The sequence below is a fragment of the Enterobacter cloacae complex sp. IR5401 genome (assembly GCF_049238425.1).
GTDB lineage: Bacteria > Pseudomonadota > Gammaproteobacteria > Enterobacterales > Enterobacteriaceae > Enterobacter > Enterobacter hormaechei_C.
The window spans coordinates 230,030-345,372 of record NZ_JBMKHN010000001.1 but is presented as its reverse complement, the minus strand read 5'-3'; the positions used below and the strand labels follow the sequence as shown (position 1 = coordinate 345,372).

98 protein-coding genes and 1 tRNA gene are annotated in these 115,343 nt (G+C 56.4%); 43 read left to right on the top strand and 56 right to left on the bottom strand.

All coding sequences use genetic code 11. The annotated features are described in order from the left end of the window. Positions 1 to 102: 102 nt before the first annotated feature. Positions 103 to 1,038, bottom strand: coding sequence for a tRNA dihydrouridine(16) synthase DusC (dusC, locus tag ACOTX1_RS01575; protein ID WP_023314538.1), 936 nt, complete (start codon positions 1,036 to 1,038; stop codon positions 103 to 105). A 168-nt stretch (positions 1,039 to 1,206) separates the two neighbouring features. Here dusC and ACOTX1_RS01570 point away from each other — a divergent pair, with 168 nt between their 5' ends. The 6 genes from ACOTX1_RS01570 to ACOTX1_RS01545 all read left to right on the top strand — a co-directional run bounded on the left by ACOTX1_RS01570 (position 1,207) and on the right by ACOTX1_RS01545 (position 6,063). Further along, positions 1,207 to 1,602: a CidA/LrgA family protein gene (locus ACOTX1_RS01570; RefSeq protein WP_003859308.1), complete on the top strand. Its 396-nt coding sequence runs from the start codon at positions 1,207 to 1,209 to the stop codon at positions 1,600 to 1,602. Further along, on the top strand, positions 1,599 to 2,294 hold the full coding sequence (locus ACOTX1_RS01565) for a CidB/LrgB family autolysis modulator (protein WP_003859310.1): 696 nt from the start codon (positions 1,599 to 1,601) through the stop codon (positions 2,292 to 2,294). Before ACOTX1_RS01570 ends, ACOTX1_RS01565 begins: the two co-directional genes overlap by 4 nt. A 128-nt stretch (positions 2,295 to 2,422) precedes the next feature. Beyond that, on the top strand, positions 2,423 to 3,307 hold the full coding sequence (cdd, locus tag ACOTX1_RS01560; RefSeq protein WP_023314539.1) for a cytidine deaminase: 885 nt from the start codon (positions 2,423 to 2,425) through the stop codon (positions 3,305 to 3,307). Between the two features lie 127 nt (positions 3,308 to 3,434). Next, a complete protein-coding gene (sanA, locus tag ACOTX1_RS01555; protein WP_003859314.1) occupies positions 3,435 to 4,145 on the top strand; it encodes an outer membrane permeability protein SanA in 711 nt (236 codons plus the stop codon). A gap of 134 nt (positions 4,146 to 4,279) precedes the next feature. After that, complete coding sequence (locus ACOTX1_RS01550) at positions 4,280 to 5,629, top strand: type II toxin-antitoxin system HipA family toxin (protein WP_023314540.1); 1,350 nt, start codon at positions 4,280 to 4,282, stop codon at positions 5,627 to 5,629. Continuing rightward, positions 5,626 to 6,063 carry a helix-turn-helix transcriptional regulator gene (locus ACOTX1_RS01545; protein WP_003859317.1) on the top strand — a complete coding sequence of 146 codons (438 nt, stop codon included), beginning with the start codon at positions 5,626 to 5,628 and terminating at the stop codon, positions 6,061 to 6,063. The genes ACOTX1_RS01550 and ACOTX1_RS01545 overlap by 4 nt, the downstream gene beginning before the upstream one ends. 38 nt (positions 6,064 to 6,101) lie before the next feature. On the opposite strand, the gene mglC is transcribed toward ACOTX1_RS01545, so the two are convergent. The 7 genes from mglC to ACOTX1_RS01510 form a co-directional block, all read right to left on the bottom strand. Beyond that, positions 6,102 to 7,112, bottom strand: coding sequence for a galactose/methyl galactoside ABC transporter permease MglC (mglC, locus tag ACOTX1_RS01540; RefSeq protein WP_023314541.1), 1,011 nt, complete (start codon positions 7,110 to 7,112; stop codon positions 6,102 to 6,104). 15 nt (positions 7,113 to 7,127) lie between these two features. Beyond that, positions 7,128 to 8,648, bottom strand: a complete 1,521-nt coding sequence (gene mglA / locus ACOTX1_RS01535; RefSeq protein ID WP_003859320.1) for a galactose/methyl galactoside ABC transporter ATP-binding protein MglA — start codon at positions 8,646 to 8,648, stop codon at positions 7,128 to 7,130. Positions 8,649 to 8,727: 79 nt separating this feature from the next. After that, the gene (gene mglB, locus ACOTX1_RS01530) at positions 8,728 to 9,726 is read right to left on the bottom strand and encodes a galactose/glucose ABC transporter substrate-binding protein MglB (RefSeq protein ID WP_003859322.1); all 999 of its coding nucleotides are present in this window, start codon (positions 9,724 to 9,726) and stop codon (positions 8,728 to 8,730) included. A 294-nt stretch (positions 9,727 to 10,020) separates the two neighbouring features. Next, positions 10,021 to 11,043 carry an HTH-type transcriptional regulator GalS gene (gene galS, locus ACOTX1_RS01525; protein WP_023314542.1) on the bottom strand — a complete coding sequence of 341 codons (1,023 nt, stop codon included), beginning with the start codon at positions 11,041 to 11,043 and terminating at the stop codon, positions 10,021 to 10,023. 155 nt (positions 11,044 to 11,198) lie between these two features. Next, positions 11,199 to 12,356 (bottom strand): DUF418 domain-containing protein YeiB, encoded by a 1,158-nt coding sequence (gene yeiB, locus ACOTX1_RS01520; RefSeq protein WP_023314543.1) that lies wholly within the window; start codon positions 12,354 to 12,356, stop codon positions 11,199 to 11,201. Positions 12,357 to 12,374: 18 nt separating this feature from the next. Then, positions 12,375 to 13,043: a GTP cyclohydrolase I FolE gene (gene folE, locus ACOTX1_RS01515; protein ID WP_003859328.1), complete on the bottom strand. Its 669-nt coding sequence runs from the start codon at positions 13,041 to 13,043 to the stop codon at positions 12,375 to 12,377. A 102-nt stretch (positions 13,044 to 13,145) separates the two neighbouring features. Beyond that, positions 13,146 to 14,294, bottom strand: a complete 1,149-nt coding sequence (locus tag ACOTX1_RS01510; RefSeq protein ID WP_003859330.1) for a YbfB/YjiJ family MFS transporter — start codon at positions 14,292 to 14,294, stop codon at positions 13,146 to 13,148. 137 nt (positions 14,295 to 14,431) lie between these two features. On the opposite strand from ACOTX1_RS01510, the gene fghA reads away from it, so the two are divergent. Next, on the top strand, positions 14,432 to 15,259 hold the full coding sequence (gene fghA, locus ACOTX1_RS01505) for an S-formylglutathione hydrolase (RefSeq protein ID WP_023314544.1): 828 nt from the start codon (positions 14,432 to 14,434) through the stop codon (positions 15,257 to 15,259). 268 nt (positions 15,260 to 15,527) lie between these two features. Next, a complete protein-coding gene (locus tag ACOTX1_RS01500; protein ID WP_023314545.1) occupies positions 15,528 to 17,513 on the top strand; it encodes a ligand-gated channel protein in 1,986 nt (661 codons plus the stop codon). A gap of 57 nt (positions 17,514 to 17,570) precedes the next feature. Here ACOTX1_RS01500 and ACOTX1_RS01495 read toward each other — a convergent pair whose 3' ends face one another. Together ACOTX1_RS01495 and yieE are read right to left on the bottom strand one after the other, a co-directional pair. Next, entirely contained in the window at positions 17,571 to 19,037 is a 1,467-nt protein-coding gene (locus ACOTX1_RS01495) for an amino acid permease (protein WP_003859336.1), read from the bottom strand. Between the two features lie 170 nt (positions 19,038 to 19,207). Beyond that, positions 19,208 to 20,074, bottom strand: coding sequence for a DNA-binding transcriptional regulator YeiE (gene yieE / locus ACOTX1_RS01490; protein ID WP_003859337.1), 867 nt, complete (start codon positions 20,072 to 20,074; stop codon positions 19,208 to 19,210). 97 nt (positions 20,075 to 20,171) lie between these two features. Between yieE and ACOTX1_RS01485 the strand changes: the two genes are divergently transcribed. Both ACOTX1_RS01485 and nfo read left to right on the top strand, forming a co-directional pair. Further along, complete coding sequence (locus ACOTX1_RS01485; protein WP_003859339.1) at positions 20,172 to 21,218, top strand: YeiH family protein; 1,047 nt, start codon at positions 20,172 to 20,174, stop codon at positions 21,216 to 21,218. 64 nt (positions 21,219 to 21,282) lie between these two features. Continuing rightward, the gene (nfo, locus tag ACOTX1_RS01480) at positions 21,283 to 22,140 is read left to right on the top strand and encodes a deoxyribonuclease IV (RefSeq protein ID WP_023314546.1); all 858 of its coding nucleotides are present in this window, start codon (positions 21,283 to 21,285) and stop codon (positions 22,138 to 22,140) included. Between the two features lie 46 nt (positions 22,141 to 22,186). Here the strand turns inward: nfo and fruA are convergent, their stop codons facing one another. Genes fruA through fruB form a run of 3 tightly spaced genes read right to left on the bottom strand, consistent with a single transcriptional unit; the run spans position 22,187 to position 25,957 of the window. Next, positions 22,187 to 23,872 carry a PTS fructose transporter subunit IIBC gene (gene fruA, locus ACOTX1_RS01475; protein ID WP_023314547.1) on the bottom strand — a complete coding sequence of 562 codons (1,686 nt, stop codon included), beginning with the start codon at positions 23,870 to 23,872 and terminating at the stop codon, positions 22,187 to 22,189. 16 nt (positions 23,873 to 23,888) lie between these two features. Then, on the bottom strand, positions 23,889 to 24,827 hold the full coding sequence (gene fruK / locus ACOTX1_RS01470; RefSeq protein ID WP_006811313.1) for a 1-phosphofructokinase: 939 nt from the start codon (positions 24,825 to 24,827) through the stop codon (positions 23,889 to 23,891). Further along, positions 24,827 to 25,957 carry a fused PTS fructose transporter subunit IIA/HPr protein gene (fruB, locus tag ACOTX1_RS01465; protein WP_023314548.1) on the bottom strand — a complete coding sequence of 377 codons (1,131 nt, stop codon included), beginning with the start codon at positions 25,955 to 25,957 and terminating at the stop codon, positions 24,827 to 24,829. The genes fruK and fruB overlap by 1 nt, the downstream gene beginning before the upstream one ends. 75 nt (positions 25,958 to 26,032) lie before the next feature. On the opposite strand from fruB, the gene ACOTX1_RS01460 reads away from it, so the two are divergent. Continuing rightward, positions 26,033 to 26,206, top strand: a complete 174-nt coding sequence (locus ACOTX1_RS01460) for a hypothetical protein (RefSeq protein ID WP_153647900.1) — start codon at positions 26,033 to 26,035, stop codon at positions 26,204 to 26,206. Positions 26,207 to 26,315: 109 nt separating this feature from the next. Next, complete coding sequence (setB, locus tag ACOTX1_RS01455) at positions 26,316 to 27,497, top strand: sugar efflux transporter SetB (protein ID WP_032609703.1); 1,182 nt, start codon at positions 26,316 to 26,318, stop codon at positions 27,495 to 27,497. Here setB and ACOTX1_RS01450 read toward each other — a convergent pair. After that, positions 27,494 to 27,748, bottom strand: coding sequence for a YkgJ family cysteine cluster protein (locus tag ACOTX1_RS01450; RefSeq protein WP_003859353.1), 255 nt, complete (start codon positions 27,746 to 27,748; stop codon positions 27,494 to 27,496). The two genes, setB and ACOTX1_RS01450, sit on opposite strands and share 4 nt — an antisense overlap. Before the next feature lie 164 nt (positions 27,749 to 27,912). Between ACOTX1_RS01450 and yeiP the strand changes: the two genes are divergently transcribed. Then, positions 27,913 to 28,485, top strand: coding sequence for an elongation factor P-like protein YeiP (yeiP, locus tag ACOTX1_RS01445; protein WP_003859355.1), 573 nt, complete (start codon positions 27,913 to 27,915; stop codon positions 28,483 to 28,485). 116 nt (positions 28,486 to 28,601) lie between these two features. On the opposite strand, the gene uxuA is transcribed toward yeiP, so the two are convergent. Next, entirely contained in the window at positions 28,602 to 29,792 is a 1,191-nt protein-coding gene (uxuA, locus tag ACOTX1_RS01440; RefSeq protein ID WP_023314550.1) for a mannonate dehydratase, read from the bottom strand. A gap of 205 nt (positions 29,793 to 29,997) precedes the next feature. Between uxuA and ACOTX1_RS01435 the strand changes: the two genes are divergently transcribed. The 9 genes from ACOTX1_RS01435 (at position 29,998) to yejF (ending at position 41,588) form a co-directional block, all read left to right on the top strand. After that, entirely contained in the window at positions 29,998 to 31,464 is a 1,467-nt protein-coding gene (locus ACOTX1_RS01435; protein ID WP_023314551.1) for a mannitol dehydrogenase family protein, read from the top strand. 123 nt (positions 31,465 to 31,587) lie between these two features. Then, a complete protein-coding gene (locus ACOTX1_RS01430; protein ID WP_003859361.1) occupies positions 31,588 to 32,574 on the top strand; it encodes a CobW family GTP-binding protein in 987 nt (328 codons plus the stop codon). 33 nt (positions 32,575 to 32,607) lie between these two features. Beyond that, positions 32,608 to 33,321: a phosphatase PAP2 family protein gene (locus tag ACOTX1_RS01425; protein WP_023314553.1), complete on the top strand. Its 714-nt coding sequence runs from the start codon at positions 32,608 to 32,610 to the stop codon at positions 33,319 to 33,321. A 415-nt stretch (positions 33,322 to 33,736) separates the two neighbouring features. After that, complete coding sequence (mepS, locus tag ACOTX1_RS01420; protein WP_003859364.1) at positions 33,737 to 34,306, top strand: bifunctional murein DD-endopeptidase/murein LD-carboxypeptidase; 570 nt, start codon at positions 33,737 to 33,739, stop codon at positions 34,304 to 34,306. Between the two features lie 127 nt (positions 34,307 to 34,433). After that, positions 34,434 to 35,987 carry a cyclic di-GMP phosphodiesterase gene (locus ACOTX1_RS01415; protein ID WP_003859366.1) on the top strand — a complete coding sequence of 518 codons (1,554 nt, stop codon included), beginning with the start codon at positions 34,434 to 34,436 and terminating at the stop codon, positions 35,985 to 35,987. Between the two features lie 75 nt (positions 35,988 to 36,062). Beyond that, positions 36,063 to 37,868 carry an extracellular solute-binding protein gene (locus tag ACOTX1_RS01410; RefSeq protein ID WP_032634211.1) on the top strand — a complete coding sequence of 602 codons (1,806 nt, stop codon included), beginning with the start codon at positions 36,063 to 36,065 and terminating at the stop codon, positions 37,866 to 37,868. A 9-nt stretch (positions 37,869 to 37,877) separates the two neighbouring features. Further along, entirely contained in the window at positions 37,878 to 38,972 is a 1,095-nt protein-coding gene (locus ACOTX1_RS01405) for a microcin C ABC transporter permease YejB (RefSeq protein ID WP_003859369.1), read from the top strand. Continuing rightward, positions 38,972 to 39,997, top strand: coding sequence for an ABC transporter permease (locus tag ACOTX1_RS01400; protein ID WP_023314555.1), 1,026 nt, complete (start codon positions 38,972 to 38,974; stop codon positions 39,995 to 39,997). Before ACOTX1_RS01405 ends, ACOTX1_RS01400 begins: the two co-directional genes overlap by 1 nt. A gap of 1 nt (position 39,998) precedes the next feature. Beyond that, positions 39,999 to 41,588 carry a microcin C ABC transporter ATP-binding protein YejF gene (gene yejF, locus ACOTX1_RS01395; RefSeq protein WP_023314556.1) on the top strand — a complete coding sequence of 530 codons (1,590 nt, stop codon included), beginning with the start codon at positions 39,999 to 40,001 and terminating at the stop codon, positions 41,586 to 41,588. Positions 41,589 to 41,591: 3 nt separating this feature from the next. Here the strand turns inward: yejF and ACOTX1_RS01390 are convergent, their stop codons facing one another. The 3 genes from ACOTX1_RS01390 to rsuA form a co-directional block, all read right to left on the bottom strand. Beyond that, complete coding sequence (locus ACOTX1_RS01390) at positions 41,592 to 41,936, bottom strand: YejG family protein (protein ID WP_003859372.1); 345 nt, start codon at positions 41,934 to 41,936, stop codon at positions 41,592 to 41,594. Between the two features lie 276 nt (positions 41,937 to 42,212). Continuing rightward, positions 42,213 to 43,412 carry a Bcr/CflA family multidrug efflux MFS transporter gene (locus tag ACOTX1_RS01385; protein WP_003859373.1) on the bottom strand — a complete coding sequence of 400 codons (1,200 nt, stop codon included), beginning with the start codon at positions 43,410 to 43,412 and terminating at the stop codon, positions 42,213 to 42,215. A gap of 15 nt (positions 43,413 to 43,427) precedes the next feature. Continuing rightward, positions 43,428 to 44,135: a 16S rRNA pseudouridine(516) synthase RsuA gene (rsuA, locus tag ACOTX1_RS01380; RefSeq protein ID WP_023314557.1), complete on the bottom strand. Its 708-nt coding sequence runs from the start codon at positions 44,133 to 44,135 to the stop codon at positions 43,428 to 43,430. Between the two features lie 151 nt (positions 44,136 to 44,286). Between rsuA and ACOTX1_RS01375 the strand changes: the two genes are divergently transcribed. Together ACOTX1_RS01375 and rplY are read left to right on the top strand one after the other, a co-directional pair. Next, positions 44,287 to 46,047, top strand: coding sequence for a DEAD/DEAH box helicase (locus ACOTX1_RS01375; protein WP_023314558.1), 1,761 nt, complete (start codon positions 44,287 to 44,289; stop codon positions 46,045 to 46,047). 125 nt (positions 46,048 to 46,172) lie between these two features. Next, the gene (rplY, locus tag ACOTX1_RS01370; protein WP_003859376.1) at positions 46,173 to 46,457 is read left to right on the top strand and encodes a 50S ribosomal protein L25; all 285 of its coding nucleotides are present in this window, start codon (positions 46,173 to 46,175) and stop codon (positions 46,455 to 46,457) included. A 51-nt stretch (positions 46,458 to 46,508) separates the two neighbouring features. Here rplY and yejK read toward each other — a convergent pair whose 3' ends face one another. After that, positions 46,509 to 47,516, bottom strand: a complete 1,008-nt coding sequence (gene yejK, locus ACOTX1_RS01365) for a nucleoid-associated protein YejK (RefSeq protein ID WP_017383403.1) — start codon at positions 47,514 to 47,516, stop codon at positions 46,509 to 46,511. A 134-nt stretch (positions 47,517 to 47,650) separates the two neighbouring features. On the opposite strand from yejK, the gene ACOTX1_RS01360 reads away from it, so the two are divergent. The 3 genes from ACOTX1_RS01360 (at position 47,651) to ACOTX1_RS01350 (ending at position 49,808) form a co-directional block, all read left to right on the top strand. Continuing rightward, positions 47,651 to 47,878, top strand: a complete 228-nt coding sequence (locus tag ACOTX1_RS01360; protein WP_001135586.1) for a YejL family protein — start codon at positions 47,651 to 47,653, stop codon at positions 47,876 to 47,878. Positions 47,879 to 47,897: 19 nt separating this feature from the next. Continuing rightward, the gene (gene yejM / locus ACOTX1_RS01355; protein ID WP_003859380.1) at positions 47,898 to 49,658 is read left to right on the top strand and encodes an LPS biosynthesis-modulating metalloenzyme YejM; all 1,761 of its coding nucleotides are present in this window, start codon (positions 47,898 to 47,900) and stop codon (positions 49,656 to 49,658) included. Positions 49,659 to 49,731: 73 nt separating this feature from the next. Further along, positions 49,732 to 49,808 (top strand) — tRNA-Pro (locus tag ACOTX1_RS01350). 66 nt (positions 49,809 to 49,874) lie between these two features. On the opposite strand, the gene ACOTX1_RS01345 is transcribed toward ACOTX1_RS01350, so the two are convergent. After that, on the bottom strand, positions 49,875 to 50,135 hold the full coding sequence (locus ACOTX1_RS01345; protein WP_006811332.1) for a DUF2534 family protein: 261 nt from the start codon (positions 50,133 to 50,135) through the stop codon (positions 49,875 to 49,877). Between the two features lie 202 nt (positions 50,136 to 50,337). Here ACOTX1_RS01345 and eco point away from each other — a divergent pair, with 202 nt between their 5' ends. Continuing rightward, complete coding sequence (eco, locus tag ACOTX1_RS01340; RefSeq protein WP_032609713.1) at positions 50,338 to 50,847, top strand: serine protease inhibitor ecotin; 510 nt, start codon at positions 50,338 to 50,340, stop codon at positions 50,845 to 50,847. Between the two features lie 134 nt (positions 50,848 to 50,981). Here the strand turns inward: eco and mqo are convergent, their stop codons facing one another. Further along, positions 50,982 to 52,631: a malate dehydrogenase (quinone) gene (mqo, locus tag ACOTX1_RS01335; RefSeq protein ID WP_032634212.1), complete on the bottom strand. Its 1,650-nt coding sequence runs from the start codon at positions 52,629 to 52,631 to the stop codon at positions 50,982 to 50,984. 187 nt (positions 52,632 to 52,818) lie between these two features. Here mqo and ACOTX1_RS01330 point away from each other — a divergent pair, with 187 nt between their 5' ends. Next, positions 52,819 to 54,114, top strand: a complete 1,296-nt coding sequence (locus tag ACOTX1_RS01330) for a SulP family inorganic anion transporter (RefSeq protein WP_032610259.1) — start codon at positions 52,819 to 52,821, stop codon at positions 54,112 to 54,114. Here the strand turns inward: ACOTX1_RS01330 and mgtE are convergent. From mgtE to ACOTX1_RS01300, 6 genes are all read right to left on the bottom strand, one after another. Further along, on the bottom strand, positions 54,077 to 55,513 hold the full coding sequence (mgtE, locus tag ACOTX1_RS01325; RefSeq protein ID WP_006811337.1) for a magnesium transporter: 1,437 nt from the start codon (positions 55,511 to 55,513) through the stop codon (positions 54,077 to 54,079). The two genes, ACOTX1_RS01330 and mgtE, sit on opposite strands and share 38 nt — an antisense overlap. A gap of 141 nt (positions 55,514 to 55,654) precedes the next feature. Further along, positions 55,655 to 57,298, bottom strand: a complete 1,644-nt coding sequence (locus ACOTX1_RS01320) for a multidrug ABC transporter permease/ATP-binding protein (protein WP_003859392.1) — start codon at positions 57,296 to 57,298, stop codon at positions 55,655 to 55,657. A gap of 76 nt (positions 57,299 to 57,374) precedes the next feature. Beyond that, complete coding sequence (gene alkB, locus ACOTX1_RS01315) at positions 57,375 to 58,025, bottom strand: DNA oxidative demethylase AlkB (RefSeq protein WP_023314562.1); 651 nt, start codon at positions 58,023 to 58,025, stop codon at positions 57,375 to 57,377. Next, complete coding sequence (ada, locus tag ACOTX1_RS01310; protein WP_023314563.1) at positions 58,025 to 59,083, bottom strand: bifunctional DNA-binding transcriptional regulator/O6-methylguanine-DNA methyltransferase Ada; 1,059 nt, start codon at positions 59,081 to 59,083, stop codon at positions 58,025 to 58,027. Before ada ends, alkB begins: the two co-directional genes overlap by 1 nt. Positions 59,084 to 59,155: 72 nt before the next feature. Beyond that, positions 59,156 to 60,211 carry an FAD:protein FMN transferase ApbE gene (apbE, locus tag ACOTX1_RS01305; protein WP_023314564.1) on the bottom strand — a complete coding sequence of 352 codons (1,056 nt, stop codon included), beginning with the start codon at positions 60,209 to 60,211 and terminating at the stop codon, positions 59,156 to 59,158. A gap of 114 nt (positions 60,212 to 60,325) precedes the next feature. Next, positions 60,326 to 61,420 carry a porin OmpC gene (locus ACOTX1_RS01300; RefSeq protein WP_003859401.1) on the bottom strand — a complete coding sequence of 365 codons (1,095 nt, stop codon included), beginning with the start codon at positions 61,418 to 61,420 and terminating at the stop codon, positions 60,326 to 60,328. Between the two features lie 743 nt (positions 61,421 to 62,163). Here ACOTX1_RS01300 and rcsD point away from each other — a divergent pair. Both rcsD and rcsB read left to right on the top strand, forming a co-directional pair. Then, positions 62,164 to 64,836 carry a phosphotransferase RcsD gene (gene rcsD / locus ACOTX1_RS01295; protein ID WP_126497649.1) on the top strand — a complete coding sequence of 891 codons (2,673 nt, stop codon included), beginning with the start codon at positions 62,164 to 62,166 and terminating at the stop codon, positions 64,834 to 64,836. 16 nt (positions 64,837 to 64,852) lie between these two features. Further along, positions 64,853 to 65,503, top strand: a complete 651-nt coding sequence (rcsB, locus tag ACOTX1_RS01290) for a response regulator transcription factor RcsB (protein WP_003859405.1) — start codon at positions 64,853 to 64,855, stop codon at positions 65,501 to 65,503. Positions 65,504 to 65,614: 111 nt separating this feature from the next. Here the strand turns inward: rcsB and rcsC are convergent, their stop codons facing one another. Then, the gene (rcsC, locus tag ACOTX1_RS01285; protein WP_022651523.1) at positions 65,615 to 68,461 is read right to left on the bottom strand and encodes a two-component system sensor histidine kinase RcsC; all 2,847 of its coding nucleotides are present in this window, start codon (positions 68,459 to 68,461) and stop codon (positions 65,615 to 65,617) included. Between the two features lie 135 nt (positions 68,462 to 68,596). Beyond that, positions 68,597 to 71,233, bottom strand: coding sequence for a DNA topoisomerase (ATP-hydrolyzing) subunit A (gyrA, locus tag ACOTX1_RS01280; RefSeq protein WP_023314566.1), 2,637 nt, complete (start codon positions 71,231 to 71,233; stop codon positions 68,597 to 68,599). Positions 71,234 to 71,379: 146 nt separating this feature from the next. Here gyrA and ubiG point away from each other — a divergent pair, with 146 nt between their 5' ends. The 4 genes from ubiG to yfaE all read left to right on the top strand — a co-directional run bounded on the left by ubiG (position 71,380) and on the right by yfaE (position 76,235). Further along, complete coding sequence (gene ubiG / locus ACOTX1_RS01275; RefSeq protein ID WP_421766814.1) at positions 71,380 to 72,108, top strand: bifunctional 2-polyprenyl-6-hydroxyphenol methylase/3-demethylubiquinol 3-O-methyltransferase UbiG; 729 nt, start codon at positions 71,380 to 71,382, stop codon at positions 72,106 to 72,108. A 348-nt stretch (positions 72,109 to 72,456) separates the two neighbouring features. Next, positions 72,457 to 74,742 (top strand): class 1a ribonucleoside-diphosphate reductase subunit alpha, encoded by a 2,286-nt coding sequence (gene nrdA / locus ACOTX1_RS01270; protein ID WP_003859415.1) that lies wholly within the window; start codon positions 72,457 to 72,459, stop codon positions 74,740 to 74,742. 108 nt (positions 74,743 to 74,850) lie between these two features. Then, positions 74,851 to 75,981: a class Ia ribonucleoside-diphosphate reductase subunit beta gene (gene nrdB, locus ACOTX1_RS01265; RefSeq protein ID WP_023314567.1), complete on the top strand. Its 1,131-nt coding sequence runs from the start codon at positions 74,851 to 74,853 to the stop codon at positions 75,979 to 75,981. Then, positions 75,981 to 76,235, top strand: a complete 255-nt coding sequence (yfaE, locus tag ACOTX1_RS01260; RefSeq protein WP_023314568.1) for a class I ribonucleotide reductase maintenance protein YfaE — start codon at positions 75,981 to 75,983, stop codon at positions 76,233 to 76,235. Before nrdB ends, yfaE begins: the two co-directional genes overlap by 1 nt. A gap of 23 nt (positions 76,236 to 76,258) precedes the next feature. Here the strand turns inward: yfaE and glpQ are convergent, their stop codons facing one another. Both glpQ and glpT read right to left on the bottom strand, forming a co-directional pair. Continuing rightward, entirely contained in the window at positions 76,259 to 77,311 is a 1,053-nt protein-coding gene (gene glpQ, locus ACOTX1_RS01255; RefSeq protein WP_023314569.1) for a glycerophosphodiester phosphodiesterase, read from the bottom strand. An 11-nt stretch (positions 77,312 to 77,322) separates the two neighbouring features. After that, positions 77,323 to 78,675 (bottom strand): glycerol-3-phosphate transporter, encoded by a 1,353-nt coding sequence (gene glpT / locus ACOTX1_RS01250; RefSeq protein WP_003859423.1) that lies wholly within the window; start codon positions 78,673 to 78,675, stop codon positions 77,323 to 77,325. 250 nt (positions 78,676 to 78,925) lie between these two features. Between glpT and glpA the strand changes: the two genes are divergently transcribed. From glpA to glpC, 3 genes are read left to right on the top strand one after another with little or no spacing between them, the layout of a single operon-like run. After that, the gene (gene glpA, locus ACOTX1_RS01245) at positions 78,926 to 80,554 is read left to right on the top strand and encodes an anaerobic glycerol-3-phosphate dehydrogenase subunit A (protein WP_421766813.1); all 1,629 of its coding nucleotides are present in this window, start codon (positions 78,926 to 78,928) and stop codon (positions 80,552 to 80,554) included. Next, positions 80,544 to 81,761: a glycerol-3-phosphate dehydrogenase subunit GlpB gene (gene glpB / locus ACOTX1_RS01240; protein ID WP_023314571.1), complete on the top strand. Its 1,218-nt coding sequence runs from the start codon at positions 80,544 to 80,546 to the stop codon at positions 81,759 to 81,761. The genes glpA and glpB overlap by 11 nt, the downstream gene beginning before the upstream one ends. Then, positions 81,758 to 82,948 carry an anaerobic glycerol-3-phosphate dehydrogenase subunit GlpC gene (gene glpC / locus ACOTX1_RS01235; RefSeq protein WP_023314572.1) on the top strand — a complete coding sequence of 397 codons (1,191 nt, stop codon included), beginning with the start codon at positions 81,758 to 81,760 and terminating at the stop codon, positions 82,946 to 82,948. The genes glpB and glpC overlap by 4 nt, the downstream gene beginning before the upstream one ends. 31 nt (positions 82,949 to 82,979) lie before the next feature. Here glpC and ACOTX1_RS01230 read toward each other — a convergent pair whose 3' ends face one another. The 4 genes from ACOTX1_RS01230 to tctD all read right to left on the bottom strand — a co-directional run bounded on the left by ACOTX1_RS01230 (position 82,980) and on the right by tctD (position 87,016). Further along, a complete protein-coding gene (locus ACOTX1_RS01230) occupies positions 82,980 to 84,179 on the bottom strand; it encodes a nicotinamide mononucleotide deamidase-related protein YfaY (RefSeq protein WP_023314573.1) in 1,200 nt (399 codons plus the stop codon). 94 nt (positions 84,180 to 84,273) lie between these two features. Further along, the gene (locus tag ACOTX1_RS01225; RefSeq protein WP_003859436.1) at positions 84,274 to 84,816 is read right to left on the bottom strand and encodes a YfaZ family outer membrane protein; all 543 of its coding nucleotides are present in this window, start codon (positions 84,814 to 84,816) and stop codon (positions 84,274 to 84,276) included. A gap of 129 nt (positions 84,817 to 84,945) precedes the next feature. After that, on the bottom strand, positions 84,946 to 86,355 hold the full coding sequence (locus tag ACOTX1_RS01220) for a sensor histidine kinase (protein WP_194303417.1): 1,410 nt from the start codon (positions 86,353 to 86,355) through the stop codon (positions 84,946 to 84,948). Continuing rightward, the gene (gene tctD, locus ACOTX1_RS01215) at positions 86,342 to 87,016 is read right to left on the bottom strand and encodes a transcriptional regulator TctD (protein ID WP_023314575.1); all 675 of its coding nucleotides are present in this window, start codon (positions 87,014 to 87,016) and stop codon (positions 86,342 to 86,344) included. Before tctD ends, ACOTX1_RS01220 begins: the two co-directional genes overlap by 14 nt. Before the next feature lie 152 nt (positions 87,017 to 87,168). On the opposite strand from tctD, the gene ACOTX1_RS01210 reads away from it, so the two are divergent. From ACOTX1_RS01210 to ACOTX1_RS01200, 3 genes are read left to right on the top strand one after another with little or no spacing between them, the layout of a single operon-like run. Continuing rightward, positions 87,169 to 88,149 carry a Bug family tripartite tricarboxylate transporter substrate binding protein gene (locus ACOTX1_RS01210; protein ID WP_023314576.1) on the top strand — a complete coding sequence of 327 codons (981 nt, stop codon included), beginning with the start codon at positions 87,169 to 87,171 and terminating at the stop codon, positions 88,147 to 88,149. Between the two features lie 11 nt (positions 88,150 to 88,160). Next, the gene (locus ACOTX1_RS01205) at positions 88,161 to 88,592 is read left to right on the top strand and encodes a tripartite tricarboxylate transporter TctB family protein (protein ID WP_003859443.1); all 432 of its coding nucleotides are present in this window, start codon (positions 88,161 to 88,163) and stop codon (positions 88,590 to 88,592) included. Between the two features lie 11 nt (positions 88,593 to 88,603). Beyond that, positions 88,604 to 90,118 carry a tripartite tricarboxylate transporter permease gene (locus ACOTX1_RS01200; RefSeq protein WP_023314577.1) on the top strand — a complete coding sequence of 505 codons (1,515 nt, stop codon included), beginning with the start codon at positions 88,604 to 88,606 and terminating at the stop codon, positions 90,116 to 90,118. On the opposite strand, the gene menE is transcribed toward ACOTX1_RS01200, so the two are convergent. From menE to ACOTX1_RS01160, 8 genes are all read right to left on the bottom strand, one after another. Further along, positions 90,119 to 91,480 carry an o-succinylbenzoate--CoA ligase gene (gene menE / locus ACOTX1_RS01195; protein WP_023314578.1) on the bottom strand — a complete coding sequence of 454 codons (1,362 nt, stop codon included), beginning with the start codon at positions 91,478 to 91,480 and terminating at the stop codon, positions 90,119 to 90,121. Beyond that, a complete protein-coding gene (gene menC / locus ACOTX1_RS01190; RefSeq protein WP_023314579.1) occupies positions 91,477 to 92,442 on the bottom strand; it encodes an o-succinylbenzoate synthase in 966 nt (321 codons plus the stop codon). Before menC ends, menE begins: the two co-directional genes overlap by 4 nt. Next, on the bottom strand, positions 92,442 to 93,299 hold the full coding sequence (gene menB, locus ACOTX1_RS01185; protein ID WP_023314580.1) for a 1,4-dihydroxy-2-naphthoyl-CoA synthase: 858 nt from the start codon (positions 93,297 to 93,299) through the stop codon (positions 92,442 to 92,444). The genes menC and menB overlap by 1 nt, the downstream gene beginning before the upstream one ends. Next, positions 93,296 to 94,072 carry a 2-succinyl-6-hydroxy-2,4-cyclohexadiene-1-carboxylate synthase gene (menH, locus tag ACOTX1_RS01180; RefSeq protein ID WP_023314581.1) on the bottom strand — a complete coding sequence of 259 codons (777 nt, stop codon included), beginning with the start codon at positions 94,070 to 94,072 and terminating at the stop codon, positions 93,296 to 93,298. The genes menB and menH overlap by 4 nt, the downstream gene beginning before the upstream one ends. Then, positions 94,069 to 95,739, bottom strand: coding sequence for a 2-succinyl-5-enolpyruvyl-6-hydroxy-3-cyclohexene-1-carboxylic-acid synthase (gene menD, locus ACOTX1_RS01175; RefSeq protein WP_023314582.1), 1,671 nt, complete (start codon positions 95,737 to 95,739; stop codon positions 94,069 to 94,071). Before menD ends, menH begins: the two co-directional genes overlap by 4 nt. 88 nt (positions 95,740 to 95,827) lie before the next feature. Next, positions 95,828 to 97,123, bottom strand: a complete 1,296-nt coding sequence (gene menF / locus ACOTX1_RS01170) for an isochorismate synthase MenF (protein ID WP_003859458.1) — start codon at positions 97,121 to 97,123, stop codon at positions 95,828 to 95,830. 86 nt (positions 97,124 to 97,209) lie between these two features. Further along, positions 97,210 to 97,515 carry a stress response protein ElaB gene (elaB, locus tag ACOTX1_RS01165; RefSeq protein WP_017693006.1) on the bottom strand — a complete coding sequence of 102 codons (306 nt, stop codon included), beginning with the start codon at positions 97,513 to 97,515 and terminating at the stop codon, positions 97,210 to 97,212. 50 nt (positions 97,516 to 97,565) lie between these two features. Continuing rightward, positions 97,566 to 98,030, bottom strand: a complete 465-nt coding sequence (locus ACOTX1_RS01160; RefSeq protein WP_023314583.1) for a GNAT family N-acetyltransferase — start codon at positions 98,028 to 98,030, stop codon at positions 97,566 to 97,568. Between the two features lie 71 nt (positions 98,031 to 98,101). Here ACOTX1_RS01160 and rbn point away from each other — a divergent pair, with 71 nt between their 5' ends. Beyond that, a complete protein-coding gene (gene rbn / locus ACOTX1_RS01155; RefSeq protein ID WP_003859463.1) occupies positions 98,102 to 99,019 on the top strand; it encodes a ribonuclease BN in 918 nt (305 codons plus the stop codon). Between the two features lie 64 nt (positions 99,020 to 99,083). Further along, the gene (locus ACOTX1_RS01150; RefSeq protein ID WP_003859465.1) at positions 99,084 to 100,088 is read left to right on the top strand and encodes a chemotaxis protein; all 1,005 of its coding nucleotides are present in this window, start codon (positions 99,084 to 99,086) and stop codon (positions 100,086 to 100,088) included. 163 nt (positions 100,089 to 100,251) lie between these two features. Here the strand turns inward: ACOTX1_RS01150 and nuoN are convergent, their stop codons facing one another. The 13 genes from nuoN to nuoA all read right to left on the bottom strand — a co-directional run bounded on the left by nuoN (position 100,252) and on the right by nuoA (position 115,192). Continuing rightward, positions 100,252 to 101,709, bottom strand: a complete 1,458-nt coding sequence (gene nuoN / locus ACOTX1_RS01145) for an NADH-quinone oxidoreductase subunit NuoN (protein ID WP_003861500.1) — start codon at positions 101,707 to 101,709, stop codon at positions 100,252 to 100,254. Positions 101,710 to 101,715: 6 nt separating this feature from the next. Then, entirely contained in the window at positions 101,716 to 103,245 is a 1,530-nt protein-coding gene (gene nuoM / locus ACOTX1_RS01140; protein WP_003861498.1) for an NADH-quinone oxidoreductase subunit M, read from the bottom strand. 76 nt (positions 103,246 to 103,321) lie between these two features. Beyond that, complete coding sequence (gene nuoL / locus ACOTX1_RS01135; RefSeq protein WP_003861497.1) at positions 103,322 to 105,163, bottom strand: NADH-quinone oxidoreductase subunit L; 1,842 nt, start codon at positions 105,161 to 105,163, stop codon at positions 103,322 to 103,324. Further along, positions 105,160 to 105,462 (bottom strand): NADH-quinone oxidoreductase subunit NuoK, encoded by a 303-nt coding sequence (nuoK, locus tag ACOTX1_RS01130; protein WP_003861496.1) that lies wholly within the window; start codon positions 105,460 to 105,462, stop codon positions 105,160 to 105,162. Before nuoK ends, nuoL begins: the two co-directional genes overlap by 4 nt. Continuing rightward, a complete protein-coding gene (nuoJ, locus tag ACOTX1_RS01125) occupies positions 105,459 to 106,013 on the bottom strand; it encodes an NADH-quinone oxidoreductase subunit J (RefSeq protein ID WP_003861493.1) in 555 nt (184 codons plus the stop codon). Before nuoJ ends, nuoK begins: the two co-directional genes overlap by 4 nt. Before the next feature lie 10 nt (positions 106,014 to 106,023). Then, positions 106,024 to 106,566 (bottom strand): NADH-quinone oxidoreductase subunit NuoI, encoded by a 543-nt coding sequence (nuoI, locus tag ACOTX1_RS01120; protein WP_003861491.1) that lies wholly within the window; start codon positions 106,564 to 106,566, stop codon positions 106,024 to 106,026. Between the two features lie 14 nt (positions 106,567 to 106,580). Continuing rightward, complete coding sequence (nuoH, locus tag ACOTX1_RS01115; protein ID WP_003861490.1) at positions 106,581 to 107,558, bottom strand: NADH-quinone oxidoreductase subunit NuoH; 978 nt, start codon at positions 107,556 to 107,558, stop codon at positions 106,581 to 106,583. After that, the gene (gene nuoG / locus ACOTX1_RS01110; protein ID WP_003861488.1) at positions 107,555 to 110,278 is read right to left on the bottom strand and encodes an NADH-quinone oxidoreductase subunit NuoG; all 2,724 of its coding nucleotides are present in this window, start codon (positions 110,276 to 110,278) and stop codon (positions 107,555 to 107,557) included. The genes nuoH and nuoG overlap by 4 nt, the downstream gene beginning before the upstream one ends. 54 nt (positions 110,279 to 110,332) lie before the next feature. Beyond that, positions 110,333 to 111,670, bottom strand: a complete 1,338-nt coding sequence (nuoF, locus tag ACOTX1_RS01105) for an NADH-quinone oxidoreductase subunit NuoF (RefSeq protein ID WP_003861487.1) — start codon at positions 111,668 to 111,670, stop codon at positions 110,333 to 110,335. Then, positions 111,667 to 112,167, bottom strand: a complete 501-nt coding sequence (nuoE, locus tag ACOTX1_RS01100) for an NADH-quinone oxidoreductase subunit NuoE (protein WP_003861486.1) — start codon at positions 112,165 to 112,167, stop codon at positions 111,667 to 111,669. Before nuoE ends, nuoF begins: the two co-directional genes overlap by 4 nt. A 2-nt stretch (positions 112,168 to 112,169) precedes the next feature. After that, positions 112,170 to 113,972, bottom strand: a complete 1,803-nt coding sequence (nuoC, locus tag ACOTX1_RS01095; protein WP_003861484.1) for an NADH-quinone oxidoreductase subunit C/D — start codon at positions 113,970 to 113,972, stop codon at positions 112,170 to 112,172. Between the two features lie 89 nt (positions 113,973 to 114,061). Further along, positions 114,062 to 114,736, bottom strand: a complete 675-nt coding sequence (gene nuoB / locus ACOTX1_RS01090) for an NADH-quinone oxidoreductase subunit NuoB (RefSeq protein WP_003861482.1) — start codon at positions 114,734 to 114,736, stop codon at positions 114,062 to 114,064. Between the two features lie 15 nt (positions 114,737 to 114,751). Next, the gene (gene nuoA, locus ACOTX1_RS01085) at positions 114,752 to 115,192 is read right to left on the bottom strand and encodes an NADH-quinone oxidoreductase subunit NuoA (protein ID WP_003861475.1); all 441 of its coding nucleotides are present in this window, start codon (positions 115,190 to 115,192) and stop codon (positions 114,752 to 114,754) included. Positions 115,193 to 115,343: the final 151 nt, after the last annotated feature.

Here is a 115,343-nt window from a genome sequence, read left to right as displayed (position 1 = left end):
GATTATATTTCTGATAGGGCTGCTGGTGGTAACCGGCGTATTCAAGATGATTTTCTGATTCCGTTGCCCGGCTCCGCGCCGGGCAAACTATTCACACTTCGCTCAGGACTTCGACTGGATCACCCGGGCAATATCCGTAGACGTCTGTAGGGTACGGATCTCCTGAAATAATCCCAGCGCGTCGTCGTACTCTTTACGCAAATAACTCAGCCACTGTTTAATGCGCGCGACGTGATACAAGCCGGTATCGCCCTGTTTTTCCAGCCGCGTGTATTTTTGCAGTAGTTTCACCACATCCGCCCAAGGCATCCGCGGTTCATTATATTTCACCACCCGGCTGAGGTTCGGCACGTTCAGCGCACCGCGGCCAATCATCACGGCATTACAGCCGGTCTCTTTGAGGCAGGCCTGCGCGCTCTCGTAATCCCAGATTTCGCCGTTGGCAATCACCGGAATCGTAAGCCGTTTGCGGATCTCGCCAATCGCCTGCCAGTTAATGCGCTCGGCTTTATAACCATCCTCTTTGGTTCGCCCGTGCACCACCAGCTCGGTGGCGCCCGCCTGCTGCACCGCGTCAGCAATTTCAAACTGCTTATCGCCGCTGTCCCATCCCAGACGGACTTTGACCGTCACCGGCAGATGCGATGGCACTGCCTCACGCATGGCCTTTGCGCCGCGATAAATCAGCTCCGGATCTTTAAGTAGCGTCGCCCCCCCGCCGCTGCCGTTGACCAGCTTTGACGGACAGCCGCAGTTAAGATCGACGCCGTACGAACCAAGCGCTACCGCGCGGGCGGCGTTTTCAGCCAGCCACTCAGGATACTGGCCGAGCAGCTGGACGCGCACCAGCGTACCGGACGGCGTGCGGCTCTGACGATGCAGTTCCGGACAGAGACGATAAAATGATTTTTCTGGCAGCAACATATCGACCACGCGCAGAAACTCCGTCACGCAGAGATCGTAATCGTTCACCTCGGTAAGCAGCTCGCGCACGAGAGAGTCGAGCACGCCTTCCATCGGGGCCAGTAAAACACGCATTCTGAGTACCTGTGAAAAAAGACGCGCTATAGTAGCTGCTCTCTATGTATGTTGAAAGCCCGGCGTTCCATTCCGGAATGTCTGGTATGCCCAAAATTCATGATGTGATCCGTGGCACATTTTCAGGTTTAATTGTATGATGAATACGTCTCAGCAAGGACTTTCACCATGAGCAAATCACTGAATACTATCTGGCAATACCTTCGCGCCTTCGTCCTCATTTATGCCTGCCTGTACGCCGGCATTTTTATCGCTTCGCTGCTGCCGATTACGATACCCGGCAGCATTATCGGCATGCTGATCCTGTTTGTACTGCTGGCATTACAGGTGCTGCCCGCAAAATGGGTCAACCCAGGGTGCTTCGTTCTCATTCGCTACATGGCCCTGCTTTTTGTGCCTATCGGCGTTGGGGTTATGCAGTATTACGATGTGCTTAAAGCGCAGTTCGGCCCGATTGTGGTCTCCTGCGCCATCAGTACGCTGGTGGTTTTCCTGGTCGTCAGCTGGAGTTCACACATTGTGCATGGCGAACGTAAGGTCGTCGGGGAGAAAACAAAAAAATGATGGCGAATATCTGGTGGTCCCTGCCGTTAACCCTGGTGGTGTTCTTTGCTGCGCGTAAGCTTGCGGTGCGTTTCAAAATGCCGTTGCTCAACCCGCTGCTGGTCGCCATGGTGGTGATTATTCCTTTTCTGCTGCTCACCGGCATTTCTTATGAGCGTTACTTCGCCGGGAGCAAGATCCTTAACGATTTGTTGCAGCCTGCCGTGGTGGCGCTGGCGTTTCCTTTATATGAGCAACTGCATCAGATCCGCGCACGCTGGAAATCCATCATAACCATCTGCTTCGTGGGGAGCCTTGTTGCGATGATCACCGGCACCTCGGTGGCCTTAATGATGGGCGCATCGCCGCAGATCGCCGCCTCTATCCTGCCTAAATCCGTCACCACGCCGATTGCCATGGCCGTGGGCGGCAGCATCGGGGGCATTCCGGCCATCAGCGCCGTGTGCGTGATTTTCGTCGGTATCCTGGGCGCGGTGTTTGGTCATACGCTGCTGAATATTATGAAAATTCGTACCAAAGCGGCACGCGGTCTGGCGATGGGTACCGCCTCGCACGCGCTGGGCACCGCACGCTGCGCGGAACTGGATTATCAGGAAGGGGCATTCAGCTCGCTGGCGCTGGTGATCTGCGGGATTATCACTTCCCTGGTCGCGCCGTTTATCTTCCCGATTATTCTGGCAGTAATGGGCTAAAATTTGCGATGCGTCGCGCAAATTTCATTTTCATTTCATAAGTTGCACACATAATGAGATTTGTATCACATATAAAGGCCGTACGGCTCCGTACACTACCGATCCATTAACCTTGATGAGGCAACGTCATGCATCCACGTTTTCAAGCTGCTTTCTCTCAGCTTGCAGAGAATTTGCAATCAGCCCTGGCTCCGGTTCTGGCGGATGCGCATTTCCCCGCCCTGCTGACGGCAAATCAGGTCACGACGCTTAAACAGGCAACGGGGCTGGACGAAGACGCGCTGGCTTTCGCCCTGCTGCCCCTGGCGGCTGCCTGCGCCCGCGCTGACCTTTCCCATTTTAACGTAGGCGCAATTGCGCGCGGTGTGAGCGGGACCTGGTACTTCGGCGGAAACATGGAGTTTCTCGGTGCGACCATGCAGCAAACCGTCCATGCGGAGCAGAGCGCCATCAGTCACGCCTGGCTACGCGGCGAAAAAGCCCTGCGCGCCATCACCGTCAACTATACCCCTTGCGGCCACTGCCGCCAGTTTATGAATGAGCTGAACAGCGGTCTTGAACTGCGTATCAACCTGCCGGGACGCGCACCGCATACGCTGCGTGATTACCTGCCGGATGCTTTCGGCCCGAAAGATCTTGAGATCAAAACCCTGCTGATGGACGAGCAGGACCACGGTTATGCGCTCTCAGGGGATGAGCTGAGCGAAGCGGCCATTGCCGCCGCCAATAAAAGCCACACGCCATACAGCAAATCTCCAAGCGGCGTCGCCCTTCAGTGCCGCGACGGCCGCATCTTCACCGGCAGTTACGCAGAGAACGCCGCGTTTAACCCGACGCTGCCTCCGCTTCAGGGCGCCCTGAACCTGCTTAGCCTGAACGGGTATGACTACCCGGATATTCAGCGCGCAATCCTGGCTGAAAAGGCCGATGCGCCGCTGATCCAGTGGGACGCGACCGCAGCCACGCTGAAAGCGCTGGGCTGTTCAACCATTGACCGCGTGCTGCTGGCATAATCTGTTCGGCGGGCAGAGTTGCCCGCCAGTCTGACGAAAAACCCCTCAGTTGAATCGCTGTTTCTTGCGCTAACCAGGCGGGTACAGTAGCCTGAGGGAAATTTCATCATCGGTACGAGCCATCTGCATGTTAAAGCGCGTGTTTTACAGCCTGTCTGTCCTGGTCGGCATACTGCTGTTGATCGTGCTGGGTCTCGACCGCTGGATGAGCTGGAAAACAGCCCCCTACATTTTTGATGACCTACAGGACCTCCCCTACCGTCAGGTTGGCGTGGTGCTTGGCACCGCCAAGTATTACCGCACCGGCGTCATAAATCAGTATTACCGGTATCGTATTCAGGGCGCGCTGAACGCCTATAACAGCGGCAAGGTGAACTATCTGCTGTTGAGCGGCGATAACGCGCTGCAAAGCTATAACGAGCCGGTGACGATGCGCAAAGATCTGATTGCCGCAGGCGTCGACCCGGCCGATATCGTGCTCGACTACGCCGGATTCCGCACGCTTGATTCCATCGTGCGTACCCGCAAGGTGTTCGACACCAATGATTTCATCATCATTACCCAGCGTTTCCACTGCGAGCGGGCGCTGTTTATCGCCCTGCATATGGGCATTCAGGCGCAGTGTTATGCGGTGCCATCGCCAAAAGATATGCTGAGCGTGCGCGTGCGTGAGTTTGGCGCCCGTTTCGGCGCGCTGGCTGACCTGTACCTGTTCAAACGTGAACCGCGCTTTTTAGGCCCGCTGGTGCCGATCCCAACGATGCATGAAGTGCCGGAAGATGCGCAGGGTTATCCGGCGGTAACGCCGGAGCAGTTGCTGGAAATTCAGAAGAAGTAATCCAGATCTACAGTGCGTGATATAAAACGCATTACTCTCTTTTTAGACACCTAATGAGTGATATAAGTAGCAATACTTGTTTTTATCACTGACTATGAGTAATATTTTACACATTGTCGCGTTATGGAGGTGAGATGGAGACGTTAACCGTACAGGCATATCTGAACGAAACATGGACGGATATCGCTCTCATCAAATATCCTGGAAGTGAAAAAAATGACTGGAATACCACGCAGTTAGACTATCTTACTGAGTATGCGATTAATTTTCTCGACTATGATGATTTTCACGCAGTCTCAGTCAATCACCCTGTATCACTCTTTTTTGATGACCATGGCCAACCGGGCTGGCTGCGATTTATCGACGATATCATTCCCGCCGGAGCAAGCCGCCGTTACTGGATTAATGCGCTCGACATCAGTGAGTTACCCGTTGGCCAGCAAAATTTCTTATTGCTGAAATTTGGCACAATGTCCCCTGTGGGGAATTTGCGCATAAAGGAATCCGTCCCAGAATGGAATAAATTCGCCAGCACTAAAACGTTTACGGTTGCGGACGTCATCGATCGTGCGGCCGATTTTCTGGATTATGCCCAGGAAAGAGGCGCGGCGGCGGGTGGTGCAACCGGTGCTGGCGGTGAAGCGCCTAAACTTTTGCTGCGCTGTAGTGAAACTGATGCCATCTGGATCGATACCTGGCAAAACGAGCCGGATAACCGGGACCGCTATTATTTGGTTAAATATCCACGCGGTAACAGGACAGAAGTGGATTGTAATATTCTGCGAGCTGAATTCCATTATTATCATGAGCTTAACGCGATGGGTTTTTCCACGATCCCAGTGGAAACAATGCGCCTTGAAGAAGGTAGCCATTACCCGTCTCTGTGGTTACCGCGTTTCGACATAGTGAGAAATGAGCAGGACCAACTGGTCAGGCTGGGTATGGAATCGGTGTATTCGCTATTACAAAAGGCACCCGGCACCCTCCTTGATCATGAGACAACGTTGCGCGCGTTAATTAATAAAATCACCTCCAGCCATATGGTCCAGCAGCAGGGTTATCATTTTGATATTCCGGGATTTGTAACAGAATGGGTGCGTCGCGATCTGCTAAATATTATTTTTGGAAATAGTGACAACCATGGGCGAAATACCGCCTTTGTGAAGGCTGAAAATCAAATTATGCTCTCCCCTGTATATGACTTTGCGCCGATGAAAGCCGATCCTGAAGGGATACCAAGAACCCTGAAGTGGTCATTATCTTGCGAATCAGGGGGGGATTATAATTTCAACACTATCGCACAAACGCTGGCGGAGTGGATCCCTCCCGCAACATTACTTGATGCTCTGCATGAAACAGCCGTTCAGCTTATTGATCTCCCGGAAAGGCTGGCGGCGCGAGGCGTTCCCGAACAGATAATGGAAATGCCCGCGATGGGTTTTCGCTACATCCCGGATAAACTTTCCCGTTGGGGTTTATTATGAAAACACCTAATGAAGCTGAATCAGAGCTTTTACAGACATTAGCTCAAGTACGCAGCGTAAATAAAAAGCGACATCATGACGAGGCGGAAGAGCCGGATAAGCCATCGGTAGTGAAGAGGCAACGCGTTACACAAGGCTTAACGCGGATTAGTACTCTCGATCGCCAGGCTGTACTGCATGCAGCCATACGGGACATTTTGCTGGGGAAAATCACACAGGGAGAGGCGCTGAAAAGGCTCAGGGTCGAGGTGTTAGGGCTGAAGCAGGATGAATATGCAAAGCTGGTCAGCGTATCCCGGAAAACATTGTCGGATGTAGAAAATAACAGAGGCAATTATTCCGCTGACGTCATAAATAAAATCTTTAAACCCTTTGGGCTTCAAACCGGACTAGTGCCCGTTTCAAAATCGCTTATCGCTTCACTTTTCTCATAAAAAAACCCGCATCGCTGCGGGTTCTTTCATTCCAGCGCTTATTTCTTACGCGCGTACTTCAGTGAATCAAGGGCAACCGCGAAGATGATGATCGCACCCTTGATAATGTACTGCCAGTACGGGTTCACACCGATGTAGGTCAGGCCGTAGTTGATAACGGTGAAGATGATCACACCGGTCACCACGCCCAGCACGGTACCCACGCCGCCGCTGAAGGAGACGCCGCCAACCACGCAGGCCGCAATCGCATCCAGTTCGTACATAAAGCCGAGGTTGTTGGTTGCAGAGCCGATACGGCCTGCTTCCAGCATCCCGCCGAAGGCGTAGAAGACCCCGGACAGGGAATAAATCATCAGCAGGTTCAGAGCCACGTTGACCCCGGAGACCTTCGCCGCTTCCGGGTTACCGCCGATAGCAAAGATGTTTTTACCGAAGCGGGTTTTGTTCCACAGGATCCAGACGAATGCCACCGCAATCAGCGCATAGAAGGTGATATAGGAGAGACGGAAGCTGCCGAGCGCAACAAACCCCTGCGTGAAGGTCGAGAAGCCGCTGTCGAAGCCAGAGATTGGAGACGCGCCGACGAAATCGTAGTACAGGGAGTTGATACCATAAACGATGATCATCGTGCCAAGCGTAGTGATGAATGGCGTCACGTTCAGGTAAGCAATGATGATGCCGTTAATCAGGCCAATTACCGCGCCGATGGCACACACGATCAGGATCACCACAAAAATCGGCATTGTCGCCATCTCAGGGAATACCTTGTTGGCGTTTTCCATCGACTGCAACAGGGTCGCCGCAATGACCGCCGCCAGACCCACCTGGCGCCCTGCCGAAAGGTCAGTCCCCTGGGTAACGATAAGCCCCGCCACGCCAAGCGCGATAATAATACGTACGGAAGACTGAGTCAGAATGTTACTCAAGTTCAGCAGACTTAAGAACGTAGGGTCCTGGAAAATAATAATCGCCAGCAAGACTAAAAGAACAACGTAAATACCGCCTTCTTTCAGATAAGTGAGAAAACTTTTTTTATTTAACGCACTCATGAGGAGCCCCTGATCTTAAAGGTGCAAAGACGCAAGACGCAAAATTTCGTTTTGCGTTGTCGTTTTGGTTTCAACAATACCGGCAACGAGACCATTGCTCATAACCAGAATACGGTCTGTGATCCCTAACAATTCCGGCATTTCGGAAGAAATAATAATGATCCCTTTATCTTTTTTCGCCAGCTCTGCGATAAGCTGGTAAATCTCGAATTTTGCACCCACGTCGATACCGCGCGTAGGTTCATCCAGCATCAGAATTTCAGGCTGGGTTAATAGCCAGCGACCAATAATGACTTTCTGCTGGTTTCCTCCCGAAAGTGAGCCAATTTGCGTGCGGTGGCCCGGCGTTTTCACGCGCATGGAGTCAATCACCCACTGGGTATCGCTCTTCATGCGGGAATTATCCAGCAGCCCGACTTTGTTTTTGTAATTGCGTATATTAGAAATTAACGAGTTAAAGTTAATATCCAGATAAGCGTAAATACCGGTAGAACGACGCTCTTCCGTCACCAGCGCAAAGCCATTATTAATGGCTTCGTTGGCGTTGTGGTTGTTGATCTTCTTACCGTGCAGCGTAATGGTGCCTTCGGCTTTCTCACGGATACCAAACAGGGTTTCCACGATATCGGTGCGCTTAGCGCCCACCAGCCCTGCGATACCAAGGATCTCCCCCTTGTGCAGATCGAAAGAGACATCGCGGATAGACGGCTGACGCAGCGAGGTCAGGTTACGCACCTCCAGAATCACTTCGCCTGGCTTGTTTTCTTTATCCGGGAAGCGCTGGTTCAGAGAACGGCCAACCATCATGGCGATGATCTTGTCCATGTCCAGCCCTTCCAGCGGCTGGGTGGCAATCCACTGACCGTCGCGCAGGATGGTGATTTCATCGCACAGCTGGAAGATCTCTTCCATTTTATGTGAGATATAGACAATGCCACAGCCGCGATCTTTCAGCTTACGAATAATGGTAAAAAGGTGGTTAACCTCTTTTTCCGTTAATGACGATGTCGGTTCATCCATGATCACAATTTTCGCATCATAGGAGAACGCTTTGGCAATTTCGATCATCTGCATCTGGGAAACGGATAATGTCCCGACGCGGGCGCGCGGGTCGATATCAATATCCAGCTCATCAAAAATGGCTTTGGTGTCGCGATACATTTTATCCTGATCGACAAAGACACCTTTGGTTGGATAACGACCCAACCACATATTATCCATAACTGAACGTTGCAGGACCAGGTTTAATTCCTGGTGTACCATCGAGATACCGTTCTCCAGCGCTTCTTTCGCTGAATGGAAGTCGATCTCTTTTCCCTGAAAAAGAATGCTGCCAGAATCTTTTTGATAGATCCCAAAAAGGCATTTTAATAATGTTGATTTACCCGCACCGTTTTCACCCATTAATGCATGAATAGAGTGAGGACGAACTTTTAAATTAACATTATCGAGCGCCTTAACACCGGGGAATGACTTATTGACACCGGTCATTTCCAACAAGTATTCACCGGACGACTGAGTAGTTGTGCTGACCATAATTATACCTTGTTGGCCTCGCATATCGCGTTATAAAAGGGCGCAACGAATTGCGCCCAGTGAAGACAATGCAGATAACTTATTTACCGATAAACTCAGCCAGGTTGGACTGGTCTACGCCCACGTAAGGAACGCGAACGATTTTGTTGTCAACTTTCCAGTTAGTCCCGTCAGCGGCACCTTTACCATCGGCCAGGTTTTTCGCCAGATCGAAGGTGGCTTTCGCCTGGTTGTTGGCATCGTTCAGTACGGTACCGGCCATAGCGCCAGATTTCACCAGCGCCAGCGCTTCTGGCAGGGCATCCACACCGAATACAGGAATCGCGGATTTGTTGTGTGCTTTCAGCGCTTCTACCGCACCCATTGCCATCGCATCGTTGTTGGCAATGACCACTTCAATTTTGTTGGCGTTAGGGCCGGACAGCCACGCGTCCATCTTATCTTTCGCCTGAGCGGTATCCCACATTGCGGTGTCTAACGCCAGCTGCTGGGTTTTAAGGCCCTTGTCGTTCAGCTCTTTAATAACGTAGGTGGTACGTGCTTCAGCATCTGGATGGCCCGGTTCGCCTTTCAGCAGAACGAACTGAATCTGACCATCTTTGTTCAGATCCCAGTTTGGGTTCGCCGCCCAGTGTTTCGCAATCAGATCGCCCTGGATAATCCCGGACTCTTTGGAGTCGGTACCCACGTAATACGCTTTGTCGTAGCTGTCCAGCGCTTTACGGGAAGGTTCTTTGTTGAAGAAGACAATTGGCACGTTCTGGCCGCGCGCTTTCTCGATCACCGTGCCTGCCGCAGCCGGGTCAACCAGGTTAATAGCCAGCGCTTTCACGCCTTTTGCCAGAAGAACGTCAATCTGATCGTTCTGTTTGGACTGGTCATTCTGGGAGTCATTCATCAGCAGTTGCACGTCTGGCGCTGATTTAGCATCTTTTTCAATTGCTTTACGCACAACGGACATGAAGTTATCGTCGTATTTATAGATAGTCACGCCAATACGGGTATCCGCTGCGTGTGCTGCTGCGCCAAAAAGCATGCTTGCCATGACAGCAGACAGAGTCAACACCTTCTTATTCATGGTATCTCCGGTTTTTTTTATGCAGGGTAGTTCTTGTGAAAAACGGTCGGCGGGCAGATGTTAATAAAACGTTACTGATCGCCGAAGTTCACTTATAAATGTCCAGCTTCCGTGTTCGGTAACGCTCCAGAAATGCGTTTTATTCGTTGTTTGAGGCATTGTGATAACGGTAAAAGTGAATAATCACCGTTACATTGTGTTTCAGCCCCTAAAACGCTGACATCATAGACAGCGACTTGTTAAGATACTGTGAATTTACTCACAGATTGAAAACGGTTACATCACGTGATGTTATCAGTTAGTGATCGGAGCCACAGTTTGCCGGATAGCGACCGAATGGCGGCGTACTAAAGTCGGCATAAAACAATGCGTTGCGTCAGGATCTAACAGCCCAGCCGCCCCCTGTAACGCCAGCTCTGTCGCCAGTTTCGCCATCGACGCAATGGGATAACGTACCGTTGTCAGCTGCGGATCGGTGTAACGGGCAATGGGGATATCATCAAAACCGATCAGCGATAAATGCTGCGGTACCGCAATGCCATTATCTTTCAGCGCGGTAAGCGCACCTGCCGCCATGCTGTCGTTATAGGCAAACACGGCCGTCAGCTGAAGATTACGCCCCAGCAGTTCAACCATTGCCGCTTCACCGCCCTGCATGTCCGGCGAACCGGTACCTACCCAGCTCTCCAGCGGCGCAATGCCCTGCTCTTTCAGGGCGTTTTGCCAGCCCTCGCGGCGCATCATGTCGTCTTCAATACCGTGGCTGGAAGCCAGATAACCTATGCGCTGATGGCCGTTGCTGATGAGCATCCGCGTCGCCATCATCGCGCCGCTGATGTTATCCAGACCGACGCAGCGATGCGCGTAGCCGGGGACGATACGGTTGATCAGCACCATGCCGGGGATCTGCTCCATAACCCCGGCCAGCTCTTCATCGCTCAGGGCTTTTGAGTGCACAATCAGGGCGTTACAGCGCTGGCGGATCAGTACCTCAATGGCATAACGCTCTTTTTCAGCCTCGTGATAGCTGTTGCCAATCAGCACATATTTCTGGTGCTGCTGGGCAACCACATCCACCGCTTTGACCAGCGCGCCGAAGAAGGCGTCCGACACGTCCATCACCACTACGCCAATGGTATCGCTGACCTGCGTCGCCAGCGCCTGGGCATTGGCGTTTGGCCGGTACCCCAGCTGGGTCACGGCTTTCATTACGGTTTCACGCGTTTCAGGGCTGACCAGCGCACTGTTGTTCAGCACACGGGAGACAGTAGCAACAGAAACACCCGCCTGGCGGGCGACGTCACGAATGGTGATCATATTCACCACCCTTTAAAGGATTGCAGCAACTCACAGACACCCCCTGTGTTTAGCAAGGTGGCTATTCTGGCAGCGAGAGAGAGGAGACTACGTGAAGAAGCTCACACAGATGAAAACGCTTACATCCGTTTTGTTAATGATTGTGATCCAGATCGTTATCTGGATGTATTACGCAATGACACGTCCGAAGCACGAGCGGTTAACTGTCGCCATGCCCATTCCAGCGGGCCCTGACGGAAAAAACGCAGCCAGACAACTGAAAACACCACGTTAACAATCCAGACCGGAATAACAAACGCCAGTAGCGTCAGGCGATCGAATTTCATAAACAGGCCGAATCGGTAGAAAAGCGTGGTGCATATCAGCGTTTGCAGGATGTAATTGCTTAACGCCATCCGCCCAACGCAGGCCACCGCACTGACGATCCACAGGCGAGAAAGCTGGGGCCAGAAGCCATAGATCAGCGCCGCATAGCCAATGGTCTGGAACGGCGCGCTCAGTTCGCGCGGCACCTGCAACAGGAACGCACACCAACGGTAATCCCATTGTAGATGCCACTGCATCATCACCGCCGGGAGGTTGATGATCACGCCGAGCAGCACCAGCCCTGCACCCGTACGACGATAGTGTCGCAGGCTAAATTCCCCTTTCAGCCAGCCGGTGCGCATCAGGGCTGCACCCATCAGCATCATCCCCGCCAGCTGCCAGCCGTATTGCGCGCCCAGCGCCAGCAGGTTATCGCCGAGCATATCGGCCCGGTTGCCGATCGCTTCCATGCCGCCTTTCAGCTTCCAGAACTGCTCATATTGCAGGTTGGCCGCATCCGGGATCCATGAACGACTGGTGGAATCATCGGCAATCATGCCAAGCAGCAATAACACGGCCAGTCCCATGACATAGAGCATCACGCCGGTGTTAAACAGGCTTTTCACACCGGGTGCGTCGCGGATCAGCCGCCAGCAAATCAGGCCCACCAGACCATACGCGAGCAGAATATCGCCGTCCCAGAAAAGCAGCCCGTGAATAAAACCGAGGATAACCAGCAGCGTTAAACGCGACTGGATCCAGCGCGTACCGCGTTTGAGGAGAAGCTGAAGTCCCGCGCCAAACAGAAGCGCAAAGAGGGTCAGGAATTTCACCTGTGCAAAGAGATCGAGGATTGCCCACGTCCAGGCGTCGCTACGCGTGATGTCGCCATACCACGCAGGATTCAGATAGGCGGCCTTCGGCAGACCGAAGGCGCTGATATTCAGCAGCAGGATACCGAGAATGGCGACGCCGCGAACAAAATCGAGCGTGACGTTTCGCTCCATGGTCCCTGCCCTGTCTGATTAGTTGTGGTGACGCACGGCGCGCAGGAACTCCTGGCGGGTGTTCTGGCTCGATTTGAACAGGCCGCCCAGCGAAGTGGTGGTGGTTGCGCTGGTAGCATCACGCACGCCGCGCGCTTTCACGCAGTAGTGCACCGCGTCGATAGACACCGCCACATTGTTAGTCCCCAACAGGGTTTGCAGTGCGGTCAGGATCTGCTGCGTCAGACGTTCCTGCACCTGCGGACGCTGGGCAAAGAACTGCACGATGCGGTTGATCTTGGACAGGCCAATGACCGTATCTTTTGGAATATAGGCCACCGTCGCTTTACCATCGATGGTCACAAAGTGATGCTCGCAGGTGCTGGTCAGCGTGATATCGCGTACCGTCACCATCTCATCGACCTTCATCTTATTTTCAATGACGGTGATTTTCGGGAAGTTCGCGTAATCCAGGCCGGAGAAAATTTCGTCGACGTACATCTTCGCGATGCGGTGCGGCGTCTCCATCAGGCTGTCGTCGCTCAGATCGAGATTCAGCAGTTGCATGATCTCCGTCATATGGCCGGCGATCAGACGCTTGCGGGTAACATTGTCCAGCTCCTGCACGGGCGGGCGCAGTGGCGTTTCAAGACCGCGCGCAACCAGCGCTTCATGGACAAGGGCTGCTTCTTTACTGAGTGATGACATTCTTTTCTCCTGCAGGTGTGGCGTCTTTTGCCCTCGTTGTGGCAAAAGTGTGCGCTCATTGTGCGTGAGGCGACGCACATAATCCAGTATTCACGACGATAATTATTGCAATTGCTGTTGCCTTTCAGCCTGACGGTTCCAGACTAACGCTCCGCCAACGAACAGCGCGATCCCCGCCAGCCCCAGCGCAGGTTCCAGACGGTGCGTGAGCCAGGTCGACAGAGCCGACGTGACCGGACCCACCAGCTGACCAATGGCATACCCGGTGGTTAGCAGTCCCGCCATGTAACGCGTGTGGTCTGGCGCCAGCTCGCGACCGTACAGAAGAGAGAGCTGCACGGCGCAGAGGAACCCGCCGCCCACCAGCAGCCCACCCGTCAGCAAGCCGCCTATGCCCGGCAGCAACCAGGCCGCCAGCACGCCAATCCCCTGTAACCAAAGAACAATCGCCAGCCTGCGGTTAGCGCTTGATGTATGCCGCAGGGCAATGCTCAGCGCAATCCCCACCACCGAGGCGGCGCCAAATATTGGCCAGACAAACTGGGCAAACAGGCTGCCGGGAAAACGCACCGCCGCCATTTGCGATAAAAAGGTCGCCGGGAGGATATAGCCGAACCCTGCCAGGCTGTAGCTCCAGACCAGACGCCGGAGATCCGCAGTCAGCAGCAACGGCTCAGGCGCGGTACCAGGGCGATGAAGCTGACCTGCGCGCGGCAGGTAGCGCGCCACCAGTACGATCAGCACCAGCGCCAGTACGCCGTAGATTTGCCATGCCGCCCCGGCGGACAAGGATTTCGCCTGAATATAGACCGCCAGCAGGCCGCTCAGGGCGATGCCGGCCCCGGGTCCGGCAAAGACGGCCGCACTGAGTCCCGGTTTGCCCAGCTGCCCCAGCCGCTCGTTGGTCCAGGCGGCAATCAGCACCATCGACCAGCCGCTCATGCATCCGATCACAAAGCGCAGCAGACCGTGAACGACGGCATTCTCTGCCGCCGCGGAGAGCAGCGTCAGCGCCACCGCACCGGTGATGCCAAGCCAGAGACGTGTTTCAACGAAGCGATGGGCGCGCATGGCATCCCATGCCCCTACCAGATAGCCCAGATAGTTCATTGCCGCCACCAGCCCCGCGCTGGTAAGCGTGAGTTGCCCGGCGGCTATCATCAGCGGCACCTGAGGTGTGAAGGCGAAGCGTCCTATCCCCATCGCCACGACCAGAACCACAAATCCGCTGAGCGCGATACGCAGCGCCATGATCGCTCCAATTGTTAAAGAAAAGTAAATTTATGATGCAACATCTCGCCGTCCTGCGAAAGTGAAAGTTGCTCACAGGTCAATGAAAACTCTGTATTATGCGTTTTATGAATAGTCTTTCGTATAAGGAGCCCTGCATGGAACTGCTCGAAGAGCATCGTTGTTTTGAAGGTCGACAGCAGCGCTGGCGGCACGACTCCACCACGCTGAATTGTGCTATGACGTTCAGCATTTTCCTGCCCCCTGCGGACAATCCACCGGTGCTGTACTGGCTTTCAGGCCTGACCTGCAACGACGAAAACTTCACCACCAAAGCGGGCGCCCAGCGTATTGCCGCCGAACTGGGCATTGCGCTGGTGATGCCAGATACCAGCCCGCGTGGCGAGGACGTGGCAGACGATGCCGGATACGATTTGGGTAAAGGCGCCGGCTTCTATCTCAACGCCACGGAACAACCGTGGGCGCGCCATTACCGCATGTATGACTACATTCGCGATGAACTGCCTGCCCTGGTGCACTCTCAGTTCGCGGTCAGCGAGCGCTGCGCGATAAGCGGACATTCGATGGGTGGCCACGGGGCGCTGATAATGGCGCTAAAAAATCCGGGGAAATACACCAGCGTGTCCGCATTTGCGCCGATTGTGAACCCAACGCAGGTGCCGTGGGGGCAAAAAGCCTTTAGGCACTATCTGGGTGAAGATCTAGAGAAATGGCAGGAATGGGATAGCTGCGCGCTGATGCTGGCGAGCCAGTCAGAAGACGCTATCCCGATGCTGGTGGATCAGGGTGATGCCGATCAGTTCCTCGCCGGGCAGTTACAGCCTGCGGTGCTGGCGGAAGCCGCGCGCCAGAAGGACTGGCCGCTAACGCTGCGCATTCAACCGGGATACGACCACAGCTATTACTTCATGGCGTCCTTTATTGAGGATCATCTCCGCTTCCATGCGGAGCATCTGTTCAGGTAAGTTCCGCCTTTTACCCGGTAGCGCCTCCTGCCTGCCGGGTCTTTCCCCTCCCCCTCTTTACATACTTCTATCCGCTTGAATCCAGCCTGTTTTCCGTCGTCATCACTCAAACACAAATGATTTCAATTATCATTTGTGTTTACAATTCTACATTCTTTTGTACAATTCCAGGCTCTTCTCCATCTCAAAGAGTTCTTACAAGACAAAAACATACAGTTCTCAGGGTTATCCCGATGGAGTTTTTTTCATTTTTATACGGAATGTACAAATGACAATACCACGCATTAAGCTCCTGGCTGTCGCCATTGGCGCTGCCACATGTTCCCCCTTCGTTCACGCAGCCGATCAGGACACCGTTGTCGTCACTGCAACGGGTTTTGAACAAAAGATCCAGAATGCCCCCGCCTCCATCTCTGTGATTTCAAAACAGCAGATTGAAGATAAAGCCTACCGTGATGTTACCGATGCCCTGAGAGATGTCCCGGGTGTTGTCGTCACTGGCGGCGGAAGCAGCAGTGATATCAGTATTCGCGGCATGGCCTCTCAGTACACCCTGTTCCTGGTGAACGGCAAACGCATCAGTACGCGAAGCACCCGCCCCAACAGCGACAACTCGGGTATTGAACAAGGCTGGCTGCCGCCGCTTGAGTCCATTGAGCGCATCGAGGTCATCCGCGGCCCGATGTCCTCGCTTTACGGCTCCGATGCGATGGGTGGCGTCATTAACGTCATTACCAAAAAAGTCTCGAACACCAAAGCCTGGACCGGTTCGTTGCATGGCGATGCAACCTTCCAGGAAAATCATGATTCCGGCGATATCTTCCAGACCAACGCCTACGCCTCTGGTCCCCTGATCGACGGACTTCTGGGCGCAAAGGTGACGGGGCTGTTGTCACGCCGCGCAGAAGATAAAATCGTGAACGGCTATAACGAGCAGAAAATGCGTAACGGTGGCATTACGCTGAACTTCACGCCGGACGAGAAGAACGATTTCGACCTCGACTTTGCTCGCGAACTTCAGGACAGAAACAGCACCCCGGGGATGTCGAAAGCGGCTGAAACCTGCCGGGGAACAACCTGTACGCCAAATACTAAAAGCGACTCGCGCTATGAGCACACGACCTACTCGTTAACCCACAGTGGTTATTACGAAGACTTCAATACCACCAGCTATATCCAGCAGGAAGAGACCAATAATCCAGGTCGCGAAATGCGCTCCTATAACACCACCTTCAACAACCAGAACCAGATTTTCCTCGGCGATCATACGTTGACCCTCGGCGGGCAGTATCGCTATGAGAAACTGCGCGACAACGGTAATCAGCTGGAAGCTGCTGACGGCCTGAACAAACTGACGCGCTGGAGCTGGGCCCTGTTTGCCGAAGATGAATGGTCAATGACGGAAAGCTTTACGTTGACCGGCGGCCTGCGTATGGACAAAGACCAAAACTACGGTACTAACTGGACGCCGCGCGGTTACGGCGTATGGCACCTGGCCGATCAGTGGACGTTGAAAGGCGGGGTTTCTGCTGGCTATCGTGCGCCGGACCTGCGTCAGTCGTCTGCCAGCTGGGGCCAGGTGACAGGTGGCGGCCGTCTTGACGGTATCATCGTCGGCAACCCGGATCTGAAACCAGAGAAGAGCCTGAGCGAAGAGCTCGCCCTGCTCTGGGATAACAACGATGACCTGAATGCCGGCGTAACGCTGTTTAATACCGACTTCAAGGACAAAATTACGGAAGTTCGCCGCTGTAACAGCAGCGCCGATCCCGCCTGTACGATTGGCGGTCACAGCTATGATTTCGTCAGCGATCGCGTCAACGTGGACAAAGCCAACATGCGCGGTGTGGAGTCCTCCTTCGGGTGGAAGATCACGCGTGATGTGAACTGGACTGCAAACTACACCTATACAGAGTCCGAGCAGAAGAGCGGCCAGTTCTCCGGCAAGCCGCTGAACAAAATGCCGAAACACATGTTCAACACCACCCTGGACTGGCAGGCGACGCCAGACGTCGGGTTCTGGAGCCGTCTGAACCTGCGCGGTAAAACGTCTGAGTACCTGAGCCGCACGTCAATGTCCCAGGGTACGCCGTCCTACACTCAGGTTGATGTCGGTATGCGCTACAACGCCAACAAAAACCTGCTGGTTACTGCCGGTGTGTATAACGTGCTCGATAAGCAGATTGATTACGATACGTATGACACCGTGCTGGATGGCCGCCGCTATACCGTTGGCATGACCTACAGCTTCTGATCTGCCCATAAAAAAGCCCGCTCAACTGAGCGGGCTAAAAGAGAGGAAGTGCGGTTATTATTTAAATCGTTCCGGGAAATCCATTTCACTGTAGCGAACGAAGCGTGTTCCTTTCGTCAGTTTGTAGCCAAACCAGATGATCAGGAACAGCGGAATGCCAATATAGGTGGCCGTGACGGCGCCCCAGTCAATGGTGTCCGCAAGGAAGGCCTCATAGTTCTGACCCAGGGTAATAATCAGGCACAGAACGAAGGCGAAGATCGGCCCCAGCGGGAAGAATCCTGACCGGTACGGCAGGTTATTCAGATCATGCCCCTGCTTGACGTACCCGCGACGGAAACGGTAGTGGCTGATGGCAATGCCCAGCCAGGCAATGAAGCCCGTCATACCAGAGGTGTTCAGCAGCCACAGGTAGACCGTCTGGTTGCCGAACATGGAGGTCAGGAAACAGAGACCCGCAATCACCGTGGTCGCATACAGCGCGTTGCGTGGCACGCCACCGCGAGACAGTTTCGAGAAAATACGCGGCGCTTTACCGTCGCAGGCCAGGGTGTAGAGCATGCGGGTGGAGGCGTACATCCCGGAGTTACCCGCAGACAGTACCGCCGTCAGGATCACCGCGTTCATCACCGCCGCCGCTGAGAGCAGACCCGCGTGCTGGAAGACCAGCGTGAACGGGCTGACGCTGATGTCTTTTACGTCGTTACGCAGCAGGCTTGGGTCGGTATACGGAATGATCAGGCTGATAATCAGGATCGCGAACACATAGAACAGCAGGATACGCCAGAACACCTGACGCACCGCGCGCGGAATATTCTTCTCCGGGTTTTCGGATTCACCGGCCGCAATGCCAATCAACTCGGTACCCTGGAAGGAGAAGCCGACAATCATCGCCACGCCAATCATCGCCGAGAAGCCCCCGGCAAACGGCGCATCGCCTATTGTCCAGTTACTCCAGCCCGCCGGTTCAGCCCCTTTGAAAATACCAACGATCATCGCCACACCGACGACGATAAAGATGATGACGGTTGCCACTTTAATCAAAGAGAACCAGTATTCCGCTTCGCCGAAACCGCGCACGGAGATGTAGTTCAGCAGGAAGATGACCGCCAGGAACAGGGCGCTCCAGATCCAGCCGGGCGTGTCCGGGAACCACCAGGTCATTACCAGCTGTGCCGCGACGAGGTCAACGGCGATGGTCACCGCCCAGTTGTACCAGTAGTTCCAGCCCAGCGCGAAGCCGAAGCCTTCCTCAACGTATTTTTGTCCGTAGGTCGAAAACGAACCAGACACCGGCATGTATGCCGCCAGTTCGCCCAGGCTGGTCATCAGGAAGTAGACCATCAGGCCAATCAGGATATAAGAGAATAATGCCCCACCCGGGCCGGCTGCCGAAATTGTTGCGCCAGAGGCAACGAAAAGACCCGTACCGATGGAGCCGCCAATGGCGATCATCGTCAGGTGACGCGCCTTAAGTGCGCGACGTAGCGCGGGCGCTTGTGTGGTTTTAGTTTCTGAAACCATGTGAAAATGCTGTCCATTCAATAAATGAGGCGCGATTGTAGCAGACGATCTGCGTTGCTTCCGGCAGAAATACTCAGTTATAAGAGAGCTTCATGACTCGGCCAGGATTATAAGTAAAGCATAATTTTTCCTTCTCCCCTTTGGGGAGAGGGCCAGGGTGAGGGGCGCTTTTACATCTCGCAGTAGCGCAGAAAACGCTGGAGCGAGCTGGAAAGGTGTTTCTGACGATGATGGATGCACCACAGCGTGCGCACCAGCTTCGGCAGCGGAACGGGGATCTCAACCAGTGAGCCGGTTTCCAGCTGTTCGGCAATCACCCGTCGGGAAAGACAGCTAATGCCCAGACCATGGCGTACGGCATGCTTAATGGCCTCGGAGTTACCTAATTCCATCCCTAACTGGAACTGCGGTAGATGGGACAGCAGCAGATAATCGACAATCTCACGCGTGCCGGAGCCCTGCTCTCGCAGGATCCACTGCGCTTGCGCCAGCCGCTCCAGCGTGACCTCGCCCTGGAGTAAAGAAGAGGCCGGAGAGGCAAACACCACCAGCTCATCCTCCAGCCAGGGCTCCGCAATGATATCCACGTTGTGGCACGGCCCTTCGATAAGCCCGATGTCCACGCGGAAATCAATCACCGCGTTGATCACGTCCTGGCTGTTGCCGACGCTCATCTCCAGCGGCAGGGTCGGAAAATCCCGGCGGTAGCGGGCAATCACTTCCGGCAGGATGTAGTTACCGATCGTGCTGCTGGCGTAGACGCGAATAGCGCCGTTGTCCTCGCGGAACAGCTGTTCAATCTCCGTCGCCTGCTCCAGTAAAGCCAGGGCACGCGGATACAGCAGGCGGCCATGTTCGTTCACCACCAGCCGCTTCCCTACCCTGTCGAAAAGCTGGACGCCCAGTTGCCCTTCAAGATCGGTCAAGGCCGCGCTAACGGCGGACTGCGAGAGCGCCAGCATTTGTGACGCCTGGGTTGTCGAGCCGCTTTTCAGCACCTCGGCAAAAACTTCCAGCTGACGCAATGTAATGTGCATGGTTGCTTACCACTTATAAAGATTGATTATAAATATATAATCAATTTTATTTTTAAGCCAGAGCGCCGTAACCTTTAGCCAGACAAAGGAGAAGGTTATGTCAGAAATCACCTTACAACATCATCGTACAGTGTGGCACTTCGTGCCGGGTCTCGCGCTCAGCGCCGTGGTTACCGGCGTGGCCTTATGGGGCGGCAGTATACCGGCGGTTGCCGGTGCAGGGTTCAGCGCCCTGACGCTGGCCATTCTGCTCGGCATGGTGGTCGGGAACACCGTTTACCCGCACATCTGGAAATCCTGCGACGGCGGCGTGATTTTCGCCAAGCAGCATTTATTACGTCTCGGGATCATCCTTTATGGCTTCCGTCTCACCTTTTCGCAGATTGCGGATGTGGGGGTCAGCGGGATTGCCATTGACGTCCTGACCCTTTCGAGCACCTTTTTACTGGCGTGCTTTATCGGCCAGAAGATCTTTGGGCTGGACAAACAGACCAGCTGGCTGATCGGTGCGGGTAGCAGCATCTGCGGCGCGGCGGCGGTACTGGCAACAGAACCCGTCGTTAAAGCCGAAGCCAGTAAAGTCACGGTTGCCGTCGCGACGGTAGTTATCTTCGGTACGCTGGCGATCTTCCTGTATCCGGCCATGTATCCGCTGGTGGCGCACTGGTTTAGTCCGGAAACCTACGGCATTTATATCGGCTCAACCATGCACGAAGTGGCGCAGGTGGTGGCGGCAGGTCACGCCATTAACCCGGAAGCGGAAAACGCGGCGGTCATCGCCAAAATGCTGCGCGTGATGATGCTGGCCCCGTTCCTGATTTTCCTCGCGGCGCGGGTTAAACAGCTTGCTCCGGCAGGCGGCAGCGAGAAAAGCAAAATCACCATTCCGTGGTTTGCGATCCTGTTCATCGTGGTCGCTGTCTTCAACTCTTTCCACCTGCTGCCAAAAGCGATGGTGGATATGCTGGTCACGCTGGATACGGTCCTGCTGGCGATGGCAATGGCGGCGCTGGGCATCACCACGCACGTCAGCGCGCTGAAAAAAGCCGGGGCGAAACCGCTGCTGATGGCGCTGGTGCTGTTCATCTGGCTGATAGTTGGCGGCGGTGCGATTAACCTTGCGGTACACAGCCTGTTGGCATAAACCATCTCGTCCTTCTCCTGTTAACCCGTTATCATAGGCATTTCGGGTTAACAGGAGTCTTTTTATGAAATATGTTGGAGCGCACGTCAGCGCTGCCGGTGGCCTTGCGAATGCCGCCATTCGCGCCGCCGAAATCGAGGCGACCGCTTTCGCCCTGTTCACCAAAAACCAGCGCCAGTGGCGCGCAGCTCCCCTCACCGCGGAAGTGATTGATGACTTCAAAGCCGCCTGCGAGAAATACGGCTACGGGCCTGGCCAGATCCTTCCCCATGACAGCTACCTCATTAACCTCGGTCACCCGGTTGCCGAGGCGCTGGAAAAATCCCGCGAAGCGTTCCTGGATGAGGTTCAGCGCTGTGAGCAACTGGGGCTAACGCTGCTGAATTTCCATCCCGGCAGCCATCTGATGCAAATCGACGAAGACCCCTGTCTGGCGCGCATCGCCGAGTCAATTAACATGACGCTGGATAAAACCCAGGGCGTGACGGCAGTGATTGAGAATACCGCCGGTCAGGGCAGCAACCTCGGCTTTAAGTTTGAGCATCTGGCGGCGATCATCGACGGCGTGGAAGACAAATCCCGCGTGGGCGTGTGCATTGATACCTGCCACGCGTTTGCGGCCGGTTATGACCTGCGCACAACCGAGGCCACAAAAAATACCTTCGAGGAGTTCGAGCGTATTGTTGGTTTTAAATATCTTCGCGGTATGCACTTAAACGATGCGAAAAGCGCGTTCGGCAGTCGCGTTGACCGCCACCACAGCCTGGGCGAAGGCAACATCGGCCACGATGCGTTCCGCTTTATCATGCAGGATGCCCGCTTCGACGGCATTCCAATGGTGCTGGAAACCATCAATCCGGATATCTGGGCGGAAGAGATTGCCTGGCTGAAGGCGCAGCAGACCGCTGAACAGGCAGCATAAAAAAAGCCGGGTTGCATTAGCACCCGGCTTTTTTATTGCTTACCGCTTACGCTGCTTTCGCCACAACTTCCGCTTCCGGACGTTTCAGCACCGCGTAAGAGAGGCCCGCCACCAGCGTACCGGCAACAATCGCCAGCAGATAACCCAGCACCGGCGTGATGGCGCCAGGGATCAGCAGGACAAACAGACCGCCGTGCGGCGCCATCAGTTTCGCACCTACCGCCATGGAGATAGCCCCCGTCACCGCACCACCCACGATACAGCACGGCAGAACACGCATTGGATCGCGCGCCGCAAACGGAATTGCGCCTTCGGTGATGAAGCACAGGCCCAGCACCAGCGCAGCTTTACCGCCTTCCTGCTGCGTTTTATCGAACTTACGACGGGCAATGATCGTCGCCAGGCCAAGCGCCAGCGGTGGCACCATACCTGCCGCCATGATCGCCGCCATCGGCGCGTAGGTCTGGGTACTCAGCAGGCCAACGCCAAACGCATATGCCGCTTTGTTCACCGGACCACCCATGTCGGTACACATCATACCGCCGAGGATTGCGCCCAGCAGCACCGCGTTCGCCGTCCCCATGGTTTGCAGCCAGTGGGTCAGACCTTCCAGAATGCCCGCGACCGGCTTACCGATCAGGTAAATCATCGCCAGACCGACCACCAGGCTGGAAATCAGCGGGATGATCAGGATAGGCTTCAGCGCTTCCATGCTCTGCGGCAGCTTCAGCTTCGAGCTGATCAGCTTCGCCACATAACCGGCGAGGAAACCGGCAATGATACCGCCGATAAAGCCAGAACCGGTGCTCACGGCCAGCATACCGCCGATAAGACCCGGCGTCAGACCCGGACGGTCAGCAATGGAGAAGGCGATAAAGCCCGCCAGCACTGGCACCATCAGCGCAAACGCGGAGCCGCCGCCAATCTGCATCAACGCGGCCGCCAGCGTGCCCGGCTCTTTAAACGCCTCGATACCAAAGGCGAAGGAGAGCGCAATACACAGGCCGCCCGCCACCACCATCGGCAGCATGTAGGACACGCCGGTCAGCAGGTGACGATACGCACCCGCAGACTCTTTTTTCCCTTCAGTCGCAGTTTTAGCCGCACCGGTTGCCTGATACGGTTTGGCTTCTGCCAGCGCCTTATCAAACTCCTGCGCGGTCTTCTTCAGCGCCAGGCCGGTAGAGGTACGGTACATCGGCTTGCCGGCAAACTTCGCCAGATCCACTTCGATATCCGCCGCCACAATCACCAGATCGGCTTCCGCCACCTCTTCAGGCGTGATGGCATTGCCCGCGCCAACAGAGCCGCGAGTTTCAACCTTCACCCACCAGCCACGTTTTTTCGCTTCGGTTTCAATGGCTTCAGCCGCCATAAAGGTGTGCGCCACACCTGTCGGGCAGGCCGTTACCGCAACAATGCGTTTCGGCCCAACGGCGGCAACCGGCGCCGCCTCAACAGGTGCGCTGTAAACCGTCGCATGACCTTTTGCTTCGCTCAGAAACAGTTCAGGATGTGCCACCGCGCGATTAATATCACCCAGCCACACTTTTTTGCCGTTCAGGGCGCTGTCAGCGGGGATTTTGTCGCCCAGAACAATCGCCATTTCAGCATCACCCGGGTTATCAATGATATCCAGGTGCGCTTTTTGTGCCGCCGCGCCCAGCAGGGTCTTCGCCATATAGGCACGAGCCTGTCCGAGACCGGAGTCAATGATCAGCAGCGTTTTCATTATTCCTCTCCTGCTGTTAGTTAAAAGGTTTTAAGTCAACGCGCGCCATCATCGCGGCTAACTGGGTACGATCGGTAATACCGACATTGCTCTGGCTCACGGCCAGGGCCGCAACGGCGGTAGCAAGACGTAAGGTATGTTCACTGGATTCGCGCATCAGCAGACCGTAGATCAGACCGCCAACCATCGAATCCCCGGCACCCACGGTGCTGACCACCTCCATTGAAGGCGGTTTGGCAATCCATTCCCCGGAGGCGTTAACCCACAGGGCACCTTCTGCACCCAGCGAAATCACCACGTGAGCGATACCCTGCTCGCGCAGCGCATGGGCAGCGTCAATCACATCCTTTAATTCTGGCAGCTTACGGCCCGCCCAGATCTCCAGTTCGCGGCGATTAGGCTTAACCAGCCACGGAGAGGCTTTCAGACCGGCGACCAGCGCGTCGCGGCTGCTGTCGAAAATAATGCACGGGCACTGGCTGCGCAGGCGCGTCATCCAGTCGGTGAACGCTTCCGGGCTGACGCCGGAGGGCAGACTGCCGCTGACGCACACCATGTCAAACTGGCCCAGCCAGCTCAGGGAATCGGCAACAAAGCGCTCCCAGTCAGCCGGGGTCACTTCGAAGCCGGAGAAGTTCAGATCGGTCACTTCACCGTCTTTCTCGGTCAGCTTAACGTTAATGCGGGTACGGCCCTGCACAACCTGAAAACGGTTGGCGATGCCCAACTCGCTGAACAGCTGCTGAAAACCGTCCTGGTTGTCTTTACCGAGGAAACCGCCAACGGTGACGTCGATGCCGAGATCTTTCAGCACCTTCGCCACGTTAATCCCTTTTCCTGCGGCATGCAGGCCGGTCGTCCGCACCAGGTTAACTTCGCCACGCTCAATTTCCGGGCAGAAGCCCACCAGATCGTAAGCCGGGTTCAGCGTAATGGTCGCAACACGTCTGCTCATTATGCGCCCTCCCCCAGACCGGCCGCGATGGCGTCGCCAATCGCTTTCAGCGCCTGTTCAGCATCCGCACCCTGCGCGGTAAAGCGCAGACGATGGCCTTTCTTCACGCCCAGCGCGACAACTTTCATCAGGCTGCGCCCGTTGGCTGGTTTACCCGAACCGTCCAGATTGGTCACGGTGATCTCACTTTCAAATTGTTTAATGGTATTCACCAGCATGGTGCCCGGACGGGCATGCAGGCCATGTTCGTTACGCACCACGTACTCTGCGCTCAGCAGGTCATCCGTCAGCGCATCGTCGCTGGTCAGCAGAGCCAGCACCGTCGCCGCGTCTGCGTTCAGCAGTTTTTCAGCTTTATTGTTCAGCAGCAGATCGCCCAGACGCTTCAGCACGGAAACCGGCTGATCGTCAGTCATGGCAACCGTTACCAGCATCGCGGCGCGTTCGCCGTCTGTCTCAAAGGCAACCGCAGCACGGCTGACCGCGATAGCGCTACGCAGGTTACCTTCAGCACTGTCGTTCAGCCAGATGCCCTGACCCAGGTTTAATGGCTTATCATTGATTGCGCGCGTCACAAAAGCGGAATCTGCCGCACCGACCTCTTTCAGGCGAGCCGCATTCAGCGCCTGGAGCGTTACCAGATCGGACGCAACGACGTCCAGCGTCAGGGTTTCATTATCCAGCTTCAGCGCTTCGCTCTGTTTTTCGCCCATCAGCAGGGCACGCAGTTCTTCAGCAGTGGTGGCGGATTTAAGCTGTTCCGCGACGGCATCATCACTCAGCACGTGCGTCAGCTGACGCAGCAGGCCCAGGTGTTCGTCACCGCTGGCCGCGATGCCGATCGCCACATAAGCCACCTGACCCTCGCCCCACAGCACGCCCTGCGGGAACTGGAAGACCTGCACACCGGTTTTCAGCACCTGATCGCGGGTGTCCGTGGTGCCGTGCGGAATTGCAATACCGTTACCGAGGAAGGTGGAGGTCTGCTGTTCACGCGCCAGCATGCCGTTGACGTAGCCGTCAGCCACGTTGCCAGCCTGCACGAGCGCAGCGGCGACCTGGCGAATAGCCTCTTCTTTGTTCCCGGCCTGTTCGCCCGGGTGAATATCCTGAACAGATAACTGGAACATGATTCTCCTCTCCTGCTGAAATTGAATCGTTTCAGCTTAACTGAGAAAATAGGCGCTAGCCTGCTTCTTCAGGACATGCAAGATAGCGCTGAAACGTTTCAAGAAGTCTTGTCTTTTCTACAAAAGGTTGCAAGAAAAGTTACATTTCTTGTTGCAGAATTTAGAAGTGCAGCACATTTCTTCTTCAGTTCAGGGGATTTTGCTGATGTTCAGCAAACAGGTTCAGCACGCTTCAGCGAGGCGGCGTGAAAGTGAAATGCCATTTTGATTTTTTGTAGCAATCTTGACTTTACCCTCTGTTTATTTAATGACGGGCAGCGTAAACTCCGCCTCTCTCTGTTACTCGCAAAGACTGAACATGCATAACACCCCCGCTGCCGCCTCACCAAAGCCCTTTGATTTGACGTCAACGGCGTTTTTGATCGTTGCTTTCCTCACCGGTATTGCCGGTGCGTTACAAACGCCTACGCTGAGCCTCTTTCTGACCAACGAAGTCCACGCCCGCCCGGCGATGGTTGGCTTCTTCTTTACCGGGAGCGCCATCATTGGCATTTTTGTCAGCCAGTTTCTTGCCGGTCGTTCAGACCGCAAAGGCGATCGCAAAAGCCTGATCGTTTTTTGCTGCCTGCTCGGGGTATTTGCCTGCCTGCTGTTTGCCTGGAACCGTAACTACTTCATTCTGCTGTTCGTGGGCGTCTTCCTGAGCAGCTTCGGCTCGACCGCCAACCCGCAGATGTTCGCCCTTGCCCGCGAGCATGCCGACCACACCGGGCGGGAAGCGGTGATGTTCAGCTCGATACTGCGCGCGCAGGTGTCGCTGGCGTGGGTGATTGGCCCCCCGCTTGCCTACGCGCTGGCGATGGGTTTTGGCTTTACGGTGATGTACCTCAGCGCAGCCGTGGCCTTCGTTGTGTGCGGCGCAATGGTCTGGTTCTTCCTCCCCTCCATGCGCAAAGAGCCGAAAGTGGCGACCGGCACGCTAGAGGCACCTCGACGCAACCGCCGCGACGCGCTGCTGTTATTCATTATCTGTACGCTGATGTGGGGAACGAACAGCCTCTATATCATTAATATGCCGCTGTTTATTATTGATGAGCTGCATCTGCCGGAGAAGCTGGCCGGGATCATGATGGGAACCGCCGCGGGGCTTGAGATCCCCACCATGCTGATTGCGGGTTATTACGCGAAGCGCTTCGGCAAGCGCTTTTTGATGCGCGTCGCCGCCGTAGCCGGGCTGCTGTTTTATGTCGGTATGCTGACGGTTCATACGCCAGCCCTGCTTCTGGCTTTACAGCTGCTGAACGCCATTTACATCGGTATTCTGGCCGGTATCGGCATGCTCTACTTTCAGGACCTGATGCCGGGTCAGGCAGGCTCTGCCACCACCCTTTATACGAATACCACCCGCGTGGGCTGGATTATTGCAGGCTCACTGGCGGGCGTTGTGGCTGAAATCTGGAACTATCATACGGTGTTCTGGATTGCGCTGGTGATGTGCGTCATGACGCTGAGCTGCCTGACGCGAATCAAAGACGTTTAAGGCGCGGTGAGCGCTTCCAGCTCAAGCAGATAAGTGATGGCCTGCTGGCGCGTACTGCCGCACATTTCGGCGGTTGGCTGGAGCCCGGAGCACACCTTCGGGCGCAGGGGCGAGCCAAAGATCATGCACAGGTTAGTGTCAGAGAGCTGAACGCAGCGGGTATTGGCAGGCTTGCCCTCCGGCATGCCTGGAATGGGGCTTGAGATGGACGGTGCGGTACAGCACGCGCCACAGTCGGAACGACAATCCATACATGCTCTCTGTTGGTGGCAGATGCCCGCGCAGTCGGGCATTGCGCGCACAGTAACACCTTTTATGTATTGATAGCAAAACCCACGAATTCCGCTTGCCTGAAAGGCCGCGCGCGAGTAATTTGGCGCGATATTTTTTACCTCCCGTAAACAGGATTACTGCAATGCCAAGAGCGAACGAAATTAAGAAAGGTATGGTACTGAATTACAACGGCAAACTGCTGATTGTGAAAGATATCGACATTCAGGCACCCAGCGCCCGTGGCGCAGCAACGCTGTACAAAATGCGTTTCTCCGATGTCCGCACCGGCCTGAAAGTGGAAGAACGTTTTAAAGGCGACGATATCGTCGATACCGTAACCCTGACCCGTCGCTACGTTGATTTTTCCTACATTGACGGCAACGAATACGTGTTCATGGATAAAGAAGATTACACCCCGTATATCTTCACCAAAGATCAGATCGAAGAAGAGCTGCTGTTTATTCCTGAAGGTGGGATGCCGGACATGCAGGTGCTGACCTGGGATGGCGTGCTGCTGGCGCTGGAACTGCCGCAGACCGTTGATCTGGAAATTGTTGAAACGGCACCGGGCATCAAAGGCGCGTCTGCAAGTGCGCGTAACAAACCGGCTACCCTGACTACCGGTCTGGTCGTACAGGTGCCAGAGTACCTGTCGGCGGGCGAGAAAATCCGTATCCATATCGAAGAAAAACGCTATATGGGTCGTGCTGACTGATTGTGGCATTTGCCGGGTGGCGGCTACGCCTTACCCGGCCTACAAAAACACAAAAACCGGCCTCAGAGCCGGTTTTTCGTAGGCCCGGTAAGCGTAGCGCCACCGGGCAATCAGACTTAAAGAAGCTCAGGATACTTCGTCATTTTCAGCGCCAGCTCGATACCGCGCACTTCCGCCATCCCTTTCAGACGGCCAATCGCCGAATACCCTGGATTCGTTTTCTTGCGCAGATCGTCCAGCATCTGGTGCCCGTGATCCGGACGGAACGGGATAGGACGAACATCTCCCGCCTGCTTACGACGAACCTCTTCAGAGAGAATGGCATCCACCACCGCAACCATGTTCACGTCGCCGCCAAGATGGGCTGCTTCGTGGAAGGTTTTTGGATTCTCTTCACGGCAGGTTGCACGCAGGTGGGTGAAATGAATGCGATCGCCGAAGGTTTCGATCATCCGCACCAGATCGTTATCCGCCCGCACCCCATACGAGCCCGTACACATGGTAAAGCCGTTGTAGATGCTATCCACCGTCTCTTTTAGCCACTGCATATCTTCAATCGTAGACACAATACGCGGCAGGCCGAGGATAGGACGCGGTGGATCGTCCGGATGAACCGCCAGCCGCACGCCGACTTCTTCTGCCACCGGCACGATAGCGCGCAGGAAGCGCGCCATGTTTTCACGCAGCTGGTTTTTATCGATATCGCCATATTCCGCCAGGCGCGCGCGGAACTGATCGAGGGTATAGCCCTCTTCCGCCCCCGGCAGGCCCGCGATGATATTGCGAACCAGCTTCTCAATGTCCGCTTCACTGGCGGCATTGAACCACGCCAGCGCCTGCTGCTGCTCTTCGGCGGTGTAGTCTGCTTCCGCACCCGGACGCTTCAGAATGTGCAGCTCGAAAGCCGCAAAAGCGATTTGATCGAAACGCAGCGCCTTCGAACCATCGGCCATTACATATTCCAGGTCGGTACGCGTCCAGTCCAGAATCGGCATAAAGTTGTAGCAGACGGTATCAATACCGCAGGCTGCCAGGTTACGAATGCTCTGCTGATAATTCGCAATCCAGGTATCACACTCACCGGAGTGGGTTTTGATATCTTCGTGAACCGGAATACTTTCCACAACAGACCAGGTTAACCCCTTCTTTGCCAGCTGAGCCTGACGCTTTTGGATTTCCTCCACCGGCCACACCTGACCGTTCGGAATATGATGCAGCGCCGTGACCACACCCGTTGCGCCAGCCTGACGCACATCATCAAGAGAAACCGGATCGTTCGGCCCGTACCAACGCCAGGTTTGTTCCATTGCCCCACCCTCTCAAGTTGTTATACCAATACGTGTTACCTCAATGACGACTACCATACATGTTTAATCGAAGTGGTCAATACAGCGCGTGACATTGATTGATCAAACTCACATAACAGGGATATTTACGGCTTACCAATTTAATTTGTTGTCATATAACTTTACACTGGCATTGTTAATTAATGGTTAATCAGGTGTGTACTACATGAAGACTATTGCCTCCACCGCGCTTCCTGCTTATGTCCAGCAGCCCCGCTACGATCGCGAGCAGTTACGCTCCCGCATCGTCCATTTCGGTTTTGGCGCGTTCCACCGGGCGCATCAGGCGTTGTTAACAAACCGGGTACTAAATGCCAGAGGAGGCGACTGGGGAATTTGTGAGATTAGCCTCTTTAGCGGCGATGTCCTTATGGGCCAGCTCCGGGCGCAGGATCATCTGTTTACCGTGCTGGAGAAAGGTGCCGAAGGCAATCAGCCCATTATTATCGGTGCGGTAAAAGAGTGCCTTAACGCCAAACTCGACTCGCTGGCAGCCATTATTGAGAAGTTCTGCGAACCACAGGTGGCAATTGTCTCCCTCACCATTACCGAAAAAGGCTACTGCATCGATCCGGCGACGGGAAAACTGGATATGCAGAACAGCCGCATCCTGCACGATCTCGAGCATCCGTCTGAACCGCATTCCGCACCGGGTATTCTGGTCGAAGCGCTTCATCGCCGCCGCGAGCGTGGCCTGCCGGCGTTTACCGTGCTCTCCTGCGACAATATTCCCGACAACGGCCACGTGGTGAAAAATGCCGTTCTCGGCATGGCCGGAAAGCGTTCCGCAGAGCTGGCCGCATGGATCGAGGCGCACGTGAGCTTCCCTGGCACCATGGTCGACCGAATCGTGCCCGCCGCCACCGACGCCTCACTCGCGGAAATCACCCAGGAACTTGGCGTTGAAGATCCCTGCGCCATCAGCTGTGAACCGTTCATTCAGTGGGTAGTGGAAGATAACTTTGTCGCCGGGCGTCCGGAATGGGAGGTTGCAGGCGTACAGATGGTTGAGGATGTCCTGCCCTGGGAGCAGATGAAGCTTCGGATGCTGAACGGCAGCCACTCCTTCCTCGCGTATCTGGGCTACCTTGCTGGCTACGCGCACATAAATGAATGTATGCAGGACGACAGCTTCCGCGAGGCTGCCCGCAGGCTGATGCTGAATGAGCAGGCCCCTACGCTGCGCATCACCAACGTTGATCTGACAGCCTATGCTGACAGCCTGCTTGACCGCTTCGCCAATCCGGCCCTACAGCATCGTACATGGCAAATCGCCATGGACGGCAGCCAGAAGCTGCCTCAGCGCATGCTGGATGGGATCCGCATGCATCTTGAGCGTAACACCGCCTGGCCATTACTGGCGCTGGGGGTGGCGGGCTGGATGCGCTACGTCAGCGGTACGGACGAACAGGGCAACGCCATTGACGTCCGCGATCCGCTGAGCGACAAGTTTCAGGCCATTGTCGCCACCAGCAGCGACGCAGAACGCGTTAGCGCCCTGCTGACGTTAAATGAAATCTTTGGCGACAACCTGCCGCAAAACCCTGTCTTTGTCGAGGCAATTACCGGCGCGTACCAGCGCCTCGTCCGGCTCGGCGCGCACCAGGCCGTTATCGAAACGTTAAAAATTTAGCGATTATTGCGTTTAAGGCGAACGGTTTTACGCTCCGTTCGCCCTCCCTCTTCTCAATGCCCGATTTTTTCGTCAGGATGATAGGTAGTTGTTACTACATCACAATTATTTATCGGAGCGCACGTGACCAAAACCAACCTGATCACCGGTTTTCTCGGCAGCGGTAAAACTACGTCCATTCTGCATTTGCTGGCCAATAAAGATCCGGCGGAAAAGTGGGCCGTGCTGGTCAACGAATTTGGCGAAGTCGGCATCGACGGCGCGTTGCTCGCCGACAGCGGCGCGATGGTGAAAGAGATCCCGGGCGGGTGTATGTGCTGCGTGAATGGTCTGCCGATGCAGGTCGGGCTGAATACGCTGCTGCGTCAGGGCAAGCCGGACCGGTTGCTGATTGAGCCTACCGGGCTGGGTCATCCTAAGCAAATCCTTGATTTACTGACCGCCCCGGTCTACGAGCCGTGGCTTGAGCTGCGTGCGACGCTTTGCCTGTTAGACCCCCGCCAGCTGCTGGATGAAAAAACGATCAACAACGACAATTTCCGCGACCAGCTCGCCTCGGCAGATATTATCGTGGCGAATAAATCCGATCGCGCGACGGCTGAGAGTCAGGCCGCGTTCGAGTCCTGGTGGCAGCAGGCTGGCGGTGGACGTCAGTACGTGCAGACCACCCAGGGCAACATTGATGGCGCCCTGCTCGATCTTCCCCGCCTCAACCAGACGCAACTGCCTGCCAGCGCAGAGCATTCGCATAGCCACGGCGCGAAGCAAGGCCTGGCTGCACTGAGCCTGCCGGAACATCAGCGCTGGCGTCGAAATTTGAACAGCGGTCAGGGGCACCAGGCCTGCGGGTGGATCTTCGATGCCGATACGGTTTTCGACACCATTGGTATACTGGAATGGGCGAGACTGGCGCCGGTTGAGCGGGTAAAAGGGATCATGCGCACTCCGGATGGTCTGGTGCGCATTAACCGTCAGGGCGAGGATTTCTTTATTGAAACCCAGAATGTCGCGCCACCCGACAGCCGGATAGAGTTAATTAGTGCGGTTAATACCGACTGGAATGCCCTCCAGTCAAGCCTGTTGAAGCTTCGTTTAAGTTTGGGCGGCTAACGTTGCCCCTGATTTCACACATTGCTGAAGACTATGACGACTCGACTTCCTGCTATTTTATTGCTCAACGCTGCCGGTCTGGCGCTCTTTTTCTCCTGGTATATCCCGGCGGATCACGGTTTCTGGTTCCCGCTGGATTCCGGGCTGTTCCACTTCTTTAACCAGGCGCTGGCGAAGAGTGAAGCCTTCCTGTGGCTGGTGGCGATCACCAACAACCGCGCGTTTGACGGCTGTTCGCTGCTGGCAATGGGCTGTCTGATGCTCTCCTTCTGGCTGAAGGAAGACAAAACGGGTCGTCGCCGTATTCTGATTATCGGTCTGGTGATGCTGCTGGCAGCCGTGATTATCAACCAGCTGGCGCAGCATCTGATGCCGGTTAAACGCGCCAGTCCGTCGCTCTTTTTCCCGAATATTAACCGCGTCAGCGAGCTGCTTCATATTCCAACCAAAGATGCCTCGAAGGACAGTTTCCCGGGCGACCACGGTATGATGCTGCTGATTTTTGCAGGCTTCATGCTGCGCTATTTTGGTAAAAAAGCCTTCGCCATCGCCCTGGTTATTGTGGTGGTATTTGCATTCCCGCGAGTGATGATTGGTGCTCACTGGCTGACAGATATCGCCGTAGGCTCCCTCACGGCGGTGTTAATTGGTTTACCGTGGGTGCTGATGACCCCACTGAGCGATCGCGTAATAGGTATTTTTGATCGCTATCTTCCCGGTAAATTTAAACAAGTCAGAAACAGATAAATAACGCAAATTAACACCATTCATCAGGGATCGTTTTCGGTCCCTGAGTCTCTTCTTTCGGGCGTCATTCAACGCTGTCATCATCCTGTCATACAATTCGTGATAAAAATGAAGCAATTGCAGGGATTATCGGTATGAATGGCGGCATTTTGAGCAATTCCGCGCTGTAACTTTGTGTATCACATTTTCTTATAAAAAATCGGACTTTTTTGCTCGCAATACCCCGTGCAATCGGTTAACCTCGAACTCGTTTTGCCCCACTGAGATAATTATTATCATGGTGAATAATTTTGTGCGTTGAGCCACAGTTTTCACCATAAAGAATTGTCTCATTGTGAACAGATAATTAGTCTCGTCACGGTTGGCATTTTTATAACGATATTTTCGTTAAGGACTTCAAGGGAAAACAAACAAAATGGTCAAATCTCAACCAATCTTGAGATATATCTTGCGGGGGATCCCGGCGATTGCAGTGGCGGTTCTGCTTTCGGCATGTAGTACGACGAATACCGCGAAGAATATGCATCCTGAGACGCGTGTTGTGGGAATGGAAGATTCCTCTTCACTGCAAGCCTCTCAGGATGAATTTGAAAATATGGTACGTAATCTCGACGTTAAGTCGCGTATTATGGATCAGTATGCTGACTGGAAAGGCGTGCGTTACCGTCTGGGCGGCAGCACCAAGAAAGGCATCGATTGTTCCGCTTTCGTACAGCGTACGTTCCGTGAGCAGTTTGGGTTAGACCTTCCGCGTTCTACCTATGAACAGCAGGAAATGGGCAAGTCCATTTCGCGTACTAAACTACGCACGGGCGATTTAGTCCTGTTCAGAGCAGGTTCAACAGGTCGACACGTTGGCATCTATATCGGTAACGATCAGTTTGTCCATGCTTCCACCAGCAGCGGTGTGACGATTTCCAGCATGAACGAACCTTACTGGAAGAAACGCTACAACGAAGCTCGCCGCGTTCTGAGCCGTAGTTAATATTGTTGTCGTATCGTTGGTTATCCCTTGGCTGGCGATACGATAAAAAAAGCACTGCTCCGGCAGTGTTTTTTTTTGCCCGTTACACTGATAACTATCCAGCGGCATTTCAGGAATCACGACATCTATGTTAACCCGCTACTTCTCCAGTAACCGCAAGATACTGTTTATCAGTTTCCTTACAGGGTTATTCACTGCCCTGCTTCTGGGAGCATTACAGTTTTACTGGAGTTATCACAAGCGAGACGTCAGATTCGATACTCTCATTACCGATTTAAGCGTTTACATGGAGAGCTATTTCGATGAGCTCAAAATGTCGATTGATACGCTCCAGCCACTCACGCTGAACAGCTGCGAGGAAGTGAGTGCCGCCCTGACCTCCCGGGCGGCCTTTAGCATCAACGTGCGCGCCTTTTTGCTGGTCAGGGATAAACAGGCCTTCTGCTCCTCGGCAACAGGCCCGATGAATACCCCGATGGAAAAGCTTATCCCTCAGCTACATATCAGCAAACCTGTTGATATCGCGCTCCTGCCGGGCACGCCAATGCTGCCGGATAAGCCCGCGATCGCCATCTGGTATCGCAATCCGCTGGTGAAAGACGGCGGCGTGTTTACGTCCGTCAACCTCAACCTGTCGCCTTATCTTCTCTATACGTCACGTCAGGATGAATTTGCCGGGATATCGATCGTCATTGGCGATTCCGCGTTATCTACACAGTCCGGAATGCTGATCCAGGCGCGGGATTTGCCTGACGTCCCTGCCCGTAGCGCCACGCTGAAAAATATTCCATTGACCGTTAACGTTTATGCGCAAGCCTGGACAACCGATGAACTGCTCTACGCGGTGTTTTTCGGCCTGGTCTGCGGTATCGCGGCGGGCCTGTTGAATTTCTATATTCTTACTATCCGTCTCAATCCGGGGAAAGAGATCCTCACGGCCATCAAGCACGACCAGTTTTACGTGGTCTATCAACCCGTCGTGGATGCGCAGTCGCTCAGAATGACCGGGCTGGAAGTCCTGATGCGCTGGAAGCATCCGGTGATGGGCGAAATTCCACCGGATGCCTTTATTAACTTCGCTGAAGCGCAGAAGCTGATTGTCCCGCTGACGCTGCATCTTTTTGACCTGATTATCCGCGATGCCCCTGTCCTGCAAACGGTGCTCCCGCCTGGGGCCAAGTTTGGGATCAACATCGCGCCCGGGCATCTGCATGCGGAAAGCTTTAAAGAGGATATGCGCGCGTTTCTCGCCGCCCTTCCGCCCGATCACTTCCAGATTGTGCTGGAAATAACCGAGCGCGACATGATTAACCACCGCGAGGCAAATCAGCTGTTCGAATGGCTGCACAATGAAGGTTTTGAAATCGCCATCGATGATTTTGGCACTGGCCACAGCGCGCTGATCTATCTGGAACGCTTCACGATGGATTACCTGAAAATTGACCGTGGCTTCGTGAATGCCATCGGGACTGAAACCGTCACCTCGCCAGTGCTTGACGCGGTGCTGACGCTGGCAGAACGTCTGAATATGATAACCGTCGCCGAGGGTGTTGAAACGCCCGAGCAGGCGGCGTGGCTGCGCGAGCATGGCGTAAACTATCTTCAGGGCTACTGGATTGGCCGCCCGATGCCGCTGGAGCAGTTCAGGACGTGGCAACCCGATATCACGCTCGGGGAATAATTTCACAATCACGGCGCTGTCCCTTATTATTCTGTTCAACCGAGCCTGTCTGTGAACAAAGGGATCCGCCGCACTATGATTATGCGCGTTGTGTTGACGCTGTTGGCGCTGGTGAGCCTGTCGAGCCAGGCGCAGACCATCAAAGAGAGCACGGCCTTTGCCGTCATTGGCGAGCCGAAGTACGCGGTTAACTTTAACCACTACGATTACGTCAACCCAGCCGCCCCGAAAGGCGGAAACGTGACGCTTTCCGCCACGGGAACATTTGACAACTTTAACCGCTTTGCCCTGCGCGGCGTAGCGGCAGCGCGTACCGAATCCCTCTATGACACGCTGTTCGTCACCTCCGACGACGAGCCCGGCAGCTATTATCCCCTGGTCGCCGAGAACGTACGTTACGCCGAAGATTTCAGCTGGGCAGAAATCGCGATTAATCCGCGGGCGCGTTTTCACGACGGTACGCCGGTTAGCGCCCGCGACGTGGCGTTCACCTTTCATAAATTTATGACCGAAGGCGTGCCGCAGTTTCGTCTGGTGTACAAGGGCACCACGGTGAAAGCCATCGCCCCGCTGACCGTGCGAATCGAACTCCCTGAGGCGAACAAAGAGAATATGCTGAGCCTGTTCTCCCTGCCCGTCATGCCCGAATCCTTCTGGAAAAACCATAAGCTGAGCGATCCCCTCTCTACCCCGCCGCTGGCCGGAGGGCCGTATCGCATTACCGACTGGCGAATGGGCCAGTATGTGATCTATTCCCGTGTGAAAGATTACTGGGCAGCCACGCTGCCGGTAAACCGGGGCCGCTGGAACTTCGATACAATCCGCTACGACTACTACCTGGATGATAACGTGGCCTTCGAGGCATTTAAGGCAGGCGCATTTGATTTACGTGTCGAGAACAGCGCCAAAAACTGGGCGACCCGCTATATCGGAAAAAATTTCGCGAAAGGCTATATCGTTAAAGACGAACACAAAAACGAATCCGCGCAGGACACGCGCTGGCTGGCGTTTAATATTCAGCGCCCGGTTTTTTCTGATCGTCGGGTGCGTGAAGCCATTACTCTGGCGTTTGATTTCGAATGGATGAACAAAGCGCTGTTTTACGGAGCCTACAGCCGGGCGAACAGCTATTTCCAGAATACTGAATATGCCGCCCGTGATTATCCCCACGCGGACGAGCTGGTTTTGCTGGCGCCATTGAAAGCGGAGCTACCGCCGGAGGTGTTCACCCGCATATTTGAACCGCCCAAATCCGACGGAAACGGGTTCGACCGGGACAACCTGCTGAAAGCCAGCAGCCTGCTGGATGACGCTGGCTGGGTGCTGAAAAATCGGCAACGGGTTAATGCGCAAACCGGTAAACCGCTCAGCTTCGAACTGCTGATTGCCTCTGGCGCAAACGATCAGTGGGTGCTGCCGTTTAAGAAGAACCTTGCCCGGCTTGGCGTCACTATGAATATCCGCCAGGTCGATATGGCCCAGTTGACTAACCGCAAGCGCAGTCGCGATTACGATATGATGCAGACCCTGTGGGCCGCCCAGCCGTGGCCGAGTTCAGATCTGCAAATCTCCTGGGCATCGGGGTATATCGACTCCTCCTACAACGCCCCGGGCGTAAAGAGCCCGGTGATTGATGCGCTGATTGCAAAAATTGTGGCCGCTCAGGGCGATAAGAACAAGCTTCTGCCGCTTGGCCGCGCGCTCGATCGGGTATTAACCTGGAACTATTACATGCTGCCGATGTGGTATATGGGCGAAGATCGCGTGGCCCGCTGGGATAAATTCTCCCTGCCTGCCGTTCGCCCGGTTTACACCCTCGGCTTTGACACCTGGTGGTATGACGTGAATAAAGCCGCAAAATTGCCCGCAGAGCGGCGTTAAGGAGTGACGATGGGCGCTTATCTTATCCGCCGGCTGCTGTTAGTGATCCCGACGCTGTGGGCCATCATTACCATTAACTTTTTTATCGTCCAGATCGCCCCCGGCGGTCCGGTGGACCAGGCGATTGCGGCAATAGAATTTGGTCACGCTGGCGGCATGCCGGGCGGCGGCGGCGAAGGAATGGGGGCCAGCCATGCCCGGACGGGCGTGGGCAACATCAGCGAAAGCCACTACCGGGGCGGTCGGGGACTGGATCCGGAGGTGATCGCCGAGATTACCCATCGCTATGGTTTTGACAAGCCGCTGCACGAGCGCTATTTCAGGATGCTATGGGATTATGTCCGTTTCGATTTTGGCGACAGCCTGTTTCGCAGCGCCTCGGTGTTAACCCTGATCAAACAAAGCCTGCCGGTTTCCATCACGCTCGGATTGTGGGGGACGCTGATTATTTATCTGGTCTCCATTCCGCTGGGGATAAGGAAAGCGGTCTACAACGGTAGCCGTTTCGATATCTGGAGCAGTACGTTTATTATCATCGGCTACGCTATTCCGGCGTTTCTGTTTGCCGTGCTGTTGATTGTGTTTTTCGCAGGCGGCAGTTATTTCGACCTCTTCCCGCTGCGCGGGCTGGTCTCCGCGGATTTCAGCACGCTGCCGTGGTATCAGAAAATCACCGATTACTTCTGGCACATCACGCTGCCGGTGCTGGCGACGGTCATCGGCGGTTTTGCGGCGCTTACGATGCTGACCAAAAACGCCTTTCTTGATGAGATCCGCAAACAGTACGTCGTCACTGCGCGCGCCAAAGGCGTCGGTGAAAAGCAGATCATGTGGAAGCACGTTTTTCGTAACGCCATGCTGCTGGTGATTGCAGGTTTCCCCGCCACGTTCATCAGTATGTTTTTTACCGGCTCGTTGCTGATAGAAGTGATGTTCTCGCTCAACGGATTAGGGCTGCTGGGCTATGAGGCCACCGTCTCCCGTGATTATCCGGTGATGTTTGGCACACTCTACATTTTCACCCTGATCGGCCTGTTGCTGAACATCATCAGCGATATCAGCTATACGCTGGTCGATCCCCGTATCGATTTTGAGGGCCGCTGATGTCGCGTTTAAGCCCCGTCAATCAGGCCCGCTGGGCGCGCTTTCGCCACAACCGTCGCGGCTACTGGTCGCTGTGGATCTTCGCCGTCCTGTTCGCCTTAAGTATGTGTTCGGAACTGATTGCCAACGATAAACCCCTGCTGGTGCATTTCAAAGACCGCTGGTACGTGCCGGTGCTTACTACCTATAGCGAAAGCGATTTTGGCGGCCCGTTTGCGACGCCAGCCGAGTACCAGGATCCCTGGTTACGTGAGCAGATAGCGCAGCACGGCTGGGCTATCTGGGCACCGATTCGTTTTGGCGCGAACAGTATTAACTTCGCCACGTCTACCCCCTTCCCTTCGCCGCCTTCCGCGCAAAACTGGCTGGGAACGGACGCCAACGGCGGCGATGTGCTGGCGCGTATCCTCTATGGCACCCGCATCTCGCTCCTGTTTGGGCTGATGCTGACGCTCTTTAGCAGCGTAATGGGCGTTGTGGCGGGCGCCGTGCAAGGCTATTACGGGGGTAAAATAGATTTATGGGGACAGCGCGTGATTGAAGTCTGGTCCGGTATGCCAACGCTGTTTCTGATTATCCTGCTGTCCAGTGTGGTACAGCCTGGCTTCTGGTGGCTGCTCGGGATCACCGTCCTGTTCGGCTGGATGGCGCTGGTCGGCGTGGTGCGCGCGGAGTTTCTGCGCACGCGGAATTACGACTATATTCGCGCCGCGCAAGCGTTAGGCGTGAGCGATCGCGCAATTATCTTCCGCCACATGCTTCCCAATGCGGTGGTGGCGACCCTCACCTTCCTGCCGTTTATTTTGTGCAGCTCCATTACCACCCTGACGTCGCTTGATTTTCTTGGTTTCGGTTTGCCACTGGGCTCACCGTCCCTTGGCGAACTGCTGTTGCAGGGCAAAAACAATCTCCAGGCCCCCTGGCTGGGCATCACCGCATTCCTCTCCGTGGCGGTGCTGCTTTCCCTGCTGATTTTTATTGGCGAAGCCGTGCGCGATGCCTTCGATCCCAACAAGGCGGTATGACATGACCCGGCCTCTTCTGAGCATAGAAAACCTGTCGATTGCGTTTTCAAAGCAGGGCGAATCACGCACGGTAGTGACGGATTTATCGTTGCAGATCCAGCGCGGAGAGACGCTGGCGCTGGTCGGGGAATCCGGTTCCGGTAAAAGCGTCTCGGCACTTTCGGTGCTGCGCCTGCTCCCCTCCCCGCCGGTCAGCTATCCGCAGGGGGATATTCTGTTCCATGGACAATCGCTGCTGAACGCTGACGAGCAAACCCTGCGCGGCATTCGTGGCAATAAGATCGCCATGATTTTTCAGGAGCCGATGGTGTCGCTCAACCCTCTGCATACGTTGGAAAAACAGCTCTATGAAGTGCTGTCCCTTCATCGGGGAATGCGTAAAGAGGCAGCGCGGGGTGAAATTCTGGACTGCCTTGAACGCACCGGTATTCGTCATGCGGCGAAACGGCTGAACGATTTCCCGCACCAGCTTTCCGGCGGCGAGCGCCAGCGCGTGATGATCGCAATGGCCCTGCTCACACGCCCCGAACTGCTGATTGCCGATGAACCCACCACCGCGCTGGACGTCACGGTGCAGGCGCAAATTCTGCAACTGCTGCGCGAGCTTCGCGACGAGCTGAACATGAGCCTGTTGTTCATTACGCACAACCTGAGCATCGTGAAAAAGCTTGCTGACACGGTGGCCGTGATGCAAAACGGCCGCTGCGTGGAACAGAACCGGGCATCCGCCCTGCTGAGCGCGCCTCAGCACCCGTATACACAGCGCCTGCTCGATAGCGAACCCGCTGGCGACCCGGTTCCGCTTAACGCTGACTGCGCGCCGTTGCTGAGCGTTGAGGGGCTGTCGGTGTCATTCCCGATCCGCAAAGGCATTCTCCGTCGCGTGGTCGATCACAATCATGTCCTGAAAGACATGAGTTTCGCTCTGCGTCCGGGTGAGTCGCTTGGGCTTGTGGGCGAATCCGGCTCGGGCAAAAGCACCACCGGCCTGGCGCTGCTGCGCCTGATCGCCTCTCAGGGAAGCATTGTCTTTGACGGCATGCCGCTGCAAAACCTGAATCGCCGGATGATGCTTCCTGTCCGCCCGCGGATGCAGGTGGTATTTCAGGATCCAAACTCTTCGCTTAACCCGCGCCTGAGCGTATTACAGATTATTGAAGAGGGCCTGCGCGTCCACCAGCCGACAATGACGGCGCAACAGCGTGAAATCGACGTGAAGCGGGTGATGGAGGAAGTGGGTTTAGATCCCGAGACCCGGCACCGGTATCCGGCTGAGTTTTCTGGCGGACAGCGCCAGCGTATAGCGATTGCCCGCGCGCTGATCCTGAAACCGGAGCTGATCGTGCTAGACGAGCCAACCTCTTCCCTGGACCGCACCGTGCAGGCGCAAATTCTGGCGCTGCTGAAGGGGCTACAGGAAAAGCATCGGCTGGCCTATATCTTTATCAGCCACGATTTACAGGTGGTGCGTGCGCTTTGCCATCAGGTGGTGGTATTGCGGCAGGGAGAAGTCGTGGAGCAGGGAGAGTGCCAGCGCGTATTCACCGCGCCGACGCAGGATTACACGCGCCAGCTATTGTCCGCTGACTAGCACTCAGAAAGGGTATTGACCGGAGAACGGCTCGGCAATGGCCACGCCGAAGTTTTTCAGACGACAGGTGGCGGCAAACTCATCCTGGCTGTTAACAAACAGGCACGGCTCACCTTCGCATTCCAGCACGGAGCTGTCCACTTCGATGTCCGTCAGCGCCTGGCTGAGACGTTCCATAACCGGCCACGCATTTTCATCGCTCGGGCTGAGCAGTTTGAGCGCCACCAGGCAATTATCCTCCCCGGCAACGCTTTGCGGAATCGGTTCAACTTTCGAACCTGCAAAACCCGTCGACCAGCGATAGCTCTGGGGCAAGCGATGGACAATGGAGAGTTGTAATGTATTCACGTTCAGATCCCCGGAAGAAAATTTACTTCACAATTTATTTACATTTATAGTAACACATCATCGACAACCTGCACTGTTTAGCGGATTTTATAGGCGTTGCAGGCTCGCGTCGGCGCTATATGTACCCGTTTCTGCGATCTAACTCAACCTTTTTAAATACAATGATGTGACTTTTTACATAAATAGATTTTACATAAAAGAAACAAACACAGGGTAAACGAACGTAGGGTTGGTTGATATGGGTCAACAAAAAGGCCCGTATCGGGCCTTAAGTGGTCATTTATGCGCCGTCTTTCGCGGCCGGCTGGCGTAAAGATAAAAAAGAATGGAGCAGGTCGCGCAGAGGGCAATCGCCCACAGCATCGGCCAGGCGGTATTAAACGTCGCCGTCGAGAGCAGCGCCCCGACTATCGCGCCAATCCCGAAACGGAACGTTCCTGCCAGCGACGAGGCGGTACCCGCCATATGCGGGAATTCGTCGAGGATCACCGCCATCGCGTTGGATGAAACCATCGACACGCAGCCGACAAACGCCGCCACGCCCACCACCAGCGCCCAGAAACCGACGCCCAGCAACGCGCTCAATACCAGCCAGATAGCCATCACGAACTGGATCCACAGCCCGGCGCGGAACATATTCAGCGCCCCAACCCGCCGGACAAAGCGGCTGTTGATAATGGTCATCACAAACAGGAACACAATATTCAGCGCGAAGTAGTAACCAAAATGCTGGGGTGACACATGGTTCAGTTCGATGTACACAAACGGCCCCGCACTCAGGAACGAGAACATTCCGGCAAAGCTGAAGCCGCTGGCAAGCATATAACTGAGCACACGCTTATGGCGAAACAGCGAGGCAAAGTTGCCAAGCGTGGTGCGAACGTGGAACTTCTGACGTCGCTCGACCGGCAGCGTTTCATCGATAAAGACGAAGATCATCACCGAGGCCAGCAGCGCGGCAATCGCCAGGATCCAGAAAATCGCATGCCAGCTGAACCAAACCAGCACCGCACCGCCCACCATGGGGGCGACCAGCGGCGCAATTGTCGTGACCAGCATGACGAACGACATCATGCGTGAGAACTCTTCCTTCGGGTAGACGTCGCGCATCAGCGCGTTAATTACCACGCTTGCCGCAGCCGCCGCCAGGCCATGGAAGAAACGCATCACAATCAGCTGATCGATACTCTGCGCCAGCGCGCAGGCCACCGCCGCCGCGGCAAATATCAATGTCCCCCCCAGAATAACTGGTTTACGCCCCAGGCTGTCTGCCATTGGGCCATAAAAGAGCTGGCCGAGCGCAAAACCAAGAATGTAGGTGCTGAGCGTCATCTGTGCGCTGCCTGCCGGTACGCCAAACTGCGCGGAAATCACCGGCAGCGCGGGCAGATACATATCGATAGACAGCGGCATCAGCATGGCCAACAGGCCAAGGATAAATACGATTTTAAACGACGAGTGTGGCCTGGTGGTCACAGGGTTCTCCTGAATTTAGCGTGAAAGCAGCCCGACGCTGGCAATCTCTTCTTCCGTCAGCGGGCGATATTCCCCTGGCGCCAGGTCTGGATCGAGTTCAATCGCGCCGATACGTTCACGATGCAGCCCCACAACGTGGTTGCCCACGGCGGCAAACATCCGTTTCACCTGGTGATAGCGGCCTTCACTGATGGTCAGGCGCACGTCGGTTGGAGTGATGATTTCCAGCACCGCCGGTTTGGTCAGATCTTTTTCATTATGCAGCTGAACGCCTTTTGCGAACTGCTCTGCCGTGTCATCCGAGACCGGAGACTCAAGCGTCACCCGATAGGTTTTCTCACAGTGATGGCGCGGGGAGGTGATGCGATGCGACCACTGGCCGTCATCGGTCATCAGCACCAGGCCGGTGGTATCGATATCCAGTCGCCCTGCCGCATGCAGCTTGTGCGCCACAGGTTCGTCGAGGAAGTAGAGCACCGTCGGGTGATCCGGATCGTCCGTTGAACAGACGTAACCTTCCGGTTTGTTGAGCATGAAGTAGCGCGGGCCATTCTGCTGGGTCAGCGGGTTGCCGTCATACTCCACCTGGTGCTCAGGCTGGAGTTTAAAAGCGCTGTCTTTCACAATGTCGCCGTCCACGGTTACGCGGCTGGCGCGAATTTCACGCCCGGCAATAGCGCGGCTTACGCCGAGTTGCTGAGCGATAAACTTATCAAGTCGCATGAAATCTTTTTAGCCTTAATGGTGCTGGAAGTCGGACTACGCGTCCGAAAAAGAAGCAGTCAGAAACAGTTCAGTATAATGGTCTGGTTGCGCCACTCAAGGGAAAAAGTTTCGTGGCATACTATATGCGAGTTAACTGAATAGAGAAGCCATGACGTTCACATTACGCCCCTATCAGCAGGAAGCCGTTGATGCCACCCTCGCCTGGTTTCGCAAGCATCGGGAGCCCGCCGCCATCGTACTCCCGACCGGAGCCGGCAAAAGCCTGGTGATTGCCGAACTGGCGCGCCTGGCCCGCGGACGCGTGCTGGTGCTGGCGCACGTCAAAGAGCTGGTGGCGCAAAACCACGCCAAATATTGCGCGCTCGGCCTGGAGGCCGACATTTTTGCCGCCGGACTGAAGCGCAAAGAGAGCCACGGAAAAGTGGTGTTTGGCAGCGTACAATCCGTTGCGCGCAACCTGGAACTGTTTCGCAGCGAGTTTTCCCTGCTGATTGTCGATGAGTGTCATCGCATCAGCGATGACGACGACAGCCAGTATCAGCAAATCCTCACTCATCTGAAAAAGGTGAATCCTCACCTCCGTCTGCTTGGCCTCACCGCCACGCCGTTTCGTCTGGGCAAGGGCTGGATTTATCAGTTTCATTATCACGGCATGGTGCGTGGCGATGAAAAGGCCCTGTTCCGCGACTGTATCTATGAGCTTCCGCTGCGCTACATGATCAAGCACGGCTACCTGACGCCGCCGGAGCGGCTGGATATGCCCGTCGTGCAGTACGATTTCAGCCGCTTACAGGCGCAGAGCAACGGGCTGTTCAGCGAGGCAGATCTTAACCATGAGCTGAAAAAACAGAAGCGGATCACGCCGCATATCATCAGCCAGATTGAAGAGTTCGCACAAACGCGCAAAGGGGTGATGATTTTTGCTGCCACTGTCGAACACGCGCGCGAAATTACGGGGCTGCTGCCCGCCGACGACGCGGCGTTAATTACCGGTGAAACCCCCGGCCCGGAGCGCGACAGCCTGATCGAGGACTTCAAAGCTCAGCGGTTCCGCTATCTGGTGAATGTCTCCGTACTAACCACCGGCTTTGACGCCCCGCACGTCGACCTGATTGCGATTCTTCGCCCGACGGAATCCGTCAGCCTGTATCAGCAGATTGTTGGCCGCGGGCTGCGTCTGGCGCCGGGCAAAACCGACTGTCTGATCCTTGATTACGCCGGTAACCCGCACGATCTCTATTCGCCAGAAGTAGGCACGCCAAAAGGCAAGAGCGACAACGTTCCCGTTCAGGTTTTTTGCCCTGCCTGCGGGTTTGCCAACACCTTCTGGGGGAAAACCACCGCCGACGGCACGCTGATTGAACATTTTGGCCGCCGCTGTCAGGGCTGGTTTGAAGACGATGAAGGCCATCGCGAACAGTGTGATTTCCGCTTCCGCTTCAAAAACTGCCCGCAGTGCAACGCTGAAAACGACATTGCCGCCCGCCGCTGCCGCGAGTGCGACACGGTCCTGGTCGACCCGGACGACATGCTGAAAGCAGCGCTGAAACTAAAGGATGCGCTGGTGCTGCGCTGTTCCGGCATGGCCTTACACCCCGGCGCGGATGAAAAAGGCGAGTGGCTAAAAATCACCTATTACGACGAGGATGGCGCAGACGTCAGCGAGCGGTTCCGGGTCCAGACGTCCGCCCAGCGCACCGCGTTCGAGCAGCTCTTTATCCGCCCGCATACCCGCACGCCTGGCGTGCCGCTGCGCTGGCTAACCGTTGCCGATATCGTGCGCCAGCAGGCGTTGCTGCGGCATCCTGATTTTGTTGTCGCCCGCAAAAAAGGGCAGTTCTGGCAGGTACGTGAGAAGGTCTTTGACTATGAAGGACGCTTTCGCCGGGCAAACGAATTGCGCGGTTAACGGGACTTTTCGTTGATGCGCGAGCCATTTGAGTATAAAATGCCGCCCGCTTCACATCCGTGAGGCAGAACACTCACCTGCTGCTGGGTCGCCTGTAGTAGGGTTTTAAATACAGAGAGAAATCAATGTTCACTATCGAAGCAGAAGTACGTAACGTGCAGGGTAAGGGTGCGAGCCGCCGCCTGCGTACCGCAAACAAGTTCCCGGCTATCGTTTACGGTGGCGAAGCTGCTCCAGTTGCTATTGAACTGGATCACGACAAAGTATGGAACATGCAGACCAAAGCTGAGTTCTACAGCGAAGTTCTGACCATCGTTGTTGGCGGTAAAGAAGAAAAAGTGAAAGTTCAGGCTGTTCAGCGTCACGCGTTCAAGCCAAAACTGACTCACATCGACTTCGTTCGCGCGTAATCGCAAACCTGTCGAGAAAAACCCCGCGTTTGCGGGGTTTTTTTATGGCTGTTACTTACCGCCTGAGGTGCGACGCTGAAGCTGGTCGCGCAGATTCGGCGGCGTGCCTTTAATGGTCAGCGTGTCGGTGGCCGGGTCCCAGAAGATACGTTCCCCGAGCAGCATGGCATCAAAGTTAATGGTTAACCCACCGCCGCTACCGGCAAATTTCGTCAGCTGACGCAGCGTACTGCGATCCGCCGGGAAGCTCTCTTCCAGCTCATAGCCTTTTTCCGCGGTAAATTCCTGGAAGCTGACTTCGCTGACGCCTGCCAGCTCTTTGGACAGCGACTCCAGCTCAATCTCTTCCCCGGCCTGTAACTGCTCGTTGCAGTAGCTGTAAACCTGCTGACGCACGTTTTGACGCTCAGATTTATCAAGCTGCGCCTCAGCCGTAAAGTCATCCACCGCCTGGAGGAGACCTTTGTTCTGCGCTTTGGCATTCAGCCCTTCGCTGGCGCCGAGGAAGTCCATAAAGAAATCGGCCACTTTGCGGCCCACGCGGCCTTTAAGGAAGGTCAGATAGCGCGTTGATTCCGGGTTGGTTTCCCATTCGGTTAAATCGATACGTGCCACAATATCCGCATGGTTGATATCCAGATAGTGCGTTGAGCTGATATCCAGCTGCTCGTTCACGCGCATACTGCTTAAGTTATTCAGCACGGTGACCAGCAGATACTCTACCGCCAGATAGCGGTAGTGGCAGAACAGGACGATACCGCCATCGGCGAAGGGATATTTCGCCAGTTCGTCACGCAGACGGCCAGTAGCAGCGCGGCTGAATGCCAGGAAATCCTCTTCGCCCTGACGTTGCAGGCGCAGGCTATCCGCCAGTTCGCTCTCTTCGCTGAACAAGCCATAGGCTTTATTTTTCGCGCTGTAGACGCGATGCAACTCCGCCATCATCTCGACAACGGTAGGCGTTGGTTCCAGTAACGAATCGCGCAGCACCACTTCAAGGGTTTGCTCATCACGCTTGATAAGCTGGTGCAAGGCAATCTGGTTGATTTCCAGACTCATGATAAACTCTCCTTTTAGACCGGGCGGTATTCAACCACCACCAACGCATGTGTGCAACAGAAGATAAAAAAGGGGAAAAAAAGCTGTTGCTACGGTAATATGTCGCCCTTCTCTCAACAAACTGATTTTGATTTATGCCACAACATTCCCGCTACAGTGACGAACACGTTGAACAACTGCTCAGTGAGCTGGTCAACGTACTGGAAAAACATAAAACGCCAACCGATCTCTCCCTGATGGTTTTGGGAAATATGGTTACCAACCTGATCAATACCAGCGTTGCTCCGGCTCAGCGTCAGGCGATCGCCAAATCTTTCGCCCAGGCTTTGCAGTCCTCCGTTAGCGACGACCAGGCACACTAAGGGAAACGAACAACAGTTTATGGTGACGAATCGTCAGCGCTACCGTGAAAAAGTCTCCCAGATGGTCAGCTGGGGGCACTGGTTTGCCCTGTTCAACATTCTGTTGGCGATGGTGCTCGGCTGCCGTTATCTGTTTGTGGCGGACTGGCCAACCACATTAACCGGGCGCGTCTACTCGTGGATGAGCCTTGTGGGTCACTTTAGCTTTCTGGTCTTCGCCACCTATCTGCTGATCCTGTTCCCACTGACGTTTATCGTCATGTCGCAGCGGCTGATGCGCTTCCTGTCTGCCATTCTTGCAACGGCGGGCATGACGCTGTTGCTGATCGACAGCGAAGTCTTTACCCGATTCCACCTGCACCTGAATCCTGTCGTCTGGGAGCTGGTGATTAACCCGGATCAGAACGAGACCGCGCGCGACTGGCAGCTGATGTTTATCAGCGTGCCGATTATCCTGCTGATCGAAATGCTGTTCGCCACGTGGAGCTGGCAAAAACTCCGCAGTCTGACCCGACGCCGCCATTATGCGAAGCCCGTCGCGGCGCTCTTTTTCGCCTCATTTATCGGTTCGCACCTGATGTATATCTGGGCAGATGCGAACTTCTACCGCCCGATTACCATGCAGCGCGCAAACCTGCCGCTCTCCTATCCGATGACGGCGCGTCGTTTCCTCGAAAAACACGGCCTGCTGGACGCGCAGGAGTATCAGCGTCGTCTGGTCGAACAGGGTAATCCGGAAGCGGTCAGCGTGCAGTATCCCCTGAGCGATCTGAAATATCGCGACATGGGGCGCGGTCAGAACGTGCTGCTGATTACCGTCGATGGCCTGAACTATTCCCGCTATGAGAAGCAGATGCCAGCGCTGGCTGAATTCGCTGAGAACAACATCGTATTCACTCAGCATATGAGCTCCGGTAATTCGACCGACGCGGGTATTTTCGGCCTGTTCTACGGTATTTCACCGAGCTATATGGACGGCGTGCTGTCGGCCCGTATTCCGGCGGCATTGATTACCGGGCTTAATCAGCAGGGCTACCAGCTGGGGCTGTTCGCCTCTGATGGTTTCAACAGCTCGCTGTACCGCCAGGCGCTGCTGTCTGATTTCTCACTGCCCGCCGCGCAGAGCCAGTCTGACGATCGGACCGCTGACCAGTGGATAGACTGGCTGAAGCGCTATGCGCAGGAAGATAACCGCTGGTTCTCCTGGGTTGCGTTTAACGGCACAACGCTTGATGACAGCAATCAGAAAGGCTTCGCGCGCCGCTATAGCCGTGCGGCGGGCGATGTTGATGCGCAGATCGGCCGCGTGCTGACCGCCCTGCGCGACGCGGGCAAGCTGGACAATACGGTCGTTATTATCACGGCGGGGCATGGCGTGCCGCTCGGCGACGAGGCGAAGGGCATGGAGTGGTCGCGTCCGAACCTGCATGTTCCCCTGGTGATCCACTGGCCAGGCACTCCCGCGCAGCGCATCAACATGCTGACCGACCATAAAGACGTCATGACCACGTTAATGCAGCGGCTGCTGCACGTCAGCACACCGGCAATTGAGTACTCGCAGGGCCAAGACCTCTTTAGCGCCACGCGGCGTCATAACTGGGTCACGGCTGCTGGCGGAAACACGCTGGTGGTGACCACACCGACGTTGTCCCTGGTGTTGAACAGCAACGGCAATTACCAGACGTATAGCCTCGAAGGTGAGAAGCTGAAAGACCAGAAACCGCAGCTCAGTTTGCTGTTGCAGGTGCTGACAGACGAGAAGCGCTTTATCGCTAACTGATTATTTATGAATCAGTTAGCGTTGTTTGCCCCTTGCATTCAAAAAGGAATAGAGTAGTATTCCTTTTATGCGTCGGCACGTAGCGCAGCCTGGTAGCGCACCGTCATGGGGTGTCGGGGGTCGGAGGTTCAAATCCTCTCGTGCCGACCAAAACTACACAAAAAAACCAGCCGCTTATGGCTGGTTTTTTATTGCCTGTCTCCGCATGCGCAATGCTTAGTGTTTTTCACGCCCACCGAGAAAGAAAATCCCCAGCGGAATCGCCAGCAGCACGGTGAACACCAGGCTGTAAACAAAGATCATCGCCGATTGCAGGACAAACATGCTGGTTGTCCAGGCAGAGAGCGGGATGTTGTACTGCTCAATCACACCGACAATGGTTGCTCGCCCCACGCATGCAGCAGCAATCATAAACACAACCAGTAACGCCAGCAGGAACTTGCGGCCTTCAGGTGTCTTCAGTTTTTCCCGTACCATCTCTCCTCCCTTTACAGATAAATAACAATAATTAACGCGTAAAATAACACGATCGCCGCACCGACTCCACTACAGCATTAAACACCAACAAAAGAACACAAAAGCAGTGCATTACTCCGTTTAAAATGAAAATGTGAGTAAATTACGCCAACCATTCACGTATATTATGTTAGTCTTTCCAGGATCGTTTTAACAAAAAGGAATGACAGTGAAAAACGCACCTAAATTTGCCATCGCCCTCATCGCCGCTGCGTGCGCCAGCAGCAGTGCTTTCGCCAGCGAAACCCAGAAAGAGCAGCCGCTGGAAAAAGTTGCTCCGTATCCGCAAGCGGACAAAGGGATGAAGCGCCAGGTTATTCAGCTCCCGGCTCAGCAGGATGAAGCAAATTTCAAAGTTGAGCTGTTAATCGGCCAGACGCTGGAAGTGGACTGCAACCAGCATCGTCTGGGCGGCCAGCTGGAAAGCAAAACGCTGGAAGGCTGGGGCTATGACTACTATGTCTTCGACAAAGTAACCTCGCCAGTCTCCACCATGATGGCGTGCCCGGACGGCAAGAAAGAGAAGAAATTTATTACCGCGTATCTGGGCGATAACAGTCTGCTGCGCTATAACAGCAAGCTGCCGATCGTCGTATATACGCCGGAAAACGTGGATGTGAAATATCGCGTATGGAAGGCGGATGAGACGGTAGGACAAGCGGTAGTTCGTTAAAAATAAGTCGGGTGGCGCTCACGCTTACCCGACCTGGAAAGGGTGCGTTCTGGCACCCTCACCCCAACCCTCTCCCACAGGGAGAGGGAGAAAACACTAGAAACGGTAACGGATGTTACCGTTTTGCGTTTATCTTACAGCGCGATATCCGCTACCGGCTTGCTTTCCGCCTGAGGCTTCAGCTCTGCCTTTGGCGCAGCATCCGCAGCCTGCGGTTTGACGTATTGCAGTTGCAGAACGCGGCTGGTGTATTCCAGCTCTTGTTCCGTGGCCTCAACGTTACCGTTCAGCTTCGTACCGTAGGATGGAATAATGGTTTTCAGCTTCGCCTGCCATTCCGGGCTGGATACTTTGTCCTTAAACACTTTTTCCATCAGGTGCAGCATGATTGGCGCAGCGGTAGACGCCCCCGGAGATGCCCCCAGCAGCGCGGCAATGGTGCCATCCTTATCGCTTACCACTTCGGTACCCAGACGCAACACGCCGCCCTCTTTCGGATCGCGTTTGATGATCTGCACACGCTGACCTGCCTGCCACAGACGCCAGTCTTCTTTCTTCGCCTGCGGATAGTACTCTTTCAGCGCCTCGAAGCGTTCTTCATCAGAGAGCATCACCTGGCTAATCAGGTATTTCACCAGATCGAAGTTATCCAGCCCCACGTCCATCATTGGCTTGACGTTTGACGTTGTGGTCGCGCTCAACAGATCCCACAGGGAACCGTTTTTCAGGAACTTGGTGGAGAATGTGGCGAACGGCCCGAACAGCACTACACGCTTACCGTCCAGCATGCGGGTGTCGATATGCGGAACGGACATCGGTGGTGCGCCCACAGAGGCCTGACCGTACACTTTCGCCAGATGACGGTTAACCACTTCCGGGTTTTCCGACACAAGGAACTGGCCGCCAACCGGGAAGCCGGCGTAGTCGTCCGCTTCCGGAATACCGGACTCCTGCAACAGTTTCAGCGCCGCGCCGCCCGCACCGATAAACACGAACTTGGCCTTAATCACATGCTCGGCTTCGTTGTTTTTCAGATCGGCAACGGTCACGCTCCAGCTGTTATCCGCATTGCGCTTGAAACCACGCACTTCGGAGCTGAGTTGCAGGTTAAAGTTCTCTTTTTTCTTCAGAGAGGACACCAGCTGACGGGTGATTTCACCGTAGTTAACGTCAGTACCAATTTCAGTGCGGGTCGCCGCCACTTTCTGGTTCGGATCGCGGCCTTCCATGACCAGCGGCGCCCACTCTTTGATTTGAGCGTGATCTTCAGAGTATTTCATCCCGCGGAAAAGCGTGCTCTGTTGTAGGGCAGCGTAGCGCGCGCGCAGGAAGTTGACGTTTTGATCGCCCCACACAAAGCTCATGTGCGGTACGGTGTTGATGAAGGAGTGCGGATTGTGCAACACACCGCTGTTCACCTGGTGAGACCAGAACTGACGTGAGATCTGGAACGCTTCGTTGATCTCTACCGCCTTCTCGATACTAATGGAACCGTCCTTTTTCTGCGGCGTATAGTTCAGTTCCATGAGTGCCGAGTGCCCCGTCCCGGCGTTGTTCCAGCCGTTAGAGCTTTCCTGTGCCACGCCATCGAGGCGCTCGACCATGGTCATGGACCAGTTCGGCTCTAATTCCTGAAGATACGTTCCCAGCGTGGCGCTCATGATGCCGCCACCAATTAAAAGGACATCCGTTTCCTGCTCTTTTGGTGCGTCAGCCTTCGCCGCCAGCGAGACGGCGTTCAGCCCCACGGCCAGAGAAAAGAGCACGGCAGTCATTTTTTTCATCATTTATGCCTTAGTTGAATAGTGCTTGATGCGTGGAAATTACAGGTGAAACACGCTGCGGTGGCACGGTAGCAACTTTTAAATATTGTTTAAAGGTTACGAAATTATTGTAATTGTGAAATTTAATGATGGATTGTTTGTAGGGTTTTGGCAGACAGGCTGGCACCAGACGATTTTCCTGGCTATGATGCTGCACTTTGTGATCGCGCGCACGGAAGCCTGCCCCTACCAGCGAATTGTTATGTCATTACCCCACTCGTCTGTACCTCAAGAAGGCCATGTCGCCACTGTTTTACGTTCGCCTCACCGTCTGATGCGCGAAACCCTGGCCGGTGTGATTACCGCGCTGGCGCTGATCCCGGAAGTGATTTCGTTTTCCGTGGTCGCGGGCGTGGATCCGAAAGTGAGTCTTATCGCCTCCGTGGTGCTCTGTTTCGCCCTTTCCCTGCTCGGCGGGCGTCCGGCCATGGTGACGGCGGCGGCAGGTTCCGTCGCGCTGGTGATTGGCCCGATGGTCCATCAACACGGCGTACAGTACATTCTGCCCGCGGTGGTGATGGCAGGCATGATTCAGATCCTGTTCGGCGCGCTGGGTATGGCGCGGCTGATGCGCTTTATTCCCCAGTCGGTGATGACCGGGTTTGTTAACGCCCTTGGCATCTTGATTTTCTTTGCCCAGGTGCCCCATTTCTGGAGCCGAAGCCCGCTGATTGTGGGCCTGTTCGTGCTGACGCTGCTGATTGTGCTGTGGGTGCCACGCTATATCAAAAGCGTGCCCTCCCCGCTGATTGCCATTGTGCTGCTGACTTTGTTCACCGTCACCAGCGGGCAAATTCTGCCGACGGTAGGGGATGAAGGCTCCATGAGCGGCGGTTTGCCGGGCTTTACGCAACTGCTGGTGCCGCTCAATCTGGAAACCCTGAGCATTATCTGGCCGTGCGCGCTAAGTATCGCTTTCGTTGGCCTGCTGGAATCCTTGCTGACGGCAAAACTGGTGGATGAACTGACCGCGACCCCCTCCAGTAAGCGTCGCGAGAGCATCGGTCTGGGCGTGGGGAATATTATGGCCGGGTTCTACGGTGGCATTGCGGGCTGCGCGATGATTGGGCAGACCATCGTAAACGTGGAGATGGGGAAAGGCAGAAGCCGTATCTCCACCCTTGCGGCGGGTATCGTACTGCTGGTGCTGGTTACGGCGCTCAGCGAGGTGATGGCCAAAATCCCGATGGCGGTACTGGCGGGTATTATGGCCATTGTGGCCGTCAAGACCTTTAGCTGGCATAGCGTTCAGCCCGGAACGCTGAAAAACGCGCCGGTGGCTGAAACCGTCGTGATGCTGGTGACGGTTGTGGCAACGGTTTACACCGGCAACCTGGCGATTGGCGTGCTGGGCGGGATTGTGATGATGTTCATCCTCCCTGCCCGACTTAAGCAAAAAGCACTGGCTACAGAAGAAAAATCGTCGCCAGTCCAAGAAAAATAAAGAAACCGCCGGTATCGGTAATGGCGGTGATCATCACGCTCGACCCCACCGCGGGGTCGCGCCCCAGCCGGGTCATCGTCAATGGGATAATCACGCCCATCATCGCCGCCACCAGCAGGTTCAGCACCATCGCCAGCATCATGACCCCGCCCAGCGCCATATCATCGTACAGCCACCAGGTAATGCCGCCCATGATGCCGCCCCAGACCAGGCCGTTAATCAGCGCGACGCCCATCTCCCTGAAAATCAGCCACGAAAAATTACCCGGCTGAATGTTTTCCAGCGCCAGGGCGCGAACGATCATGGTGATAGTCTGGTTGCCGGTGTTCCCGCCGATCCCCGCCACAATCGGCATCAGCGACGCCAGGGCCACCAGCTGGGAAATGGTATGTTCGAAGCCGTCAATAACGCGGGACGCCACGAACGCGGTGCATAAATTGATGGCGAGCCACGCCCAGCGGGTTTTGACGGCCTTGCCGACGGAGGCATGAACATCGTCTTCGGCACTGATCCCGCCAAGGGCACGCAGGTCGTTATCGGTCTCTTCATAGACCACGTCAACGATCTCATCGATGGTCAGACGCCCCATCAGCTTGCCCACCGAATCCACCACCGCCGCGCTCACCAGGTCATCACGTTCGAAAGTACGCGCCGCTTTTTCGGCATCGTCTTCCGGCGAGAAGACCATCGGCTCGGTTTCCATGACCTCACTCACCCGCTGCTGGGTGCTGTTCAGCAGGATCGTTTTCAGCTCCAGCTCCCCGAGCAGGGTTTTATCCCGCGAGGTGACGAACAGTTTATCGGTGTTGTCCGGCATACTGCCCAGGCGACGAAGATAGCGCTGCACCGTACCCAGGGTGACGTCCGGACGCACGGTGATGACGCCAAACTCCATGATCGCGCCGACGCTGTTTTTCTCGTAGTGCATCACCTGACGCACGCGCGCCCGCTCTTCGGCAGGCAGGGAAGCCAGCAGGCGTCCGGTCAGGTTGCGCGGAAGATGCTGAACGAGGTAAATCTGCTCATCGATATCCAGCGTTTGCAGTGCGTCAAGAATGTCCCGGTCGCTCATCTCATCGATAAGGTCATCCCAGACGTTTTCCGAGGCTTCCAGCAGCACCTGACCGCGCTCGTGATCCTGCACCAGCCGCCACAGGGCGTGGCGCTCCTCGGAAGGCAATGCCTCCAGGGTGTCCGCCAGATCCGGAGGTGGTAAATGTGCAACCAGCGCACCTACCTCAGCAATATCGTCGGCCAGCGTGCCGACATCATATTGCTCAGCCAGGGTTAGCTTACCCAATAACGTTGACGTGACCGCTTTATCGGTCGTCAGGAGCCAGATGAGCCGCGCACGCTCCTGGTCACGCTGCCTGGCGCTGTTTTTCTTTAATACCGACATCAATCATAAATCCATTAAATGAGTTGGCGTTAAGCATAGCGCGGGGATATGTAAATAAGAATAAACGGCGGGTCGGGATGGAGAAAAAAACGGCATATATGAAAAAATTAGTGTGCCGGGGTTCACCCGGCACAATTGCAATCAGGCCGTACGCGCCACCGCGTCCCGTGACGCCGCATCGCGCTCATCGCCGGTCAGCTCGCTCAGCTTGCCGTCGCGCATCTCCAGCAGACGGTCGGCGTGAATGAAGTAGTGATCGTCATGGCTGATGGCAAAAATGGTTTTTCCCATCGCCTGCATCAGCGGCAGCAGGACCTGATAAAACTCGCGACGGAAGTGCGGGTCCTGATCGGCGGCCCATTCATCCAGAAGGATGATGTCGCGCTCTTCGGCCAGCGCCAGCAGCAGCGCCACGCGCTTCTTCTGCCCTTTCGACAGCTTGAGATTCAGGATTTTGCCATCCTGTAGCTCCAGCTTGTGCGACATTTGCAGGTGCGCAAGCCACTTCTCCACCAGCGCCGGATCCGCCTGCTGCCCTTCCGGTCCCAGCAGCCGGTCGAACAGCCAGACGTCGGTAAATACCGCCGAGAAGAGCTTGCGGTAGTCCTCCGGTTTCTCCGCGCTCAGCGCTTTACCATCCAGCAAAATTTCACCCGACTGCGGCTGGTAGAGGCCCGTCAGCAGCATCGCCAGCGTGGATTTGCCGCTGCCGTTACCGCCGATCAGGAACAGCAGTTCGCCGCGGTGAATGGTCAGGTTGATCGGCCCCACTGAGAAGGCGTTATCCTGATAGCGGAAGGTAACGTTACGCAGCTCCAGCGTTTGCCAGTTCGGGAAGGCCTGCGGGCGCGGGAACTCAGCCTTAAACGGCGCAAGGTCGAACTTCTTCAGCTTGTTGAAGGCCACCTGTGCGCTCAGCAGCGTCGGCAGTGCGCCAACGGCCGACAGCAGCGGCGTGCGTAAAAACAGCAGCGTCAGGGAGTAGGTTGCCGCCACGTTGGTATCCGCCCACCCCAGGCTGTTCGCCATCCAGAACACCAGCCCAATCGCGCCCAGCATCATGATGTTGGACCAGTTCACGGCGCTCAGGTGGAACGTATCGGCGCGAATAATGTGATGACGATATTCGTGCGCATCCGGGATATAGAGATGGTTGAAGATATGTTCGGCGCGCTCGCGGTTCAGCGTCAGCTCTTTACGCCCTTCCAGCACCGTCTGGTAATCGTTATAGAGCTTGTCTTCCGTTTCGCGCAGCACCGCCATGTGCTTATAGACGCGTGATACCAGCAGGAACCCGCCCCAGATGGTAATAACAATCCACAGCGCCGTTACCGCCAGCATTTTGCTGGAGAGCCAGGCGAGATAGGCTGCCGAGCCAAAGGTCAGGATGATCCCCTGCACCAGCTCCGGCAGGCGCACAAAGGCGATGGTAATGGCGCGCACATCGCTGGTCAGCCCCGCCAGCAGAGAAGCACTTCCCAGCTGTTCGATGCGCTCCACTTGAGTATCAAGGATCCGTTTGATGAACTCACTGCGCAGACGGAAAACGAAGTGGTGGCCGAGCGCGGTCAGCGCCAGCTGTGACCCGAGCGTGACTGCCATCAGCAGCAGCAGTAAACCCAAAAATTCCGGCAGGACGGAGAGTGACGTGTCGACCATTTCGATCAAACGCACGTTAATGAAGGCAATCAGGCCGATCCCCAGCGCCGCGCTGGCAAGGCTTAACGCCATCACCGCGATAAAAGGCCAGCGATACTGCCGCCAGACAAGAAGAAGTAGTTGCATGCAGAGCAATCCGGACAAGAAAAATCAGCCAGCAGTGTAAACTGCCTTTCACACACATCAAGAATAATTCTTATTTTTATTCTCTGTACGCTGCCTGGCGGAACGTGAGGTTGTAGCGAAACTCCCCCGCCACCGGGTGATCGCCTGGTTTAAGCGGCTGAATACCGTGATAAAAAAGCCGTGATTCACCGCCCCAGACCACCACATCGCCATGCTCCAGCATCAGCCGTTTGAGCGGGTCGTTGCGCCGCAGGCCGCCAAACTGAAAGACAGCGGGCAGCCCAAGGGATACCGAGACAATCGGCGCGCGCAGGTCCGGCTCGTCCTTATCCTGATGCAAGGAGAGCTTTGCCCCAACGGCATAGCGGTTAATAAGACAGGCATCGGGTCGAAAATCAGGATAGCCGGCCGCCACGGCGGCATCATGACACAGCGCCTGAAACGCCTCCGGCATCGGCGGCCACGGCTGATCCGTCAGCGGATCGTACGCGGCATATACATAGCCCCGCTCATTCGTCGCCCATCCCAGTTCGCCGCAGTTGGTCATCGCCACGGACATGGTATACCCGCCTGGCGTAACCATATGGCGAAACGGCGAACGGGTGGTGACGGCTTTAATGCCGTCGAACAGCGCCGCCGCGCGGGAAAGCGTGAAGCGTCTCAGGATCGTCGCCCCCGGCGCGAGCGACTCCTGCCAGGGTTCAGCATCAGCAAAAAGATCGAGCATTATTCCTCCGGGTTGTTCGCCTCACGTTTCAACAATAGCACCTTACGCGCTGCGCCCCAGCGATAACCCGACAGCGCACCGTCGTTACGCACCACGCGGTGACAGGGGATGACTATCGCCAGTTTGTTGGCACCGCAGGCCCCCGCCACGGCACGTACGGCATTGGGTTTACCAATGGCCTTTGCCACCTGCTGATAGCTTGCCGTTTCTCCGCAGGGGATAGCCCGCAGCGCCTGCCAGACCTGCTGCTGGAAGGCGGTACCCCGGATATCCAGCGGCAGCGTCAGCGGCGTCGTGCGGCTGTCGACAGAGGCAATCACCTGACGTACACGCCCGGCAAATGCGCCTTCTATCGGTTCACGGACGGCAAGCGGAAACAGTGACAGCAGCTCAGCCGTCAGCCCGGCGTCGTCATCACCCAGCAGTATTGCGCAGATCCCGCGCTCGCTTTCCGCCACCAGACAGCGGCCTAGCGAGCAGTCACTGATGGCATAGCGGACCGCAGCCTCTCCGTTGCGGTACTGTTTTGCCGTCATGCCCAGCGCGCCGTTGGCTTTACGGTAGTAACTGCTGCCGTCCGGAAAGCCAGCGGCCAGTACGGCGTCGGTGATTTTACCGCCCTGTGCAAGCAGGCTGCGCAGGCGTTGTTCACGCGCGGCCTGCTGCCATGCTTTCGGCGTCATGCCGGTGACGGATTTAAACAAGCGGTGGAAATGGAACGGACTCATGGCAACCTGCTGCGCCAGTGCCTCCAGGTTCAGCGCGGCATCCTGTTCAAGCAGTCGACAGGCCAGCGCAATGTTGGCCTTTTTCTGCGCCATAGGGTCGCCCTGGTCCGGCCTACAGCGCTTACAGGGGCGGAAACCCGCCTGCGCGGCCTGGTGAGCATCAGGATAAAAGCAGACATTTTTACGCAGCGCGTGGCGGGCGCGGCAGGACGGACGACAATAAATGCCGGTCGTCTGCACGGCAAAGACAAACTGGTTATCCGCACGCGGATCGCGGGCCAGTACGGCCTGCCAGCGATCCTCATCGGTAAGATAGGTTGTGTTTTTCATTATCGGCTCCTCTTACAAGCATACGCTCAGCTTGCCTGAACGCCACCGAACAAAAACCCGCAACCTTGCTTTTTAATTTTTTTCGCTCACCAGGAAGCTGTTGAACTGCGGCGAACTCCAGGTTTTAAATCCGTCAGCCTCTTTAGTGATCATATAGACGGCCAGCCCTTCCTGACGCACCACCTCTTTGGCCTTCTCCGTGCCGAGCACCATCAATCCGGTATCCCAGGCATCCGCCTCCAGCGCGGTTGGGGCTATCACCGTCACGGACACCAGGTTATGGGTAATCGGGCGTCCGGTTTGCGGATCAATCACGTGCGAGATACGTTTGCCATCCAGCTCGTAATAGTTGCGGTAGCTTCCGGAGGTGCTGATACCATGCCCGTTGATGTCGACAATCGCCTGCACCGCGTTTTGCTGATCGGTTGGTTTTTGGATGGCCACTCGCCACGGCCTGCCGCTGGCGTTCATGCCCCGGCTGACGAGCGCGCCCCCGACGGAAACCAGATAACGCGGAATGCCTTCCTGCGCCATCAGGGCCGCGAGATGATCCGCAGCATACCCCTCGCCTACCGTGGAGAGATCCACAAACAGGTCGGGAATATCTTTTTGCAGGTATTGCTGACCATACTGGGAGATCACCGCCAGATGCTGTAACCCTGTACGCGCGCGGGCGTCGTCGATGGCGGCTTGATCGGGTGTAGTCACCGGCTGCTTGTTGGGGCCAAATCCCCACAGGTTCACCAGCGGCCCCACGGTCACATCCATTGCGCCGTTGGTTTTGTAGCCCACGCGCATGGCTTCCGTGACGATATCGGCCATTGCTTCGCTCACCGGCCACAGCGAGGTGCTGCTGGAGCGATTGAAACGCATCAGCGCTGAGTCATTTTTATAGGTAGAGAGTAGCTGATCGTCGGCATCCAGCTGCGCCTGAATTTTACCGCGTAATTCTTCAGCGCGGGATTTATCAATATCCATCACGCTGACGCGCCAGAAGGTCCCCATGGTTTTCCCTTCCAGCACCGTCGCGGCGGGTACGTCGATTTTTGCGGGCTGTGTGGAAGAGTCACACGCGGTCAGGAGTAAAAAAGTCGCCAGAACGCTGGCGCGTAAAAAAGTCATATCCATTGGTTATTATCCTCATGCCAGGGCGGCAAGAGTACACTAAAACAGCGTATTTGTAAGACCCTAAAAAAGCATGAAAAAAGGGGCCTGTTGGCCCCTTTGTCGCTGTATGAGCAATTAGAACTGGTAAACCAGACCCAGCGCGACGATATCGTCAGTACCGATACCTGCTGCGCGAGTGAAGTCGTTCTCATCAACCAGGTTGATTTTGTAATCAACGTAGGTGGACATGTTTTTGTTGAAGTAGTAAGTCGCGCCAACATCAACATATTTCAGCAGATCCTGGTCGCCGTAGCCGTTTTCCAGGTCCTTACCTTTAGATTGCAGGTATGCCACGGATGGACGCAGACCGAAGTCGAACTGATACTGCGCAACCACTTCGAAGTTCTGCGCTTTGTTAGCCCAGCCCAGGTCGCCCGCACGGGTCGCGTTGTAAGTCTGAGTATACTGTGCAGCCAGGTAGATGTTGTTCGCGTCATATTTCAGACCACCAGTGTAGGTCTCTGCGCGATCGCCTTCACCGTAGTAGCCCGCAGCGTTCTGGTCAGCAGTACGTTTAGAACTGGTGACTGCCGTACCGATAGCGAAGCCTTCGCCCAGATCATAGGTCAGAGAGCCGCCGTAGCCATCACCGTTCTGACGCAGTGCCTCACGACCGTTGTTGGTCTGGCCTTCGCCGCTTGCGCTGCCGTTTTTACCCTGGTACTGCAACGCGAAGTTCAGACCATCAACCAGACCGAAGAAGTCCTGGTTACGGTAGGTCGCGAAGCCGTTACCACGCTGCTGCATGAAGTTGTCAGAACCGTAGGTATCGCCGCCGAATTCCGGCAGAACGTCGGTCCAGGAAGTTACATCGTAAACAACGCCGTAGTTACGACCATAGTCGAATGAACCCGCATCAGCGAATTTCAGACCTGCGAACGCCACACGCGTCCATGAGTTGTTTTCGTTCTCACCAGAGTTACCCTGGATCTGGTATTCCCACTGGCCGTAACCGGTCAGCTGGTCGTTAACCTGAGTTTCGCCTTTGAAGCCCAGACGCATGTAGGTCTGGTCGCCGTCTGCACTGTCGTCATCAGAGAAATAGTGCAGGCCATCCACTTTACCGTACAGATCTAATTTGTTGCCGTCTTTGTTATAAATTTCAGCCGCATTTGCTGCGCCTGCCACCAGCAGAGCTGGTACCAGGAGGGACAGTACTTTAACTTTCATTTTATTAACCCTCTGTTATATGCCTTATTATTTACCACTGCTTACTGGTCAACCCTCTTAACCAGTCGGCAAGTTCATTCTCCTCAAAAATGCAGAATAATCCAACAGGAATATGATACGAAAACTTTGAAGATGTTTCGCTTTGCCATCAAGATGTTTCAATTTGTAAATTTGGAGGAACTTTTACAGAGCATTAATAGTTTAAAAATATAGCACGGATAATCAAAACAAAAATATATCGCATTAAATTCAGCAAATTGCCGTAAAAAACAGTACAGCACTGAATGACAAAAAAATTCCCTTCAACACCACTAAAATAACCCTCGCTATCATCATTAACTTTATTTATTACCGTCATTCAGTTCTGAATGTCTGTTTATCCCTAATTGAACCGGATGCTTCGCATTCGGTTTTTTTTTACCTTTCTTTACGTCAACCTACATTTAATGTGCTACCGCAGGGTAATGATAACGACTATTAACTAAATCCCGAATACGGCTTGCACTTAATTGTTTTTATGCTATCGAAATTAATTTCTTGTTTATTCGTGCTATTTTTCTGCCAGTGCGACGGCGTATTTATACATTTCACGGGGTTTTGTACACCTTTCACCCGGGGACGTTGAAGCCGGTTACCCGGATAAAAAGTCAAGGTCATACCGATAACGACGCTGGAAATTCAGTTATTACCCTTTATACTGCCCTATCCCATTACCGCGCGGCCATTACGGGTTAAACACATCGATGAGTCAGACTGAAACTACCGCCCCGAGCAAATTCTCCCTTCTACCGGGCAGCATCACCCGTTTCTTTCTTCTGTTGATCGTTGTGCTGTTAGTCACAATGGGAGTGATGATCCAGAGCGCCGTTAACACCTGGCTTAAAGATAAAAGCTATCAAATCGTCGATATCACCCATGCGGTGCATAAGCGCATTGATACGTGGCGCTATGCGACCTGGCAAATCTACGACAATATCGCTGCCGCGCCCGCCACCTCATCAGGCGAAGGGTTGCAGGAAACGCGCCTTAAGCAGGATGTGTATTACCTTGAAAAACCGCAGCGCAAGACGGAAGCCCTGATTTTCGGCTCGCACGACAGCGCAACGCTTGAGATGACGCAGCGGATCTCCTCCTATCTGGACACCCTGTGGGGCGCCGAGACCGTACCGTGGTCCATGTATTACCTGAACGGTCAGGACAACAGCATGATCCTGATCTCGACCCTGCCGCTTAAGGATCTCTCGTCGGGCTTTAAAGAGACCACCGTTGGCAGTATTGTCGATTCCCGTCGGGCAGAAATGCTGCAACAGGCCAACGCGCTGGACGAGCGCGAAAGTTTCTCGTCATTACGCCGTCTTGCCTGGCAGAATGGTCACTACTTTACGCTGCGAACCACCTTTAACCAGCCGGGCCATCTGGCGACCGTGGTTGCCTTCGACCTGCCGATTAACGATCTCATCCCACCGGATATGCCGCTGGACAGCTTCCGTCTGGAGCCAGACAACAGCACCCAAAATATGCGCTCGCCGTCGGATAAAGAAGGCGCGGACAGCGTAGCCATCTCATTTAATGGCTCAAAGATTGAGATTGCCTCATCGCTCAACTCAACCGGTATGCGTCTGGTGTGGCAGGTGCCTTTTGGCACCCTGATGCTTGATACTCTGCAAAACATTCTGCTGCCGCTGCTGCTGAATATCGGCCTGCTGGCGCTGGCGCTGTTTGGTTATAGCACCTTCCGTTTCCAGTCGGGCCGCCAGAGCGACTCGACGTCGGTATCAGCCGGGACCAGCAACGAGCTGCGCATTCTTCGTGCCCTGAATGAAGAGATTATTTCCGTGCTGCCGCTTGGGGTGCTCGTTCACGATCAGGAGGCAAACCGCACGGTAATGAGCAATAAAATTGCCGATCACCTTCTGCCGCATCTTAACCTGCAAAATATTACGGCCATGGCGGACCAGCATCAGGGTGTCATCCAGGCCACCATTAATAATGAACTGTATGAGATCCGTCAGTTCCGCAGTCAGGTCACGTCGCGCACGCAAATCTTCATCATTCGCGATCAGGATCGCGAAGTGCTGGTGAATAAAAAGCTCAAGCAGGCGCAAAGACTGTACGAGAAAAACCAGCATGGCCGCGCCGCGTTTATGCAAAATATTGGCGATGCCTTTAAACAGCCGTTGAAGTCACTCGCCACGCAGATTGCTGATCTGAGCACGCCAGAAAGCCGACAGCTAAGCAGCCAGGCCGATTCACTGGTTCGTCTGGTGGACGAAATCCAGCTTGCGAACATGCTGGAGAATGACATCTGGAAGGGCACCCCTACGCTCTTCTCCATCCAGGACCTGATTGATGAGGTGGTGCCGGAAGTCCTGCCGGTGATCAAGCGCAAGGGACTCCAGCTGCTGATCAACAACCATTTACCGGCCAACGACGAACGTCATGGCGATCGCGATGCCCTGCGTCGCATCCTGATGATGTTGATTCAGTATGCCGTCACCACGACGCAGATCGGCAAGATCACCCTTGAAGTCAGCACCGATGAGTCCACCGACGATCGTCTGACGTTCCGCATCCTTGATACGGGTGAAGGCGTGACCGTGAGCGAAATTGATAACCTGCACTTCCCGTTCCTGAACGATACCCAGCGCGACCACTACGGTAAGGCGAATGCCCTCACCTTCTGGCTTTGCGATCAGCTGGCGCGTAAGCTGGGCGGTCATCTGAACATTAAGGCGCGCGAATCCCTCGGCACCCGCTACTCTTTACACGTTAAAATGGCGGCGAATCCACAGGAAGAGGATGAAGAGCGTCTGCTGGACGATGTGGTGGTGATGGTGGATGTGACCTCCAGTGAGATCCGAAATGTCGTCGTACGTCAGCTGGAAAACTGGGGTGCGTCCTGCATTACCCCGGACGAAAGGCTCGCGAGTCAAGAATTTGATCTATTTTTAACTGATAATCCGTCTAATCTTACTGCCTCAGGCTTGCTTTTAAGCGATGATGAGCCAGGCGTGCGGAAAATCGGCCCTGGGCAGCTGCGCGTCAACTTTAATATGAGCAATGCAATGCAGGAAGCTGTATTACAACTGATTGAAGAGAATCTGGCGCAGGAAGAGATCCTGGAGTCACCGTTAGGCGGCGATGAAAATGCCGAACTCCATGCCAGCGGATATTATTCGCTCTTCGTTGATACAGTACCAGATGATGTTAAGCGGTTGTATACTGAGTCCGCTGCGCAGGATTTTGCAGCGCTGGCACAGACAGCACACCGGCTTAAAGGGGTGTTTGCCATGCTTAATCTGGTTCCCGGCAAGCAGTTATGTGAAACGCTGGAACATCTAATTCGTGAGAAAGATGCCTCTGGCATTGAAAAATACATCAGCGACATTGACGCTTACGTCAAGAGCTTGCTGTAGCAAGGTAGCCTTATACATGAACAATATGAACGTAATTATTGCCGATGACCATCCGATTGTACTGTTCGGTATTCGCAAATCACTTGAACAGATCGAGTGGGTGAATGTAGTCGGTGAATTTGAAGATTCCACAGCCCTCATTAACAACCTGCCTAAACTTGATGCGCACGTGCTCATTACCGATCTCTCCATGCCTGGAGATAAATACGGTGATGGGATCACGCTCATCAAATACATTAAACGCCACTTCCCGGACATTTCGATCATTGTTCTGACCATGAACAATAACCCGGCGATCCTGAGCGCCGTTCTGGATCTCGATATTGAAGGGATTGTGCTGAAACAAGGCGCACCTACCGATCTGCCAAAAGCGCTGGCGGCGCTACAGAAAGGGAAGAAATTCACTCCTGAGAGCGTCTCACGCCTGCTTGAAAAAATCAGCGCGGGTGGTTATGGCGACAAGCGTCTCTCGCCTAAAGAGAGTGAAGTTCTGCGTCTGTTCGCTGAAGGTTTCCTGGTCACTGAAATCGCCAAGAAGCTGAACCGCAGTATTAAAACCATCAGTAGCCAGAAAAAATCCGCGATGATGAAGCTGGGTGTGGATAACGATATCGCCCTGCTGAACTATCTCTCTTCCGTGACGCTGAGCGCAACGGACAAAGACTGATCCTCGCTGTCTATGCCGGGTGGCGCTCGCGCTTACCCGGCCTACAAACCCCGCAGGCCCGCGCAAGCGCAGCGCCGCCGGGCACATAAAAAAGGCCCTTTCGGGCCTTTTTTATTGTCTCGCTTTTCGTACCCGCTCCGCATAGACGGATAGCGTCTGCTTCAGTACATCCAGCGTGACCGGCTTCGACAGGCAGCTGTCCATTCCCGACTCCAGACAGCGCTGCTTCTCCTCCGCCAGCGCGTTGGCTGTCACCCCCACCACCGGCAGCGTCAGCCCCAGCTGCCGGATACGCTGCGTCAGACGGTAGCCGTCCATGTTAGGCATGTTCACATCGCTGAGCACAATATCAATATGGTTCTTACTTAAGACATTCAGGGCATCCACGCCATCATTGGCCGTTTTACACTGATAGCCCAGAGAGCCAAGCTGGTCTGCGAGCAGACGACGGTTAATCGGATGATCGTCGACGACCAGAATCATCATATCGTCGTTCACCGACGCCAGCTCATCAGGGGAAGCCAGCACGGTGGCGCCGTCGCTGTCTTCAAGCTGCACGCTGTAAATGCGCGCCAGCAAGCCCAGCAGCTCGTGCGGTGTCGCCACGCTGTGCACCCATACTCCAGGCGAACGCTCAAGCGGAATACCGATATGACGGCGGCAGAACATCACCACGCCGCGCCCCGCCCACGCCTGTTCCGGCTCAACGTCGGTGATCAGCATGTCATCCGCGCCCGGCGTCTGGCCTTCGTAGCGCGAAACCCGCACGCCGCTGCTGGTCAGCATTGAGGTCAGGAAATCATGTAAGGAGGCGTTGTGCACCGCCAGCCAGCAGTGCTTATCGCTCAGGCCGTCGACCGTGGTTTTCGCCGGATAATGCGCCGAATAGAGCGGAATACGAATGGTGAACTGGCTGCCCATACCCGGCTCAGTATCGACGGAGATATCCCCGTCCATCATGCTGATAAGCTTCTCGCAAATCGCCAGACCTAGCCCGGTCCCCTGAAAATTACGCTGGACGCCGGTTCCCACCTGGAAGAACGGATCGAACAGGCGAACAACTTCTTTCGCCGGAATCCCCACCCCCGTGTCGCGCACGCGAATGGTCAGGTACTCCCCTGCCCGACAGACGTGCAGCACAATACAGCCGATATCGGTGAATTTGATGGCGTTGCTCAGCAGGTTTGAGATGACCTGTTGCAGACGCATCGGATCGCCATGCAGCGTCAGGGGCACATCCGGCTCGATAAAGCAGTACAGCCCAAGCTGTTTACGCACCACCAGCGGCAGATAGTTAGCGCAGATATGGTTCATCACCTCGCGCGGGGAGAACTCGCGCGGCTCTATTTTCAACTGCTCGGATTCAATTTTAGAGAAGTCGAGAATATCGCTGATGATTTTCAGCAGCAGGCTGGACGAGTTGTTCATGGCCGTCACCAGCCGGTCGACCCCTTTCGGCAGCTCTTTGGTCTGGAGCAGATCGAGGTTACCGATAATACCGTACAGCGGCGTACGCAGCTCATGACTGACGGTCGCGAGGAACATCGATTTCGACTGACTGGCCTGCTCCGCCGCCTGCGCCATATCCTGCAACGACTCTTCCATTTTCACGCGCGCAGAGACGTCCACCAGCACGCAAATCGCCACGTTTTCATTACGGTAGCGCGAATGGACAAAGCTGATTTGCAGGTTAGTGTGGGTGCTGGTCAGCACATCCACAAAGTTAACCTGTTGCCCACAGATGATCTGCGTTAACCGCTGACGGTCTTCATGCGTTAGCATGTTCAGGTAGTTATGGGCAAGCTCGTTACTGAGGATATTTGTCCCGTCCTGAGTACGCAGGATGCAGATCCCCACCGGTGCCGAGGCGACAATTTTACGGTTAAACTGCTCGTGCTCCTCCAGACGCTGAGCATCCGCCTCCGCCGGAATAAAGATCCGCCGCTCATACATTCTCGCCAGCATAAACAGCGCGACGCCTACCGCGATGTTCAGCAAAATGGCGTTAAGGATCAGGATGCGAATGCGCTCCAGGACCTTGTCCACCGGCAGCGAGTAGACAATGCTCAGCGACGATGGCGGTAAACTTTTCTTCAGCACCAGCTCGCGGAACCCGGAGGTATAGCCAAACCATGACCGCTCCTGCATCCAGCTGGGTTCCACCTTCAGGCGGTTTTCAGGCCCGGTAAGGGAGATGAGCGGATGGCCGTTTTCATCCAGAATGGTCACGCCCATCGGCAGACTGCCCGGCGTGAAGAAGTTTTCCATGCGGATGGTTTGTTCAATCCCCAGCAGCGCTTGCAGGCGGTTTCCGAGGTAAACCGGAGTCAGGGCATAGAAATAGCCGACCCCCATGCGCGGCCCCTGGCTTATCCAGAAGATGTTGTTCCCGCGCTCTTCCTGAGGCGCATTACGGTATTTCACTATGCGCTCATGCAGGCTTTTCAGCGCGTCTTCGCGTTCGACGGGCATATCCCGCAGGCCGAAATCCGCCATGCAGAGATTTTCGTTGCTAATCAGGTAGACACGGTTCAGATCGTAAGCGGCCGAGAAGTTATCGCGCCAGTAGCGCATAAACCATGACAGGGACTCCAGTGAACCACGCCAGGCTTTGCCCATGGCGGAACAATCGGAATCCGGGAAGAGCGGTTCGAAATCAGGCACTTCGGTTTTTTCATCCCGACCGCGGATGGCAAGAATACCGTTCTCCGCCGTCAGTCGATTCTCAGCAATATACTTAAGCTCTTTCATCACGTCAGACGTACGCTGGATATAGCGCTGAGCCTGATCCGAGCTCAAATTAAACTCCTGGCGGATCTCCGCTTCTTTCTGGTGTAACGCGTTAACGATGTAAAACACCGAGAGCAGTGCCACCAGCAACCATAGCAGTAGCGCAAGCGCCCGAAACAGATAGCGGGAGACTTTTAACGTGGTACGAAAGGAGACGAGGTATTTCAAAGGGGCGAGGCTCCGCCGTCGGGGTCAAAAAGAATGTGGTTAAGGTAGCGGTAAACGCGGCTTGTCGCAACGTTCACTTGTCTGCTTGCGCAAAACAAAAGGGCCGGAAACCGGCCCTTTATGCGTCAGGAGACGTTACTCGTCAGCGTCATCCGCTGCTTCATCATCGGTGTCCGCTTCCGGGGCGATTTCATCATCCCCTTCCGCGACGCTGCCGTCGATAGAGTCAAGCTCTTCGTCATCCACCGGCTCAGCAACGCGTTGCAGACCGACGACGTTTTCATCTTCCGCAGTGCGGATGAGGATAACGCCCTGGGTGTTACGACCTACCACGCTGATCTCTGACACGCGGGTACGCACCAGCGTACCGGCATCGGTGATCATCATGATCTGGTCCGCGTCGTCCACCTGCACCGCGCCAACAACGGAACCGTTGCGCTCGGTCACTTTGATGGAGATAACGCCCTGCGTGCCGCGAGACTTGGTCGGGTATTCGCTTTCCGCCGTACGTTTACCGTAGCCGTTCTGGGTGACGGTCAGGATTGCGCCTTCGCCACGAGGAACGATCAGGGAAACAACGGAGTCTTCACCCGCCAGCTTGATACCACGCACGCCGGTCGCCGTACGACCCATTGCGCGCACGGCGTTCTCTTTGAAGCGCACCACTTTACCGGCGGCAGAGAAGAGCATCACTTCATCAGAACCGGACGTCAGATCCACGCCGATCAGTTCGTCGCCTTCGTTCAGGTTCACCGCGATGATCCCCGCTGAACGTGGACGGCTGAATTCGGTCAGCGCGGTTTTCTTCACGGTACCGCTCGCGGTCGCCATAAAGACGTTCACGCCCTCTTCGTACTCGCGTACTGGCAGAATGGCGGTGATACGTTCGTTCGCTTCCAGCGGCAGCAGGTTGACGATTGGACGTCCACGCGCGCCACGGCTTGCTTCCGGCAGCTGATAGACTTTCATCCAGTACAGACGGCCCCGGCTGGAGAAGCAGAGGATCGTGTCATGGGTGTTCGCCACCAGCAGACGATCAATGAAGTCTTCTTCTTTAATACGCGCCGCAGATTTGCCTTTACCGCCCCGACGCTGAGCTTCGTAGTCGGTCAACGGCTGATACTTCACGTAGCCCTGGTGAGACAGCGTCACTACCACGTCTTCGCGGTTGATCAGATCTTCAATGTTGATATCAGAGCTGTTGGCCGTGATTTCGGTGCGACGCTCGTCGCCGAACTGATCGCGAACCAGCTCCAGCTCTTCACGGATCACTTCCATCAGGCGCTCTGCGCTACCCAGGATATGCAGCAGCTCGGCAATCTGCTCCAGCAGCTCTTTGTACTCGTCGAGCAGTTTTTCATGCTCAAGGCCGGTCAGTTTCTGCAAACGCAGATCCAGAATCGCCTGGGCCTGCTGTTCAGTCAGGTAGTACTGACCGTCACGCACGCCGAATTCCGGCTCCAGCCACTCAGGACGCGCAGCGTCATCGCCGGCACGTTCCAGCATCGCCGCCACGTTGCCCAGATCCCATGAACGCGCAACCAGCGACGCCTTCGCTTCTGCTGGCGTCGGCGCACGGCGGATCAGCTCGATGATCGGGTCGATGTTCGCCAGCGCAACGGCCAGTGCTTCAAGGATATGGGCACGGTCGCGCGCTTTGCGCAGTTCGAAGATGGTACGGCGAGTCACCACTTCACGGCGGTGACGCACGAACGCGCTCAGGATCTCTTTCAGGTTCATGATCTTCGGCTGGCCATGGTGCAGCGCAACCATGTTGATACCGAAGGAGACCTGAAGCTGAGTCTGGGAGTAAAGGTTGTTCAACACAACTTCACCCACCGCGTCGCGCTTGATTTCAATCACGATGCGCATACCGTCTTTGTCAGACTCGTCACGCAGCGCGCTGATGCCTTCAACGCGTTTTTCTTTTACCAGCTCGGCGATTTTTTCAATCAGTCGCGCTTTGTTCACCTGATACGGGATCTCGTGAACAATAATGGTTTCACGGCCGGTTTTGGCGTCCGCTTCCACTTCGGCGCGGGCACGGATGTAAATCTTGCCGCGACCGGTACGGTACGCTTCTTCAATACCGCGACGGCCATTGATGATTGCCGCCGTCGGGAAGTCCGGGCCCGGGATGTGTTCCATCAGCCCTTCAATGCTGATGTCTTCATCGTCAATGTAGGCCAGGCAGCCGTTGATCACTTCCGTGATATTGTGCGGCGGAATGTTGGTTGCCATACCGACGGCGATACCGGACGAACCGTTCACCAGCAGGTTTGGGATCTTCGTTGGCATGACGTCAGGAATTTTTTCCGTGCCGTCGTAGTTATCAACGAAATCAACCGTCTCTTTTTCCAGGTCAGCCATCAGCTCATGGGCAATCTTCGCCAGACGGATTTCCGTATAACGCATTGCCGCGGCGGAGTCGCCGTCGATAGAACCAAAGTTACCCTGACCATCTACCAGCATGTAACGCAGCGAGAAGGGCTGCGCCATACGGACAATGGTGTCGTACACCGCGGAATCACCATGGGGATGGTATTTACCGATTACGTCACCAACGACACGGGCAGATTTTTTGTAGGCTTTATTCCAGTCATTGCCCAATACGTTCATGGCGTATAGTACGCGACGGTGTACCGGCTTCAGGCCATCGCGGACGTCCGGCAGCGCACGGCCAACAATGACCGACATCGCATAGTCCAGATAGGAGCTTTTCAGCTCTTCCTCGATGTTAACCGGTGTAATTTCTCTCGCAAGGTCGCTCATCTAACCGCTATCCCTCTACTGTATCCCGGATTCAAAGGTCGCAAATTATAACACAGCCGCGGTGATACAGGTAAACCTATACGCTTTATTCACAGGGATTGCCTGATATACTCATTTGTCTTGCTAAATAAGGAGTAAAAGCGCCCATGAATGCCGAAAAATCCCCGGTGGCTCACAACGTTGACCACGAAGAGATTGCCAAATTTGAAGCGGTGGCGTCCCGCTGGTGGGATCTCGAAGGTGAGTTCAAACCTCTGCATCGTATTAACCCGCTGCGTCTGGGCTATATCGCGGAGCGTTCCGGCGGTCTGTTCGGTAAGAAAGTGCTCGACGTCGGCTGCGGCGGCGGCATCCTGGCGGAAAGTATGGCGCGTGAAGGGGCCACCGTCACCGGTCTGGACATGGGCTTCGAACCTCTACAGGTTGCGCGTCTTCATGCGCTGGAGTCCGGCATACAGGTAGAATACGTTCAGGAAACCGTGGAAGAGCACGCGGCAAAACATGCGCACCAGTATGACGTGGTGACCTGTATGGAGATGCTGGAGCACGTTCCCGATCCGCAGTCGGTCGTCAGCGCCTGTGCAAACCTGGTGAAACCGGGTGGACAGGTCTTCTTCTCGACCATCAACCGCAGCGGCAAAGCCTGGCTGATGGCCGTGGTAGGCGCGGAATATGTGCTGCGCATGGTGCCGAAAGGGACGCACGACGTGAAGAAGTTCATCAAGCCTGCCGAACTGCTGGGATGGGTTGACCAGACATGGCTTAAGGAGCAGCACATGACGGGCCTGCACTACAACCCGTTGACGGATAAATTCAAACTTGCCCCAGGTGTGGATGTTAACTATATGTTGCACACAACCGCCAAAAACGACTAACGTCATTCGTTATTCTTATAAAGATTGCGCGACATCATGTTGCGCAATTCTGACCTCCCGTTGAAGAAATCAGCACTCGATCAAATTTTGAATTTTTTTTCTTAATTATTGACATCTCTTCCAGGCCTTACGGCACGAGGACTTAGCCTTTTTTATCCTTTCACAACCTCAATTTAACGTCAAAATCAACCCTTGTACTGAAAAGAATCCTTACTAGAATACTCACCATATAGCGTTCTTCTTATCGCAAAACCCCTATATGTAGTATTTATCCACAGAGTTAGTCACAAGACGGGTCTGTGGATAAGCGGGGGATATTTTTTATTTCACGGACAGGTAAAAACCCACATGAATCAGAGTCTGCTGGTGACAAAGCGCGACGGTACCACCGAGCGTATCAATCTGGACAAAATCCATCGAGTTCTCGACTGGGCAGCAGAAGGACTGAACAACGTATCTATCTCCCAGGTTGAACTGCGTTCTCACATTCAGTTCTACGACGGCATCAAAACGTCTGATATCCACGAAACCATTATCAAAGCAGCGGCAGATCTGATCTCCCGCGACGCACCGGATTATCAGTACCTCGCTGCGCGTCTGGCGATTTTCCACCTGCGTAAAAAAGCCTACGGTCAGTTCGAGCCGCCGAAGCTTTACGATCACGTAGTGAAAATGGTTGAGCTGGGCAAATACGACACGCATCTGCTGGAAGACTATACGGAAGAAGAGTTCGAGCAGATGAACGGGTTTATCGATCACTGGCGCGACATGAACTTCTCCTACGCGGCGGTGAAGCAGCTCGAAGGCAAATACCTGGTTCAGAACCGTGTAACCGGTGAGATCTACGAAAGCGCCCAGTTCCTCTATATTCTGGTGGCCGCCTGCCTGTTCTCTAATTATCCACGCGAAACCCGTCTGGACTACGTGAAGCGTTTCTACGATGCGGTCTCTACGTTCAAGATTTCTCTGCCTACGCCAATCATGTCTGGCGTGCGCACCCCTACCCGTCAGTTCAGCTCCTGCGTGCTGATCGAGTGCGGTGACAGCCTGGATTCCATCAACGCGACCTCCAGCGCCATCGTGAAATACGTTTCCCAGCGTGCCGGTATCGGCATCAACGCCGGTCGTATCCGTGCGCTTGGCAGTCCAATCCGCGGCGGTGAAGCGTTCCACACCGGCTGTATCCCGTTCTACAAGCACTTCCAGACGGCAGTAAAATCCTGCTCTCAGGGCGGCGTGCGCGGTGGCGCTGCGACCCTGTTCTACCCGATGTGGCACCTGGAAGTGGAAAGCCTGCTGGTTCTGAAGAACAACCGCGGCGTGGAAGGCAACCGCGTGCGTCACATGGACTACGGCGTGCAGATCAACAAGCTGATGTACACCCGCCTGCTGAAAGGGGAAGACATCACCCTGTTCAGCCCATCCGACGTCCCGGGCCTGTATGACGCGTTCTTCGCCGATCAGGATGAGTTCGAGCGTCTGTACACCAAATATGAAAAAGACGACAGCATCCGTAAGCAGCGCGTGAAGGCGGTCGATCTGTTCTCCCTGATGATGCAGGAACGTGCTTCTACCGGCCGTATCTACATCCAGAACGTTGACCACTGCAACACCCACAGCCCGTTCGATCCGGTGGTTGCCCCAGTGCGCCAGTCCAACCTGTGCCTGGAGATCGCCCTGCCGACCAAACCGCTGGACGATGTGAACGACGAAAACGGCGAAATCGCGCTGTGTACGCTCTCTGCGTTCAACCTGGGTGCGATTAAGAGCCTGGACGAGCTGGAAGAGCTGGCGGTGCTGGCTGTTCGTGCCCTCGACGCCCTGCTGGACTACCAGGATTACCCAATCCCGGCGGCAAAACGCGGCGCAATGGGCCGTCGCACTTTAGGTATCGGCGTAATCAACTTCGCCTACTGGCTGGCGAAAAACGGCAAGCGTTACTCCGACGGCAGCGCCAACAATCTGACGCACCAGACGTTCGAAGCGATCCAGTACTACCTGATGAAAGCCTCTAACGAGCTGGCGAAAGAGCAAGGCGCGTGCCCGTGGTTCAACGAAACCACTTACGCGAAAGGCATTCTGCCGATCGACACCTATAAAAAAGACCTGGATGCGATCGTCAGCGAGCCGCTGCACCTCGACTGGGAAGGCCTGCGCGAGTCCATTAAAACTCACGGCCTGCGTAACTCCACGCTCTCTGCCCTGATGCCGTCCGAGACCTCTTCGCAGATCTCCAACGCCACTAACGGTATTGAGCCACCGCGCGGGCACGTCAGCATTAAAGCGTCGAAAGACGGCGTGCTGCGTCAGGTGGTACCGGATTACGAAACGCTGGGTGACAACTACGAGCTGCTGTGGGAAATGCCAAACAACGACGGCTACCTCCAACTGGTGGGTATCATGCAGAAGTTTATCGACCAGTCGATCTCTGCCAATACCAACTACGACCCGACGCGCTTCCCGTCCGGCAAGGTACCGATGCAGCAGCTGTTGAAGGACCTGCTGACAGCCTACAAATTTGGCGTGAAAACGCTGTACTATCACAACACCCGTGATGGTGCGGAAGACGCCCAGGACGACCTGGCGCCGTCAATTCAGGACGATGGCTGCGAAAGCGGCGCATGTAAGATCTAATAAATTCCCTCACCCTAACCCTCTCCCACAGGGAGAGGGAACTCTTTCCCCCTCTCCCTGTGGGAGAGGGCCGGGGTGAGGGGAAATAACACCACAGGACTCACCGCAATGGCATATACCACCTTTTCACAGACGAAAAACGACCAGCTCAAAGAGCCGATGTTCTTCGGCCAGCCGGTCAACGTGGCACGCTACGATCAGCAAAAATATGACATCTTCGAAAAGCTGATTGAAAAGCAACTCTCCTTCTTCTGGCGTCCGGAAGAAGTTGACGTTTCCCGCGACCGTATCGATTTCCAGGCGCTGCCGGAACACGAAAAGCACATCTTCCTCAGCAACCTGAAGTACCAGACGCTGCTGGACTCCATTCAGGGACGTAGTCCGAACGTGGCGCTGCTGCCGCTAATCTCGATTCCTGAGCTGGAAACCTGGGTAGAAACCTGGGCGTTCTCCGAGACGATCCACTCCCGCTCTTACACCCACATCATCCGCAACATCGTGAACGATCCGGCGGTGGTGTTTGACGATATCGTCACCAACGAACAGATCCAGAAGCGCGCCGAAGGCATTGCGCACTACTACGACGAGCTGATCGAGATGACCAGCTACTGGCATCTGCTGGGCGAAGGCACGCATAACGTGAACGGCAAAACCGTTACCGTAAACCTGCGCGCCCTGAAAAAGCAGCTCTATCTGTGCCTGATGAGCGTCAACGCGCTGGAAGCAATCCGCTTCTACGTGAGCTTCGCCTGCTCCTTCGCGTTTGCCGAGCGCAAGCTGATGGAAGGTAACGCCAAAATTATCCGTCTGATCGCCCGTGACGAAGCCCTGCACCTGACCGGCACCCAGCATATGCTAAACCTGCTGCGCAGCGGTGCGGACGACCCGGAGATGGCGGAAATCGCCGAAGAGTGCAAGCAGGAGTGCTACGACCTGTTCTTGCAGGCCGCCCAGCAGGAGAAAGAGTGGGCAGACTACCTGTTCCGCGACGGCTCCATGATTGGCCTGAACAAAGACATTCTGTGCCAGTACGTGGAGTACATCACTAACATCCGCATGCAGGCTGTGGGTCTCGATCTGCCATTCCAGACGCGCTCTAACCCAATTCCGTGGATCAATACCTGGCTGGTGTCCGATAACGTGCAGGTTGCGCCGCAGGAAGTGGAAGTGAGCTCTTATCTGGTCGGTCAGATTGATTCTGAAGTCAACACCGACGACCTGAGCGACTTCCAGCTCTGATGTCACGCGTCACGTTAAGTCTTTCCGGCACTGAGGTTCTGTGTCGGGAAGAGCACCCTTCCCTGCTGGTGGCGCTTGAAGCGCATCAGGTGGAGGTAGAGTACCAGTGTCGTGAAGGCTATTGCGGTTCGTGCCGCTGCCGTCTGGTCGCAGGCCAGGTGGACTGGCTGACCGAACCGCTGGCCTTTATCAATGAAGGGGAAATTTTGCCCTGCTGCTGCCGGGCAAAAGGCGATATTGAGATCGAGATGTAAAAAAGGGCCTTACGGCCCTTTTTCTATTTTAAGAACGTCACCGCTTTATCCGGGAAATCCGTAAACAGCCCGTCCACGTCCGCCTGCTTATACAACACCTCGTAAAGCTGATTCACATCGGTGGCATATGGCGGCAGCTGATCGGCACGCACCGTGTACGGATGCACCTGCATCTTGCTGGCGTGCGCCTCTTTCACCATCGCCGTCAGCTTCACGTGGCCAGGCGTTGAGCCTTCCGCCACCAGCATGTGATAATCCGGCCCGATGCCGTCAGCGTACTGCGCAATCTGCTTCATCGCGCCCGGCTTGAACATCCAGTCGTAGCTGTAATTCATCCACTTCCCGTCCGGCTGTTTCTCCTGGGTTTCATTCCAGTCGGTATAGGCAATCAGCTGCACCAGATTGAGATCCATCCCCATCTTCGGCTCCAGCTCAGTTTTGATGCGCTTCAGTTCCGCGGCATCGAAACATTGCAGGAAAACCTTATCCTGCTTGCTGGTGTAGCCGTACTTTTTCAGTACCTCCAGCGTCTTCGCGGCAATGTCCTTTCCTTCCTGATGGTGGAACCACGGCGCTTTGATTTCCGGGTAGATACCGATATTTTTTCCTGTCGAGTGGTTCAGCCCCTGAACAAACTCGATCTCCTCTTCGAAGGTGTGAATACGGAAGTCAGACTTGCCCATCGGGAAACGTCCCGGATAGACCTGTACCTTCTTACCGTTTTCAATCTCGAAGCCCTCGGTAAACTTCAGCGAGCGGATCTCCGCCAGCGTGAAGTCGATAGCGTAGTAGCGACCATCTTTACGGGCGCGATCCGGGAAACGCTCCGCCACGTCCGTGACGCGGTCAAGATAGTGGTCATGCAGAACGACCAGCTGGTCGTCCTTCGTCATCACCAAATCCTGCTCCAGATAATCCGCGCCCTGAGCATAGGCCATCGCTTTTGCCGGCAGCGTATGCTCCGGCAGATAACCGCTGGCGCCACGGTGGGCGATCACGATCTTATCTGCCGCCAGCGCGGAGCCTGTCATCAGGCCCGCCAGCAGCAGGCCGGTTGCTAACTGAGTTAATTTCATCGCAATGCTCCTTATTGACGACGCGCCAGCACTTCGGCGTGGTGACGTTTTTCACCAATCATCACAACAACCAGCAGCAGTACCGCCAGCACGCTTCCGCCGATCATCACCATAAAGCCGCCGTCCCAGCCGAAGAAGTCAACGGTATAGCCCACAATGGCGCTCGCCGCGACCGAACCGCCGAGATAGCCGAACAGACCGGTAAAGCCCGCAGCCGTGCCTGCCGCTTTCTTCGGTGCCAGCTCCAGCGCGTGCAGGCCGATCAGCATAACCGGACCATAAATCAGGAAGCCGATAACGATCATACAGGCCATATCCACACCCGGATTACCCGGCGGGTTAAGCCAGTAAACGACCGTCGCGATGGTCACCAGCGTCATAAAGAACACGCCCGTTGCCCCACGGTTGCCCTTAAACACTTTGTCCGACATCCAGCCGCAGATCAGCGTGCCGGGAATGCCCGCGTATTCATACAGGAAATAGGCCCAGGAAGATTTATCCAGCGCGAAGTGCTTCACCTCTTTCAGGTAAGTCGGGGACCAGTCGAGGATGCCGTAACGCAACAGGTAGACAAACACGTTCGCCACCGCGATGTACCACAGCAGCTTGTTCGGCAGCACGTACTTCATGAAGATCTGCTTTGCCGTCAGCTCTTCTTCGTGCTTCTCGCTGTAATCATCCGGGTAGTCGTTTTTATACTCTTCGATCGGCGGCAGGCCGCAGGACTGTGGGGTGTCGCGCATCAGAGCGAAGGCGATAATCGCCACCAGAATGGCGCCAAAGGCTGGCATATAGAGCGCGGCATGCCAGTCGTTGAACCAGGCCATCCCCAGCAGGAACAGCAGCGGCGGAAGCCCGCCCCCGACGTTATGCGCACAGTTCCAGACCGATACAATTCCACCACGCTCTTTCTGTGACCACCAGTGAACCATGGTGCGTCCGCATGGCGGCCATCCCATCCCCTGGAACCAGCCGCAGAGGAACAGCAGCACGAACATGATGGCAATGCTTGAGGTCGCCCACGGCACAAAGCCCATGAACAGCATCACCGCTGCCGCGAGGATCAGACCGGCGGGCAGGAACACGCGCGGATTCGAACGATCCGACACCGACCCCATAATGAACTTTGAAAAACCGTACGCGATGGAGATCCCCGACAGCGCAAATCCCAGATCGCCGCGAGAGAAGCCCTGCTCCACCAGGTACGGCATGGCGAGCGCAAAGTTTTTACGTACCAGATAGTACGCCGCATACCCGAAGAAGATCCCGAGGAAGATTTGCCAACGCAGACGGCGGTAGAGAGGATCAATCTCTGCCTCTGGCAGTCGCGCCCGATGTGGCGCAGGTTTAAAGATACTGAGCATAACAGCCTCCGTGGCCTTTCAAAAAATGACCGGGCATCTCGCGCCCGGCTACAGAGGCGGCGATGTTAAGAAATCACGGTGAATGTTACTGTGAATCAACGCACAGATTGTTACAGAAATATGACAGAATGCGCAAAAAAGCGCATGAAATCACGTTTCACTTTCGAATTTCGCGCGTTTATGTTCGAAATCAAACAAACCACACGATCAATGTGGCTAAATGCAAAAAAACGAACATAGAGGAAAGGCAATGACAATTCACGATCCACGCTTCAGCGATGTGATTATCATTGGCGGTGGCGCGACGGGTGCCGGCATCGCACGCGACTGCGCCCTGCGGGGATTGAGCATCACGCTTCTGGAACGCCACGATATCGCCACCGGCGCGACGGGACGTAACCACGGTCTGTTGCACAGCGGCGCCCGCTATGCGGTCACTGACGCTGAGTCAGCGCGCGAGTGTATCGCTGAAAACCAGATCCTCAGGCGCATCGCCCGCCACTGCGTTGAACCGACCAACGGTCTTTTTATCACCCTTCCAGAAGACGACCTCGGCTTTCAGCAAACCTTTATCACCGCCTGCACGGCGGCAGGCATTCAGGCCGAGGCGATCGATCCTGCGCAGGCGCGCCGTCTTGAACCCTCGGTAAACCCGGCGTTACTGGGCGCGGTAAAAGTACCGGACGGAACCGTTGATCCTTTCCGCCTGACCGCCGCCAATATGCTCGACGCGCGGGAACATGGCGCCCAGATCCTGACCGGGCATCACGTCACCGGGCTTATTCGCGAAGGGAATACCGTGCGCGGAGTGCGCGTGTTTGATGCGCAGTACAACGAACACCGCGAGCTGTATGTCGCCGTCGTGGTCAACGCGGCGGGGATCTGGGGCCAGCGCATCGCGGAATACGCGGACCTGTCGGTGCGCATGTTCCCGGCGAAAGGCTCGCTGCTGATCCTCGACCACCGCATCAATAACCATGTCATCAACCGCTGCCGTAAACCGTCTGACGCCGATATCCTCGTGCCGGGGGACACCATTTCGTTAATCGGCACGACCTCAATGCATGTGGACTACAGCGAAATTGATTACAACCGCGTCACCGCTGAAGAGGTGGATATCCTGCTGCGCGAAGGGGAAAAGCTGGCCCCGGTGATGGCGCAGACGCGTATTCTGCGTGCCTACGCGGGCGTGCGTCCCCTCGTCGCCAGCGATAACGATCCGAGCGGGCGTAACGTCAGCCGCGGCATCGTACTGCTCGATCACGCCGAACGTGACGGCATGGACGGATTTATCACCATTACCGGCGGCAAGCTAATGACCTACCGGCTGATGGCCCAGTGGGCCACCGATGCCGTCTGCCGTAAGCTCGGCAACACCGCGCCGTGCGTGACGGCGGAACAGGCCCTGCCCGGCTCGCAGCAATCGACAGAAAAAACGCTGCACAAAATCATTTCACTCCCTGCCCCGCTTCGCGGTTCGGCGATTTACCGCCACGGCGACCGCACCCCGACCTGGCTCGGTGAAGGGCGACTCAGCCGCAGCCTGGTGTGCGAATGCGAAGCCGTGACCGCAGGCGAGGTGCTGTATGCCGTGGAAAACCTGACGGTAAACAACCTGCTCGATTTACGCCGCCGCACGCGCGTCGGGATGGGCACCTGTCAGGGGGAGCTGTGCGCCTGCCGTGCCGCCGGGCTGCTGCAACGTTTTCACGCCACCACGTCAACCCAGTCGCTTGCCCAACTCAGCGATTTTTTAAACGAGCGCTGGAAAGGCATTCAGCCCGTCGCCTGGGGCGATGCCCTGCGCGAAAGCGAATTTACCCGCTGGGTCTATCAGGGGCTTTGCGGTCTGGAGAAGGAGCACAACCATGAAATTTGATACCGTGATTGTGGGTGGGGGGCTGGCGGGCCTGCTGTGCGGCCTCAAACTGACGCAGCGGGGTCTGCGCTGCGCCATTGTCACTCGCGGTCAGAGTGCTCTGCACTTCTCCTCCGGCTCGCTGGATTTACTGGGCGCGCTATCGTTCGCCGATCTGCCGCCTGAACATCCCTACCGCCTGACGGGCGCAGAGAATATGGCCCGCTTTGCCTGCGAAACCGAACACCTGCTCACTGCCTGCGGCGCACGCATGCAGGGTGACGCCGAGCAAAACCATCAGCGCGTCACGCCACTCGGCACCCTGCGCGCCGCCTGGCTTAGCCCAGAAGAGGTGCCTGTCGCTCCCATCGCTGCCGAGCGCGTGCGGGTGGTGGGGATCAGCGGTTTCCTTGATTTCCAGCCACATCTGGCCGCCGCGTCTCTCAGACAGCAGGGGGTTCAGGTGGATACAGCGGAGATTGATCTCCCCGAGCTCGACGTGCTGCGCGAAAACCCCAGCGAGTTTCGTGCGGTGAACATTGCCCGCCTGCTGGATAATGAAAGTTACTGGCCGCAGCTGTACGCGGCGCTTCAACCGCTCGGCGAGACCTGCGACGCCCTGTTTATGCCCGCCTGTTTTGGCTTAACGGACAACCGGCTCTGGCGCTGGCTCTCGGCGCGCCTGCCCTGTACGCTCGGTTTACTGCCGACGCTCCCCCCTTCCGTGCCCGGCATTCGTCTGCATACCCAGCTTCAGCATCAGTTTGTCGCCCAGGGTGGCGTCTGGATGGCAGGCGACGAAGTGAAAAAAATCACCCTGGTTGAGGGCGCGGTAAGCGATATCTGGACCCGCAACCACGGCGACATCCCGCTTCGCGCACGCTATACGGTGCTGGCAAGCGGCAGTTTCTTCAGTAACGGTCTGCTAAGCAGCCGGGATGGCGTGCGTGAGGCAATACTCGGGCTGGATGTCCGGCAAAGCGCTTCCCGCGCGGACTGGTATCAAAGCGATTTCTTCACCCCGCAGCCCTGGCAGCAGTTCGGCGTGATCGTCGACAGCCAACTGCGCCCGCGGCTGGGCGGGGAACCGGTTGAAAATATTTACGCCATCGGCTCGGTTCTGGGCGGGTACGATCCCGTGGCGCAGGGCTGCGGTGGCGGCGTCTGCGCCGTCACCGCGCTGCATGTCGCGGAGCAGATTATCCAGCGCAGGGAGAGAGCACAATGAACGACACCCGATTTGAAAGCTGTATCAAATGCACGGTCTGCACCACGGTTTGCCCGGTCAGCGGCGTCGATCCGCGCTATCCCGGCCCGAAACAGGCCGGTCCCGACGGGGAGCGTCTGCGCCTGAAGGATGGCGCGCTCTACGACGAGGCGCTGAAATACTGCATCAACTGCAAACGCTGCGAAGTTGCCTGCCCGTCGGACGTGAAAATAGGCGATATCATCCAGCGCGCCCGCGCCCGCTACAGTACGCAAAAACCGACGCTGCGTGACGCGATACTGAGCCACACCGATCTAATGGGCAGCCTCTCGACGCCTTTCGCACCGGTCGTCAATGCCGCCACCGCCCTGAAGCCGGTGCGCAGACTGCTGGATGCGACGCTCAAAATCGACCATCACCGCAGTCTGCCGAAATATTCTCACGGCACCTTCCGCCGCTGGTATAAATCCGTGGCGGCAGAACAGGCGCAGTTCGCTGAGCAGGTCGCCTTCTTCCACGGCTGCTACGTGAACTACAACCATCCGCAGCTGGGAAAAGACCTGCTGAAAGTGCTGAACGCCATGGGGACGGGCGTTCAGCTGCTGAGCAAAGAAAAGTGCTGCGGCGTTCCGCTGATTGCCAACGGTTTCATCGACAAAGCGCGCAAGCAGGCGAGCAGCAACGTCACCTCTTTACGTGAGGCGATCGTCGACAAAGGGATACCGGTACTGGCGACGTCGTCAACCTGTACCTTCACGCTGCGCGATGAATATCCGCATCTGCTGGAGGTGGATAACACCGGCCTGCGCGAGCACATTGAGCTGGCGACCCGTTTTCTCTGGCGCAAGCTGGACAGCGGGCAGACGTTACCGCTGGGCAAATTGCCGCTGAAGGTGGTGTATCACACGCCATGTCATATGGAGAAGATGGGCTGGTCGATCTATACGCTTGAGCTGCTGCGGCTGATCCCGGGGCTGGAGCTGACGGTGCTGGACTCACGCTGCTGCGGCATCGCTGGCACCTACGGATTCAAGCGTGAAAACTACCCAACGTCACAGGCCATTGGCGCGCCGCTGTTCCGGCAGATTGAAGAGAGCGGCGCAGATATCGTGGTGACGGACTGTGAAACCTGCAAGTGGCAGATCGAGATGTCCACCAGCAAACGCTGTGAACATCCCATTACCTTGCTGGCAAAAGCGCTGGCGTAACCGTTGCCGGGGACACTGCCCCGGCACACTCTCACTCTACGAACAGCGATTCCACGACATTGATCCAGCCGTGCTCACTGGCGACCTCTTTCCCGTTCAGCCAGCGGCGCAGCATGTTCAGCGCCATCATCGCGCACACCTCCTGACGTACGGCCAGGCTGTGGCGGGTAATGCTCATCCTGACGCGCAGGGCGTGCGTTCCTTCCGGCGTTGCCAGGGCAAAGTTGAGGTGCTCCTCATCCAGCCCGCCCACAAACAGCGCCAGTCCGGCGAAATGCTTCACTCTGCGCTCGGATGCCCAGCGCGCCGTCTGCGCCAGCGTCTCCTGCTGGAACGGCACCACTTCACTGGCCAGCAGCGGCGCACCCGCCCGGGTAAGCTGAAGCGCCAGAAGCCCACCGGTAAACTGCTCGCTTAACGTCACGCTCAGCTGGCGGGACTGCAAATGCGCTGCGATCTGCGCCGGCAGCCCTTTCGTGCCTTCGAAAATCAGGCTTTCCCCGGCGACGCGCCGCACTTCCGGCCACAGTGCCAGCATAGCGGCTTTCTCTGACGCCGGTCCGGTCAGCTTCAGTTCAATAATCGGCATGGAGGAGCGATAGCCCATCGACACGCCGGGAGGCAGTTGCAGGTGATCGAGGCTCTGAGCCAGATCGCTTTCCGAGCGACCAAAGGTGGTCAGACGCAGGCACAGCGGCGGTTCAGGCAGCGTAAAGCGCGCGCGCAGGCGCGGCAGGATCTGCTGCTCGACCATCACTTTAAATTCCGACGGCACGCCCGGAGTGAAGAACATCAGGCAGCGGTTCAACTGAACGGCAAACCCGCAGGCGGTGCCGACTGGGTTATCAATCAGTTCCGCGCTGGCGGGAATTTCAGCCTGCTTGCGGTTGCTGGGGGCCATCACGCGGCCACGCCCGGAGAAAAAGCGCTCCATCTGCGCCAGCCACGCCTCATGCAGGACCAGGCCTTCGCCTTTGGCCGTGGCGGCGGCCAGCGCGCTGAGATCGTCGCTGGTAGGTCCCAGCCCGCCGTTCACAATCAGCACGTCGCAGCGTTCGCTGCGCTCGCGCAGAACGTTGACCAGCGACTCAAGGTTGTCACCTACGGTGTTGCGGCGCGTTAACGGTAATCCTTGCTCAAAGAAGAGATCGGCGAGCCAGGCGGCATTGGTATCAATGATTTGCCCATGAAGCACTTCGTCGCCAGTGGATAACATTTCCACGTTTATCATTGTGTTCTCCCATTTCAATGGTCAAAACACTATAGCGCAATCAAAGACCGGGGGAAGAGAGAAACTGGCGCGACTGAACGCCGCGCCGAGAGGATTAGAAACCGGCGCTAACGCCAACGTACGGGCCGTCTGCCAGGGCGTTGTCGCGGTTGCCGTCTTTACCGGCCAGGTTCAGATAGCGATAACCCGCTTCGATGGTGATTGGACGCATGATGGTCCAGCGCGCGCCGGCGTTAGCTTCCTGATAGCTGTCGATGCCGCTGGAGAGGGAATCCGGGGAGTAGTAGTACTCACCGAACAGGCCAAAGCTGTCGCCAATTTTCCACTGCAAGCCGCCGCCCACTGCCGCCGCGTAGCCTTCGTCGCCGTCGTTCGGGTTGGTGTAAATGCCTTTACCCCCGACGGTCGCCAGGAAGGGACCCAACGGCACGTTGAAGCCGAGGCCCAGGCTTGCCGCATCGCCGTCGTCGTCGTTATGCGTCCAGCCGCCGGTCATTGCCAGGCCTGCGCTGTCCGTGCCAAGACCGAAGCCCAGATGGGTATAATCTTGTCCCGCCGAGCCGTTGAAGGAAATTGCGTTTGCCGCTGCTGAAACAAACATCAGGCCGCTTAAGCCCATTAATGCCACTTTTTTCATTGTCGTGATCCCGCACAATTTATTCAGAGATGTCCAAAAACCGCGAGATTTTAACCTGCCTGCCTGTGTGATCAATGGACTCCGCGTGCGGCAGGCAATTAGTTTGTAACGATTTGATAATATAGGCATTTATATCAGCATCAGAAAGCGCATTTTCACGCTCAGCCCACCCAGATTTTCACTGGGCATCAGCTGAAGATGGCTGCGGTGCAGGCGGGCAATATCGTTAGCCAGCGCCAGGCCAATGCCGGACCCGGCGGCATCACCCACGTTTTCCAGACGATGAAACGGCAGCATGGCCTGGGAGATCTGGTCTTCAGCAATACCCGGTCCGCTGTCCTCCACGCTCAGCTCAACGGCATCGTTAGCCGTGCGCAGGTACACCGTCACGATGCCCTGCTCCGGCGTGTATTTGATCGCGTTCTCCAGCAGGTTGGCGCAGAGTTCACCCAGCAGCACGTCATCACCCTCAATCATTACAGGCTGCTGTACGCCGTCATAACCGAGATCGATACCCTTGCTGCGCGCCTGCGCCAGCCGGGAAAAGCAGCAGTTTTGCACCACCTGCACCAGATCGACAGGGGCAAACTGTCGCTCCCCCTGCTCTTTTCGCTTCACCGCTGAAAGCTGCAACAGCCTTTCTGTCAGCACGATGGTGTTATCCAGCGTGACGTTCATCGCCCGTAAGCTCTCCTGCCACAGGGCCGGATCGTTACGCGTCAGGGCAACCGATACCTGGGTTTTCAGCACCGCCAGCGGCGTTTTGAGCTGGTGTGAGGCGTCAGCATTAAAGCGCGCCTGTCGCGAAAGCACGCCGCGTAACCTGTCGATATAGCGGTTAAATGCCACAATCAGCAGCCGCGTTTCCGACCAGTGCAGCAGCTCCGGCAGCGGGGCCAGTAGCCCGGGCTCACGGCGCACCATCAGCGAAGAGAGCTGCCGCATCGGGCGCAGCACGCGACGCAGCAGCCACGCGGTCAGGACCAGCGTCAGCAGCACCAGCAGCCCCTGCGACACGAGCGAGGAAAACAGCAGCTGAGTGGCCAGATAGCGCCGCGACTGCAACGTTTCGGCGACGTAGATTTCCGCCATGCCGAACACACTCTCCTCGTTAACCGGCTGGAGCAGCTTCGCCACGCGGATCGCCTGCCCGCGATACTCGGTATGATAAAACCACGCCAGCGCCGGATAGTGGGAGGTGCGCGACGTGGAGGGGGGCATATTCGGCAGATCGTCATAGCCGGAGATCGTCCGCCCGTCAGGGTCCACGACCTTGTAGTAGAGGCGATCGTTCATGTTCAGCTCGAAGCTGTCGAGCACGACCCACGGCACGTTCACCTGGAGCTTGCCGTTGTGCACCACCAGCCGCTCTGACACCGTGCGCGCCGAGGATAACAGCGTGCGGTCATAGGCCTGCGTCGCCGCCTGTAGCGCGCTAACGTAGCTGTTAAAGGCTGACAGTCCCCATAACAGCAGCAGCGGCAAACCCAGAAAAAGCAAAAGTTGCAGGTAAAGCGACTGCGGCTTAACCCACTTCATCGCCGCACTCCAGCACGTAGCCCAGCCCCCGGAGGGTGGTGATCCGCACGCCGCTGCCGGTCAGCTTCTTACGCAGACGGTGAATATAGAGATCGATGCTCTCGGGGCTGACGTCGTCGTTCAGGCTGAACACCTGGTCGAAAAGCTGTTGCCGGGAGACGGGACGGGTCCGACGGTGCATCAGCACCTTCAGCAAAGAGAGTTCGCGCGGCGTGAGGGAAAGGGGTTCATCGCGCAGCAGAAAAAAGCCTTCATCATCGTACTCCAGCTCTCCCAGCCGCTGGCGCTCCTGGGTTCGCCCTTCACTGCGGCGCAGCAGCGCACGCAGGCGGGCATCAAGCTCCTCCAGCTCGAACGGTTTCGGCAGGTAGTCATCCGCCCCGGCATTCAGCCCCTTAACCCTGTCTGCCACGTTGCTGCGGGCGGTAAGAAACAGCACGGGCAACGTCTGCCCGCGCTTTCTCAGCCGATGCACCACCTCCAGCCCGTCGAAACCGGGCATGCCGATATCAAGGATCGCGACGACATAGTTTTCTCCCTGCAAAAGATGATCGGCCGCCCGTCCATCGTTGACGCAATCCACGGCAAATCCGTTTTGTACCAGCGCTTTTTCCAGCCAGTGAGCCAGCTCACGATTATCTTCCGCCAGTAAGAGACGCATATCACATCCTGTAAAGTTGGTGTCGCAGTGAAAGGGAAATGAAAGGTTATTGTTTTAACAATCACGCAACGGAACCGCTACAAGGTGGTTCACATAATCAGAAAAAAGACACCCGTACCCGTACTCCCGGTTCTCCGGCGTGAGGATAAACGATGAAAAAACAATTACTTTCTACCCTTGCTGCAAGCGTATTGCTGTTGAGTGCCTCTGTTGTCCAGGCGCAGGACGCGCCATCCCGTACCGAATGTATCGCCCCGGCCAAACCCGGCGGCGGCTTCGACCTGACCTGTAAGCTGATTCAGGTCAGCCTGCTGGAGACGAAGGCCATTGAGAAACCGATGCGCGTTACCTACATGCCCGGCGGCGTGGGCGCGGTAGCCTATAACGCCATCGTCGCCCAGCGCCCTGCCGAAGCGGGCACCGTGGTGGCCTTCTCCGGCGGTTCGCTGCTGAACCTGTCGCAGGGGAAATTTGGTCGTTATGACGTGAATGACGTGCGCTGGCTCGCCACCGTAGGCACCGATTACGGCATGATCGCCGTGCGCGCGGACTCTCCGTGGAAATCCCTCAAAGATCTGCTTACCGCCATGGAAAAAGATCCGAACAGCGTGGTCATTGGCGCGGGCGCCTCTATTGGCAGCCAGGACTGGATGAAAGCCGCGCTGCTGGCGCAGCAGGCCAAAGTGGATCCGCACAAGATGCGTTACGTGGCCTTTGAAGGCGGCGGCGAGCCGGTGACGGCGCTGATGGGCAATCACGTCCAGGCGGTATCGGGCGATCTCAGCGAAATGGTGCCCTACCTGAGCGGGGATAAGATCCGCGTGCTGGCGGTCTTCTCAGAAAACCGTCTGCCGGGCCAGCTGGCAGACGTCCCAACCGCCAAAGAGCAGGGTTATAACCTGGTCTGGCCGATCATCCGCGGCTTCTTCGTCGGGCCAAAAGTGACCGACGCCGAATACCAGTGGTGGGTGGATACCTTCGCAAAACTTCAGCAAACCGAGGAGTTCAAAAAACAGCGCGATCTGCGCGGGCTGTTTGAGTTCAACCTGAACGGCAAGCAGCTGGACGAGTATGTCAAAAAACAGGTGAATGACTACCGCGTACAGGCGAAAGCCTTTGGTCTGGCGAAATAACCGGAGGCGCTATGAGCGATCGCATTTTTGCCGGGATATGGCTGCTGCTCTGCATTGGCGGCATGTTCGTCGCCTGGCAGATCCACAGCGAATACAGCTATGAACCCGTGGGGCCACGCCCCTTTCCCGTCGGCATTGTCGGCCTGATGCTGCTCTGCTCGGTAGCGCTGCTGCTGCGCCATCCGGATACCGTGGAGTGGCCGCCACGCCGAACGCTGCAACGTCTGCTGGTAATGGTGATTGTCCTGCTGATGTACGCGTGGGGCTTTGAATGGCTCGGCTTCCCGATTGCCACCGCCCTGCTGACGATGGTGATTGGCATACTATTTAACGCCTCGCTGCCTGCGGCGGGGATCTCCGGGGTCGTACTGGGCATTTTACTCTGGTACGCCTTCGACCGCCTGCTGGACGTGACCCTGCCGCTTGGCGCATGGTTTAACTAACGGAGCACGCTATGGATACCTGGATCTATCTCTCTCAGGGGTTCGCGGTAGCGATGACCCCGGAAAACCTGGTGATCGCCCTGATCGGCTGTTTCGTCGGGACCATCGTCGGCCTGCTGCCGGGCCTTGGACCTATCAACGGCGTGGCGATTTTACTGCCGCTGGCCTTTGCGCTGCACCTGCCTGCGGAATCGGCGCTGATCCTGCTGGCGACGGTTTATATCGGCTGCGAATACGGGGGGCGTATTTCCTCGATTCTGCTTAACGTGCCCGGCGATGCCGCCGCCATTATGACCGCGCTGGATGGCTATCCAATGGCGCAGCATGGACGCGGCGGCGTGGCGCTCTCTATTTCCGCCGTCAGCTCGTTCTTTGGCTCCCTGATCGCCATTGGCGGCATCATCCTCTTCGCCCCGGCGCTGGCCCAGTGGTCGCTGGCGTTTGGTCCGGCCGAGTATTTTGCCCTGATGGTGTTCGCTATCGCCTGTCTCGGCAGCATGATGGCGCAGAATCCGCTGAAGTCGTTTTTGTCTGCGTTGATTGGCCTCAGTCTGGCCACCGTCGGCGTGGATGCCAACACCGGGGTTTATCGTTTTACCTTCGACAGCGTTCATCTCTCCGACGGCGTGCAGTTTATCGTCGTGGTGATTGGTCTGTTCTCTGTCTCAGAAATCTTACTGATGCTGGAACATACCAGCAGCGGGCAGACGCTGGTGCGTAAAACCGGACGTATGCTCTTTAATGCCAAAGAGGGGGCGCAGTGTGTGGGTGCCACCCTGCGTTCGTCGGTGATCGGTTTCTTCGTCGGCATTCTGCCCGGCGCGGGGGCGACTATCGCCAGCGCCATCACCTACATGACCGAGAAAAAGCTGAGCGGCAACAGCGACAGCTTCGGCAAAGGCGATATCCGCGGCGTGGCGGCGCCGGAGGCGGCGAATAACGCCTCGGCCTGCGGCTCGTTTATCCCGATGCTGACCCTCGGCGTGCCGGGCTCCGGCACCACGGCGGTAATGATGGGCGCGCTGACGCTCTATAACATCACCCCGGGTCCGGCGATGTTTACCGAGCAGCCCGATATCGTCTGGGGTTTGATTGCCGCCCTGCTGATCGCCAACGTGATGCTGCTGGTAATGAACATCCCGCTGATCGGCCTGTTCACCCGCATGCTGACCATTCCCCTGTGGTTCCTGGTCCCGGCCATCGCCGCCGTCTCTGCGGTTGGGGTGTACGCGGTGCACAGCACCACCTTCGACCTGGTGTTGATGGTGCTGCTCGGCGTGCTGGGCTACATTCTGCGCAAGATGCACTTCCCGATGTCGCCGCTGATTTTAGGGTTTGTGCTGGGGGAAATGCTGGAGCAGAACCTGCGCCGCGCCCTCTCCATCAGCAACGGCAACATGGGGATCCTGTGGGAGAGCAACGTAACGAAGATCCTGCTGGCAATGGCGATTATGGTGATTGTCGTGCCGCCGGTGCTGCGCTGGATCCGCCGACGCCAGCACAAACCGCAGCCGGATATCGGCTGATTAGCCCCTCAACAGGGCATTGACCCACTGCTTTAACGCCTGGCGGGAGATTTTAATCCCGCCATTTTTCAGTTCTGACGGCAGCGCCAGCCAGTGTACCGGCTGCTCAAAGCGCGCCAGCCTGCCCTGAACCCACTCCGGCAGCAGCGTGATATCCGTGCCCGGCTCGCATTCCACCACCGCCACCGGGCGTTGCCCGTACTCGGCATCATCCAGCGGAACGACAAACGCCTGGCTTACCTGCGGATGCGTGGCGATAACGCGCTCCAGCGCTTCCGGCTGGATCCCTTCTCCGCCGCTGAAAAAGAGATTGTCCATTCGGCCCAGAATGGTCAGGCGCCCGTCATGCCACTCGCCGCGATCCCGGGTGGCGAACCAGCCCTGCGCATTGACCAGCGGCAATAATGCGCCGTCTCGCCAGTAGCCTGCCGCCATGCTTTCCGCCCGGATCCAGACTTCACCGTTTACCACCTGAACGTCTCTGCCCGGCAGCGCGCTGCCCACGTCCGGCGCGCCGTCGGCCTCTTTGGCGCAGACGGTGGAGGCGAACTCGGTCAGACCGTAGCCGCAGAATGTACGGATCCCCTGCTCGCGCGCCTGTTCGGTCAGCGCAACGGGGATTTCCGCCCCGCCGAGCAACACGGCTTTCAGCGCGACGGGATGGTGTGAATTAAGCAGTCGCCACAGCTGCGTTGGCACCAGCGAGGCATGGGTACAGCCCTGTAGCGCCTGCTCAAGCGGCTGTTTTACGCGTACGGTGAGACGGCCTCCGCCCTGTAACCAGCGCCACAAAATCCCCTGACCGGAGACGTGAAACAGCGGCAGAGAGAGCAGCCAGTCGTCGCTATCGCCGTAAGGCATCAGCGCCAGCACCCCTTTTGCGCTGGCAAGGTGGGCGGCACAGGTGTGCACCGCCGCTTTTGGCAAACCGGTGGAGCCGGAGGTGAGCGTCATTGAGGCCAGTCGTTCTGCCCGCCACGTCACGCCCCCCTGCCCCTCGCCCTCTCTTAATGCCAGCGCGGGCAGACCGTCATACTCACCGTTAAGCACCAGCGCAAAACGCAGGGTCATCTGCGGCAGGAGGACGTCCAGCAGCGGACGGGGAAGCTGAGGGTTCACCGGCAAAATGCGGGCGCCGCACTGAAGCAGCGCCAGCCAGGCCAGCAGGGTCTGCGGGTGGTTGTGGGCGAGCAGCATGACGCCGTCACCGTCAGCAACGCCCTGAGACTGAAAACCGGCTGCCAGACGATCGATACGCTTGCCCAGCTGAGTCCAACTGAGCGTTACATCGTCTAAACGCAGCGCGGGTTTATCGGCACGCCGGGTGCGCCAGTGCCGCCACGGCCAGTCGGTAAAACTCATCGCAATGGCTCCAGCGCCCCGACGTCGAGGCACGGCAAGGTGCTGCCAGGCCACTGGCGAATCAGCTGGGCCTGCATCAGGTTTAGCGTATCGAGACCGGGAACGGTGTCCGGCGTTAACCATGCAGCGATGCGCGCCAGCTGCGTCAGGCCGAGGCTGGATTCGATGGATGAACTGATCACCGCCGTCAGCCCTGCGGCATGGGCCGCCGCAACCTGCTCGCGCACCTTGTCGAGGCTGCCGGTCAGCGTTGGCTTAATCACCACGGCCCTGACGCCCGGCTCGGCGGCAAACGCGAAATCGGCTTCGCGCAGGCTCTCATCCCAGGCAATGGCGATGCCGGTTTCCCGGGCGAAGGCGCGAGAGTCGTCGCGCGTTTTGCACGGCTCTTCGAGAAACGCGATGCGGTTGCGGTACGCCGGGTTGACGTACTTCGCAAACTGCTGCGCCCTGAGCGGTGTCCAGGCGCGGTTGGCGTCCAGGCGCAGGTGCAGATCGGGAATGGCTTCCAGTAACAGATTAACCACCATCCCGTCGCGCACCGCTTCGTACAGGCCGACCTTTATTTTCGCCACCTTCTCGCCAGGCATCGCGGAAAGGAGCGCGAAAAGTTCATCCGGATCGCCAGTACAGAGCGGCGCGGCGCGATAGTTCGCCGCCTCCGGCAAACTGCCGTCCAGCTCTGCCAGCGCGCAGCTGATGCCGAACGCGACGGAAGGAACGTCCGGCAGCGCCGGATCTTCTCCCTCGCGCCAGGCGTGCGTCCAGGCCATCAGCGCGGCCTGCGCCTCGTCGAGCGTTTCCAGGCTAAAGCCCGGAAGTGGGGCTATCTCGCCCCACCCTTCCCGCTCGCCCTCCCGGAGGTGCACGAAAAAGCCGTCACGGGTTTTTAACCGCCGTTCACGCAGCACCACGCCCGCGTCCATCGGTATCTGCCAGCGGTAAACCTGCACGCGACGCATTACGGGTTCCGTTTGTATTTGCTGAAGTCTGGCTGGCGTTTTTCGTTGAACGCGTTGCGCCCTTCCTGACCCTCTTCGGTCATATAGAACAGCATGGTGGCGTTACCTGCCAGCTCCTGAAGGCCCGCCTGACCGTCACAGTCGGCGTTGAGGGCCGCTTTCAGGCAGCGCAGCGCCATTGGGCTGTTTTGCAGCATTTCGCGACACCAGCGCACGGTCTCTTTTTCCAGATCGGCGATCGGCACCACGGTGTTAACCAGCCCCATATCCAGCGCTTCCTGCGCATTGTACTGACGGCACAGGAACCAGATTTCGCGGGCTTTTTTCTGGCCGACAATGCGCGCCATATAGGACGCGCCCCAGCCGCCGTCGAAAGAGCCGACTTTCGGGCCAGTCTGACCGAAAATGGCATTTTCCGCCGCGATCGTCAGGTCACACATCATGTGCAGCACGTGACCGCCGCCGATGGAATACCCTGCCACCATCGCGACCACCGGTTTTGGACAGGTGCGGATCTGGCGCTGGAAATCCAGCACGTTCAGGTGGTGCGTGCCCGCATCATCCTGGTATCCGCCGTAGTCACCGCGGACTTTCTGATCGCCGCCGGAGCAGAAGGCTTTCTCCCCTTCCCCGGTGAGGATGATGACGCCGACAGTGTCGTCATAGCGGGCATCCGCCAGCGCCTGGATCATCTCTTTTACGGTCAACGGACGAAACGCGTTGCGCACCTGTGGACGGTTGATGGTGATTTTGGCGATACCATCGGCGGATTTGTGGTAACGAATGTCGGTGTAGCCTTCGGAGCAGTCCTGCCATTCAACCGGCGCGTAAAGCATGTGTTCATCAGGATAGATCATAGCGTGTCCTTTGTTCGATAACGCAGTATCTGAGCCAGACTCGCGGCAACAGCTTCCGGGTTGTCCCGGTGGGCGTTGTGTCCGGCGTGAGGGATAGCATGACGCGTGGCGTTAAGTTCAGCGGCGATAGCTGCAAACTTCCCGTCACGTTCGCCATAGAGATAGTCAAAAGAAAAATCACGCGCGGTGAGCGCGGGACGTAAATCAGGCTGAACGGCAAGCGAGGTGGCTTCCAGCATCTCTGCCAGCCTCGGGCCGTTGTTCCGGCTGCGCAGCGCGATCAGCGCCCTGCGCTGATCATCCGTAAGTGAGGCAAAGACCGGCTGTTGATACCAGTCGGCAAAGACGGCCTCCAGCGGCTCACTGCGAAACCGTGACGCCCAGCGGCGGTCAGAGATCAGCCGGGCCTGGCGCGCATCGGCGTCTTGCAGGCCCGGGTGTCCACCTTCCACAATCACCCCGTCTAACCCCGCAGGATGCTGGCAGGCATGGAACATCGCAATGCGGCCGCCGAGGGAGTACCCCACGAGCCAGTATCTTAGTATGTTGTAACTAACAAGGGTATGCGAGAGCAATTCACTTACCTCTGCAAACCCCGTCACGCCCGTATCCGCTGAACCACCGTGCCCGGGCAGGTCAATGTAGAGCCGGGGGTAGTCATGCAGCGACGCCCCGACAGCCTGCCACTCGCGACAGTCGCCGGAAAAACCGTGTAGGAAAACCAGCCAGGGGTAGCCTGGTTTTCCTGGCTGGGAGACGCCTGCGAGGATCACAGGTGACTCACCTGCGCAAGCAGATGTTGCAGCTTCTGCGCGCCGTCAGCATCGTTTACCACCAGCTCAATGAGCGTCGCGCCAGGCTGCCGCCAGGCGGTGTTCAGCGCCGTCTCCAGCGCGTCCCAGTTTTCCGGGCGATGGTACTTCAGGCTGAACATGGCGGCGGCGTGTTCGAACTGCACGTTTTGCGGCATCAGATAGAAGCGCTCACGCTCGCTTTGCGGCGTCGGCAGCAACGAGAAAATCTGCCCGCCGTTATTGTTCACAATAATCAGCACGAACGGGGCCGACGCCTGACGCAGGAGCGCCAGCGCGTTGAGATCGTAGAGGGCTGAGAGATCCCCCACAATCGCCAGCGTGGATTTCGCGCTGGCCCTCTGTACGCCAGCGGCGGTGGAGATCAGGCCGTCAATGCCGCTCGCGCCCCGGTTGCTGTACACCGGATAACCCGCCGGCAGCTGCGAAAAGGCGTCAATCAGGCGCACCACCAGGCTGTTACCGACAAAAAGTTGTCCCTGCTCGGGAAGATATTTGCGGATACGGTGCGCCAGCCCGGCTTCACTGAACGCCTCGCACTGCGCTTTGGTGAGTTCCCACGCCTGACGTGACAGCGCCGGGATCTCCACCGCCCAGGGTTTGCGTTTTTCCGCCGGATGCAATTCCAGCCAGCTGTTAATATCGCTCACCAGGCGGCGGCCACGATGGTGCGCCGGGTCAAGGCGTCCTTCGAGCGGGTCCACCAGCCAGTACTCTTCAGGCGTACAGGTGGCCTGCCACTGGAGCAGACGCTTCCCCGTCAGGCTCGATCCCAGCTGGACGACAATCTGCGCCTGCGCCAGCTCGGTGACCGCTTTCGCGTTCCCCAGCCAGAGGTCGGCGCAGGGCAGCGGCTGGCCCGTCTGGGAAAGCACGTCACCAATCAGCGGCCAGCCAAGCGTTTGTGCCCACTCCGCCGCAAGCTTACCTTCCGCCGCACTCATCCGCCCGGCTATCACCACGCCGCGCTTCTGACGCCAGAAGAACCAGTCGCGCTGTTTAGCGCTTTCCAGATGCGTCTGCTCGCGCAGCCAGGTTTTTTCGCTCTCCCACCAGTCTCCCAGCTGCTGTTGCCAGACGAGGCCAGTATCGTTCATTTCACCGTACAGCGGCTCGGCAAACGGGCAGTTAATGTGTAGCCCGCCGCTGCGCAGTGCGTTCATGGCGTGGTCGAGGGTTGAGACCAGCCAGCTGGCGGGAATGTCCTGGGTGGGGCGCGGCAACGAGACCGTCTGTGAAGGATGCGAGGCAAAAATGCCAGGCTGACGAATCGCCTGGTTAGCGCCGCAGTCGATAAGTTCCGGGGGACGGTCGGCGGTGAGTAAAATCAGCTTTTCGCCGGTTAATCCCGCTTCTATCAGCGCCGGATAGAGGTTCGCCACCGCCGTGCCGGAGGTGACGATCACCGCCACGGGCGCTTTACTGACTTTCGCCAGCCCGAGCGCCAGATGGCCCAGACCACGCTCATCAAAATGGGTGTGGTGAATAAAAGCCCGGTTTTCCGCGGCAGCAAGGGTGAGCGGCGTGGAGCGAGAGCCCGGGGCAATACACACATGCCTGACACCATGACGGGTCAGGGCTTCAAGGATCACCGCCGCCCAGCGTCGGTTAAAAGAACTTACTGACATGAGATTGTCCAGTATCAAGAATGCGACACAGTATAAATAATAGAAAAAGTCAGAATTTTGATATGAATCGGGATTGCACGAATCAGTATTAATCCCTTAGGAGAAGGGAACGCAGCCCGGCGGCCTTGTTTTCGATCTCCTGCCACTCCTGCTCAGGATCGGAGCCGCTGACGATGCCCGCCCCCGCATAAAGACGCAGCGCAGCGTTGTGAACGCGGGCGGAGCGTAATGCCACACAGAATTCGCTCTGATCGCGCGATAAATAGCCCGCCGAACCGGCGTACCACTCCCGGTCAAACGGCTCTACTTTCGCAATAAATTCTCGGGCCGCCTGTCGCGGCAGCCCGGCCACCGCCGCCGTCGGTTGCAAAATATGCAGACACTGTTCGTCGTCAGGCTGTTTAAGTTCGGTCCAGATACAGCGGCGTAAATGCTGCACCTTGCGCAGACGCAGCACCTGCGCAGGCAGGATCTCCAGCGTCCGGGTATGGTGCTGAAGACGCTGGCAGATATCTTCCACCACCAGCATATTTTCCCGCTGATTTTTATCGTCGTTCATCAGCCAGTCGCCCAGACGCTGGGCCTGCTTATCGTCAGAATGGCTGGCGACGGTGCCTGCCAGCGCTTCAGTGCGCAGCAGCGTGCCGCGTCGCCGCCACAGGCGCTCGGGCGTCGAGCCGAGGAAGGCATTGCTGGCGTCAAAGACCATACAAAAATGATAGCAGTTGAGGTTTAGCGCGCGGCTTGCAGCCATCAGCGCGATGGCGTTTACGGGCTGCTGGCACTGAACGTCTGTAGCACGTGCGAGCACCACTTTCTCAAAATCACCGCGAGCAAGGGTATCCGTCGCCTGACGAATCAACGCCAGCCAGTCCGGTTTTTCCGGATGATGGGTTTCCTGCACAATCTGCACGGACAACGGGCGGATCGGCGCGGCGTCGCGCAGGTTATCGACAAAATTCAGCGCCTCACGGGCATCTTCCCGCAGCGACGTTTCGCTCCACAGTTGCAGACGCAGCGTGGCGACCCCGCCAGACCGTCGCCAGAGAAGGCGCGGTAAAAACAGCTTGCCCTGCGCCGGGTTGAAGGCGTTCAGGCCGCAGATACGGGTGTCATTGGCTACGTCATGGGCATGCAAAAACCGCGAGGCCGAAGCCAGAGAATCAAACTGGGCGAGGCTTCCGAGCGCGGCAAGTTCTTCATCGCCGCTGCGCTGTTGCCAGTAAAACTGAGGATAGCATCGCTGCACACCCAGCCAGGCCAGCGGATCGAAGGCGTCGTTTAACGGGAAAGAGACATCGAAATGGCGTAAACCGGGTATAGCAGGCAAAGCTTGCGCAAGCTGAGTGCGCAGGCTTTGCAGCGCGAGGAAAATCGAGTGCACGCGAACCTCTCCCTGTTAAAGCCTTATATTATACGGGGTACTGACGATAAATAGCAGTACCCACGTGTAGGGAGTGGTTTACCGACTTAACGACGGGCTAACAGCAGACCCAGCACCAGCCCTACGGCCGCACCGACCCCAATGCCCTGCCACGGTTTTTCATGCACATAATCGTCGGCACGATAAACCGCCTGTTTGGCGCGGTAGTAATAATTGTCGGAGGCGTTACTGACGCGGTTTTTCACGTCATGCAGCGCCTGCTCGGCGCGGGCTTTGAGCTCAATGTACTTCTGATCGGCAGGATCGCCTGAAGAGCGCAGCACTTCTTCCAGCGTTTCGCTTAGCAGCGTCAGGTCGTCGTCGACTCGGGTATCCCAGGATTGAAATGACATATTTTTCTCCATGTTAGTACACCAGTCCGGTAACTATAGACAACGTATTGCTATTGCGCCTGTTTCGCTTCGCGTGCCATGCCGATGTGTGGGATGCCGTCTTCGTCGTAAATGTCCGTGACCGGGGTAAAACCAAAATGGCCATAGAATGATTGCAAATGCGCCTGCGCGCCCAGGTATAACGCCTTGTCCGGCCACTGTTTCTGGCATGCGTCCAGCGTTTTTTCCATCAGCTGATAGCCCAGCTTTTCACCGCGCGCGCGGCCGCTGATAATGACGCGCCCAATGACGACAGGGTCAAATTCCTCTTCGCTTTTCAGAATCCTCGCATACGCCACCAGCTCGTTATCGCGCCAGCCGAGGATGTGCCGGTTCTCGCCGACCAGGTCATCGCCGTCGATATCCTGATACGGGCAGGTTTGTTCAACCACGAAGACTTCACAGCGCAGCTTGAGCAGGGCGTAGAGTGACTGCACGGTCAGTTCGCTGTGGTGTAGATCTTGCCACTGGATCATGTGTTTCTCCTTCCTGGGGTTCATCACGTTATACTAAACCCCTTCCCATTCGGCAAAGGGCTGATTGCGTTATGGAACTGATTTTTCTGGGTACGTCCGCCGGGGTGCCAACCCGCTCACGAAACGTGACGGCGATTCTGCTGGATCTTAAGCATCCTACCCGCGGTGGGCTGTGGCTGTTTGACTGCGGCGAGGGTACGCAGCATCAGCTGCTGCATACCTCATACCACCCGGGGAAAGTGGATAAAATATTTATCACCCATCTACACGGCGACCATCTGTTTGGCCTGCCGGGCCTGCTGTGTAGCCGTTCGATGGCCGGTAACGCTAACCCGCTGACCATTTATGGCCCTGCGGGTATTCAGGAATTTGTTGAAACCACGCTGCGCCTGAGCGGCTCGTGGACCGATTATCCGCTGGAGGTGGTGGAGATCGGCGAAGGTCTGGTGTTCGACGACGGAGATTATCAGGTGCGCGCTTACCCGCTTAACCATCCGGTGGAATGTTACGGCTATCGCGTTGAGGAGCATGACAAGCCCGGTGCGCTGAACGCCGCCGCGTTGCAGGCCGATGGGGTGAAACCTGGCCCGCTGTTCCAGCGTCTGAAGCACGGCGAGACCGTCACGCTGGAAGACGGGCGCGTCATCAACGGTCAGGATTACCTCGCGCCGCCGCAGCCAGGCAAAAAACTGGCTATTTTTGGGGATACCGCCCCCTGCCCTTCGGCGCTCAGGCTTGCCGGGGGTGTGGATGTGATGGTGCATGAGGCGACGCTGGAAGCGGCGATGGAAGAAAAAGCCAACAGCCGGGGGCACAGCTCAACGCGTCAGGCGGCGCAGCTGGCGCGTGAGGCTGGCGTCCGGAAACTGATTGTTACTCACGTCAGCTCACGCTATGACGTCCGCGGCGCTGAAAGCCTGCTGGCAGAGTGTCGGGAAGTATTTCCGGCATGCGAGCTGGCGGAAGATTTTGCTCAGGTCAGCGTTTAGTCCTTCATTTTTCCCTCAGCGTGCCGATAACGATTAAAAGGCCAGCATTTCTCTTGAGGGTAGAATGGATAATTTCCAGAAAGATATTGATGACAGGGCGAACCTGACCCTGTCCAACCGTTTTGAACTGTTGCTGTTCCGTCTTGGCACCTCTCTGAACGAAAATAAATCCGAGCTGTTCGGCATCAACGTGTTCAAATTGCGCGAAATTGTGCCGATGCCGACCTTCACCAAACCGGCGGGAATGAAGTCTCCACTGATGGGGATGGTGAACATTCGCGACCAGGTGATCCCGGTGATCGATCTGGCCGCCGTCGCCGGCTGCAAGCCAGCCACCGGGCTGAACATCCTGCTGATCACCGAATATGCCCGCAGCGTGCAGGCGTTTGCTGTGGAATCGGTGGAAAACATCATGCGTCTGGACTGGAAGCAGGTGCATGCTGCGGAAACTGCCGTCAGCGGTCGCTACATTACCAGCATTGCCTGCCTGGACGAGAAGACGGATACCAACGATCTGGCGATGGTGCTGGACGTGGAGCAGATCCTGTACGACATCACCCCGGCGAACCACGATCTGCACGCCACCCATCTGGAAACCACCAAATTTAACATCAAGCCTGGCTCTGTCGCGATTGTTGCAGAAGATTCGAAAGTGGCGCGCTCAATGCTGGAGAAGGGATTGCAGGCGATGGAGATCCCGGCCCAGCTGCATATCACCGGCAAAGACGCGTGGGAGAAAATCACTCAGTTGGCCGCGCAGGCTCAGGCTGAGGGCGTCCCCGTTACCGATAAGATTGCCCTGGTATTGACCGACCTCGAAATGCCGGAGATGGACGGCTTTACGCTGACGCGCAAAATCAAAACCGACCCGGTACTGAAAGATATTCCGGTGGTGATCCACTCGTCTCTTTCCGGCAACGCGAACGAAGATCATATTCGCAAAGTGAAGGCGGACGGCTATGTGGCGAAGTTTGAGCTAAATGAGCTATCGTCGGTGATTGAAGAGGTGCTGGACCGCTCGATGAAGAAGATTGAAGGGCCGCTTATAAGCAGGAAGCAGTTAGCTTAGTCGGGTGACGCTTCGCTTACCCGACCTACAAGACCCGTATGCCCTGCAAGCGTAGCGCCCTGGGCATGTTTTACTCTATGCGGGCTGGTGCCCTCACCCCGGCCCTCTCCCACGGGGAGAGGGAGAAAACAATAAAAAACCCGCCGAGGCGGGTTTTTTGTTTTTACATCAGCGGCATCGCTCGCTGCACGATATCAATCAGCGGCTGCGGATAGATACCGAAGATCAGCACCAGCAGCGCGGAGATTAGCACCACGATACCGCCGGCGCTGTACTGCCAGTTGGACGGCGCATCGCGGTTGAGCTGCTGAGGCGCGCTCAGGTACAGGCTCACGGCAACGCGCAGGTAGTAGTAGAGACCAATCGCGGAGCCGATAACGACACCCGCCGTCAGCCACCACAGACCCGCCTGCACACCGACGGCCAGCACGTAGAACTTACCGATAAAGCCCAGCGTCATTGGGATACCCGCCAGAGAGAGCATCATCACGGTCATTACCGCAGACAGAATCGGACGGTGCCAGAACAGTCCACGGTAGGAGAACAGGGAATCTGCATCCGGGCCACGGTACGGGCTGGACATCAGGCTCACCACGCCGAACGCGCCGAGGCTGCTGAACAGGTAACCGGCCAGATACACACCCACGGTTTCCATCGACATTTCACCGCTTTGCAGCGCAATCAGCGCCACCAGCAGGTAACCCAGATGGGAGATAGAGGAGTAGCCCAGCAGACGCTTGATGTTGGTCTGGCTCAGCGCCATCAGGTTACCGAAGATAATAGAAACGAACGCGATAATGCCCAGCACCACGCGAACCGCTTCGCTGTCACCCACCGGGGCGTACAGGAACAGACGCATAACCACGCCGAAGATAGCGATTTTACTCGCCGTCGCCAGGAAGGTAGAGACCGGTGCAGGCGCACCCTGGTAGACGTCTGGCGTCCACAGGTGGAACGGAACCAGAGAGAGTTTAAAGCCAAGGCCAACAATCATCATGCCCAGACCCGCCAGCAGCAGCGGCTCATGCATCATGCCGTCGCCGAGGCTCTTACCGATGGCCAGGAAGGAGAGGTTACCCGTCTGTGCATACAGCAGCGCGATACCGAACAGCAGGAACGACGACGCGGCAGCAGACAGAATGGTGTACTTGATAGCCGCTTCCAGAGAGCGCTTCTGACGGAAGGCGTAACCAATCAGGCCGAACAGCGGCAGTGAGATCAACTCAATACCAAGGAACAGCGCGGCCATGTGGTTCGCGTTCGCCAGCAGAATGCCGCCCAGTGCAGCAATCAGTACCAGCAGGTAAAACTCTTCTTTGTTGTCGTTGTATCCTTCGAGCCACGGGTACGCAAAGGTACAGGTTGCCAGGCTCGCCAGCAGCACCAGACCGGTGTAGAGCATGGCGTAGCCGTCAACGCGCATCAGCGGCGTGACGTCCATCGCTCCCGCCTGGCCAACAAACCAGAGGGAGACTAACGCAGCGTTCAGACCCAGAACGGACAGGGTCGCATTCAGGAAGTGATTGCGTCGCCACGCAATGGAGAGCATCACAACCACCACCGTCAATCCGACGATCAGCAGCGGTAGCAGCGCGATCAGTTGTTGTGGAGTTATTGTCATGGCGAATTACGGCCTTGTAGTAGAAGCAGAATTAACAAACCACTGCTGGATGTTACCCATCGCGGAGTGCGAGGTATCCAGAATCGGCTGCGGATAGAAGCCCAACAGCACCAGCAGTACGACCAGCAGCAGGATGATGAACAGCTCTCGCAGCGACATCCCCGGCAATTCTTGTGCAGCAATTTCACTCTTCGCTTTACCGAAGTAAGCGCGGTGCAGCATCGCCAGCGAGTACACGGAGGCAAACACCAGACCAAAGGTGGAGATGACGGTGATCGTCGGTACCACGTTGAAGCTGCCGAACAGGATCATAAACTCGCCGACGAAGTTACCGGTACCCGGCATACCCAGAGTCGCCACCGCGAAGAACATCGAGAGCGCCGGCAGCCATTTCATTTTGCCCCACAGACCGCCCATCATACGCATGTCGCGGGTATGGAGACGTTCGTACAGCTGACCACACAGGATGAAGAGACCGGCAGCGGACAGGCCGTGCGCAATCATCTGGATCACCGCGCCCTGGTACGCCAGCTGGCTGCCGGTGTAGATGGCAATCAGCACGAAGCCCATGTGGGAAACGGAGGTGTAAGCAATCAGACGTTTGATGTCGTACTGCGTGAAGGCCATCCATGCACCGTAGAAGATACCGATCACGCCCAGCCACATGGCAATCGGCGCGAACTCTGCGGAGGCGTTCGGGAACAGCGGCAGGGAGAAACGCAGCAGACCGTAAGCCGCGGTTTTCAGCAAGATGCCCGCCAGGTCAACGGAACCTGCCGTTGGCGCCTGAGAGTGCGCGTCTGGCAGCCAGCCATGCAGCGGAACCACCGGCATTTTCACCGCGAAGGCGATAAAGAAGCCCAGCATCAGCAGGTATTCCACGCCGTGGGACATCGGGGTCTTCAGCAGATCTTCGTAGTTGAAGGTCCAGACACCGGTCGCGTTGTAATGCACAAACACCAGCGCCAGGATGGCAATCAACATCACCAGACCACTCGCCTGGGTGTAGATGAAGAACTTGGTGGCCGCCGTGATACGCGTTTTACCGTCGGACGCCTTATGGCCCCACAGCGCGATCAGGAAGTACATCGGCACCAGCATCATCTCCCAGAAGAAGAAGAACAGGAACATGTCGATGGCCAGGAACACGCCGATCACGCCGCCCAGGATCCACATCAGGTTCAGGTGGAAGAAGCCCTGGTATTTTTCGATTTCTCGCCAGGAGCAAAGTACCGCCAGAACGCCGAGCAGACCGGTCAGCACCACCATCAGCAGCGACAGACCGTCAATCGCGAGGTGGATCGTGATACCGAAACGTGGGATCCACGGCAGAATGAACTCAGACTGCCACTGCGGAAGGCCCGCAGACTGGGTCAGTGAGTAGCCACCCTGCAACCACAGTTGCAGGCCAAGCGCGAGCGTCAATCCCATGGTGATCAGCGCGATCCAGCGCGGCATCTTCACGCCAAAGCGTTCGGTCTGCCAGCACAGGAAGCCGCCGATGAAGGGAATTAATATTAGCCAGGGTAGTAACATGGCGATTTACATTCCTTTTTAAGGCCCCCAGCAGGGGCCTGATTTTCAACGAATTCGAATAAAATTCACTTTACGATCAACGCAACACCATCAGCAGCGCCAGCACGACAACCGCACCGATGCTCATGGACGCCACATACCAGCGCAGATAACCGTTCTCGCTAAACAGCAGGCCTTTACCTGCAAAGCGAGAGAGGATCGCCGGGATATTCATCAGGCTGTTCAGTGGATCGCGCTTCAGCAGCCACGCAATGCCCAGGAACGGCTTCACGAAGATCATGTCGTACAGCCAGTCGAAGCCCCACGCGTTGTACCACCAGGTGCCCAGCAGACGGCCCGGCGCGCTGTTGGCAACGGCAGTTACCAGCGTGCGTTTGCCCAGCCACAGCCATGCGGCAATCAGGATGCCCGCTATAGCCACTACGCCGGAGGTGATTTCAAGCGTCAGAACGCGACCGTGCTCAAGCTCGGTTGTTGCCGGCAGTACACCCTGCAACGGTGGCACAATCATCGCGCCAACGAAGGTGGACAGGACCAGCAGCACAATCAGCGGCAGGTGGTGGGTAATCCCCTTCCCTGCGTGAGCGTGAATTTGTTCTTTACCGTGGAAGACGATGAAAATCATACGGAAGGTGTACAGGGAGGTCATGAACGCACCGACCAGACCCGCAACCATCAGATTGATATGACCATTCGCCATGGCGCCCGCAAGGATTTCGTCCTTACTGAAGAAGCCCGCGGTAATCAGCGGCAGTGCCGCCAGCGCCGCGCCGCCCACCAGGAAGCAGACATAGACCAGCGGGATGGACTTACGCAGTCCGCCCATTTTGAAGATGTTCTGCTCGTGGTGGCAGGCCAGGATCACCGAACCGGATGAGAGGAACAGCAGCGCTTTAAAGAACGCGTGCGTCATCAGGTGGAAAATGGCTGCGTCCCACGCCTGAACGCCCAGCGCCAGGAACATGTAACCAATCTGGCTCATGGTGGAGTACGCGAGAACGCGTTTGATGTCGGTCTGCACCAGCGCGGCAAAGCCTGCCAGCACCAGCGTAACCGCACCGACAATACCCACCAGATGCAGAATTTCCGGGGTCATCAGGAACAGGCCATGGGTACGCGCAATCAGGTAGACACCGGCGGTAACCATGGTCGCGGCGTGGATCAGCGCGGAGACAGGGGTTGGACCCGCCATCGCGTCGGCCAGCCATGTCTGCAACGGCAGCTGCGCGGATTTACCCACGGCGCCACCCAGCAGCATCAGCGTTGCCCACCACAGCATGTTGTTGCCTGCTTCGAAGTGCGCCGGCGCCAGTTCCACCATTTCGCGGAAGTTCAGCGTGCCCAGTTCGTTGTAGAGAATGAACAGCGCGAAAGCGAGGAAGACGTCACCCACGCGGGTCACGACGAACGCTTTCATGGCCGCTGCGCCATTCTTCGGATCGGTGTAGTAGAAACCGATCAGCAGGTAAGAGCACAGACCCACGCCTTCCCAGCCCAGATACATCAGCAGCAGGTTATCGGCCAGCACCAGAACCACCATGCTGGCGATAAACAGGTTGGTGTAGGCGAAGAAGCGGGAGTATCCCTCTTCACCGCGCATGTACCAGGAGGCGAACATGTGGATCAGGAAGCCGACGCCGGTGACCACGGAGAGCATGGTCAGAGACAGACCATCCAGCACCAGGTTGAAACCGATGTTGAAGTTACCGACCGACATCCAGTTCCACAGCGGTACGCTGTAGGCCTGACGTCCATTGTTAAAGAAGTCGATACCCGCATACGCTGTGACCAGCGCAGCCAGGCCGATAGAGCCAATGCCCACGGTGGCAGACAGATTCTCAGACCAGCGGCCGCGAGAAAACGCCAGCAGCACGAAGCCAATCAGCGGAAAAATAATGGTTAAGGCAAGCATGTTCATCCACGCAACTCACTTACTGAATCGATGTTCAGGTTCTGGCGGCGACGATGGAGCTGTAGCAACAGCGCCAGGCCAATACTCGCTTCAGCAGCCGCGAGGCTGATGGCGAGAATGTACATCACCTGACCATCGGTCTGGCCCCAGTAGCTGCCGGCGACCACAAAGGCCAGCGCGGAAGCGTTGATCATGATTTCCAGACCGATCAGCATAAACAGCAGATTGCGGCGGATAACCAGACCGGTTAAGCCCAGAACGAATAAAATCGCAGCGAGGATCAGTCCATGTGTTAAGGGGATCATGCGCGTTCCTCCGTTTTTCTTTTCGCGCGGTCGTCAGTGCGGTTGCTCAGCACCTCGCCGACACGCTCTTCGCGGCCAACGTGGAAGGCCACAACCAGACCAGCCAGCAGCAGCATCGAGGCCAGCTCAACCGCCAGAACGTACGGACCAAACAGGGTGATACCCACGGCTTTCGCGCTGATTGGCGTCCCGTCGATACCCTGGTCGTTGACGCCCAGAATGGCGTAAACAATCACCGCCAGCATGATGGCCGACAGAATCGCCGGGCCAATCCACACCTGCGGTTTTAACCACTGACGTTCCTGCTCAATTTCAGAGCCGCCCAGGTTGAGCATCATCACCACGAACACGAACAGCACCATGATGGCCCCGGCGTAGACGATGATTTCCAGCGCACCGGCGAAGTGCGCGCCCAGCGCAAAGAACACCCCGGAAATAGCCAGCAGCGAGATGATTAAATACAGCAGCGCATGCACCGGATTGGTGTGCGTGATCACTCGCAGCGTAGCCAGGATGGCGATAAGGCCACAGATATAAAAAGCGAATTCCATTGCCCTCTCCTTACGGTAACAGGCTCTTGACGTCGATAGGCTTAGCTTCGTTCTCTGCTTCGCCTTTATCTTTGCCGTCGATTGCCATACCCGCCATCCGGTAGAAGTTATATTCCGGGTATTTGCCCGGACCGGAAATCAGCAGATCCTCTTTCTCGTACACCAGATCCTGACGCTTGTACTCACCCAGCTCAAAGTCTGGAGTCAGCTGAATCGCCGTGGTTGGGCACGCTTCTTCACACAGACCGCAGAAAATGCAGCGTGAGAAGTTGATGCGGAAGAACTCAGGATACCAGCGGCCGTCTACCGTCTCTGCTTTTTGCAGAGAGATACAGCCCACCGGACACGCTACCGCACACAGGTTACAGGCAACGCAACGCTCGGAACCGTCCGGGTCGCGCGTCAGCACGATACGTCCACGGTAGCGCGGCGGCAGATATACCGGCTCTTCCGGGTACATCCGGGTTTCGCGTTTGGCAAACGCATGCAGGCCGATCATCCAGATACTGCGTACCTGGGTGCCGAAACCTACCAATAATTCTTTTAAGGTCATGATCTCAAAGCCCCTTATGGCTGCTGCCAGAGAATGACAGCCGCCGTTACCAACAAGTTGACGAGCGTCAGCGGCAGGCACACTTTCCAGCCGAAGGACATTACCTGGTCATAACGCGGACGCGGTAACGCTGCGCGAATCAAAATGAACATCATCATGAAGAACGCGGTTTTCAGCGCGAACCAGATGAACGGCGGTAAGAACGGGCCATGCCAGCCACCAAAGAACAGGGTTACCATCAACGCCGAAATGGTGACGATACCGATGTACTCGCCCACGAAGAACAGACCGAACTTCATACCGGAATATTCAATGTGGTAACCGTCGGCCAGTTCCTGTTCGGCTTCTGGCTGGTCAAACGGGTGACGGTGACACACCGCCACGCCCGCGATGGCAAAGGTAATAAACCCAAAGAACTGCGGGATAACGTTCCAGATGTCGGCCTGGTTGTTGACGATGTCGGTCATGTTAAATGAACCGGCCTGCGCCACCACGCCCATCAGGGAGAGACCCAGGAACACTTCGTAGCTCAGCGTCTGCGCGGAAGCACGCATCGCACCCAGCAGCGAGTATTTGTTGTTACTGGACCAGCCTGCGAACAGCACCGCGTAAACCGCGAGGCCTGCCATCATAAGGAAGAACAGAATGCCGATGTTCAGGTCAGCGACCACCCAGGTCGGGCTGACCGGAACGATAGCAAACGCCAGCAGCAGCGAGGTGAAGGCGATCATCGGCGCCAGCGTAAAGATCACGCGGTCCGAGAAGCGCGGAACCCAGTCCTCTTTAAAGAACATCTTGATCATGTCCGCGACCAGCTGGAGTGAACCACCCCAGCCCACGCGGTTCGGTCCGTAACGGTTCTGGAACAGACCGAGCAGACGACGTTCACCAAAGCTCATGAACGCGCCGCAGGTGACCACCACCAGCAGAATCACAACCGCTTTCAGAATGCTCAGCAGGATGTCGATAAGATCCGGCGTTAACCAACTCATGCTTTTGCCTCCTGAAGGTTATCAAGATGCGCACCCGCCAGGACCGGCGCGATGCCAGGCATACCCATCGGCAGACCCACCTGCCCTGCTGACAGGCGTTCAGAAATAATCAGCGGCAGGCTGATTGTCTGGCCGTCGTAGCTAAAGGCAATGTTCGCACCCGCGTTAACGCCAAGCTTCGCGGCATCCGCCGGGTTGAGCTTGATGTACGGCTGCGGCATACGCTGCTGGAATACCGGAGAACGCTGGGACATTTCGTCGCTACCGAACAGATGGTAGTACGGTGCAATACGCCAGTGACCTTCCTGCGCCTGGAAGCTCGCCGGAACGGTGGTGAAGAAGTCCAGACCGGTTTCGGAGGCTTCAATCAGACGCACGCCCGGATCGCCGTGGCGCAGGTGACCGCCCACTTCAGCCTGGAATTTGTTCCATGCCTGCGGGGAGTTCCAGCCCGGTGCCCATGCAAACGGGATTTGCGAACGCGGCGCAGACGGCTGGTTGTTCCCTTCCATCGAGAAGGCGAACATGGTGTCTTTATCCTGCGGCTGACGCGGTTCGTGCACGCTGATGTTGGCGCGCATCGCGGTACGACCGCTGTAGCGGTGCGGCTCACGCGCCAGTTTCTGGCCGCGAATGCGGAAGCTTGCGTCCGGCGCGGCATCTTTAATACCCGCCAGCTGAGGCAGTTTCTCAACAACCGCGTCGATAACGTGGTCGAGCTGCGTCCAGTCAACTTCACGGCTCTGCACGGTGCTGTGCAGAGAGTGCAGCCAGCGCCAGCTTTCCAGCATCACGGTGTTGCTGTCGTAGTAGGCCGGGTCATAAACCTGGAAGAAACGCTGGGCGCGACCTTCGTTGTTGATCACCGTCCCGTCGCTTTCTGCGAAGCTTGCCGCAGAGAGAACGAGATGCGCTTTGTCCATGATCGCGGTGCGCTGATGGTCGATAACCATCACCAGCGGCGCTCTGGAGAGCGCGGCGTCAACACGCGCGGCGGAAGCGTGGCGATGCAGGTCATTTTCCAGCACCACAACGGCGTCAGCGGCACCGGATTCCAGTTCGCTTAACGCATCTTCCAGCGAGCCGCCGCCAATCATACCCAGACCGATGCTGTTCACCGCACGGGCAATCATGGTCACACCAACGTCAGCGCCGCGTCCCTTCAGGGCTTTGGCAACGTTCGCTGCGGCCTGAATGATTTCAGCGCTACCGGCGTTGGTACCGGAAATAATCAGCGGTTTCTTCGCCCCCGCCAGCGCCTGAACAATCACGTCGACCTTGTTTTGCAGGTCGCGATCCAGTTCAACGGCCGGCGAGTTGCTGTCCAGCGCGTGGGCAATGGCAAATCCGAGGCGCGCCTGATCTTCAACCGGCGCGCAGTAGGTCCACGCCGCGATATCGTCCAGACGGGTGTTGTCGACGTTAGTCACAAACAGAGGATGCTTCGCGCGCTGACCGATGTTGAGGATGGCCGCAATCTGCCAGTCAGCCACTTTCTGCGCCGCTGCCATTTCACGTGCTTTGCCTTTCACCGCCTGACGAACCGCCAGGGCCGCGCGTGCGCCAGTCTGCGTCAGATCTTCACCCAGCACCAGAACCGCATCATAAGATTCGATTTCGCGCAGCGCAGGCGTGTGAATGCCGCCTTCACGCAGCACTTTCAGCACCAGCTGGAGACGTTCCTGCTCGCCCTGGGCGATACCGGTGTAGAAGTTTTCCGCCCCAACCAGCTCGCGCAGCGCGAAGTTGCTTTCGATGCTGGCGCGCGGGGAGCCAATGCCGATCACTTTCTTCGACTGACGCAGAATATCTGCCGCGCCCTGCATCGCCTGCTCAGCGTTGAGGGTAATGACGTCATCGCCACGGCGCTGAACCGGCTGACGCGGACGGTCTTTCAGGTTCACATAGCCATAGCCGAAACGACCGCGGTCGCAGAGGAAGTAGTGGTTAACGGTACCGTTGTAACGGTTTTCGATACGACGCAGTTCGCCGTAACGTTCACCCGGGCTGGTGTTACAGCCAAGGGAGCACTGCTGGCAGATGCTTGGCGCAAACTGCATGTCCCATTTACGGTTGTAACGTTCAGAGTGGGTTTTATCCGTGAATACGCCGGTCGGACAGATTTCTACCAGGTTACCGGAGAATTCACTTTCAAGCGTACCGTCTTCCGGACGACCGAAGTAGACGTTGTCATGCGCGCCATACACGCCCAGATCCTGACCGTCTGCATAATCTTTGTAGTAACGCACGCAGCGGTAGCAGGCGATGCAGCGGTTCATTTCGTGAGAGATGAACGGCCCCAGATCCTGGTTACGGTGGGTACGTTTGGTAAAGCGATAGCGACGGAAGCTGTGACCGGTCATGACGGTCATATCCTGAAGGTGGCAGTTACCGCCCTCCTCACACACCGGACAGTCGTGCGGGTGGTTGGTCATCAACCACTCCACCACGCTTTCACGGAACTGTTTGGCTTCTTCGTCATCAATCGAAATAAAGGTGCCTTCGGCGGCTGGCGTCATACAGGACATCACCAGGCGACCACGCGTGTCTTCCGCGTTTTGATATTGCTTCACCGCACACTGGCGGCAAGCACCGACGCTGCCCAGCGCCGGATGCCAGCAAAAGTACGGAATATCGAGGCCAAGAGACAGACAAGCTTCCAGCAGGTTGTCCGCCCCGTTGACTTCGTATTCTTTGCCGTCTACATGAATCGTAGCCATTAGCATGCTTCCAGTTGGCTCGGCCGAAACCGAGCGTTAATCAAAATTCTGTTTTTACCAGCGCGCTTTCAGCAGGTTCGGCTGAATACCATTGATCGAATGGGTATTGCTGAACGGCTGCTTGATGCCTGCTTCGAATTCGTCGCGGAAATATTTAATCGCGCTTTGCAGCGGCTCGACGGCGCCCGGTGCGTGGGCACAGAAGGTTTTACCCGGTCCTAAGAATCGACACAGTTGCTCAAGTGTCTCGATATCGCCAGGCTGGCCTTCGCCACGTTCGATAGCACGCAGGATCTTCACGCTCCACGGCAGACCATCACGGCACGGTGTGCACCAGCCGCAGGACTCGCGGGCGAAGAACTCTTCCAGGTTACGCACCAGGGATACCATGCCGATCTCGTGGTCGACGGCCATCGCCAGCGCGGTACCCAGACGGCTACCTGCTTTACCAATGCTTTCGAACTCCATTGGCAGGTCAAGGTGGGCTTCGGTCAGGAAGTCCGTCCCTGCCCCACCCGGCTGCCAGGCTTTGAATTTCAGGCCATCGCGCATGCCGCCGGCGTAGTCTTCAAGAATTTCGCGTGCGGTGGTGCCGAACGGCAGCTCCCAGACGCCAGGGTTCTTCACGCGACCGGAGAAGCCCATCAGCTTGGTACCGGCATCTTTGCTTGAGGAGATGCCCTGATACCACTCCACGCCGTTCGCAAGGATCGCCGGGACGTTACACAGGGTTTCGACGTTGTTGACGCAGGTCGGTTTACCCCACACGCCGGAGCTTGCAGGGAACGGTGGCTTGGAGCGCGGGTTCGCGCGGCGGCCTTCCAGGGAGTTAATCAGCGCGGTTTCTTCACCGCAGATATAACGCCCGGCACCGGTGTGCACGAACAGCTCGAAGTCAAACCCGGTGCCCAGGATGTTTTTACCCAGCAGTCCCGCTTCGGTGGCTTCGGCAATCGCGCGACGCAGGTTTTCCGCCGCTTCGATGTATTCGCCGCGCAGGAAGATGTAGCCACGGTACGCTTTCAGCGCGAACGCGGAGATCAGCATGCCTTCCACCAGCAGGTGCGGCAGCTGTTCCATCAGCAGACGGTCTTTATAGGTACCCGGCTCCATTTCATCGGCGTTACACAGCAGGTAACGGATGTTCATGGATTCATCTTTCGGCATCAGGCTCCACTTCAGACCGGTGGAGAAGCCCGCACCACCGCGGCCTTTCAGGCCAGACTCTTTCACCGCGTTAACGATGTCGTCCGGCGCCATGCCGCCAAGGGCTTTACGCGCACCGGCATAGCCGTTTTTGCTCTGATATTCGTCGAGCCATACCGGCTGTTTGTCATCACGCAGACGCCAGGTCAGCGGATGCGTCTCAGCAGTACGAATTACAGTTTTCATTTGTACTGCTCCAGCAGGTCAGGAATCGCTTCCGGCGTCAGATGGCTGTGAGTGTCCTCATCAATCATCATGGTCGGCCCCTTGTCGCAGTTACCCAGGCAGCAGGTTGGCAGCAGAGTAAAGCGTCCGTCGAAGGTGGTCTGGCCCGGCTTGATATTGAGTTTCTTCTCAATCGCAGCCTGAATGCCCTGATAACCGGTGATGTGGCAGACCACGCTGTCACAGTAGCGGATCACATGGCGGCCTACCGGCTGACGGAAGATCTGGCTGTAGAACGTGGCTACGCCTTCTACGTCACTTGCCGGAATGCCCAGCACTTCTGCGATCGCATAGATCGCCCCATCCGGCACCCAACCACGCTGTTTCTGTACGATTTTCAGCGCTTCAATGGACGCCGCACGCGGGTCTTCGTAGTGGTGCATCTCGTGCTCAATGGCGGCACGCTCTGCTTCACTCAGCTCAAAAGCCTCGGTTTGTGGTTGTTGATTCTCGTGCATAATTAGCGGTCCACATCTGACATAACAAAATCGATACTACCCAGATACACAATCAGGTCGGAGACCAGACTGCCGCGAATGGCGGCCGGGATCTGCTGCAAGTGCGCGAAGCTTGGCGTACGCACGCGGGTGCGGTAGCTCATGGTGCTGCCGTCGCTGGTGAGGTAGTAGCTGTTGATACCCTTGGTCGCTTCAATCATCTGGAAGGATTCCTGTGCCGGCATGACCGGGCCCCAGGAAACTTGCAGGAAGTGGGTGATCAGGGTCTCGATATGTTGCAGCGTGCGCTCTTTCGGTGGCGGCGTCGTCAGCGGGTGATCCGCCTTGAACGGGCCTTCCGGCATGTTGTTGAGGCACTGCTCAAGGATGCGCAGGCTCTGGCGCAGCTCTTCCACTTTCAACATCACGCGGGTGTAGCAGTCGGAAACACCGCCGCCAACCGGGACTTCAAAGTCGAAGTTCTCGTAACCAGAGTAAGGACGCGCTTTACGCACGTCGAAATCAATCCCGGTCGCACGCAGGCCAGCACCGGTAGTCCCCCACTCCAGCGCTTCTTTCGCGCCGTAGGCAGCAACGCCCTGGGAACGGCCTTTCAGGATGGAGTTACGCAGCGCGGCTTTCTCGTAAGACGCCAGACGTTTCGGCATCCAGTCGAGGAATTCACGCAGCAGACGGTCCCAACCGCGCGGCAGATCGTGCGCCACACCACCAATACGGAACCAGGCTGGGTGCATACGGAAACCGGTAATCGCTTCCACCAGATCGTAGATTTTCTGACGGTCGGTAAAGGCGAAGAAGACCGGCGTCATCGCGCCGACGTCCTGAATGAACGTGGAGATGTATAGCAGGTGGCTGTTAATACGGAACAGTTCAGACAGCATTACGCGAATCACGTTAACGCGATCCGGGACGGTGATGCCTGCCAGTTTCTCAACGGCCAGCACGTATGGCATTTCGTTCACGCAGCCGCCGAGGTATTCGATACGGTCGGTATACGGAATGTAGCTGTGCCAGGACTGACGTTCGCCCATCTTCTCGGCACCACGATGGTGGTAGCCGATGTCAGGGACGCAGTCGACAATCTCTTCGCCGTCAAGCTGAAGGATGATACGGAACGCACCGTGCGCAGAGGGGTGGTTTGGACCCAGGTTGAGGAACATGAAGTCCTCGTTTTCGGTGCCGCGCTTCATGCCCCAGTCTTCCGGCTTGAAGGTCAGCGCTTCCATCTCCAGATCCTGCTTGGCTTTGGTTAGCTCAAACGGGTCGAATTCGGTGGCGCGTGCCGGGTAGTCTTTACGCAGCGGGTGGCCGGTCCAGGTCTGCGGCATCATGATGCGCGTCAGATGCGGGTGGCCGTCGAAGGTCATGCCGAACATTTCCCAGGTTTCACGCTCGTACCAGTTGGCGTTCGGGAAAAGTTTGGTGATCGTCGGCAGATGCATGTCGTTTTCAGACAATGCCACCTTGAGCATGATATCCGTGTTGCGGTCTATTGAGATCAGGTGGTAGAAAACGGAAAAATCCGCGGCAGGGAGACCCTGGCGGTGCGTTCTCAGACGTTCGTCCATGCCGTGTAAGTCAAACAGCATGACGTAAGGTTTTGGCAATTTCTTGAGGAAATCGACAACTTCCAGTAATTGCTCACGCTTCACCCAAACAACGGGTACCCCGGTGCGGGTGGCCTGAACAGTAAAGGCATCCGGCCCAAAACGGTTGCGCAGTTCGCCAATGACCGGGTCATCGAGATGATCCCGAGTCTGCCAGGCGGCTTCTTGCGCGGTTAAGTCGGTCATATTGTTCACCATTGCAAATGGTCCGTGGTGACTGTTAAGCCTGGCTTCGCGCTATTTGAGTAGTGATATGCGAAGGTGTTCTCCAGGCCCACAGGCGCAAATTAAATTTCGTCAGGCGTACGCAGGTTGGTGACGGCAATACGTTCACCACGTTTACGCTCGCGCTCAGACTGCATGTTCGCGCGATAGACACCCTGATCGCCAACAACCCATGAAAGCGGGCGTCGTTCTTTACCAATTGACTCCTGGAGCAGCATCAGCGCCTGCATATAGGCCTCTGGACGCGGCGGGCAACCCGGGATGTACACATCCACCGGAATGAACTTATCAACGCCCTGCACAACGGAATAAATGTCGTACATACCGCCGGAGTTTGCACATGCGCCCATGGAGATAACCCATTTTGGCTCCAGCATCTGGTCATAAAGACGCTGAATAACCGGTGCCATCTTGGTAAAGCAGGTCCCTGCCACCACCATCAGGTCAGCCTGACGCGGAGAAGCACGCAGTACCTCGGCCCCAAAACGCGCAACGTCATGCACCGCAGTGAATGACGTCACCATTTCAACGTAGCAGCAAGAAAGGCCAAAGTTGTATGGCCAGATGGAGTTCTTACGACCCCAGTTGACCATGTCGTGCATGGCATGTTCGAGCTTGCCCATGTACACGCTTTTGTTGACTTCTTGCTCCAGGGGGTCGGTTACGATCTCCTGTTTTTGCAGGGGGTAACGGTCATTCTCACCGTTAGGATCTATGCGGGTGAGCGTATAATCCATCTTATTGCCTCGCTGTTACTGCTGACGATTAGAGATACTGTTTTCCGGGTTGATGTGTTCACGGCGTGAACGCACAGGTGTCCAGTCCAGCGCGCCGATACGCACCAGATAAACCAGACCGGCCAGTAACACTAAAATGAAAATTGCGGCCTCGACAAAGCCCACCCAACCACTTTCGCGAATGGAGGTAGACCACGCGAAGAGGTAAAGCGCTTCCACGTCAAAAATGACGAAGAACATGGCTACCAGGTAAAACTTGGCAGACAGGCGTAAGCGAGCGGTACCTACTGAATCAATACCTGATTCGAAAGGTGTGTTTTTGTGCCTTGCGCGGGCGCGACCGCCCAGGAACCAGCCGCCGACTAACATCAGGCAGCACAGGCCAATGGCTACAATAAGAAAGATTGCGAATGCCCAGTGATGAGCGATGACTTCTGTGGATGTTGACATACTCATTGCTTACTCATCAAAAGTGATACCGACGACACTGCTCTTGCTGGCAGATGGGCATCACATCGATTCATGGGGAGGAACAAAATAACCTTACACTAACTGTCAGAAATGAGACATAGACAGCAAAATGATGGGGTTTTTTACTCCTTTCTAT

Bases quoted from the DNA above. Each gene is read 5' to 3' on its own strand.
- dusC (WP_023314538.1), bottom strand. From the start codon at position 1,038: ATGCGTGTTTTACTGGCCCCGATGGAAGGCGTGCTCGACTCTCTCGTG.
- ACOTX1_RS01570 (WP_003859308.1), top strand. From the start codon at position 1,207: ATGAGCAAATCACTGAATACTATCTGGCAATACCTTCGCGCCTTCGTC.
- ACOTX1_RS01565 (WP_003859310.1), top strand. From the start codon at position 1,599: ATGATGGCGAATATCTGGTGGTCCCTGCCGTTAACCCTGGTGGTGTTC.
- cdd (WP_023314539.1), top strand. From the start codon at position 2,423: ATGCATCCACGTTTTCAAGCTGCTTTCTCTCAGCTTGCAGAGAATTTG.
- sanA (WP_003859314.1), top strand. From the start codon at position 3,435: ATGTTAAAGCGCGTGTTTTACAGCCTGTCTGTCCTGGTCGGCATACTG.
- ACOTX1_RS01550 (WP_023314540.1), top strand. From the start codon at position 4,280: ATGGAGACGTTAACCGTACAGGCATATCTGAACGAAACATGGACGGAT.
- ACOTX1_RS01545 (WP_003859317.1), top strand. From the start codon at position 5,626: ATGAAAACACCTAATGAAGCTGAATCAGAGCTTTTACAGACATTAGCT.
- mglC (WP_023314541.1), bottom strand. From the start codon at position 7,112: ATGAGTGCGTTAAATAAAAAAAGTTTTCTCACTTATCTGAAAGAAGGC.
- mglA (WP_003859320.1), bottom strand. From the start codon at position 8,648: ATGGTCAGCACAACTACTCAGTCGTCCGGTGAATACTTGTTGGAAATG.
- mglB (WP_003859322.1), bottom strand. From the start codon at position 9,726: ATGAATAAGAAGGTGTTGACTCTGTCTGCTGTCATGGCAAGCATGCTT.
- galS (WP_023314542.1), bottom strand. From the start codon at position 11,043: ATGATCACCATTCGTGACGTCGCCCGCCAGGCGGGTGTTTCTGTTGCT.
- yeiB (WP_023314543.1), bottom strand. From the start codon at position 12,356: ATGGAGCGAAACGTCACGCTCGATTTTGTTCGCGGCGTCGCCATTCTC.
- folE (WP_003859328.1), bottom strand. From the start codon at position 13,043: ATGTCATCACTCAGTAAAGAAGCAGCCCTTGTCCATGAAGCGCTGGTT.
- ACOTX1_RS01510 (WP_003859330.1), bottom strand. From the start codon at position 14,294: ATGGCGCTGCGTATCGCGCTCAGCGGATTTGTGGTTCTGGTCGTGGCG.
- fghA (WP_023314544.1), top strand. From the start codon at position 14,432: ATGGAACTGCTCGAAGAGCATCGTTGTTTTGAAGGTCGACAGCAGCGC.
- ACOTX1_RS01500 (WP_023314545.1), top strand. From the start codon at position 15,528: ATGACAATACCACGCATTAAGCTCCTGGCTGTCGCCATTGGCGCTGCC.
- ACOTX1_RS01495 (WP_003859336.1), bottom strand. From the start codon at position 19,037: ATGGTTTCAGAAACTAAAACCACACAAGCGCCCGCGCTACGTCGCGCA.
- yieE (WP_003859337.1), bottom strand. From the start codon at position 20,074: ATGCACATTACATTGCGTCAGCTGGAAGTTTTTGCCGAGGTGCTGAAA.
- ACOTX1_RS01485 (WP_003859339.1), top strand. From the start codon at position 20,172: ATGTCAGAAATCACCTTACAACATCATCGTACAGTGTGGCACTTCGTG.
- nfo (WP_023314546.1), top strand. From the start codon at position 21,283: ATGAAATATGTTGGAGCGCACGTCAGCGCTGCCGGTGGCCTTGCGAAT.
- fruA (WP_023314547.1), bottom strand. From the start codon at position 23,872: ATGAAAACGCTGCTGATCATTGACTCCGGTCTCGGACAGGCTCGTGCC.
- fruK (WP_006811313.1), bottom strand. From the start codon at position 24,827: ATGAGCAGACGTGTTGCGACCATTACGCTGAACCCGGCTTACGATCTG.
- fruB (WP_023314548.1), bottom strand. From the start codon at position 25,957: ATGTTCCAGTTATCTGTTCAGGATATTCACCCGGGCGAACAGGCCGGG.
- ACOTX1_RS01460 (WP_153647900.1), top strand. From the start codon at position 26,033: ATGCAAGATAGCGCTGAAACGTTTCAAGAAGTCTTGTCTTTTCTACAA.
- setB (WP_032609703.1), top strand. From the start codon at position 26,316: ATGCATAACACCCCCGCTGCCGCCTCACCAAAGCCCTTTGATTTGACG.
- ACOTX1_RS01450 (WP_003859353.1), bottom strand. From the start codon at position 27,748: ATGGATTGTCGTTCCGACTGTGGCGCGTGCTGTACCGCACCGTCCATC.
- yeiP (WP_003859355.1), top strand. From the start codon at position 27,913: ATGCCAAGAGCGAACGAAATTAAGAAAGGTATGGTACTGAATTACAAC.
- uxuA (WP_023314550.1), bottom strand. From the start codon at position 29,792: ATGGAACAAACCTGGCGTTGGTACGGGCCGAACGATCCGGTTTCTCTT.
- ACOTX1_RS01435 (WP_023314551.1), top strand. From the start codon at position 29,998: ATGAAGACTATTGCCTCCACCGCGCTTCCTGCTTATGTCCAGCAGCCC.
- ACOTX1_RS01425 (WP_023314553.1), top strand. From the start codon at position 32,608: ATGACGACTCGACTTCCTGCTATTTTATTGCTCAACGCTGCCGGTCTG.
- mepS (WP_003859364.1), top strand. From the start codon at position 33,737: ATGGTCAAATCTCAACCAATCTTGAGATATATCTTGCGGGGGATCCCG.
- ACOTX1_RS01415 (WP_003859366.1), top strand. From the start codon at position 34,434: ATGTTAACCCGCTACTTCTCCAGTAACCGCAAGATACTGTTTATCAGT.
- ACOTX1_RS01410 (WP_032634211.1), top strand. From the start codon at position 36,063: ATGATTATGCGCGTTGTGTTGACGCTGTTGGCGCTGGTGAGCCTGTCG.
- ACOTX1_RS01405 (WP_003859369.1), top strand. From the start codon at position 37,878: ATGGGCGCTTATCTTATCCGCCGGCTGCTGTTAGTGATCCCGACGCTG.
- ACOTX1_RS01400 (WP_023314555.1), top strand. From the start codon at position 38,972: ATGTCGCGTTTAAGCCCCGTCAATCAGGCCCGCTGGGCGCGCTTTCGC.
- yejF (WP_023314556.1), top strand. From the start codon at position 39,999: ATGACCCGGCCTCTTCTGAGCATAGAAAACCTGTCGATTGCGTTTTCA.
- rsuA (WP_023314557.1), bottom strand. From the start codon at position 44,135: ATGCGACTTGATAAGTTTATCGCTCAGCAACTCGGCGTAAGCCGCGCT.
- ACOTX1_RS01375 (WP_023314558.1), top strand. From the start codon at position 44,287: ATGACGTTCACATTACGCCCCTATCAGCAGGAAGCCGTTGATGCCACC.
- rplY (WP_003859376.1), top strand. From the start codon at position 46,173: ATGTTCACTATCGAAGCAGAAGTACGTAACGTGCAGGGTAAGGGTGCG.
- yejK (WP_017383403.1), bottom strand. From the start codon at position 47,516: ATGAGTCTGGAAATCAACCAGATTGCCTTGCACCAGCTTATCAAGCGT.
- ACOTX1_RS01360 (WP_001135586.1), top strand. From the start codon at position 47,651: ATGCCACAACATTCCCGCTACAGTGACGAACACGTTGAACAACTGCTC.
- yejM (WP_003859380.1), top strand. From the start codon at position 47,898: ATGGTGACGAATCGTCAGCGCTACCGTGAAAAAGTCTCCCAGATGGTC.
- ACOTX1_RS01345 (WP_006811332.1), bottom strand. From the start codon at position 50,135: ATGGTACGGGAAAAACTGAAGACACCTGAAGGCCGCAAGTTCCTGCTG.
- eco (WP_032609713.1), top strand. From the start codon at position 50,338: ATGACAGTGAAAAACGCACCTAAATTTGCCATCGCCCTCATCGCCGCT.
- mqo (WP_032634212.1), bottom strand. From the start codon at position 52,631: ATGAAAAAAATGACTGCCGTGCTCTTTTCTCTGGCCGTGGGGCTGAAC.
- ACOTX1_RS01330 (WP_032610259.1), top strand. From the start codon at position 52,819: ATGCTGCACTTTGTGATCGCGCGCACGGAAGCCTGCCCCTACCAGCGA.
- mgtE (WP_006811337.1), bottom strand. From the start codon at position 55,513: ATGTCGGTATTAAAGAAAAACAGCGCCAGGCAGCGTGACCAGGAGCGT.
- ACOTX1_RS01320 (WP_003859392.1), bottom strand. From the start codon at position 57,298: ATGCAACTACTTCTTCTTGTCTGGCGGCAGTATCGCTGGCCTTTTATC.
- alkB (WP_023314562.1), bottom strand. From the start codon at position 58,025: ATGCTCGATCTTTTTGCTGATGCTGAACCCTGGCAGGAGTCGCTCGCG.
- ada (WP_023314563.1), bottom strand. From the start codon at position 59,083: ATGAAAAACACAACCTATCTTACCGATGAGGATCGCTGGCAGGCCGTA.
- apbE (WP_023314564.1), bottom strand. From the start codon at position 60,211: ATGGATATGACTTTTTTACGCGCCAGCGTTCTGGCGACTTTTTTACTC.
- ACOTX1_RS01300 (WP_003859401.1), bottom strand. From the start codon at position 61,420: ATGAAAGTTAAAGTACTGTCCCTCCTGGTACCAGCTCTGCTGGTGGCA.
- rcsD (WP_126497649.1), top strand. From the start codon at position 62,164: ATGAGTCAGACTGAAACTACCGCCCCGAGCAAATTCTCCCTTCTACCG.
- rcsB (WP_003859405.1), top strand. From the start codon at position 64,853: ATGAACAATATGAACGTAATTATTGCCGATGACCATCCGATTGTACTG.
- gyrA (WP_023314566.1), bottom strand. From the start codon at position 71,233: ATGAGCGACCTTGCGAGAGAAATTACACCGGTTAACATCGAGGAAGAG.
- ubiG (WP_421766814.1), top strand. From the start codon at position 71,380: ATGAATGCCGAAAAATCCCCGGTGGCTCACAACGTTGACCACGAAGAG.
- nrdA (WP_003859415.1), top strand. From the start codon at position 72,457: ATGAATCAGAGTCTGCTGGTGACAAAGCGCGACGGTACCACCGAGCGT.
- nrdB (WP_023314567.1), top strand. From the start codon at position 74,851: ATGGCATATACCACCTTTTCACAGACGAAAAACGACCAGCTCAAAGAG.
- yfaE (WP_023314568.1), top strand. From the start codon at position 75,981: ATGTCACGCGTCACGTTAAGTCTTTCCGGCACTGAGGTTCTGTGTCGG.
- glpQ (WP_023314569.1), bottom strand. From the start codon at position 77,311: ATGAAATTAACTCAGTTAGCAACCGGCCTGCTGCTGGCGGGCCTGATG.
- glpT (WP_003859423.1), bottom strand. From the start codon at position 78,675: ATGCTCAGTATCTTTAAACCTGCGCCACATCGGGCGCGACTGCCAGAG.
- glpA (WP_421766813.1), top strand. From the start codon at position 78,926: ATGACAATTCACGATCCACGCTTCAGCGATGTGATTATCATTGGCGGT.
- glpB (WP_023314571.1), top strand. From the start codon at position 80,544: ATGAAATTTGATACCGTGATTGTGGGTGGGGGGCTGGCGGGCCTGCTG.
- glpC (WP_023314572.1), top strand. From the start codon at position 81,758: ATGAACGACACCCGATTTGAAAGCTGTATCAAATGCACGGTCTGCACC.
- ACOTX1_RS01230 (WP_023314573.1), bottom strand. From the start codon at position 84,179: ATGATAAACGTGGAAATGTTATCCACTGGCGACGAAGTGCTTCATGGG.
- ACOTX1_RS01225 (WP_003859436.1), bottom strand. From the start codon at position 84,816: ATGAAAAAAGTGGCATTAATGGGCTTAAGCGGCCTGATGTTTGTTTCA.
- ACOTX1_RS01220 (WP_194303417.1), bottom strand. From the start codon at position 86,355: ATGAAGTGGGTTAAGCCGCAGTCGCTTTACCTGCAACTTTTGCTTTTT.
- tctD (WP_023314575.1), bottom strand. From the start codon at position 87,016: ATGCGTCTCTTACTGGCGGAAGATAATCGTGAGCTGGCTCACTGGCTG.
- ACOTX1_RS01210 (WP_023314576.1), top strand. From the start codon at position 87,169: ATGAAAAAACAATTACTTTCTACCCTTGCTGCAAGCGTATTGCTGTTG.
- ACOTX1_RS01205 (WP_003859443.1), top strand. From the start codon at position 88,161: ATGAGCGATCGCATTTTTGCCGGGATATGGCTGCTGCTCTGCATTGGC.
- ACOTX1_RS01200 (WP_023314577.1), top strand. From the start codon at position 88,604: ATGGATACCTGGATCTATCTCTCTCAGGGGTTCGCGGTAGCGATGACC.
- menE (WP_023314578.1), bottom strand. From the start codon at position 91,480: ATGAGTTTTACCGACTGGCCGTGGCGGCACTGGCGCACCCGGCGTGCC.
- menC (WP_023314579.1), bottom strand. From the start codon at position 92,442: ATGCGTCGCGTGCAGGTTTACCGCTGGCAGATACCGATGGACGCGGGC.
- menB (WP_023314580.1), bottom strand. From the start codon at position 93,299: ATGATCTATCCTGATGAACACATGCTTTACGCGCCGGTTGAATGGCAG.
- menD (WP_023314582.1), bottom strand. From the start codon at position 95,739: ATGTCAGTAAGTTCTTTTAACCGACGCTGGGCGGCGGTGATCCTTGAA.
- elaB (WP_017693006.1), bottom strand. From the start codon at position 97,515: ATGTCATTTCAATCCTGGGATACCCGAGTCGACGACGACCTGACGCTG.
- ACOTX1_RS01160 (WP_023314583.1), bottom strand. From the start codon at position 98,030: ATGATCCAGTGGCAAGATCTACACCACAGCGAACTGACCGTGCAGTCA.
- rbn (WP_003859463.1), top strand. From the start codon at position 98,102: ATGGAACTGATTTTTCTGGGTACGTCCGCCGGGGTGCCAACCCGCTCA.
- ACOTX1_RS01150 (WP_003859465.1), top strand. From the start codon at position 99,084: ATGGATAATTTCCAGAAAGATATTGATGACAGGGCGAACCTGACCCTG.
- nuoN (WP_003861500.1), bottom strand. From the start codon at position 101,709: ATGACAATAACTCCACAACAACTGATCGCGCTGCTACCGCTGCTGATC.
- nuoM (WP_003861498.1), bottom strand. From the start codon at position 103,245: ATGTTACTACCCTGGCTAATATTAATTCCCTTCATCGGCGGCTTCCTG.
- nuoL (WP_003861497.1), bottom strand. From the start codon at position 105,163: ATGAACATGCTTGCCTTAACCATTATTTTTCCGCTGATTGGCTTCGTG.
- nuoK (WP_003861496.1), bottom strand. From the start codon at position 105,462: ATGATCCCCTTAACACATGGACTGATCCTCGCTGCGATTTTATTCGTT.
- nuoJ (WP_003861493.1), bottom strand. From the start codon at position 106,013: ATGGAATTCGCTTTTTATATCTGTGGCCTTATCGCCATCCTGGCTACG.
- nuoI (WP_003861491.1), bottom strand. From the start codon at position 106,566: ATGACCTTAAAAGAATTATTGGTAGGTTTCGGCACCCAGGTACGCAGT.
- nuoH (WP_003861490.1), bottom strand. From the start codon at position 107,558: ATGAGTTGGTTAACGCCGGATCTTATCGACATCCTGCTGAGCATTCTG.
- nuoG (WP_003861488.1), bottom strand. From the start codon at position 110,278: ATGGCTACGATTCATGTAGACGGCAAAGAATACGAAGTCAACGGGGCG.
- nuoF (WP_003861487.1), bottom strand. From the start codon at position 111,670: ATGAAAACTGTAATTCGTACTGCTGAGACGCATCCGCTGACCTGGCGT.
- nuoE (WP_003861486.1), bottom strand. From the start codon at position 112,167: ATGCACGAGAATCAACAACCACAAACCGAGGCTTTTGAGCTGAGTGAA.
- nuoC (WP_003861484.1), bottom strand. From the start codon at position 113,972: ATGGTGAACAATATGACCGACTTAACCGCGCAAGAAGCCGCCTGGCAG.
- nuoB (WP_003861482.1), bottom strand. From the start codon at position 114,736: ATGGATTATACGCTCACCCGCATAGATCCTAACGGTGAGAATGACCGT.
- nuoA (WP_003861475.1), bottom strand. From the start codon at position 115,192: ATGAGTATGTCAACATCCACAGAAGTCATCGCTCATCACTGGGCATTC.